The 115,343-nt window shown below is 39.3% G+C and carries 66 protein-coding genes, 3 tRNA genes and 1 riboswitch (2 of these 70 cut by a window edge); of the genes, 43 read left to right on the forward strand and 26 right to left on the reverse strand.

The window, feature by feature from the left end; translation table 11 throughout:
- The 5 genes from IPH84_05405 to IPH84_05425 form a co-directional block, all read right to left on the reverse strand.
- Positions 1-2,009: the 5' portion of a TonB-dependent receptor gene (locus IPH84_05405; protein MBK7172662.1), read on the reverse strand. It extends 475 nt beyond the left edge of the window; 2,009 of the gene's 2,484 nt are visible here — the first part of the coding sequence; its start codon is at positions 2,007-2,009; the stop codon falls past the left edge of the window.
- 345 nt (positions 2,010-2,354) lie between these two features.
- Positions 2,355-2,801: a response regulator gene (locus IPH84_05410; GenBank protein MBK7172663.1), complete on the reverse strand. Its 447-nt coding sequence runs from the start codon at positions 2,799-2,801 to the stop codon at positions 2,355-2,357.
- 15 nt (positions 2,802-2,816) lie between these two features.
- Complete coding sequence (locus IPH84_05415) at positions 2,817-6,692, reverse strand: PAS domain S-box protein (protein MBK7172664.1); 3,876 nt, start codon at positions 6,690-6,692, stop codon at positions 2,817-2,819.
- Positions 6,685-7,839 carry a hypothetical protein gene (locus tag IPH84_05420; GenBank protein MBK7172665.1) on the reverse strand — a complete coding sequence of 385 codons (1,155 nt, stop codon included), beginning with the start codon at positions 7,837-7,839 and terminating at the stop codon, positions 6,685-6,687. The genes IPH84_05415 and IPH84_05420 overlap by 8 nt, the downstream gene beginning before the upstream one ends.
- 244 nt (positions 7,840-8,083) lie before the next feature.
- On the reverse strand, positions 8,084-11,638 hold the full coding sequence (locus tag IPH84_05425; GenBank protein MBK7172666.1) for a T9SS type A sorting domain-containing protein: 3,555 nt from the start codon (positions 11,636-11,638) through the stop codon (positions 8,084-8,086).
- A 368-nt stretch (positions 11,639-12,006) separates the two neighbouring features.
- Here IPH84_05425 and IPH84_05430 point away from each other — a divergent pair, with 368 nt between their 5' ends.
- The gene (locus IPH84_05430; GenBank protein MBK7172667.1) at positions 12,007-13,797 is read left to right on the forward strand and encodes a M14 family metallopeptidase; all 1,791 of its coding nucleotides are present in this window, start codon (positions 12,007-12,009) and stop codon (positions 13,795-13,797) included.
- 355 nt (positions 13,798-14,152) lie between these two features.
- Here the strand turns inward: IPH84_05430 and IPH84_05435 are convergent, their stop codons facing one another.
- Positions 14,153-14,629: a methylated-DNA--[protein]-cysteine S-methyltransferase gene (locus IPH84_05435; GenBank protein MBK7172668.1), complete on the reverse strand. Its 477-nt coding sequence runs from the start codon at positions 14,627-14,629 to the stop codon at positions 14,153-14,155.
- 18 nt (positions 14,630-14,647) lie between these two features.
- A complete protein-coding gene (locus tag IPH84_05440; protein ID MBK7172669.1) occupies positions 14,648-15,916 on the reverse strand; it encodes a metallophosphoesterase in 1,269 nt (422 codons plus the stop codon).
- Between the two features lie 94 nt (positions 15,917-16,010).
- On the opposite strand from IPH84_05440, the gene IPH84_05445 reads away from it, so the two are divergent.
- Complete coding sequence (locus tag IPH84_05445; protein MBK7172670.1) at positions 16,011-17,204, forward strand: choice-of-anchor J domain-containing protein; 1,194 nt, start codon at positions 16,011-16,013, stop codon at positions 17,202-17,204.
- A gap of 16 nt (positions 17,205-17,220) precedes the next feature.
- Here the strand turns inward: IPH84_05445 and IPH84_05450 are convergent, their stop codons facing one another.
- Positions 17,221-17,679 carry a GNAT family N-acetyltransferase gene (locus tag IPH84_05450; protein MBK7172671.1) on the reverse strand — a complete coding sequence of 153 codons (459 nt, stop codon included), beginning with the start codon at positions 17,677-17,679 and terminating at the stop codon, positions 17,221-17,223.
- Between the two features lie 130 nt (positions 17,680-17,809).
- On the opposite strand from IPH84_05450, the gene IPH84_05455 reads away from it, so the two are divergent.
- Positions 17,810-19,711 carry an amidophosphoribosyltransferase gene (locus IPH84_05455; GenBank protein MBK7172672.1) on the forward strand — a complete coding sequence of 634 codons (1,902 nt, stop codon included), beginning with the start codon at positions 17,810-17,812 and terminating at the stop codon, positions 19,709-19,711.
- Positions 19,712-19,808: 97 nt separating this feature from the next.
- On the opposite strand, the gene IPH84_05460 is transcribed toward IPH84_05455, so the two are convergent.
- From IPH84_05460 to IPH84_05480, 5 genes are all read right to left on the reverse strand, one after another.
- Positions 19,809-20,204 carry an HIT family protein gene (locus tag IPH84_05460; GenBank protein ID MBK7172673.1) on the reverse strand — a complete coding sequence of 132 codons (396 nt, stop codon included), beginning with the start codon at positions 20,202-20,204 and terminating at the stop codon, positions 19,809-19,811.
- Between the two features lie 10 nt (positions 20,205-20,214).
- Complete coding sequence (greA, locus tag IPH84_05465; protein MBK7172674.1) at positions 20,215-20,694, reverse strand: transcription elongation factor GreA; 480 nt, start codon at positions 20,692-20,694, stop codon at positions 20,215-20,217.
- A gap of 112 nt (positions 20,695-20,806) precedes the next feature.
- Entirely contained in the window at positions 20,807-21,862 is a 1,056-nt protein-coding gene (locus tag IPH84_05470) for a PorV/PorQ family protein (GenBank protein MBK7172675.1), read from the reverse strand.
- Positions 21,863-21,899: 37 nt separating this feature from the next.
- Complete coding sequence (locus tag IPH84_05475) at positions 21,900-26,141, reverse strand: T9SS C-terminal target domain-containing protein (GenBank protein MBK7172676.1); 4,242 nt, start codon at positions 26,139-26,141, stop codon at positions 21,900-21,902.
- A 47-nt stretch (positions 26,142-26,188) separates the two neighbouring features.
- Positions 26,189-29,875 (reverse strand): carboxypeptidase-like regulatory domain-containing protein, encoded by a 3,687-nt coding sequence (locus IPH84_05480; protein MBK7172677.1) that lies wholly within the window; start codon positions 29,873-29,875, stop codon positions 26,189-26,191.
- 846 nt (positions 29,876-30,721) lie between these two features.
- Here IPH84_05480 and IPH84_05485 point away from each other — a divergent pair.
- Positions 30,722-32,143, forward strand: coding sequence for an adenosylhomocysteinase (locus IPH84_05485; protein MBK7172678.1), 1,422 nt, complete (start codon positions 30,722-30,724; stop codon positions 32,141-32,143).
- A 207-nt stretch (positions 32,144-32,350) separates the two neighbouring features.
- On the opposite strand, the gene IPH84_05490 is transcribed toward IPH84_05485, so the two are convergent.
- Complete coding sequence (locus IPH84_05490; GenBank protein ID MBK7172679.1) at positions 32,351-32,791, reverse strand: hypothetical protein; 441 nt, start codon at positions 32,789-32,791, stop codon at positions 32,351-32,353.
- Between the two features lie 83 nt (positions 32,792-32,874).
- Here IPH84_05490 and IPH84_05495 point away from each other — a divergent pair, with 83 nt between their 5' ends.
- The 5 genes from IPH84_05495 to IPH84_05515 all read left to right on the forward strand — a co-directional run bounded on the left by IPH84_05495 (position 32,875) and on the right by IPH84_05515 (position 41,154).
- On the forward strand, positions 32,875-33,186 hold the full coding sequence (locus IPH84_05495) for a hypothetical protein (protein MBK7172680.1): 312 nt from the start codon (positions 32,875-32,877) through the stop codon (positions 33,184-33,186).
- A gap of 122 nt (positions 33,187-33,308) precedes the next feature.
- A riboswitch (SAM riboswitch) is annotated at positions 33,309-33,417 on the forward strand.
- Between the two features lie 105 nt (positions 33,418-33,522).
- Positions 33,523-37,191: a methionine synthase gene (gene metH / locus IPH84_05500; protein ID MBK7172681.1), complete on the forward strand. Its 3,669-nt coding sequence runs from the start codon at positions 33,523-33,525 to the stop codon at positions 37,189-37,191.
- 52 nt (positions 37,192-37,243) lie between these two features.
- Positions 37,244-38,200, forward strand: a complete 957-nt coding sequence (locus IPH84_05505; protein ID MBK7172682.1) for a methylenetetrahydrofolate reductase — start codon at positions 37,244-37,246, stop codon at positions 38,198-38,200.
- A 45-nt stretch (positions 38,201-38,245) separates the two neighbouring features.
- Positions 38,246-38,983, forward strand: a complete 738-nt coding sequence (locus IPH84_05510; protein MBK7172683.1) for a geranylgeranylglyceryl/heptaprenylglyceryl phosphate synthase — start codon at positions 38,246-38,248, stop codon at positions 38,981-38,983.
- Positions 38,984-39,021: 38 nt separating this feature from the next.
- Positions 39,022-41,154, forward strand: coding sequence for a S9 family peptidase (locus IPH84_05515; GenBank protein ID MBK7172684.1), 2,133 nt, complete (start codon positions 39,022-39,024; stop codon positions 41,152-41,154).
- Here IPH84_05515 and IPH84_05520 read toward each other — a convergent pair.
- Positions 41,038-42,027 carry a DUF4349 domain-containing protein gene (locus IPH84_05520; protein MBK7172685.1) on the reverse strand — a complete coding sequence of 330 codons (990 nt, stop codon included), beginning with the start codon at positions 42,025-42,027 and terminating at the stop codon, positions 41,038-41,040. The genes IPH84_05515 and IPH84_05520 overlap by 117 nt on opposite strands.
- Before the next feature lie 128 nt (positions 42,028-42,155).
- On the opposite strand from IPH84_05520, the gene IPH84_05525 reads away from it, so the two are divergent.
- Positions 42,156-42,228, forward strand: a tRNA-Lys gene (locus IPH84_05525).
- Between the two features lie 392 nt (positions 42,229-42,620).
- A complete protein-coding gene (locus tag IPH84_05530; protein MBK7172686.1) occupies positions 42,621-43,196 on the forward strand; it encodes a DUF4395 domain-containing protein in 576 nt (191 codons plus the stop codon).
- Positions 43,197-43,290: 94 nt separating this feature from the next.
- Here IPH84_05530 and IPH84_05535 read toward each other — a convergent pair whose 3' ends face one another.
- The gene (locus IPH84_05535; GenBank protein MBK7172687.1) at positions 43,291-45,741 is read right to left on the reverse strand and encodes a T9SS type A sorting domain-containing protein; all 2,451 of its coding nucleotides are present in this window, start codon (positions 45,739-45,741) and stop codon (positions 43,291-43,293) included.
- Positions 45,742-46,105: 364 nt separating this feature from the next.
- Here IPH84_05535 and IPH84_05540 point away from each other — a divergent pair, with 364 nt between their 5' ends.
- Both IPH84_05540 and IPH84_05545 read left to right on the forward strand, forming a co-directional pair.
- Positions 46,106-46,369 (forward strand): hypothetical protein, encoded by a 264-nt coding sequence (locus IPH84_05540; protein MBK7172688.1) that lies wholly within the window; start codon positions 46,106-46,108, stop codon positions 46,367-46,369.
- A 299-nt stretch (positions 46,370-46,668) separates the two neighbouring features.
- A complete protein-coding gene (locus tag IPH84_05545) occupies positions 46,669-47,553 on the forward strand; it encodes a hypothetical protein (GenBank protein ID MBK7172689.1) in 885 nt (294 codons plus the stop codon).
- Between the two features lie 113 nt (positions 47,554-47,666).
- Here the strand turns inward: IPH84_05545 and IPH84_05550 are convergent, their stop codons facing one another.
- The 7 genes from IPH84_05550 to IPH84_05580 all read right to left on the reverse strand — a co-directional run bounded on the left by IPH84_05550 (position 47,667) and on the right by IPH84_05580 (position 54,495).
- Positions 47,667-49,448: a CHASE3 domain-containing protein gene (locus IPH84_05550; protein MBK7172690.1), complete on the reverse strand. Its 1,782-nt coding sequence runs from the start codon at positions 49,446-49,448 to the stop codon at positions 47,667-47,669.
- 14 nt (positions 49,449-49,462) lie between these two features.
- A complete protein-coding gene (locus tag IPH84_05555) occupies positions 49,463-49,909 on the reverse strand; it encodes a response regulator (protein ID MBK7172691.1) in 447 nt (148 codons plus the stop codon).
- A gap of 34 nt (positions 49,910-49,943) precedes the next feature.
- Complete coding sequence (locus tag IPH84_05560; protein MBK7172692.1) at positions 49,944-50,507, reverse strand: helix-turn-helix transcriptional regulator; 564 nt, start codon at positions 50,505-50,507, stop codon at positions 49,944-49,946.
- A gap of 356 nt (positions 50,508-50,863) precedes the next feature.
- Positions 50,864-51,292 (reverse strand): hypothetical protein, encoded by a 429-nt coding sequence (locus tag IPH84_05565; protein ID MBK7172693.1) that lies wholly within the window; start codon positions 51,290-51,292, stop codon positions 50,864-50,866.
- Between the two features lie 245 nt (positions 51,293-51,537).
- Positions 51,538-52,245, reverse strand: a complete 708-nt coding sequence (locus IPH84_05570; GenBank protein ID MBK7172694.1) for a VIT family protein — start codon at positions 52,243-52,245, stop codon at positions 51,538-51,540.
- A gap of 13 nt (positions 52,246-52,258) precedes the next feature.
- Entirely contained in the window at positions 52,259-53,602 is a 1,344-nt protein-coding gene (locus tag IPH84_05575; protein ID MBK7172695.1) for a beta-lactamase family protein, read from the reverse strand.
- Between the two features lie 533 nt (positions 53,603-54,135).
- Positions 54,136-54,495, reverse strand: coding sequence for a hypothetical protein (locus IPH84_05580; protein MBK7172696.1), 360 nt, complete (start codon positions 54,493-54,495; stop codon positions 54,136-54,138).
- 691 nt (positions 54,496-55,186) lie between these two features.
- Between IPH84_05580 and IPH84_05585 the strand changes: the two genes are divergently transcribed.
- The 27 genes from IPH84_05585 to IPH84_05715 all read left to right on the forward strand — a co-directional run bounded on the left by IPH84_05585 (position 55,187) and on the right by IPH84_05715 (position 105,071).
- Positions 55,187-63,655, forward strand: a complete 8,469-nt coding sequence (locus IPH84_05585) for a cadherin domain-containing protein (protein MBK7172697.1) — start codon at positions 55,187-55,189, stop codon at positions 63,653-63,655.
- An 80-nt stretch (positions 63,656-63,735) separates the two neighbouring features.
- Positions 63,736-73,443 carry a cadherin domain-containing protein gene (locus tag IPH84_05590; GenBank protein ID MBK7172698.1) on the forward strand — a complete coding sequence of 3,236 codons (9,708 nt, stop codon included), beginning with the start codon at positions 63,736-63,738 and terminating at the stop codon, positions 73,441-73,443.
- A gap of 499 nt (positions 73,444-73,942) precedes the next feature.
- Positions 73,943-74,746 carry a polysaccharide biosynthesis/export family protein gene (locus IPH84_05595; GenBank protein ID MBK7172699.1) on the forward strand — a complete coding sequence of 268 codons (804 nt, stop codon included), beginning with the start codon at positions 73,943-73,945 and terminating at the stop codon, positions 74,744-74,746.
- 22 nt (positions 74,747-74,768) lie between these two features.
- Positions 74,769-77,129: a polysaccharide biosynthesis tyrosine autokinase gene (locus tag IPH84_05600; protein MBK7172700.1), complete on the forward strand. Its 2,361-nt coding sequence runs from the start codon at positions 74,769-74,771 to the stop codon at positions 77,127-77,129.
- Positions 77,130-77,192: 63 nt separating this feature from the next.
- Positions 77,193-78,539 (forward strand): oligosaccharide flippase family protein, encoded by a 1,347-nt coding sequence (locus IPH84_05605; protein ID MBK7172701.1) that lies wholly within the window; start codon positions 77,193-77,195, stop codon positions 78,537-78,539.
- 3 nt (positions 78,540-78,542) lie between these two features.
- Complete coding sequence (locus IPH84_05610; GenBank protein ID MBK7172702.1) at positions 78,543-79,826, forward strand: glycosyltransferase; 1,284 nt, start codon at positions 78,543-78,545, stop codon at positions 79,824-79,826.
- 8 nt (positions 79,827-79,834) lie between these two features.
- On the forward strand, positions 79,835-80,557 hold the full coding sequence (locus IPH84_05615) for a GNAT family N-acetyltransferase (GenBank protein MBK7172703.1): 723 nt from the start codon (positions 79,835-79,837) through the stop codon (positions 80,555-80,557).
- The gene (rffA, locus tag IPH84_05620; GenBank protein MBK7172704.1) at positions 80,554-81,681 is read left to right on the forward strand and encodes a dTDP-4-amino-4,6-dideoxygalactose transaminase; all 1,128 of its coding nucleotides are present in this window, start codon (positions 80,554-80,556) and stop codon (positions 81,679-81,681) included. Before IPH84_05615 ends, rffA begins: the two co-directional genes overlap by 4 nt.
- A 2-nt stretch (positions 81,682-81,683) precedes the next feature.
- Entirely contained in the window at positions 81,684-82,928 is a 1,245-nt protein-coding gene (locus IPH84_05625; GenBank protein MBK7172705.1) for an O-antigen ligase family protein, read from the forward strand.
- A 19-nt stretch (positions 82,929-82,947) separates the two neighbouring features.
- Complete coding sequence (locus tag IPH84_05630) at positions 82,948-84,120, forward strand: glycosyltransferase family 4 protein (protein ID MBK7172706.1); 1,173 nt, start codon at positions 82,948-82,950, stop codon at positions 84,118-84,120.
- A 126-nt stretch (positions 84,121-84,246) separates the two neighbouring features.
- Positions 84,247-86,118 (forward strand): asparagine synthase (glutamine-hydrolyzing), encoded by a 1,872-nt coding sequence (gene asnB, locus IPH84_05635; protein MBK7172707.1) that lies wholly within the window; start codon positions 84,247-84,249, stop codon positions 86,116-86,118.
- 111 nt (positions 86,119-86,229) lie between these two features.
- On the forward strand, positions 86,230-87,348 hold the full coding sequence (locus IPH84_05640) for a glycosyltransferase family 4 protein (GenBank protein MBK7172708.1): 1,119 nt from the start codon (positions 86,230-86,232) through the stop codon (positions 87,346-87,348).
- A gap of 38 nt (positions 87,349-87,386) precedes the next feature.
- The gene (locus tag IPH84_05645; GenBank protein MBK7172709.1) at positions 87,387-88,508 is read left to right on the forward strand and encodes a glycosyltransferase; all 1,122 of its coding nucleotides are present in this window, start codon (positions 87,387-87,389) and stop codon (positions 88,506-88,508) included.
- Complete coding sequence (locus IPH84_05650) at positions 88,505-89,575, forward strand: glycosyltransferase (protein ID MBK7172710.1); 1,071 nt, start codon at positions 88,505-88,507, stop codon at positions 89,573-89,575. Before IPH84_05645 ends, IPH84_05650 begins: the two co-directional genes overlap by 4 nt.
- On the forward strand, positions 89,572-90,813 hold the full coding sequence (locus IPH84_05655) for a hypothetical protein (GenBank protein ID MBK7172711.1): 1,242 nt from the start codon (positions 89,572-89,574) through the stop codon (positions 90,811-90,813). The genes IPH84_05650 and IPH84_05655 overlap by 4 nt, the downstream gene beginning before the upstream one ends.
- Positions 90,810-91,328: an acyltransferase gene (locus IPH84_05660; GenBank protein ID MBK7172712.1), complete on the forward strand. Its 519-nt coding sequence runs from the start codon at positions 90,810-90,812 to the stop codon at positions 91,326-91,328. Before IPH84_05655 ends, IPH84_05660 begins: the two co-directional genes overlap by 4 nt.
- Before the next feature lie 26 nt (positions 91,329-91,354).
- Positions 91,355-92,515: a UDP-N-acetylglucosamine 2-epimerase (non-hydrolyzing) gene (gene wecB / locus IPH84_05665; protein ID MBK7172713.1), complete on the forward strand. Its 1,161-nt coding sequence runs from the start codon at positions 91,355-91,357 to the stop codon at positions 92,513-92,515.
- A 31-nt stretch (positions 92,516-92,546) separates the two neighbouring features.
- Positions 92,547-93,560: a DUF354 domain-containing protein gene (locus IPH84_05670; GenBank protein ID MBK7172714.1), complete on the forward strand. Its 1,014-nt coding sequence runs from the start codon at positions 92,547-92,549 to the stop codon at positions 93,558-93,560.
- The gene (locus IPH84_05675) at positions 93,557-94,579 is read left to right on the forward strand and encodes a Gfo/Idh/MocA family oxidoreductase (GenBank protein ID MBK7172715.1); all 1,023 of its coding nucleotides are present in this window, start codon (positions 93,557-93,559) and stop codon (positions 94,577-94,579) included. The genes IPH84_05670 and IPH84_05675 overlap by 4 nt, the downstream gene beginning before the upstream one ends.
- Before the next feature lies 1 nt (position 94,580).
- On the forward strand, positions 94,581-95,435 hold the full coding sequence (locus IPH84_05680) for a hypothetical protein (protein ID MBK7172716.1): 855 nt from the start codon (positions 94,581-94,583) through the stop codon (positions 95,433-95,435).
- Between the two features lie 104 nt (positions 95,436-95,539).
- A complete protein-coding gene (gene asnB, locus IPH84_05685) occupies positions 95,540-97,420 on the forward strand; it encodes an asparagine synthase (glutamine-hydrolyzing) (protein ID MBK7172717.1) in 1,881 nt (626 codons plus the stop codon).
- A 12-nt stretch (positions 97,421-97,432) separates the two neighbouring features.
- On the forward strand, positions 97,433-99,151 hold the full coding sequence (locus IPH84_05690) for a nucleotide sugar dehydrogenase (GenBank protein MBK7172718.1): 1,719 nt from the start codon (positions 97,433-97,435) through the stop codon (positions 99,149-99,151).
- A gap of 125 nt (positions 99,152-99,276) precedes the next feature.
- Complete coding sequence (locus IPH84_05695; GenBank protein ID MBK7172719.1) at positions 99,277-100,608, forward strand: NAD(P)/FAD-dependent oxidoreductase; 1,332 nt, start codon at positions 99,277-99,279, stop codon at positions 100,606-100,608.
- Positions 100,609-100,613: 5 nt separating this feature from the next.
- Complete coding sequence (locus IPH84_05700) at positions 100,614-101,546, forward strand: polysaccharide deacetylase family protein (GenBank protein ID MBK7172720.1); 933 nt, start codon at positions 100,614-100,616, stop codon at positions 101,544-101,546.
- Positions 101,547-101,574: 28 nt separating this feature from the next.
- Complete coding sequence (locus tag IPH84_05705; protein MBK7172721.1) at positions 101,575-102,438, forward strand: class I SAM-dependent methyltransferase; 864 nt, start codon at positions 101,575-101,577, stop codon at positions 102,436-102,438.
- A 65-nt stretch (positions 102,439-102,503) separates the two neighbouring features.
- Entirely contained in the window at positions 102,504-103,541 is a 1,038-nt protein-coding gene (locus tag IPH84_05710; protein ID MBK7172722.1) for a glycosyltransferase family 2 protein, read from the forward strand.
- Between the two features lie 225 nt (positions 103,542-103,766).
- Complete coding sequence (locus IPH84_05715) at positions 103,767-105,071, forward strand: glycosyltransferase family 39 protein (GenBank protein MBK7172723.1); 1,305 nt, start codon at positions 103,767-103,769, stop codon at positions 105,069-105,071.
- 306 nt (positions 105,072-105,377) lie between these two features.
- Here IPH84_05715 and IPH84_05720 read toward each other — a convergent pair whose 3' ends face one another.
- The 3 genes from IPH84_05720 to IPH84_05730 form a co-directional block, all read right to left on the reverse strand.
- Positions 105,378-112,220 carry a cadherin domain-containing protein gene (locus IPH84_05720; GenBank protein MBK7172724.1) on the reverse strand — a complete coding sequence of 2,281 codons (6,843 nt, stop codon included), beginning with the start codon at positions 112,218-112,220 and terminating at the stop codon, positions 105,378-105,380.
- Positions 112,221-113,085: 865 nt separating this feature from the next.
- Positions 113,086-113,847, reverse strand: a complete 762-nt coding sequence (locus IPH84_05725) for an exopolysaccharide biosynthesis polyprenyl glycosylphosphotransferase (GenBank protein MBK7172725.1) — start codon at positions 113,845-113,847, stop codon at positions 113,086-113,088.
- Complete coding sequence (locus tag IPH84_05730) at positions 113,820-114,242, reverse strand: hypothetical protein (protein MBK7172726.1); 423 nt, start codon at positions 114,240-114,242, stop codon at positions 113,820-113,822. Before IPH84_05730 ends, IPH84_05725 begins: the two co-directional genes overlap by 28 nt.
- Before the next feature lie 625 nt (positions 114,243-114,867).
- Here IPH84_05730 and IPH84_05735 point away from each other — a divergent pair.
- The 3 genes from IPH84_05735 to IPH84_05745 form a co-directional block, all read left to right on the forward strand.
- A tRNA-Pro gene (locus IPH84_05735) sits at positions 114,868-114,941 on the forward strand.
- Positions 114,942-115,007: 66 nt separating this feature from the next.
- A tRNA-Thr gene (locus IPH84_05740) sits at positions 115,008-115,080 on the forward strand.
- A gap of 178 nt (positions 115,081-115,258) precedes the next feature.
- Positions 115,259-115,343, forward strand: the 5' end (the start) of a protein-coding gene (locus tag IPH84_05745) for a response regulator (protein ID MBK7172727.1). Its footprint extends 263 nt past the window's final position; the window shows 85 of its 348 coding nt (coding positions 1-85); its start codon is at positions 115,259-115,261; its stop codon lies beyond the right edge, outside the window.

Here is a 115,343-nt window from a genome sequence, read left to right on the forward strand (position 1 = left end):
ATGCCATAAGAGGAAGCTGTATTAATATTCATCGGCATAGTGAGGGTGCTTCCATTTTCCTGCAGTCGGCTGATATCTTCCACTACATCTTTTGTGGAACGATAAAAAACAGTGCTGTTAATGGAACTGTTATCCCAGAATTTTGAAAAGCCGAATTCAATGGAATTTGAGAACTCTGGCTTGAGTGCGGGATTCCCGGTCTCAATATTCAGGGAGTCGGAATAATCGATATAAGGATTCAATTCCCGTGGGGAAGGCCTTTCGATCCTTCGGCTATAACTTAGCTGAAGCTCTTTTTGATTTCCCAGGTCATATCCCAGGTGGACTGAAGGATAGAATTGGAAATAGGCACTATTATAATCTTGTTGTGTGATTTCTACCTTGGATTCTGTAAATACCTGCTCTAATCTTAACCCTGCCTGGTATTTTAATTTCTTATAAGAGTTGGCATAAATACCATAAATGGCATACTGCTGGTCGAAGTAATCATAATAGTTCTTTAGTAATTCCTGAGATTCCCAGCTTTGGGTTGAATCTTCAAAGTTTTTGTATTCATACCTCATTCCCATATCTCTTATTGTTGCTTTATACCCGGCTTCGATTCGGGATCCACTCAGCATTGGATAAGTATAATTGCCCTGAAAGGTATAGACTTTATTGTTGTTCCGTGCCTGGTTATCTTGTAGAACTGGATTTCCAATGGCAGTACCCTCTTGTGAGGTAAAATCCTGTTGACTGATCAGACTGCCATTATTCATGCGATTGGAACTGATAATGATATCATTGGTAAACTCACGTCCTTTCTGAGGGAAGCTGTGTTTGAATGATGCTGTATATTCGTTTGAGTTAATGGATCTCAAGTTGCCAGTAGCCCTTTCAAAATACCTGAGAAATAAACCTTCACCATTTAATGAGAGATTCCTCATGTTACCATCGGATCCAAATTCCATTTTGCGTCGTTGAATACTTAAGGTTAGAGTATTTCGGGGATTCATAAGGTAATCGATCCCTGCATTAACACTCCCCATATTTCTTTCAAAAGTACCTTCCTGGTTTTGAATCAGCACATTAAGAACATCATTGTTAGTAGTATTACGTGTGTTATCAGTGGAGGTCTTCATTTGATTCATACGGCCATCGGCATTCACGAATAGGTTAAAATGATCATGCCTGTAATTCAGGTTCAGTGACCCATTATATTTCTCGCCTGTTCCTGCATTGGCTGAAATCATACCATTGAAACCCTGGAGTGCTTTTTTCTTTAATACAATATTGATAATTCCTGAAGTGCCATCCGGATCATACCTTACCGACGGATTAGTGATCACTTCAACACTCTCAATGGCAGAGGCGGGAATTTGGTTCAGGACGTCACTTGCAGCTATCCCAGCCTGGCTTGAAGGTTTGCCGTCAATCAGTAAAGTGATGTTTGAATTACCCCTGAGGCTTACATTTCCTTCTGCATCTACCGTGACTGATGGTACATTTTCCATCACATCAGTTGCTGTCCCTCCACCTATAGCCATATTTTTATCTACGGTAATTATTTTCTTATCAAGGTTGCTGGTGATCATTGCCTTTTCAGCAGTGATCTCTACTGTTGACAAGGCTGATGCCTTAGGTTTTATGAAAATATCACCTAATAGGATATCAACACTGGAAGCTGAGATTTTCAGGTTTGGGAATAGTGTATTTTCATAACCAATGAATTGAACCTTAAGGTAATAATTACCGGGTTGTATTTTATCAATCAGGAATTTTCCCTTAGTTCCACTAATTGTGCCAGTGACCATAGAACTGTCGGATGTCCTGAAAAGAATGATATTGCCATACTCAATATGCTCTTTGGTTTGAGCATCATGCAATGCTCCGCTGATCACACCGAAGCCTTCTCCATTAGCATTCTTGCCTGTAGCAGGTCTTCCCGGGTTTGACTGACCAATAATGATAAGAGGTAGAAGGACAGTAAGTATTGAAGTTAATAACTTTAAGTGAAAGGAGTGAGTCATGCAGCAATTTATCAGGAGTAGTAATAATTCTTTGAGACAATGGATGAGCCTTATAAAAATATCTGTCTCAGTAAAGTTAGACCTGCTTTTTGATTCCAGGTTTAATGCAATCTATTTGAAATTGAGTAGAAACCAAACAAATCATTTGGCTTTATGCCCATGCAAAATTATAGCTTTTGCGCAGCCTGTTGGTGCTTTAACTAATTTTTAACAAGATATAACGTTGAAATTGCATTTTTCGAATCCTGGTCATTTTAATTCAACGGCATAAATGGCTCTGCAATTATATCGCTATACAGTTTCAATGGGATGTAGTATAAAAGTAAAATGATGGAGTAGAAATTCCTATTTGGAGTTAGCCTGCAAGGGTAACTCATTCATTTCTGCCTGCAGTAGCCCAAGATTTTCCAGAATTCTTACAAATTGATGATATTCAACTGGTTTTACAACATATGCATCTACTCCGAAGTCATGGGCTCGTCGGATATCCAGATCTTCATTGGAGGAGGTAAGCATAATTACAGGTATTTTTTTTAATTCTTTTTTTTGTTTCATGTATTCAAGGACTTCAATTCCATCCATCCTTGGCATTTTAATATCAAGGAGAATTACAAATGGCGTACTTTCCTTACGGTCTTTGTAAATGCCTTTGTATTCCAGATATTCTATAGCATCAACACCATCTCTTACGATCACAATTCTATCTGAAAGGTCAAATTCTGATAAAGCTGAAAGGGTTAGTTCAATATCATTTTGACTATCCTCAACCAGCAGGATTTCATTAAACTTCATATGAATAAAAATTAATCAATTCTTTGGTATTGAAAAATAAAACGAAGCCCCTTGATCAGGAATTGACTCTGCCCAGGTTCTGCCACCATGCCTTGAAACTATTCTTCTGACATTTGCAAGACCTATTCCGGTTCCTTCAAAATGATCAGAAGAATGAAGGCGTTGAAATACACCAAATAATTTCTGCACATATTTCATGTCAAATCCTATACCATTATCTTTTATGAAGAAAACATATTCAAGCTCTTCTTCAGTTACGCCTATTTGTATTTCAATTTGAGATTTATCCTTACTATATTTTAATGCATTGGATATCAAGTTGATCCAAACTAACTTAATTAAGTTATGATCCCCAAAAACGACCGGAAGATTAGCAATCTCCCATGTTACCGGATTTCCAGTGTAGTTATCACTACTGGTATGAATAACCTCTGCTACAATGGTATTCATGTCAAAAGCTGATTTCTTCAGATCTGTTCTTCCGGTTCTGGAGAAATGCAACAGATCATCAATCAGGTTTCCCATAGTTTTTACCGATTGATTGATAGTTTTCAAATAATGGCCGGCTTTTTCAGGCAATTGTTCTCCGTATTCATTGGAGAGGATTTGGGAAAAACCGCTGATGTGACGCAGTGGTGCCCTAAGGTCATGGGAAACAGAATAGGAAAATGACTCGAGTTCCTTGTTAGCTTCTTCTAGCTGCAATGTCCGGTCTTTCACTCTTTTATCGAGTTGGGTATTGATTTGGATAAGCTCTTCCTGGACTTTATTACGCATAATAGCTAAACCGATATTGGTTCCAAGTCCTTCAAAAAATGGGATAATTCCTTCTTTGAATACCTGGGTCTTATGATCATTTAACTGGATTAAACCAAGAATTTCGCTGCCAGACCGAATTGGTATCAGCGCAACGGACTCATATCCTATGCTGTTACAATAATTTCGGGTCCTTTTCAGTTGGTCGGTATCAGAGGTAGACTGAAGTAATTCAGTCGTATTGTTAGATTGAAAACTTCCCCCATTGGTAAAGTATGCTTGACTATTATCAATTCTGCCTTGCAAAATATTCCCACACATACATTCCAGTAGTATCTCTCCATCAGGATTTTTTAATACTTCACCAGTTTTTTTATCATAATTACAGAGGTACCGTTCATGATTAACAAAATTGGTTTCGAAACCTACTGTGCCGGCATAAGGGAAGTCATCCCCCTCTTTGAGGCGAATCCCTACAGCCTCAAAGCCACTATGCTTCTTAATTATTGTAACAAGAGCAGGAATTAAAGTTGCCGTGTTTTTGTTTTCATTAAGTTCCTTTAAAACTTCATGTCCCAGGCGCTCCAGATTTTCAGCTTGTTTTCGTTCTGTTATGTCAATGAAGGTTGCAAGGAATCCGTCTGCATAATCGATTCCGGATACTTCGAAAACCTTTTTTTCGCCATTTTTACATTGAATAATTACCTCAGATGCGGCAACCGCTGTTTTATTTAATGATGCTTTAGCTACAGCCTGATTCCAGTATTCCAGGTTGGATTGACGATATTTCGGATCAGGATATGCAGTTTCCCACCAGGTGGTTAAATCGGGAATTTCTGCATCGGTATATCCCATTTTTTCAATGAACTTTTGATTTCTGAAGGATATAATCCCTTGGTTATCAACATAGGCTAAGGGGTATGGGACAAGTTCAAGCAACATCCTGAAGCGGACTTCATTTTCCCTCAATTCATTTTCTACCTTTTTGCGCTCTGTAATATCACGTGCAATACCTACAAGTTCAATAACATTGTCCTCATTCATCACGAGGCTTGAAGCTACCTCAGTCCATATATTAGAGCCATCTTTTGTGGTAAGATTCATTTCACGCACCGTGCTTGGTTCAGAATGATCTCCCTGTCGAAACCTTTCAATCGCCCTGTTGAAATCTTGCATGGTAGATTCATATGAGTCAGGTGACAGCACATCTTTAAGGCTCTGATTCAGTACTTCCTCCGGAGTATATCCTCTTAAGATCTCGACAGAAGGACTTACATATTTGAACTTTAAAGTATTTGTGTCTATAACCCAAATGACATCAACCATTCGTTCAGCTAATAACCTATATTGTTTTTCGCTCAACTCAGCTTTGTATTTAGCTTCCAGTAATTCTGATTCACTTAAAACCTGGTCAGTAATATCCCTGATAAAGATTGTGGCACCGATAATCTGCTCATTGCTTCGAATTGGATTCAAATGATAATCCTGATATTTATCAATGGATTCGTTTTGTTCAATCACCGAAAAAGTTTTACCTGTTAAGGCCTTGTCAATGGTTTGTTTAGTTTTTGATATCAATGGAGCCGGAACGATCTCAAGTATATTGTCTCCAAGTTGGATATCCAGTCCGGTCAGGTTTTTTATCTGTAGCTTGTGGTATTCATTAAATGCGGTATATCTGTACTGAGTGTCCACTGAAAGTATGTCTATTTCCTTGGCGCTGTTAATGAGAGCAGAAAGCATTGTGTACTGAGACTCAATAACTTCCTGGTTACTGCGTTTGTCAGTGATATCAAGTGAAAGAATAAAAATACCTTCCGGTACCGGTTGAATGCTAAAATCAAACCAGGCCATTCTATTATCAGGAAAAATGAAACTGAATTCCCTGTGTATCATTATTCTTTCTGTCATACATTGATGCAAAACCTGGTACATTTCTGTACTTTCAAAATCCGGGAAGAAATCTGTCACTTTTTTGCCGATCATATCCGCATAGTTCAACCGGCCAAATTCTGCTGCTTTCTGATTGATATAAACATATCTCCATTCTCTATCCAGGATCTGGCAGCCTTCCATCATATTATCCAGTGTGCTTCTGTATCTCTGTTCGCTTTCAGTCAGAGCGATTTCAGACTTTTTCTGATCAGTAATTACATCAAATATGATCACAAAATGCTCAGGGTCCTGGTTATAGGCCATCACCATGTACCACTGATCCAGTGAGTGCAGGTAATACTCAAATTTGATGGGCTTTTTGGAGGAAATTAATTCTTCAAGTTTCCCAAAAACGTTAGCATCTGTTGTTTGGATTTCAGGAATGAGCTCAGAGATCCGTCGACCCTTATAATCTGCAAAACCGGTAAGTGAAATGAAAGCATTATTAACATTAAGTATTTCAAAATCGAGCTGATTCGTTTCTGTATATATGATTTTACAATAGGCATATCCATTTAGCATGCTTTCGAATAAACTTCGGTAATGCTCCTCGCTTTCACGTAATGCCCTTTCTGAGCGCTTTTGTTCAGTAATATCCAATAGCCTGGAAATGATGAATAGCTCACCATGTATTTCAACCAACCGGGAGTAGAGTAATCCGTTAAATTCTTCTCCGGCTTTGTTGATAAATTTTATCTCAAACTTCTCAACGATTTTTTCCTTTTTAAGCTTTTGCTTAAAAACTGGAATCAATCCCGGGTCTTTCCACAAGCCAATTTCTGCAGAGGTCTTTCCAATAATTTCATCTTTTGAATAGCCTGTGACCTCTAACATACTATTATTAACATCCAGGTAAATGTCATCCTCAAAACGAACCAGTACAGTAGGGAAAGCACCTAACTGAAAAAGTTTGCTGAATAATTCTTCAGAATACCTTAGCCGGTTTTCAGCTTCCCTTTCTGAGGTCTGATCCCTGAAAACTAGTATGTTGCCTGATTTTTTTTGATTTGAACTGATGATTTCAGCGCTGCTAACAGCTATAGGAATCGATATTTGTTGATTAGATCTTAAAGTGATATACCTGTTTTTTTCAGAAACTCCTTTTTCATGTAATAAGGATCTAATGATCAGAGAGCTTTCTTCATTTGAATTTTCGTATTTAAGATGCAGAACCTGGTCAAGCACTCTTCCTTTAGCCATCTGATTCTTTCCAACCAGTCAGGCTTTCAGCAACTGGATTCATATTCATAACCTTTTGATCATTGTCGCAGATAATGACTGCATCACCAATGCTATACAACGTGGTACGAAATTCTTCCTCGGTCTCTGAAAGTTCCTTCTCTGCTTTGAACAATTCCCGGTATATATTTCGTTGACGATAACTAAAAATCAATGACAACCCCGCTGTAAGGAGCAAAAGGATTCCTATGACCATCCAGCTGATTAATCTGGCTTTGGAATGTAATTCGGCCAACATCTCTTTCTTATCGACTTTGGTAACCATATACCAGTTAGTGCCTGGAATTTCCCTGAGATCAGAAAAAACCAACACTTTACGGTAATCCGTAGCCTCGCAAATCCCTCTTTTCCCAATGATAGCCTGAACTCCTGCTACTGTAGTATCTGCCAATGGAATACGCAGTGTTAAAGCAGTATTCTTTTTATGGCGAAGTTCGTTAATGAATAAAATTTCATCCCCATCTTTCTTTAGTAATACAGTTTCAGCTGATCGTGAAGGAGTTGGCCAGGATTGTATCATCGGGAAGAGGTCCTTTGCTGGATCCATCTGTAATATCATGTAGGCTACAACTACATCACTTAATAAAACAGGCGCAACAACTTCAATGATTGGCTGATTTTGAATACTGTCGAAGTACACATCTGAACATATAATCCGCTTTAAATCCCGAACTAATAGAATATTTGATAAAGTCTGCTTATTTACCAATGTATGAGAAGAGTCAGATGTCAGCATTAATTTCCCCGAAGTATCAGTCAGGAAAGCTCGTTGATATCCATAGAGTGTTTCATATTGTTCAAGCCTGTTGATGATATTAGAAGTCATCTCACCTGAAGTATTTCCTGAAGCATACAATGCTATCCCTGCCCCAAAAAATTTGCTGTATGCCACGTTGGCATCATGAATTCTAATGGTCCTCCATTGAATAATCTGCTGCGTTTTTAAATCAGCAATCGCTTTAAGTTCATTATACCTTTCTTTGCGGATAAGCCTTTCTTCATTTTTATAATAATATATTGCTGCCAGTATAGTGGTTGTTGCAACAACAGCCAATAATAGAAGAAGGTTCCATTTGCCTAAAAGGATCCTGTACAGATGAGTCTTCATAATTGTGCTGATCAAGTATTATTGTGAAGATTATTTATCAACCTATCTTAATACTATAATATACCATTTGGTAATCAGAATATTAAAGTTAAGGCTAAAACGAGTCAATTGATGAGTTAATTTGGTAATCTACCTGATTTTTAACAATTTAGCTGTGGTAAAGTTTGTGAAAATTGAACTATTCGATATTGATTTTATCATTTCATGTTCTGTAATCCCCATGAACCTTAATATTTCAATGAGATTAATGGGTTACCATTATTTTTTGTTTATGAATCAGCTCCCCATTTTCTTTTTTAATTATCAGAAAATAAAATCCATCATTAAGTAAAGTGGTAGAGATCTGTTTTCCCCTGCACTTCTGAAGCAATTGACCTGATAAAGAATAAAACTCGGATGAAATCTCATTTGATTCAGTCGAAATGTTTAGCAATTGGTTACAGGGATTTGGGTAAACCCTGACAAGGTTATTTTGGGTTACTTCCTGATCAACTGCTGTCTTCTTTTCACTGGACGGGTATCCAAATATTGCTATTTCATTTACGGCAGCATAAACTGAAGCTGACATAGTCAAACGGATATACTGGCTACTGAAATTAGTTTCGTGATACTTCCATGATGTAAAGGCATTACAAGGCTCTGTAAAGAGATAGGTCCATTGTGAAGGGTTCCCATAGGCTACCTCAAGATTAGCCACATTATGCATGTCATGGAAATAGATCTTTTTAATTACATATTCTTCACCCAGGTTAAAATAGACATGGTAGGGGGCAAAAGTCAGGTTATGATAAGGTTTCCATGATTGACTTACAGGATGTTGATTCAAAACCGGATTCAGTGATTGCTCATCCACAAGATAGTTGGGAGATACAGAACTACCATAGGGAGGCCTCACCAAGTCGGTTATCATGGAGGAATTCAATATAATTCGTTGAACTTCAGGGGCATTGAGGACTTCAATCTCCAGGGTGTCTTTGTCAGTGGAACCATAGGTGTCAGTTACGGTTACCAAAATGGAATAGATGCCGGCATCAGAATACGCCGGATGAACCACGAATGTTCCATGTCCATTACTGCCTGGCTGATATTGAACAAAAACAGGCAGAGTGGAATAGCTGATCGTCAATGACTGATTGTCAATATCTGATGCAATAATTCCATAATTCAGATTTTCTCCTTCTGTAATGCTGATAGGAGTGAGTGGGTTAAGTATAGGTGGAGTATTGATAAACACATCATTCACTTTTACAGAAAAGGTCTGTGTTACAGATAGGCATCCATCAGATAATACTACACTGATACCCTGATAATTGCCGGATGCATTATAATCGGGGTGGAAAGACAGGGCAAATGAATTGTTGGTTTCAATAATATCAATAAACTGGGGAGCATTCTGGATGGTTACAGAGAGGCTGTCGCAACCGGGAAAGGCATCATCCTGGATCGACAAGGGGATGAGTAAGGATTGGCCTTCTGGCATTTCAACAGGTTCAATGACTCCAAGAACAGGTGGATTATTGGCAGCTTCCAGGAGGATGATCTCAAATCCATTCACTTTAGCATCATTTTGCAACGGGGTAAAGAGGATATCAATTCCTTCATCCACAACCAATACATCTGATTGTTTTTTGCAAGCTGCAAATCCAGCCTCATTATAGATATTGAAAGAATGAAAATAGATGCTATCTTCAATTTTGATGTCGAAGATTCCAGTGGTATTGTTATTAACTTCCAGGGAGCGTTCTGAAAAATAGAGATTTACCCTGTAGGTTCCGCGGGAGGGAACAGGGTAATTCCATGCCATTGTTTTAGGAGAAGGGCCATAGTGCCTGTAGGGACCAAATAGATTATTCGGTGCGCCGGTTTGATTAGTGCCATTCCAGGAGTGGCTTCCGGTTCCATAACTGAAACTTGTCCCATACACCGGGTCAATTCCATTGTCGAACTGCCAGTTAATGGGCTGGTCTTCCAATTCAGGTCCTGAGCAGTTCACCCTGTAAAGAACCCTGCCCGGGATTAATTCAACCGGTGTTACGAGCAATGCTATTATTGCTGAATCGGGCCTGCCATATCCATCATCCGCTATGACTGTAAAAGTGAAATTTCCTTCATCAGCGAGAAGTGGTTTGAAATCAAGCCATGCACCATTAGTGCCGGAAATAAATCTGGTAAATCCCGGTAGATTAACGAACGAATAACTGATTGGATCATTATCTGCATCGGTAGCAGTTATATCTAAAAGAAACTTGGAAGCTGCCTCCATGGTAATACTTGAAGTCAGCGATAGTGTGGGATTATGATTTGCAGTATCCTTTATAGCCAGCTTGAAAGTTTCCCTTGCGTATTGCGAATTGCTTGAATCCCTTACCCTGATGGTTGGGAAATAAACTCCCTTATTTGATGCGCTGGAAACCAATTGAAGTAATCCATGCCCATTAGTCGTGGGTGTGAAACTCGCAAAGGAGGGAAGGTTAATTACTTCGAAGCTGAGTAAATCATTATCTGGAGTAGTAGCATGAATCGGTAATGAAAGGGTGTCCCCATAAGGAACTATTATGGGGCCAATAGTATCAATAATAGGGGTACCGTTCATCTGATGTCCCAGTCCTGCAATGGGCCCAAGTCCGGAATAAACAACCGGGTTACCTGATTCCAAAATGAATAATCCATTTTGAACCGAGTATAATAATGAATCCATTGTAGTAAACTGATTGCCAAGTGTATCCCAAACTATCGGGTAAGGTTTGCTGGCCCTGGCAAAAGGTAGTGCGGTATTATACTTATTGTCCCTGATATGGATGTCATTTAATTGATTGGCATTCAATATAACTTCGGCTCCATTGGTATTCCTGATAAAATTATGATTGAAGCTTATCGAGGAATTTGCAATATTAAATTCCCTGTTGTCGCAGTAAATCCCATCATTATCAGAAATATAGTTATTGAAAACATCCACATCTCCTGATCCCATGCAGATAACTCCATTTTCCGGAGCATGCATAAAAATATTATTGTAGTACCTTCCAATGGTATTGCCGCCAATCTGGAATACATTCGACTGGGCATATAATCCGCCTAGTCCTGTATAGGCACAGAAGTTATTATAAACCTCAACATCTTCCACGCAATTAGCCACCTGGATTGCTTCCCTCAGGCAATCGGTCACAACATTATTATAAATCCTGACATGCCGAAACTCCATTCCGGGCGACTTCGTCTCTCCAATATACATTCCTTCCTCTACATGATGAATATACATATCATGGATCACCAGGTTGGAGAATATGGGATATGGAACAGGAGGAAAGCCACTGAAGTCTTTTTTAGCAAATATTCCAAAGAATGAGGTATGATGGATTTCGATATTTTCAGCCTCACAGTCACTGCTGTATTCCGCAAAAGCAAGTCCACAGGAAAGAGCACTTAGGCGGAATCCAAAATGAAATTGCGGTGCTCCCCTTCCGGAAACTTTAATATACCGGCAATTAACAAAAGATAAAGCTCCCCAGGTTGTAGTGCTGGCAATATCAACCTGTCCACCTGAATTGATTATAACTATCGGATGCTCAGAATCTCCGGTCAGATCGTTGAATTTCAGGCTTTGTGTTCTGGAAGAAAGAATTTTAATTGTATCACCTCCACCTGGAGCCGGTGTGAAATAGGTAACGGGGACAATTACAGGAGCAGATTGATCAATAATAAACACATGGCCGATTGGCAAGGCAGGTGTTGAAAATAGAAATAGTAAACTAAAAATAAGTGATGCGAAAATAATTTTCGCATGAGAACACGGATTCATGACAGGCTGTTTTGGAATGGATAATAAGTAAATGACTAGTGTAAATAGAAACAACAGCCGGGATTTATCCCGGAAAAAGCGATACAAGAGTAATACTGAATAGTAAGGGCAGTTTATATTCTCTCCAAAACATCACTGCCTTATAAAATTATTTAGAAAACCAGCTTGTTGAAAAGTCTTTTCAGGATTTTATTGATGAATTTATGAACAGCTCTTGTAATGGTTAACTTGAAGAAATATAATATATTACGATATTTTGTCAGGGATGAAATAAACAGAATATTTCCAAATTGTTGATTTTTATAAGGTAATACTGTAACATCTTTTCGATAGGTTTTATTACTAGGTTTGCAGAAACACCGGTAATTATGAAAAATTACTTTTTGCTTTTGATGCTTGCTTTGAATTCCATGGTGGCATTTTCTCAAAATAATGACCTCACAACCTGGTTTGAACAAACAAAGGGAATGCAAACACCCAGGTATAAAGAGTCTGTTGATTATTGCATTCGGTTAGCTTCTGCTTCCCCAAAAGTGAATTATTTTAGCTTTGGGAAAAGTGCCCAAGGCAGGGATTTGCCACTGCTCATCATTGATAGTGAGGGGATTACAGATCCTACAATATTAGCTAATTCCGGGAAAGCTGTTTTGCTTATCCAGGCTTGCATTCATTCAGGGGAGAGTGATGGGAAAGATGCCGGGTTTTTACTGATCCGTGACCTGATTAGCAAACCCGGGCTTACATCATTGCTCAATCATGTAAGCATCCTGTTTATTCCTATTCTTAATGTCGATGGCCATGAACGATTTGGCCCTTTTAACAGGATCAATCAGAATGGACCTGAAGAAATGGGATGGAGAACTACAGCTCAAAACCTGAATCTCAACAGGGATTATATGAAAGCAGATGCTCCTGAAATACAGGCATGGCAGCGCCTTTTCGACAGATGGAATCCTGATATGTTTATTGATTGCCACGTTACTGATGGAGCTGATTATCAATATGTGCTTACATATGCCCTTGAAACTAAAGGGAATATGGAGAAAAATCTAGCTCAATGGACTGAAGAATCCCTAGAGCCCTACCTTACTGAGCAAATGCAGAAAGCTGGCATGCCTATTTTCCCTTATGTAGAGTTCCGTCGATGGCATGACCCCCGCTCCGGACTGGTGAAATGGACCGCACCTCCAATGCTGTCGCAAGGCTATGCTGCCTGCAGGAACCGTCCGGGTTTGTTAATTGAAAGTCACATGCTGAAACCCTACAAACAAAGGGTTTTAGCTAATTATGAGTTGCTGAAGCAGGTGATCATTTTCATGGACAAGGAGTATGTTCAGCTTAAGAAACTGAATAGGGAAGCAGACCTATACACATCCAGTGAGGCTTTCAGGAAAGAGCCTTTTGGACTGAGTTGGACTGAAGTGATGGACGACAGCACAATGACTGATTTCCTGGGATTTGAATATAGCATTGATACAAGTGATCTTAGTGGAGGATTGTGGTTTAAATACGATAACACAAAACCCTGCACATGGAAGCTCCCGATTTTTTCCCATAATATACCTGAGTCAAAGGTGAATTTGCCTGAAGCCTATTTGATCCCGCCACAATGGACAGATGTAATTCAACGACTGAAAAATCATGGGATCAGGTATAAAACTCTTTCCCGGGATCTGGATATAGAAACTTCAACTCTTCGGTTCAGGAATGTAAAGTGGCAGTCTCGTTCGTATGAAGGAAGAATAAAAGTGAATTATGAATTATCGGATTCAACAGAGACCAGGATATTCCCGGAAGGATCGGTAATTATTGAGATGAGCCAGCCACTTGCTAAAGTTATTGCCCACCTGCTGGAACCAGGTTCACCCGATTCTTACGCTTCCTGGGGTTTTTTTAATACCATCCTTGAACAGAAGGAATATGTTGAATCCTATGTTATGGAAGTGGAAGCCCGGAAAATGCTAGCGGCATCTCCACGCCTTAAGGAGGAATTTGAACAGAAGAAGTTGGATCCCAAATTTGCAGCCAATCCTGATGCAATATTAAGATGGTTTCATAGTAAATCACCCTGGTGGGATACACAGTTTAATGTTTATCCTGTTGGACGGATCACTGAGAAATCAACACTGGAAGAAATTCTGAAGTATTCGTCTGATTAAATTTGGAAAATCATTTCAGTCGGGAAAAGCCTGCCCGACTGACTAAAATGCGATTTTCCAGAAGAATAATTATTGGTCAGGCGGATTTTTCCCCAAAGGGTTGCTTTGCTTTGTTTTGATTTTGGGGGCCCCCCGCCCGGGGTTTTTCTTTCTTATTTTGCTTCTGCTTTTTCATTTTGCGTTTTTCATTTTGCATTCTGCATTTTTCATTTTGCGTTTTTCATTTTGCATTCTGCATTTTTCATTTTGCGTTTTTCATTTTGCATTTGCATTTTTCATTTTGCATTTTGCACTCTGCATTTTTCATTTTTCCCCAAAGGGGAGCCTTCGGCTCATTTTTGCTTTTAGCCTAACACTACTGCTGAAACAGTCCTGGCATATCAAAAGATGCTTCATGCTTCAGCAGCCATTCCTTCCTCCATAAGCCACCCCCATATCCAACCAGTTTTTGATTTGAGCCAATCACCCGATGACATGGGACAACAATATTTAGCTTATTCTGGCCATTGGCGTGTCCGACTGCCCTGACTGCTTTTATATCCCCGCTGATTCTTGCCAGTTCGAGATAAGATAAAGTCTTCCCAAAGGGGATATCCTGCAGAAGCTTCCATATCCGGAGCTGAAAGTCTGTCCCTTTAGCATCCAAAAGTAAATCGAAAACCTTGCGTCGCCCGTTAAAGTACTCATCCAGCTGTTGTATGCATTCAACCAGGCTATCAGGAACCATGTCGTTCTCCTTCACAAAATCACCATACAGTATGGACCGGATTCCCGCATCAGATCCGGAAATATTTAATAATCCTACGGGTGACGAATAAATGGCTTCTTCCATTGGACCAACTATTCAATTTCAATCGAACTTCAGGTGAATCTTTACCAATTCCGGCCTGTTTCCTGTGCGCATCGGGGGCCCCCAGCCACCATACCCTGAGGAAACATAAAAATGTGAATTCTCCTTTTGTTTGTATCCCCAGCTAACTTCATAGATAGCTTTGGTAATAAAGTTGAAAGGCCAAAGTTGACCATGATGTGTATGCCCTGATAATTGAAGATCAACACCCGCTTTGGCAACATCATCCAGCTTGAATGGCTGATGATCCATCATAATAATGGGTTTGGATGCATCAATCCCATTCAATATCTGCGAAATCGATTTTCTTTCTTTACCACTAAATCTTGGTTTATCCCGATCGTCCCTGCCTGCCAGGTAAAAACTTTGATCTACTAATACAGCTGTATCCCGCAACAATTTGATATTATGTGCTTCCAGGTATTTAACTGCTTTCTCAGCACCTCCAATATATTCGTGATTACCTGTGATAGCATATACACCCAGGGGAGCCTTCAATTGACTCAATGAAATTCCAAGGTCATGACGAATCACAGGTGCAAGGTCTTCATCTACCATATCTCCTGCAAAAAGTATCAGGTCTGGTTTGAGGGCATTGATGCGGTTAACCATTTTAAGGGTTCGTTTGGGCCCGACAAGTGTTCCCATATGAATATCAGACGCCAATACAATAGTGAGTTCTTTCCTGGTTCCGGCGACTTTGTTGATTTTTATAGATAATTCATTAACCCTTGGGTTCAAAGCATTTATAAAACCTGCAATTGCCACTCCTCCAACAAGTATGATCACACCCTTAAATATCAAAAACCGGGTTTGGACCGGATCCTTTAACATGAAATCCGGATAAAAAGGAATGATCCAGTTAATGAGTCTGACGATGTCAATCACCAGAAGGGCCATCAGGAAATGGATCATGAGTCCGAGCCAGATAGCCCCAAGCCAATGAAAAGTATCGCTCACAGGGGAAAGCCAGATTCTCTCAAGAAAACGGGCAATGATATAGCTGGAAGCAAAAACCAGGAAAATCCAGGGGAAATAGGTTCTAATGCTGCTCCCGATTGGAATGGAAGCCATTGCCCTGCTATAGATGAAGTAATTAATGGCACTATATACAACGAGTACTACTGTTAGAAAAACTGCAAGCTGATAAGGACGCATTGAAAGAGGTGTTGAATGGTTAGGTTTGAATTTCCCGGGAATTGAATCCAGAATAGGGTTATTTGATTTTAGAATATTTATGAAACCATGGCAAACTATAATTGTTCGCAAAGGTAGTGTAAGCAAATGAATTCTTAACTTTGCACCATCAGGTTAAAGCCCTTTGGTAACTGATATTCACCGGATATTCAAATAAATGAAAAACATGCGCTTTTTTTTGGCATTCAGAAAGTTATTATTGGTTCTTCCACTCCTTTCAACACTTTCAGTATTTTCCCAGGCTGTGATCTATTCAGAGGACTTTGAAAGTGCCTCCCAGCCATTGAATGGATTCCTGCTTTCAAATCTGGACCAGGGAATTGTATCTGAAACTGGTTGGACTACCCTTACTGACAGTGCATGGGTTATTCGTTCATTATCTGCTTTCAATACCCGGGCAGCTGTCGCTACTTCCGTTTATGAGCCTGCATCAGAAGCCAATGACTGGATGATCACGCCGGCTATCCTTATAGGGAAAGCCAGTCGTCTGAGCTGGGATGCTGTTTCCTTAACTGCAGCGAAACCAGATTCATACAAGGTGTATGTTTCTACTTCTGATCAAAGTGTCAACGGTTGTTTATTGAACTTCCATGTACTCGAAATTTTAAATGAAAATTCCGGAGGTTTTACGCATCTTGAAGTCGACCTTGCATCACTGGGCTTTGAAAATCAGGTGGTTTATATCGGTTTCCAATTAAGTACAATCGGAGGAGGAGATAAGCTTGCCTTAGATAATATACAGGTAATGGATGATTCAATTCAATCTACTGTCAACCTTACTTTTAAAGTGGATATGTCAAAATATATCAATTCCGGCAATTTTAATCCTGCCACCGACACTGTGGATATTGCAGGAAGTTTCAATGCCTGGGATGGCACCCGTCATATTATGACCATGGATCCTGAATCAGATTCCACCAGGTATACAATCACGATCCCTGGATTCTTTGATGGAAATAGTATTGAATTCAAATTTCGGATTAATAGCTCATGGAATGATACAGCAGTTGAATTTCCCTATGGTGGCCCAAATCGTCAGTGGAAAATTCAACATGGCTTATACACTTATACTGCCTTTTACAACGAACAAGGCATCGTTTCCGGAATTGATGATCTGCAGCTGATAGTTGAAAAATTCCTGGTTTTTCCAAATCCTGCTGAGCAATGGGTGAGATTTAGTTGCCCTGATGCGGTGAATAAAATTTCAGTTCTGGGAATGAATGGAGTCGTTGTACAAGAATTGTTTCATACCAAAGGAATCCAGGAAGTGAATATTTCAGATTTTTCCCCCGGATACTACTTGATCGTTTTCTATCAGAATTCCAACCGATTGGCTGTCAGAAAATTGATGATCAAGTAGTTTTATCCTCCAAATTCTACTGATTTTTCATCCATTCAAATACCTGGTAATGCTCGCCGTTCATACCCATGGCAGTATATACCTGCTGTGCCCGGTGATTGCTCCGGTCGACGTATAATCTTAATCCCCCGATTTCCGGGTTGTTACTCACTTCTTCAAGAAGGTATTGATACATTGCCCTGAAAACCCCCTTCTTTCTGAAAGCCGGGACTACGTAAACGGATTGTATCCAAAGGATGGTAGAATTTCTCCAATCGCTCCATTCCGGAGTAACCATCAATGAACCAACTATTTCCTCTCCAACTTCAGCAAGCAGGTACCTGCCCTTGGATGGATCATGAAACACAGCCTGTACACCTTTCATGGTAATATCAGGTGTAAGAATAATGTTCTCTGTTTCTAATGCCATTTGTAGTTGAAACTCCATGATAGTTATACTATTCTCGGTTTTGGCAGGATATATTTGTAGTTCCATTTGATTGAATTCTAAAGATGTAATGAAAAGGAAATAAAGTTATGCCTATCCCAAGGGGGGAAATGCTTATTTTTGCAGCCTCAAATGAGCTACCTCAAAGGTAGAAATTCTAATTCATACCGGTAATCCAATGAGTGAACAAATTAAGCATGAATGCGGCATTGCCCTGATCCGATTGCTCAAACCTCTTGAATACTACTATGCCCGGTATGGCACAAATTTATATGGTATCAACAAGTTACATCTCCTGATGGAGAAGCAGCATAACCGTGGGCAAGATGGAGCTGGGGTTGCTGCCATTAAACTCGATGTCCTCCCGGGGAATAAATATATCTACAGGCTCAGATCCAATGCCTCCGGACCTATTGATGATATTTTCAAACAGATATATAAACCTTTTCAACAGTTAGTCGACCAGAAATCGGACAGGATTGATGATTCCACCTGGTTGAAAAAGCATGTGGATTTTGCCGGCGAGCTATTTCTTGGTCACCTCAGGTATGGAACTTTCGGGAAGAACAATATTGAAAATCTTCATCCTGTAGTTCGATTCAATAACTGGATGACCCGTAACCTGGTTCTGGCCGGGAATTTCAATATGACCAATGTCGAAGAGCTGTTTCAGCGATTGGTGGAATACGGGCAATATCCTGTAGAAACCAGCGACACTGTTACTGTTTTAGAGAAGATCGGGCATGTACTGGATCAAACCAATGAGGAACTTTATCGTCATTTCAAGGACAAAGGATATACCAAAGAACAAAGTACCCAACTGATTGCAAATAGCCTCGATGTTGAAACCATCCTGAAGAAAGCTTCGCGAAATTGGGATGGAGGTTATGCAATGGCTGGAATGTTTGGCCATGGAGATGCTTTTGTGTTGCGTGACCCCAACGGTATTCGACCGGCTTTCTGGTATAAGGATGATGAAATTGTTGTAGCTGCCTCCGAAAGGCCTGTTATCCAGACTGCCTTCAATGTTGATTTTGACCAGATCCATGAACTAAAACCCGGCCATGCCTTGATTATCAGGAAAAACGGGGAAGCAAAGGAGGAGATGATCAATCAGCCCGGAGAAAGAAAAGCTTGCTCCTTTGAAAGGATTTATTTCAGCCGGGGAACAGATAAGGAAATCTACTTGGAACGTAAGCGTTTAGGGCATTTACTTACTAAGAGTATCCTTAGAGAAGTTGATTATGACCTTAAGAATACTGTATTTTCCTATATTCCAAATACTGCTGCATCCGCATTTTATGGCCTCGTTGAGGAACTTGTTAAAGTATGCGACGATATTATTAAAGATAAAATACTGGAGTCAAAGGATCACATAAGTAAAGAATTACTTGATGAGATTTTTAGTCTGAAGCCCCGAATGGAAAAGGTTGCGGTAAAGGATATCAAACTCAGGACATTCATCACCCAGGATTCACAACGCGACGATCTTGTTGCGCATGTGTATGATGTAACCTATGGCACTGTTCGAAAAGGCCTGGATAACCTGGTTGTGGTTGATGATTCGATTGTGAGAGGAACAACACTCAAAAAAAGTATTATCAGGATTTTAGACAGGCTGGGACCAAAGAAGATCGTTATTGCATCCTCAGCACCTCAGATCAGGTATCCCGATTGTTATGGGATTGATATGGCCAAGATTACAGATTTCATCGCCTTCAACGCTGCAATTGAATTATTGAAAGAGACCCGTCAAGGGCATATCCTTAATGATGTCTACAAGAAATGCAAAGCTCAGGATTATGCTCCCAAGGAAGAAGTTATCAATCATGTGAAAGAGATTTATGCCCCTTTCACGGATCAACAAATTGCTGATAAGGTTTCTCAGTTGGTTACTCCTATGAATTGTAATGCAAAAGTCGCGATAGTTTATCAGTCCATTGAAAACCTGCATGAAGCCATTCCTCAACATACCGGTGATTGGTATTTCACAGGAGATTACCCTACCCCTGGTGGTAACAAAGTTGTGAACCGTTCCTTTATTAATTATATAGAAGGCAGAAACGAAAGAGCTTACTGATCTCAACCCCTAAAAAATGTAAGGCTGCCATTCTTCCTTTGACAAAGGAATATTGGCAGCCTTAATTTATTAGTGTTAAACTATATGGTTGTTATTTCTAAGAAAAATTTGCTTTTATCTTTTCAGCCAGATCATTCATTTCATCAGCGGGAAGTTGAAGTTTCGGCCGGCTGAAATTAATATCATCCATACTGTTTAAAGGAATCAGGTGTATATGGGCATGTGGGACTTCAAGTCCGATAACCGCAACTCCAACTCGTAAACAAGGCACACTTTTCTTAATTGCTTTGGCCACGCGCATGGCAAAACTCCATAACAACTGGTGTTGAGTCTCTTCCAGATCAAAAATATAATCCACCTCTTTTTTGGGAATTACAAGGGTATGACCTGGTGCTAAGGGACTAATATCCAAAAATGCAAAGAAATTTTCATCCTCCGCGATCTTGTATGAAGGTATTTCTCCTGTTGCGATTCTTGAAAAAATGCTTGCCATAACCTGATCGTTAGGATTTTACATTTATCTCCATGATTTCAAATGTGATCTTTCCTGCCGGTATCGCAATTTCTACGGTATCACCGACCATTTTACCCAGAAGCCCATGAGCAATGGGAGAATTCACAGAAAGTTTGGCAGATTTAAGATCAGCTTCATTCTCTGGAACAAGAGTATAAGTCATCTCCGTATTGGTTTTCAGGTTTTTGATTTTGACAGTCGACAAAATCAGAACCCTGGAATTGTCCAACTTTGATTCATCAATTAACCGGGCATTACGAATGAGATCCTGGACTTTGGAAATACGCATCTCAAGCATACCTTGTGCATTTTTTGCAGCATCATATTCTGCATTTTCTGAAAGGTCGCCTTTATCCCTGGCTTCGGCAATCTGTTGGGAGATATTAGGTCTCTCCACATTCACCAGATGCTCCATTTCTGTTTTTAATTTTTCCAGTCCTTCTTTCGTATAGTACTTGATGTCAGTCATAGGTATTGCAGTTGTGAAGTTCAAAATAAGAGAAAAAGACCCTTTTTAGCAAAGGGTCCTTTTAGGAAATACGAATTAGCTTTCCGGGATTGGCTACCCGGTATCGTCAGGGTTAGAAGCTCAAGCGGGCAGCAATGGTATGTGAACCCTGGAAGGGATCAGTTGCCCTGTATGAATAGTCTACTGAGAAAATGGATCCTTTTTCCTTATTCAAAGGTACCTGAACAGATAAACCTGCGCTTGGACCTGTAAATACGGTTGTACGATCAACATCACTGGAGATACCTTCTTCGTAAGTATATCCACCACGGAGCATCAGGTAATTCTTCAATTCATACTCTGCACCAAGAACATACTGATCCTTGTAGAATGAATTGGAAATAAATGCACCAGCAAGGCTTAAACTATGCAGATCGTTGAATATAAACCTATAAGAGGCTCCAATGTTCAATTGTGAGGGAAGTTCGAAATCGGCAGAACGTTGTTCAAGCGTGAACATACTTTCCTGTCCGGGAAGGAAGCTACGGATGGATAAACCATCACCCCTGAAACGCATGGTGGGTCCAATGTTCTTTAAGGAAATACCGAATTTGATATTTTCCTTTTCACCTGTTACATATTGAATACCAGCATCAATAGCCACACCCGCTGCGCTAACATCACTGATGGATTCGGAGATAATCTTCAGGTTGAATCCACCATAAATACTGTTAGAGAATGCTTTTGCGTAAGCAATGTTGATATTCATATAGTTTGGAGAAAATGTACCGATACCACCTTCAGGAAGTTCTGTAGTAGTAATGGGTAGGTCACCAAATTTCAGCGACATCATGGAAAGGCCTAATACACCGGCATCACCTACCTTTTGAGCAAGCCCAAAGGTATTGATGTTAATATCTGACCCTTTGAGCCATTGTGTATGGCTGAAAATAAGCTCACTTTTTTGAGTGAAGGCAAGCCCTGCAATGTTAGTATACATTGATTCAAGACCATAGCAGTTGGCAATGTTTACTCCTCCCCAACCGGAACTTCTTGCCCATGGATTGATCAGTAGCTCAGATGCTCCTGCCTGGCCAGAACGGTCCTTGTTACCCGCATATGAGAGCGCCGGAATGAGCAATGCTCCTGACAGAAGTATGGCCAATGTTGACTTATATATGTTTTTCATGTTCAGTCTTTTTTTAAGTTGTTACCAGTGATTACTGTTAGAAAGCATTTAAGTCGATAGGACGCATTGCACCAAACCATTTGATCACTTTTTCCCCGACTTCAGGAACCTTTACATGGATGATATAAACACCGCCAGCAACCGGAATCCCTGCAAAATTCTTAAGATCCCAGTCAATGTATGTTTTAGATTCATCCTTATTAAAGGTACGGATCACTGAACCGCCTGTTGAATAAATAGTAATGGTACAACGTTGAGGTAAGTTCACAATCTTGACCCTGTTATCCAACTGGTTCACTTCGTAAGGGGAGTAACCATTGTAAGGATTTGGGACAATATTGATTTTGTCCAGATCGCTGACTGATTTTTCAGTTGAGTCAGTAACTGTGGTAACAGCTTTAGTACTGAAGTTATACATTGGCCAGAAGTTATTCTGGTTATGATTGGCAACAAACTCGCCAGTCATAGGTTCTGAATAATATCGGGCATAAGGCTTGGTAATTCTCAGTTTGATTTTTACATCACTGGATAGCCATGGAGATGCTGGATTAGCCATTGGAATACTTGTCCACATTGCATTTCCAAACAAATAGGCCCTGAGCTGTTTTGCATATACAGCTACAGTGAAGGCTCTCTTCATCTCTTTTACAAAGAAGGCTCCGGCATCATAAGCAGGGAAGTTAAGATCTGCAGCTTTAATAGGTGAAGTAGGAGGTAAGGAAATACGATTTTCTTTACCGGAAGTATGGCTCATGATATAGAGATAATGTTTTCCTCCAAATACAGCTCTACCCTGATCATCGAATACCGTTGAAGTTGGATTAAAGATCATATCATTACCGTTATCGTCTGTTAGATGTGAGTCTTCTCCGAAAATCATATTGAGGCGTTCTCCGGTTTCAATATTGATGGCATAACCTGGGAACCAACCCATTCCATGAGTAGAGATATAATCAGAATTCATGGCAGGATCTGTATTTGAAACATTGGTATCACCTTCCTGGTTAACAGAACGATGGGCGCGGAGGTCAAATTGTTTGGCATTGCCTTCAGCAAGATCAGAATATGGGCACATTTCAATGACCGGACAACGGGTCCATTTCGTTTTATCGTCAGTGAATACAATATCCACACTGGCAAGATCAGAGAAATAACTACTATTCTTCGAGAGTTTGGCAATGGGCTCACCGTAAGCCAGACCGGCAGTATCCTGCTTTGAAGAAGCTACCAGGAGATAAGGTGACCAAGTCCCACCTAACAATTTCTCATAATTCTGATCAGGGTCAAATGGTTTATCCGGGGCATCCCAGTCATTTTCCCTGGCATCATCCGCAGTTTGATTCCCTGAACGTATCCAGTTTAATGCTCCACCACCATCAATATCAGGAATAAAGAACAACCAGGGGTTCTCAGGATCAGCGTATTCTACACTGCCTTCCTGTATTCCATTATTTGGAAGAATCGGAGCGTATTTTCCACTCTCAGGTTCATAAATGCCAGGATATAAGGTTTGACTCATCATTACTGACAATCCAAGATCGATAAATAACTGTTCATTTTGAAGGTCAATAGTTGTATCCGATCTGTAAACAGTTCCTGTCTCGTTATCAATAAGCCTCCAGCGTGTTGTTGGCATGGCTGTATCACGCGATCCAACCGGAACCAGTATACTGAACATTGAATCAAGTGCTACAGTATAATTTCCATCTTTTACATTTAAAGGATCAATAACTTTTACTTTAATCGGACCCGATCCTAATTTATAAGTGGCATTGTAAGCAATCGGGTAATTAGGGCTACCATAAACATTGATGGAATCTGCAGGGCTCTTACTGAGGATTTCAGCAATAGTTGCATCGGAAAGTTCAAGAATATTTCCACCATTACCTTGTCCGGAAGTTCTCGTAATCTCCACTTCCTGTCCATAATCACCCTTGAAAGCAACTGGTCCTATAGGAACATGGGGAATTCCGGTGTATACCTTGATATTCTTTCTTCCTGGTAAATAAGGTTGCTTTTGACCATTCAGGTTTTCTGCAACTGTGGGAATAAAGTCCTTGTAGTTGTTATGAGCATAAGCAACGGCCAGGTAATAATACTGGATATGGTTTACAAGGTCATTTCCGGTGAAGGCATCTTTTGTTAACTCAAAAGAGTGAACAATACCCTGGTTGGATCCATTAACTTCTTCAGTGGGTACACTTGCACCAAGCAACTGGTCAAATGTGAAATTAACAAGGCGTGAAACTCCGTTTTTGACATCACACTGGAATACTTGCCTGGCAAGTTCATCATTTTCAATGTCAGCAATTGTAACATTGGAATTCTTCAGCTGGTATACTTTATAACCTTCGAACTTGTAATAAGGATCCCATATCTCTCCTGGAGGAGGTTGGATACGTGGGTCAAGTTCAGCATATCCTTCATGGAAGTTATTACCAGCATCGTTAGCTTTCCTGTTGGAAATATAGACGATGAGTTTATTCTCAAGTTCACGGATAGTAAGGTCAGGAGCATTAGGACCTGAAATAACTTTGAAGCAGTTGTCAAACAACATCTGGCATTTATCATCAACTGACTGAAGGAGTTTAACTGAGGCTTCAGGTCCGCCGGAAACGGCACGAGCCCATGGAATACCAACAGTGATGTAGTTCACAGCACCCGGTTCAAGAGTGAAGGGTCCGGCAGATTCCATGAAACGTCTGTCCTGTGGTTGGTTACCTGCGGTTACTTCAGTCCATTTCTTTGGATTTGGAACTAAACCCCTGGTTCCCCAGTTACATATATCAGTTTCATTTGGGAACATGAAATAACAGGCAGGACCGGTAGCACCTGAAGAAACATGGGCATTTCCGCCATATAACATCTGAGTATTGTCACGCCAGAATCCACGAAGGAATTGGTAATACTGTGATGCTACATCCGGATCCCACATATAGGAAGGTACTCCTGAGTTACTATTATTATGATAAACGAAACGGCGCATTCCAAAACGTTCATCGTCAATAATGCCGTTTCCAAAATTTACACCATTGATTGCAGCAGCATTAACAAAAGTATAGATGGAATCACCGGCCCCGTTTGGCAGACGCTGATAGGTTGAATCCTGGAAAACGATATCACAATCACCATTATAGGAAGGCCCTAGTTTACTGGCATCTTGTTTAAACGAAGGGTTATCAAAACCATCATTATCAATATATGGTCCCTGGAAAAAGTCAACACCAATGGCTGGGGGTTGTTCACCATATGCCCATGCCTGACCGTTACCGTCTTTAGGAGTTCCATTATAGCAATATCCCAATCCACGCATAACGTCGCAACCTACATAGTCATCGTTTGCATAACCAAGGTCGGTATCCACCCATTGACTGAAGTAAGTGTTGGTAAGACGATAGGTAGAACGGTTTATAATTTCATAACTATAGAAAGTCATGTCATTGATTTCATCATTGGTAGCAAAAGCAAAGGCCTGCGCACGAATTTCAAAACCAATAGGTTGACCTGAGGTTTCTGTATGGATATTACCTTTATCATTAAATACCCACCATAGAGTAGCATCACCTTTGATAACCTGGTCGACGAGGATACCGTTTCCTTCAGCAGTTGAAGTTTTGGTGTGGCAAAGTTCATTGCTAACATCATAATAGGGGTAGTCACCATTAAGAGGATTATAATCACCATCGGCATCCCTGTCAAAGAATGGTGCCAGGTAGTAACTCTGGCCCAGTGTTACGTCTCCATGAGCAGGCCAGTTGGTTATGGATGATGGAATCGTGTTTTTATAGGTTTCCCATATTGCAGGATCATCATAGGCTGCAAGGAAATCATCAACTTCCTGGCGGGTGATGTACCACATTTTATCATAAGCAGCACAGGTTTGTTCAGTAACAGCTGCTGTTCCATCTGTTGTAAGAGGGCCGGGCCAATAGTCGACACCAACCTGGCGATACCTGTGAGCAGCCAGTTTCAACTGTCCGTTAGCATCAATACCCCCGATCCAGAGGGCTGCACTAAACATTGACATTTTCTTGGAACCTTTAGGGATTTCATATTGTGCATTTTCAAAATCCCACCACATATCGCCCCCGGTATTGATACGGGTACGTACATTATTGAGTTCAAGGTATTTGAAGTTTGCTCCCGGCAAGCAACCGGCAGCCGTTGATTTTATGATGGAAGTACTCCCTGATTTCAGGTGAACTTGCTCAGCATGTACTGTGATGGCTAGCGCAAGGCTTAGGACTATCACCGGCAAAATACGGAATGTATTTTTCATTGTATATGCGTGTTTTTTCGTTATTGTTCTTAAAGTGCTCATAATGATTAGAAGTTAAGGCCAACGCCAAGACGGATCATTCGGGGCGAACTGTAGTTGTAAGGACTGTTCACACGGATCCTGTAAAAGTCGATGTAGGATTGAGTATCCAACTGTGAATTGATCTGGGCCTGGTATTCTGCAGCTGCCAGGTAACCGTCATCATCCGGGTTCCCTGTTGCAGAATATACGCTCATGATGTTTCTGGAGTTAAGGATATTGAGCACCTGTAGATAAACGTTTAGGTAATATTCCTTTACGTTGCCATTGTCATCCTTCTTTGAAGATAAAGTGAAGTCTTTGTCGAGACGTCCATCAAGCCTGAATGAGCCAGGCAGGCGGGAACCATTGATGGAACCCTGAATAATTCTGGCTGTTCCCAATGGTGAAATCAGGCTTGAACGGGTATAAGGGGTTCCCGATCCGCCATTCATTGTAATATTGAAACCTGCATTCTTAAAGATTTGTTTTCCACCTACTACCGGACCATTGTAATCCTTGCCTTCAGCATAACGGAAGTCGATATTGACATTAAAAGCATGACGACGGTCATAGTCATAAGGGATCAAAGTACGAAGGTTAGGCTGTCCTGAACGGATCAATCCTGATGAAGTTTCAGCACTTGAACCGGTTCCGTTTGCAAACTGCAGGGTATAACTGGCCCTTACGCGGGTGTTGGTAGTTCTGCGTAGGTCATAGGAAACAGTTAAACCTTTAACAGTTCCAAAGTCGATATTACCATATGAATAATAGGTCTTAGGATATGCCCCGGTATAACGGAAACTCTGGATCTGATCACGGAACTCACGATAGAACCCGGATATGTTGATGGAAGAAGAGTTGGAGACCTTCTGCTGAAATCCAAGTTCATAATCTACCGTGCGTTCTGGCTTCAGGTTGGGATTATTCATAGTTGGGTTACCCTGAACAGCCCAGAATAAGTAATCCAGAGGACTGAAAGTAGAATTTGTTTTTGGGCGTTGAGTCAGAACATCGTAGTGAGCATAGAATAATGCTTCATCAGAGATGGGGAATGAGAATGAAATACGCGGCATTACGGTCCATTGAGGATCATAATCAGCGAATGATGCACCTGTGATTTCCTTTGAAGTAGGATCAACAAGGTAAGGTGCAATTCCGTTTCCGGCATCCAGTTTTTCAAGTGGGTTTAGAACAACAGAACCATTGGCATCATACCAGTTTGAACCATCGCGGTAACCTGTGATACGTGTTGGATTAGTGATGTTGTCAACATAAACGACATATTCGCTTCCCATTGAGGAAGGAATAGGTCCGAGGTTAGTCACTTCACCCACTGTTTTTGCAGGATAAAGAGTATATGGATCTTTCAACACACTCTGATTGGCATCGAAACGGTCGAAGCGAAGTCCTACGTTAAATACCAGGTCATCAAATGAGAATTTATCCTGGATGTAACCTGCCATATAAATAGGTTCAAAAGGAGCAATTTCGCGCTTATAATTTCCATTTGCATCTTTCTCCTGGTAGAAATCCTGGATGCTGGGTTTACCCGTCAGACGATTACCATAATAATCGTAACCCCTGGCAAAGGCAATTGAATTACCATCATTCAGCAATTCATCAGGACTGAATAGGTCTACTGATAATGGTTTGCTGAGTGTAATTGTATGCATTTGGTTGTCCTGATCGTAGTAATTAATTGATTGGGTATTGATATCATATGAATTGATATCAACCCAATCGGTACCATTTACAGGAAGTCCCATTAATGTTCTGATATTCTTGTCGAAAGCACGTTGTGAGGTTCCGTCATACAAACGACGATAATCAGTAGTAAGTATTTCCTGTCCAAACAGCGTTTGATTGTAATTAATTGGGTTGTTAAGATCCAGCTGAATAATATGTGAGTTGGCTAATTGGTACATAATTGGCCAGAATGCAGCAGGAGCATAACTATAGGAACTTGCGGTGTACCTTTCAAAAGTAAACCCGAGTTTAAGTTCATGGTTCCCCACATCAGCTGAGAGATTCAGTGTAGCTGTAACCTGTCGTTGGTCACTGATGGCATAGCCTGCCTGGGAATTGCCGGGGGCAGAGAACAACCCATAAACACCACCTCCGAATACACCATTGGGAGTGTAGCCATTCAAAAGCCCACCACCGAGGTAGATATTGTCAAAATTATCATAATGACCAAATGTCTGTCCTTCGTAGAGTGCATAATAATTGGATGTATAGTTTGCCATTACCGGGTTGAGTTCAGCCCTTTGATAAGTGATCAGGGTATCCCTGTAACCATTCATCACCAGTCGGAAACCTGCCACCTGGTTTGTATCTTCAACAAAATCGTAACCTTTTTCTTTATAGGTGTCGAATTTGCCGATATAGCCATATCCAAAGAGATTATCTTTTAATTCTGCATCTTCTGTTTTGCCATAAATGCTGGTATAGTCGGCTTGCAGACTGTAATAAACGTTTTTAATCAGGCTTTTGCTTTCTTTATCGGCTGGGAAACGTTGAGTATATCTTCCAAATACACGCCACGTATTTCCGGTTGAAAGCGAATTCCTGTTATAATTGAATATTGAATGGAACCAGTTATAGTTATGGTAGTTGTATGCATTATAGGATCCTCCGAATGTTAAAGTGGAATATTTACCACTTTTAACGTCCAGTTTAAGGGAGGTATTAAGGTTGAATTCATTCGAATTAAGAGTAGATTTCAATTCTTCAAGGTCTTCCATATGGATGAACTCTGCATTCTGAAATGAACCAAATCCTGACGGAGAAATGCGTAACGGATTTTTTTCGAGTTCTTCTAAAATGTCATCTTTTACTTTGTACATCCCCAAGGCCAGAGGAGATCCATCCTTTTTATATTCAAGGTCGGCAGCAACAAAGTATCCGAGTACCGAATAAGTTTTATCCTTATTCCAAAAGATAGGACCTGTAAAGTTTACACCGGCACGGTTGTAACCATAAGGATCAAGGAATTCAGAAGTCTGAAGTTCCAATCCACCCCCAAATTTCCTGGATGGTCCTTTGGTGGTAACATTAATAATACCCCCGGTGGCATCGCCGTATTGGGCGGGCACTCCACCAAGAATAACCGATACCTGTTCAATGGCTGATTCAGGGAGGCTGCTCGAACCTCTCACGCGGATTCCATCGATATACATAACGTTTCCATCTTCACGCTGTCCACGCATACTGCCAATTTCACCGTCACGTGAGAAAACACCACCCACTGATGCTGCTACGGCCGAAACATTCCGGCTGGGCATCTTTGATATTTCCTCGGAAGTGATGTTAGCACCAGATGTAGTGTTGTCCTTGCTGATCAAAGGAATTTTATAATCCACTACTTCATAAGTCTGGAGTTCCGTGGCTGTGGATTCCATTTCGATGTTCTGGAATTCAATTTTTTCCGACCGTAGAACAAATCCCCGGATCAACACTGGCTTGTATCCAACGTTGGAAGCCTTGATGTCGTACTTACCAGGATTCAGTGGCTTGATGGTGTATTCACCATTGATGTCGGAGGATGTACCACCAGCCTGTGTTCCATTGTTTTCCACGATGATGTTGGCAAACGGAATAGGCTCTTTGGTGGCTTTGTCAAGAATCTTTCCTTTCAGAGCCCCCGACTGGGAGAATACTGTCATGCTGGCTGAAAAAAGCAAGACGATGACAATGAGTAAGTTTCTTACCATAAACTGTGGTTTAATGTTGCATTAAGTATATGAATGAGCAAACCTGAAAAAGCAAGTAAAAGTAGAAAGAAAACTATTTGCGAAACAAGGATTTTCCCCTGGATCGCAAAAAAATTAAATTTTGTTAAACAGCGCGATAATACAATAATATATTGTAAATAGCAGCCTGTCCCAAAATTCATAAAAGGCATTAAATGAGCTCAATAGCATAATTTATTTTTTCTATTTTTGCCCAAAAAGATTGCAAAGATAGCGAAAAAATCGATAGATTTGACAATTAAATATGTGTTCTACCCCTTTATATCGCTGAAATCCCTTATACTTTATGGTGTTCCAGTTCAAAACCTGGAAATTATGCTTCAAATTGAAGATCATCAAGTACATATTACTCCGCAATTTTATACTTATTGACCTTATAATTCACTTTAGTCACTCTAGTTCACTTTAGCTCACTTTAGTCACTTTAGCTCACTTTAGTTCACTCTAGGCACTTTAGCTCACTCCAGCCACCCAAACCCCGTCGGGTCCTGCAGACCCCGCCGGGTTTTTCGAATCCAGGAAATCAACACTTTCCAATTAACTTTAGCTCACTCTAGCTCACTCTAGTTCACTTTAGCTCACTCTAGCTCACTCTAGTTCACTTTAGTTCACTCTAGCTCACTTTAGCTCACTTTAACTCACTTCAACCCGTTATTACTTTTCAGCAAAAAAAAGATTAACTATCATAGATTCAGGACTTGAGGCAATTCAATCTTAATCAAGGAGTTCCTACGAACATGAAACCTGAATTGGAAAATGATCATTAAAAAAATACTACTTTTGCAAATTCTAAATTTAATCTAAAACATGGAACAAATATTGACAGATACTGACTTATCTTATAAGGTCAGTGATATTAAACTTGCTGAATGGGGTCGCAAGGAGATAGAAATCGCCGAAAAAGAGATGCCGGGTTTAATGGCAATCAGACGTAAGTATGCAGCTGAAAAACCTTTAAAAGGAGCCAGGATCACAGGATCTCTGCATATGACTATTCAAACTGCAGTATTGATTGAAACACTGGTTGAACTGGGCGCTGATGTTCGTTGGGCTAGCTGTAATATTTTCAGTACACAGGATCATGCTGCCGCTGCTATTGCTGCTGTTGGAATCCCTGTTTTCGCATGGAAAGGTGAATCACTCGATGAATATTGGTGGTGTACCTACATGGCTTTAAGCTTTCCCGGTGGAAAAGGACCTAACCTGATTGTTGACGATGGTGGTGATGCTACATTATTAATACACAAAGGATTTGCAGCCGAGAAAGATTCATCTTTACTCAAAGTTGCTGCCTCCAGCATCGAAGAGGAAAGTATTTTGAAAGTTCTTCGTGAATGCATTGTTGAGAATCCCGGTAAATGGCATCAGGTGGTATCAGAATGGAAGGGTGTTTCTGAAGAAACAACCACTGGCGTTCACAGGCTTTACCAAATGATGGAAAAAGGTGAACTCCTGATTCCTGCTATCAATGTGAATGATTCTGTTACAAAATCAAAATTTGATAACCTCTATGGCTGCCGCGAATCACTTGCTGATGGTATTAAGCGTGCCACTGATGTGATGCTTGCCGGAAAAGTGGTTGTTGTTTGTGGATATGGAGACGTTGGCAAAGGTTGCGCAAAATCTATGAGGGCATATGGATCCAGGGTTATCGTCACCGAGATCGATCCTATCTGTGCGCTGCAAGCTGCTATGGAAGGCTTTGAAATCACTACCATCGAGGATGCACTTACTGAAGGCAATATCTATGTGACCACTACCGGTAACAAGGATGTTATCACTGTTGAGCATATGTCGAAGATGAAAGACCAGGCCATTGTTTGCAATATCGGCCATTTTGATAATGAAATCCAGGTAGATAAACTGAATAGTTATCAAGGTGTTAAACGTACTGAGATCAAACCTCAGGTGGATAAGTATGAATTTGCTGATGGCCATGCCATATTCCTTCTCGCTGAAGGCAGACTCGTTAACCTGGGTTGTGCCACAGGCCACCCCAGTTTCGTAATGAGTAATTCATTCTCAAACCAAACACTGGCTCAGCTTGACCTTTGGAAAAACAGCTATGAAGTTGGAGTTTACAGGCTTCCAAAATACCTCGATGAGGAAGTAGCCCGTTTACATCTTGAGCAGTTAGGTGTCAAACTTACCAAATTAAGCCCGGAACAGGCTGCTTATATTTCAGTCCCAGTAGAAGGCCCTTATAAACCGGATCATTACAGGTATTAATCATTTTGATTCAGAGATACCAGCTTCCTTAGAAGTTGTAACTTTCTGAAGATAAAACAAAGAGCGCAAATCCAGGAGATGCTGAATCTCAGGTTTGCGCTCTTCTTTTATGAAAGCTAAATCTTAATTTCTGATCTATAACTAATCTATACGCTGCATCCAAAGGATTCAGAGCATCAAACACAAGTCATAAAACAATAAATGGGATTAATTATAGATCCTGAGTGTCTCTCCGTCAAAACTGTAATTATAGTTCATTAGCGTATAAGGAGAAGGGCCATCACCCATAGGGCTGCCATCTAACAGCAGATAGGTGGATCCACAGCAGGTATCAGTGGCAGTAATATTATCCGGATTTACAATTACCCTGGCATTTGGATTCTCGGGGTCGTAGGGACAGCATCGCTCATAAACCCTGAAATCGGTCATTGATAAACGATAGACAATAATTCCGCGATATCCGGCATTCAGATACCTGTAATCAGAAACTGAGATAAAGTGCATTGAGTTGGGATAGATCTCCTCATAAACATTTACATAAGGAATATCAGGCTGATTATCCTTATCGCATGACAGGGTCGTAAATAGAATAATGATAAGAACCAGGAAAGCAATCCGCATTGGCTGAATAATTATTATGTATTTCAAACGTTGTAAAAATAGTGATTATTTTGCGGCAGCAATAATTAAAGGTTTGTCATTGCCGCTAATCCTTATTTCTGTAAAAATTTATGAATAGATTATCTGATAATATGTCAAAGACCAGGTTCAGTTTTATCTTCATCCTGCTTATTGGATTCCTGATATTGTCCACAACCGGATGTGGGTGGATCCGCCCAAGTAGTCAGCGAAAAGTGGAAAAGAAGCAGGAACAGGCCCAAAAACAGGCAGATAAAGAATATGATAAAGCCAGGGAAGGGCATATCAAAAAGCAGAATAAAGAAACCCGGAAAATGATGAAGCGAACGAAAAAGAAAGCTGAATCAGTGAATAAATACAAGAAAAGAAATACCTTCTTTCTTTTCAGGAAGAAGTGCTATTAGGCCCTCTTATAAGAACAAATTAACAGTTTTAACGTTATTTACCAGTAATTTACCTATTTTTGCAATATCAGACAATTCCTTTCTGCCATGTGTCGCATCGCGATCATGAAGTCAAGGTGTTTGAATTATAAAGAAGAGGGGAGAGACCAGGCTCAACGAACCTCTGGCAACCGCGGACCTAATCTGAAAGGTGCCAATACCTGTTCCCTGTATCGGGGAAACTTATAATTGAAGCACACATGTTCCCTTTTTTAACAGAACTAGTTGTGTATAAGTAGTGCCGCATGCTTACTTTTTGCATGTTGGATTATTATATATATATAATGACATGAAAATATGAAGAATGACAGAAGTATATACACAGAACTGGAGCACCGGGTTTTAGTCCTGGATGGTGCTATGGGTACCATGATTCAGAGATATAATCTCACGGAAGAAGAATACCGTGGCCGGAAGTTCGCCAATCATCCTATTGATCTGAAGGGGAATAATGACCTTTTATGCCTGACGCGTCCCCAAATAATTAAAGAAATACATCAGGCTTACCTGGAAGCAGGAGCGGATATTATTGAAACAAACACCTTCAACGCAAATAAGGTTTCAATGGCAGATTATGCCCTTGAATCAGAAGTCAGGAATATCAATATTGAGGCTGCTAAAATAGCCAAAGCCATAGCTGCAAAATTTACCAGGCGCAATCCAGAAAAACCGAGATTTGTAGCCGGAGCAATCGGACCTACCAATAAAACGGCTTCAATGTCGCCGGATGTGAATGACCCTGGTTTCAGAGCTATTCATTTTGATGACCTCGTTGATACTTATTGTGAGCAGGTGGAAGGACTTCTTGATGGGGGGGTGGACCTGCTTTTAGTTGAAACCATCTTTGATACGTTAAATGCTAAGGCAGCGCTGTTTGCCATCAATAAAATATTGAAGGCAAGAGGGCTCCGGATTCCTGTGATGGTATCCGGTACAATTACTGATCTCAGTGGCCGTACTCTTTCCGGACAAACGGTTGAGGCTTTTCTAAATTCTGTTTCTCACATCGACCTGTTGAGTGTAGGGTTTAATTGTTCTTTGGGTGCTGAGCAACTCAGACCCTTTATAGAAGAGCTTTCAAGAAAGGCACCTTTCTATGTGAGTGCACATCCAAACGCCGGTTTGCCCAATCAATTCGGGGGCTATGATGAATCCCCTTTACAGATGGCAAAATATGTTGATGGATTCCTGCAAAGCCGCTCTGTAAATATCATTGGGGGATGCTGCGGAACTACTCCCGACCACATAAAAGAACTTTGTGCCATTGCCGAAAAAGCAGAGGTGCGACTAAAACCAACAATTGACCATCACCTGAAATTGAGTGGGCTGGAGCCATTGCTGGTATATGAAGGAAGTAATTTCATCAATATCGGGGAACGGACCAATGTTTCGGGTTCCAGGAAATTTGCCAGGCTCATCCGGGAAGAAAAACATGATGAAGCACTGGCAGTTGCCCGTCAACAGGTGGAGTCCGGTGCCCAGGTGATTGATATTAATATGGATGATGCTATGTTGGATGCTGAGAAGGCCATGGTTCGCTTTCTTCATCTGCTAATGGCTGAACCTGAAATTGCCAGGGTTCCCGTAATGATTGATTCATCCAAATGGAGCGTTATTGAGGCTGGCCTGAAGTGCCTGCAAGGAAAAGCCATTGTGAATTCCATCAGTCTGAAGGAAGGTGAAGAAGCCTTCAGGCATCATGCCCGCTTAATCAGGAGTTATGGTGCTGCAGTTGTGGTGATGGCATTTGATGAACAAGGACAGGCCTCCACTTTTATCAGAAGGATTGAAATCTGTCATAGGGCATATAATATCCTCGTAAATGAAGTAGGCTTCCCTCCGGAAGATATTATTTTCGATCCCAATGTATTGGCGATTGCCACCGGGATAGAAGAGCATGCAACTTATGCCAAGGATTATATCCGAACGATCTCATGGATTAAGGATAACCTTCCTCATGCAAGGGTAAGTGGTGGAATAAGTAATTTGTCCTTCTCATTCAGGGGGAATGATGAACTCAGGGAAGCTATGCACGCTGTTTTCCTTTACCATGCCATAAAAGCAGGGCTGGATATGGGAATCGTAAATGCGGGAAATCTGCCGGTGTATAGTGATATTCCTCCCGACTTGCTGATTCTTATTGAAGATGTGATATTTGACCGTGATGATAATGCCACTGAAAAACTAATTGTGTATGCTTCAGGGATGTCGTCAAGCGGACCAAAAGAAGAAGTGACTGAAGCCTGGCGCTCCCTTCCTGTTAAAGAACGGCTAAGTCATGCATTAATACATGGTGTGGATGCCTATGTTGCAGAGGATGTGGAAGAGGCACGCGTCTTGTTTCCACGGGCTCTGGAAGTTATAGAAGGCCCGTTGATGGCTGGAATGAATGTGGTTGGCGATTTATTTGGTGAAGGAAAAATGTTTCTGCCCCAGGTAGTAAAAAGTGCCAGGGTAATGAAAAAAGCCGTTGCCGTTTTATTGCCATATATTGAGGCTGAAAAGGTAGAAGGGGAGAACCGTTCCGCAGGGAAAGTATTACTTGCAACAGTGAAAGGTGATGTACATGATATCGGTAAAAATATAGTGGGTGTCGTGCTTGCATGCAATAACTATGAAGTTGTTGACCTGGGTGTAATGGTTCCTACCTCTAAAATTATTGAAGCTTTAAAAAATGATCATATTGATATTCTTGGGTTGAGCGGACTTATAACTCCTTCCCTTGAAGAGATGGTCCAGGTTGCCGCAATGCTGGAGAAAGAAAAGCTCAGTATTCCATTATTGATCGGTGGTGCCACAACCAGTGAGATGCATACAGCCGTGAGAATTGCACCGGCTTACTCTCACCCTGTAGTTCATGTCCGTGATGCATCGAGAGCTACTCATGTGGTTGCCGGTTTACTGTCGGCCGATCAAAAACCTGCTTTTATTAAAGGCGTATCTGATAAGTATGAGACACTCCGTAAGCGCCATGAAAACACAAAAGCAGGTGTGGCCTATATTTCTCTTGAAGATGCAAGAGCGAATAAGTTGAAGCTGGATTGGTCAAATTATACTCCTGTCAGGCCGATGCTGATTGGTAATAAATATATCAGGACCTGCTCATTTGAAGAGACAAGCAGGTACATTGACTGGACCTACTTCTTCCATGCCTGGAAAATTAATGGTAAGTTTCCGGAGATCTTTAAAGATATGACTAAAGGAGCTGAAGCATGGAAACTGTTCACTGAAGCCCAGGCAATGGTAAGTAAAATTATCGAGGAAAGACTCGCTGAAGCCAATGCGGTTTTTGGACTTTATCCTGCCCGTTCTGTTGGCGACAGTGTTGAAATTTATGATGATGAAACAGGTAAGGTAATTGAAACCTTTCATTTCCTTAGAAACCAGGAAGAAAAGGAGCCGGGAGTGCCCAATTTATGCCTGGCCGACTTTATTGCACCTGCTGATTCAGGTGTAAAGGATTACATGGGTTTCTTTGCAGTTACGGCTGGTATTGGTATCGACAAGCGCGCTGAAATTTTCGCCGCCGGGAATGATGATTATAGTGCTATTATGATAAAAATTCTCGCCGACAGGTTTGCTGAAGGCTTGATTGAATGGTTGCATAAATGGGTCCGAAGAGAATTCTGGGGATATGTTCCGGATGAGAATATTCAGGTTGAAGCTATGTTGGCCGAAGAATACCAGGGTATCCGTCCTGCACCGGGCTATCCGGCCTGTCCTGAACACAGTGAAAAAGTGCCCATCTTCAAAATTTTGTCGGCTGAAACAATGAAAATTACTTTGACGGAGAACTTTGCCATGTACCCTGCAGCTTCTGTAAGTGGGTACTTTTTCTCTCATCCTGAATCGAAATACTTTAATGTTGGGCGTGTCAGTCCTGACCAGGTGAAAGATTATGCAACAAGAAAAGGCCTTAGCATTGCTGATGTTGAAAAATTACTTGCAACAAACCTGAATTACTAATCACGCTTTTTGACATTTATTAATGAAGGGAATTTTAAAGATAAGCTAACGAATGAAAGTAACTGAACATATAGCCAGGCGAAACGGGCGTACCCTTTTCACACTGGAGTTATTGCCACCATTAAAAGGCGAAGATTTTGAATCTATCAATCAAACGATTGATCCAATCATTGAATTTTGTCCTTCTTTTATTGATGTTACCTATCACAGGGAGGAAATTTATTATAAGCAGAGGGAAGATGGATTGCTGGAGAAAAAAACCATCCGGAAACGACCGGGCACAGTTGGAATTTCAGCCGCTATCAAATTCAAATATAATATCGATGTAGTGCCTCACTTGATTTGTGGAGGTTTTAGCAGGGAAGAAACTGAGAATGCCCTGATCGACTTGTATTTTCTTGGGATTCATAACATTTTGCTGATACGGGGTGATAATCCTATCGGGGAAAAGGTATTTAAGCCGGAAAGGGACGGGAATGCCTATGCCATTGATCTTGTAAGGCAGGTGATTGACATGAATCATGGCCTTTACCTTGAGGATTCCCTTGAGAATCCCAATCCTACCGGATTTTGTATCGGAGTGGCAGGCTACCCTGAAAAGCATTCAGAAGCCCCTAATCTTGTTACGGACCTTACCCATCTTAAGGAGAAAGTGGATGCAGGTGCCGATTATATTGTCACACAGATGTTCTTTGATAATAAGAAGTTTTTCGAATTTGAAAAAGCATGCCGTGATGTGGGTATTACGGTTCCAATTATACCGGGACTCAAGCCGGTGTCTGTAAAATCGCAATTGTCAGTCCTGCCTAAAACATTTTCAATTGAAATGCCTGAAGATTTGGTGAGGGAAGTAGAAAAATGTACAGATTCCCAGCAGGTAAGGCAGGTAGGGATTGAATGGGCCACCATGCAGAGTAAAGAACTCATTCAACATGGAGTCCCGGTTCTGCATTTCTATTCAATGGGGAAGAGTGATAATATCCGAAAGATTGTGAAAGAAGTTTTCTAATCCTTTAATTTGCATATTCAAAAGCATCAAAACAAGGCTTTGCAAATGTCCATTTACTCAACCATCACTCAGAAAAGCCAGGCAAATCAGAAGCAGTTAGCGGTTCTGGTGGACCCTGATAAACTTGGTATTCTTGAAACAGAAGCCCTGGCTAAATTAGCTGCTGATGCTGGAGTCGATTACTTTTTTGTAGGGGGCAGCCTCCTGATTAATAACCAGTTGGATATGGCAATCAAAACATTGAAAAGCCTTACTTCCATCCCGGTTATTCTGTTTCCCGGAAATACAATGCAGATGAGTTGGAAAGCTGATGGAATATTATTTTTGTCACTTATTTCTGGTCGTAATGCCGAAATGCTCATTGGAAGACACGTAATATCAGCTCCTTATCTGAAAATAAGTCCGCTTGAAGTCATTTCTTGTGGCTATATGCTCATTGAAAGTGGAAAACAAACCGCTGTTCAATACATGAGCAATACTTCGCCGATTCCCGCCACTAAGAACGATATCGCTATATGCACAGCCATGGCAGGTGAAATGCTTGGCCTTAAACTTCTTTACCTTGAGGCAGGCAGTGGCGCCACCGAACCTGTCCCTTTGAAGATGATCGAATCTGTGAAAGGAAGTATCTCTATTCCACTGATTGTAGGCGGAGGTATACGTAAACCGGAGCAAGCCCTTGATATATGCAGGGCTGGTGCAGACTTGCTTGTGATTGGTACTGCTTTTGAAAATGATCCGACACTCATAAGTGAAATGGCTCATGCAGTGCATTCCTGCTGAAAAGATCAGAAATCAGAAAATTCAGATTAATACATACTATGAAACAAATGAAATTTAGTTTGTTGGTCATTGCATTGGGAACCCTGTTGATGCCGGCCTTTGCACAGGAAAAAATACTGGCGCCCGACGATCTAATGAATCGCAAGTTCTATCCGCAATCATTGGTGAATTTGCAATGGAGAAGTAATGAGGCTTTTACCTGGGTGGCTAAGAATTGCCTGGTTCAGCAAACAATCGCCAATACAGTTTCCGACACCCTGCTTTCACTTGAAAAGCTCAATGCAGCTCTTACTGCAATAAAGCTGGATAAACAAAAGTCATTTCCATCAATTACCTGGATAGATGCCAACCAATTCAGATTCATCAGAACAGGAAAGCTGATAGTTTACCAATTTAGTGAAGCATCAGCCAAAGTATTAAACACGTTTGATCCGGCGGCTGAAAATTCTGATTTGAACCCCACAACAGGAAATGTTGCCTATACAATCGGAAACAATCTTATGGTATCATTGAATGGCAGCACCATTGCTGTTACGAATGATGCTGATGAGAATATCGTAAATGGCCAAAGTGTGCACCGGAATGAATTTGGCATCGACAAGGGTACCTTCTGGTCACCTAAGGGCAACTTGCTGGCGTTTTACAGGATGGACCAGACCATGGTAACCGATTACCCACTTGTGAATATCAATGAGCGAATTGCAAAAGTTGAAAATATGAAATACCCCATGGCCGGGATGAAAAGCCATCACGTCACCCTTGGAGTTTTTGACCCTATAAAAGGAGTTCTGCATTATATTAAAACTGGAGAACCGGCAGAACAATACCTGACCAATATCAGCTGGAGCCCCGATGAGAAATATATCTTTATTGCAGTAGTGAACCGTGCCCAGAATCATATGTGGTTAAATCAATATGATGCGGCTACCGGCGACTTTATTAAGACCTTGTTTGAGGAAACAGATAACGAGTATGTTGAGCCACTGCATGAACTTAGTTTCCTGAAAACAAGGCCTGATCAGTTTATCTGGCAGAGTCGCCGCGATGGATGGAATCACTTATATCTATACAATATTAATGGAAACCTGGTTAAGCAGCTGACAACCGGGAAATGGGAAGTAACCCAATTTCTCGGATGGGATGCAAAAGAAAGCCAGGTGTACTTTCTGTCAACAGAAGCCGGCGCACTCGACAGGCAGCTTTATAGTGTGGAAATGAAATCCGGAAAAATGAGCCGGTTAACAGATACTGAAGGAACGCATACAATTTTCCTTTCACCTGCAACGAACCATTTTATTGATCGTGTTTCAAGTCTTCGGGTGGGCACCAGATATACCTTTTACCCTGAAAAGCGGAAAAATGAGCGGGTGATATTTGAAGATGTTAATCCTCTGAAAGACTATCAGATGGGTGAAACCATTATGGTTACCCTTAAAGCGGATGACGGGAGTGATCTTTTTGGAAGGTTGATAAAACCCGCTGGATTTGATGCTGCTAAAAAGTACCCTGTGCTTATTTATGTGTATGGTGGACCACACTCACAACTGGTTACCAATACCTGGCTGGGAGGAGCCGGACTCTTCCTGAATTATATGGCTCAGCAAGGTTATATAGTATTTACTTTGGATAACAGGGGGACTTCCGCCAGGGGCGCTGATTTTGAGCAATGCATTCACCGGCAGTTAGGTAAAATGGAAATGAGCGACCAGATGAAAGGGGTTGAATATCTGAAAACATTACCCTATGTTGATGCTTCAAGGATAGGCCTTGATGGTTGGAGTTATGGCGGATTTATGACCCTGATGATGAAACTGAATAATCCCGGGGTATTCAAGGTGGCAAGCTGCGGCGGGCCTGTTGTGGACTGGAAATACTATGAAATCATGTATGGTGAGCGTTACATGGATACCCCTGAAGAAAATGAAGAAGGTTACAAGTATGCCAATGTGATGAATTATATCGATAAACTGGAGGGAAAATTACTGGTGATGCATGGCGCCCAGGATAATACCGTTGTATGGCAGAACAGCCTGCAGTTTATCCAGGAATGCATTCTAAAAGGCAAGCAGGTAGATTATTTTGTTTATCCGAATCATGAACATAATGTTTCGGGCAAGGATAGGATTCATATGTTCCGCAAACTTGCGGAATATTATCACGATAATCTGTAGGATCGTGATCGTACGGCGAAATGCATTGCATCGTCCCGCTACAGCATTGCGGCGCCAATGCATTGCAGCGTCCATTTTTCGCTTTAGGACGATGCAATGCATGTCCCTTCGCTTGTAGCGAAGGTATCCCCATCTCCCCACGATAATCAATACTATCACTACCCACAAATAGGATAGCCCGATAAGCATTTTCAGGAATACCTGCCAACCTCCCTTTATTCCTCCCCAGAATTCGGAGAAAAAGCGGTTAGTGATCCCTTTTTTCTCAGTAAATGAAATCCTGATGGTGCTGTAATCCACCTGGTTTTTTATGAATTTCAGCCTTCCTTCTGCTGATTCAATTTCTGTTCTCAGGTCCGAAAGCTGTGACTCAATAGACAATGTTTCTTCCAATGAGCGAGCCTGTTTTAGTAACTCAATGTAATGAGCCTCCGATTCCTTTTTCACCTTCATCCGGGCTTCCACATCAATATACTCAGCAGTTACATCATTAATACGTATCGACTTATTGTTCAACTGCTTGATATTGCAGTTGTTCATGAGTTCCTCCATTGCCTTGTCGAAATCATTGGAAGGTACCCTAAGGATCATGTTGTATCCTTTTTCGGTTTCGTATTCAAACCGGCTTTCATCAGCCATATATGCCTTATGCGCATTAGCAATAAGCCTCACCTGGATGGCAGTGGTTTCAATGTCATCGGTGGTAAAGTTCAGATCCGCTTCCTTGATCAGCTTACGGCTGGTGGTATCCGGCATTTCTACACCTGATTTTTCAACAGGGATAGTGTCTGCGGCAGTACTTTTTTCATTTTGTTTACAGGAAGCCATAATGGCAACGATCAGCAGAAATGATGATAATCGGAGAAGGTTCATAAGATGTTTGGATTTTGGATCATTAACGACGGGATAAGATAAAAGTTATATAAATTTCATATTTAGGTTCAAATTTAGCTGAAAAGTGAGGGAGAAACCCATTTTTTACTATTTTTGCACTCCCAAATCTCTCCGTAGCTCAGCTGGTAGAGCAATTGACTCTTAATCAATGGGTCACAGGTTCGAATCCTGTCGGGGAGACACCAAATCAACATAACCACCTGTAAATCAATATGATTCACCGGTGGTTTCTTTTTTGTCTCCGAATTGTCTCCGAAAGTAGTCAGTTATACTCAGATTAACTCAGTTGAATAAGAAATTGAAGAAGTGGGGGAAGGTGGTAAAAAAAAAAAAAGAGTATTCTTAGTCATTTAGTTTTTGGAAAAACCGAGAACAACAATCAAAACAAAGTTAAGTTTGAAAATTTTTCTTAACCCGGCCCTCCCACCAACATGAAAAAAATGGGTAAAAAATAAAATGTTATGAGAAACTTTTTATCGGTTGGCTAATTTATATTTTTTTCCTTTGGTGAAAATTTTGAAGGATATGAAATCCCTGTATTGAATGAACGGGAGATCCAGGCAGCAGCAGGAATGCTATTCCTCGCCACTTTTCTGTCGCTCATGTTTATTGTTTTCAAGGGAAACTTTGTCCCGATTAAGTACATCATCACTTTCTTCCTAACCGACTTCCTGATCCGTGTTTTTATTAGTCCCAGGTTTTCACCTTCACTCATTCTCGGGCGCTGGATTGTTCGTAACCAAACCCCTGAATATGTGGGTGCTGCACAGAAAAAGTTTGCCTGGATCATTGGTGTTGTGCTTGCTGCTGCTATGTTTGTCTTTTTTATTATCGTGAATGCATATAGCGTGTTTACCGGTATTATTTGTCTGATTTGTTTGATATTCCTTTTCTTTGAATCAGCTTTCGGGATTTGCCTGGGGTGCAAATTATATCCCTTATTTTTCAAGGACAAGGTTCAATACTGCCCGGGTGAGGTTTGTGATGTAAAAAACAAACAGGAAATACAGAAAACAACCTGGAGCCAATTCCTGGCATTACTGGTGTTTGTGGGATTCATCTTGCTTACTGTTTACCTGATGAATGATCACTTCAGTGAAAAACCTTATGATTTGTTTGCCGGGAAAGGTGCCGAGCAGACCTTCTAGGCATGTTCAATGGATTCCTGCATGGCTTATGCACCATGTAAACCAGCGTGGATTGCTTCTTTCTGGCTTTGCTCTGACAAGGAATGGGTTGGTGTTAAAATTTAACCACTTTAATTGCCTCTAAATGTCCATCGGCAATTATATTTAAAATGTAAAGGCCGGATTTCATTCCCGAAAACCTGAAGACATGCTGTTTTTCATCGACCATGGTTTCACTCATCACTTTTTCACCCAGCATGCTGTAAACTTCAACCAGAATTTTGCTATAGAGCTTTTCGCCCTTCTGCTCCAGGACAAAATTGCCTGGTGTGGGGTTTGGATAGATTGAGAAATTGGTCTCCCCACGTCTGACCATAGATTCTGATTCTCCAGTTGATAAGTTGACTGGAACAATATCCTGATAACGATAGAAATTTTGTTTGGTCGCAGTTACCTTGACCTGTGATCCAACGGGAATTATAGGAATAGGAAGTGAAACAGGACCACTCGCACTACCAAAACCTGTTGCAAGGATCTGATTATCCATCGTCAGGGCAATGAAAGCACTGTCGTTGGTTTGTATTGAAAAAGTGGTAGCACCATAAATAATTTCCTGGTCATGGGTAACAGTAAGTTGTTCAGGTATCTCGTTATAAATTACCTGGAAAGCATCCCCAAACATATGAAATAAACGGTAGGTGACTACTTTGTAATCGGAACTGTAGGGCCAGCTTGACTGTTGCAGAAAATATTTCCCCCCGGCAGATCCAAAAGCCGGCATGACGCCACGGGATGCAGGGGTGGAACCTTCATTTGGCATAAAGTCGGGCCACATATTGTCAAACATTCCCCAAACATAAGTGTCATTAAAAAATGAATAGGAGACTTCACTTGGACAAACAAGGCCAAGGGCCCCAGCATTATGCCCATTGTTAACATAACGATGAAAGTGCTCACCGAAACTATTGCTCGTACGCTGATAGGCTCCTGTTTGACAATTAATGGAGAAAACAAAAGGCAGGTCGGTATTTGTCAATTCATTAATATTTGTGATGGAATATGCTGGTTCGCCCCAGGAATCATAAAAACCATGATCACGGTGCAGAATCATGAATGCGCCGGAATCAATTGCCTGGTTAATTTCAGCTGCAGTGCCTCCATCCCATCCACCTAAAGAATCTGGGGTTTGGGGAATATAATTAAGTCCGGCGGGACCGAAATAATCCAAAATGGTATTGGTATTGGTAGCTGTTGACCAGATTGAGCCAGGCGTTCCTTCATAAATTTCATTAATTCGTCGCGGGTGTTTACCTTGCACCTGGGAGAAATAACCTCCTACAATTTCTGAGCATAGTTGAAACCACCTTTCTGTCTGCCATCCCATGGAGGTTATCGGCTTATCATAAAAGTGGGGATTGGTAGGAGGATTGCGCTCATATTCCATGAATTTGGTGACCATGATCTGCAATTGCAAGGCATCGTTGGCTGTAATTCTTGAAAAGACTATATCAGGCAGCTCGTCACCGGTAACATCAGCAAATTTATTATCAGATGCATAATTTGGATATCCTTCAGGGTGGGCATGCAGTCGAGAAATGATATTCTTTGTTCCGTCAGTACCATAATCCCCGAGGATCAGACAAGCAACCGGCTTAATGGTCCAGGTGTTATATGCACTGTCAATGAATGTTTCAATAGCGGCCACAGTATTGCCTCCAACCTCATCAATGTTGAATACTTTGGTTAGAATTCCTTGTTCTGTTCGGAATTTACATATAGAATCTGCCCACATCAGGAAATCAGGTCCTGTTGGACTCAGGATGATGTACTCACATTCATTGAGCACAGGACCTTTCCCGAAGGATTGAAAGCGCGCATTGTAATCTATTAAGGGTAAACAGGAATAATTAAGCAGGTTATCCTCTAAGATAGGATCCCACCAAAGGCTGCGAAATTCATTGTTGCCAAATTGACCATTGCCACCTTCGAAGGTTAGTTCTACCTCGATGTTTTTATAAACCACAAGATCTTTTGTCACAGGGTTATATTGAAACGGAGTTATACCAAGGATTACAGCATCGACACCACGAACTTGGGTAACCTCGGAAATTAAAACAGGTGAATCCGGGTATAGTGCATTTCTGGAATATACCTGCATATTTTTCACATATTCAACCGGGCGGGTATCATTATCGAGAGGGATACGAGGAGCAGGCACAATGTCTACATTATGTATGATTTCAGTTTGCTGAGCTGTGATTCTGAACTTTGGACTGGATCCGTGCGGGATGGCGATGTATTTACCTTTTCCCGGCAGGTTAGGCATCCCTTCATCATTGAAAAGGAATGTTCCTGGCAGGTTGATATATTTCATCACAGTCCCATGCAACATCTGATCTTCAAGAGAAAACGAGGGTAATGCATATCGAACAGTAACTGATTCAGGCTTTGAATCAATGAGGTTAAAGCCGGCTTTGCCTGCAACATCAGTGTAATTGAATTGTTGCGCAATTAAACTCATTGTAACAAAAAGAAACATTGACAGGAAAAATGTAAATTTTCTCATTGACTTAATTGTTAAAGGGGTTAGGATAGCTTGTCCTTGAAGTGGCAGGATCACCTGACCACAAAGAGCCGGTTTAGATAGAATCCTTTATTGATCTAATAATTGATACATAAACGGGTTTAATACTACAGGCTTCAAAAGTTCAATTCCAAGCGGCCTATGTAATTAACCCCTTAATTGTCTGAAATATACAAAGAAATATAATGAAAAGCAAGAGGTAAGAACCTCAGGAGATGCAATCCTTGTTTGAATTGAAAAGTGATGAATCTTATAAGCTTTTGATAAAAAAGTGTAAGGGCTTATCCAAAATAAGCAGGCACTTTTGTGCCACAATAAACGTGCTACATTTCTAACTACTGATCGCATGAAAACTTCCAAAATTCTGACAATAGGGTATATCACAGAAAATGATATTCCTGTCGGAATGATTGGAATGATTACTGCATCCCCAACTACCCAAACTGCCAATTCTTCTTTTTTTAAAGAGGAAAAAATCGTGATCAAGGAGCTTCCAGTTGACATATATGCTGTCTCTGTCACTCCCTTTCTTCCAATACTGCTTGTAACTCATACAAATGCTCACGCTTCCAACCGGTTAGAAACCTATGTTGGAATCAGTGCACTGTAACTGATCTACTAGTTCCTCAGTCACGAGAAAGGCCGTCATAAACTGACGGCCTTTTATTTTTATTGTTAAGTATTATAGCATTTTTTTTTGACAATCTTTTCATTTTCAGGGCAATGGAATTACATTCTAGTATGCAAAATCTGTGTATATAATTTCATACAACTTCGCAAATATTATAAACAATGACGAGAATAGTGTAATACCACTCCTGATAGCTAACTGTACTTTTGTCGGTATGCTAATGCCCCTCAATTGACAATACTTGAAATACTAACTCACAACTGTTAAAACTAAAAGCTATGAAAAAATTAATTTTCGCATTTGCAATTCTGGTATTGATACTGGAAACCGGATGCAACAATAAGGAACAGGAATTCGCTTCCATGCAATTCAAAAATGACAGCCTGGCTGAAATAAGCGCTTCCAAAGATCAAATGATGATAGAATTTGTAAGTGCTTTTAATGAAATTCAGGCCAATCTTGATTCTATCAAAGTGAAAGAGAAAATTATCGGTAAAGCTTCTGGTACCGGATCTGAAATAAAAGTAAAGATGAAAGATCAGATTAATAGTGATATAAACCTGATATACAAATTACAGGAAGATAGTAAGGCGATGATTGCTTCACTCAGGTCCAAACTGAAGAAATCAGGACTTCAGGTAGCAGAACTCGACAAGATGATTAATAATTTATCAAAGCAGATTGAAGAGAAAGATGTACAAATCGCTTTGCTTAATACTGATCTGTCAAAAGCCAATGTACAGGTTACAGACCTGAAGAGTCAAGTAGTTGATCTTAACTCCAATATAGGTAATCTAAGCGTGCAAAACGAAGAAAAGCAGAAGGTAATTGAAGAAAGGACAACTGAACTTAATACAGCTTATTATATCGTTGGTACGACTGATTACCTGAAAGAAAAGAAAATCGTGTCTAAAGAAGGTGGTTTCATAGGCCTGGGTAAAACCAAGGAACTTACACCTGAAGTAGATAAAGGCAATCTGACAAAGATTGATGTCACTCAATTGGACGCGATTCCAATTATGAAAAGTAAAGCTACTTTACTTACAACTCACCCAAAGAATTCTTACCGTTTGACTGGAAAACATGCCTCAGATAGCTTGATTATTACTGATAAGAAGGAATTCTGGAGCTTGTCGAAGGTGCTTGTGCTCAATGTTAAATAATACAACATATTTATAAGTGTAGACCTGACAGGTTTTTAAACCCTGTCAGGTTTATTTTTTTTGGTGATTGGGCTGCAGGAGGTAAACGATTGAAGATATAATATTTATCTCTGTCAGGCAGGCAGGTAAACGCTAAATGTAGAACCAATACCGGGTTTACCTTCCGCTACAATATAACCATTATGGTTCTCGGCTATTTTTTTGCAGATAGATAGTCCGATACCTGTGCCGACATACTTTGGATCATTCAGCAAGCGGTGGAATAGGATGAAAATTTTTTCTGCGTATTCTTGTTCGAAGCCCAGTCCATTATCGGAAATAGAGATTTTATAATAATGTTTTCGTGAACTCGTGATAAACGGTGGGTACTGGCCTGGACTTAGTTTCTCGCATTCAATTCTGAGAATAGGGGGCACTTCAGGTTTACTGTATTTCAGGGCATTACCAATAAGGTTTACAAATAATTGTTGGATCTGAAAAGATATCACTTTGAGAACAGGCAATTGAAATTTATGAATTATTGCATTCTTTTCTTCGATTTCATGAATGAGTTCCTGGGTTGCATTCTCAAGTAATTGGTTTAAATCCGATTTTTCAAATATCTTTTCTGATTTATTGGTGCGGGAGAATAGCAGCAGGTCGTCGATAAGAATTCGCATTTTGTTGGCGGAGATATCAACCTTGGATAAATACTCTTGTGCCTGTGCAGAAAGTTTCAGCCGCTCCTCAGTATTGATTCGCGAGACAAAGGTTTGAATTTTTCTGAGAGGCTCCTGCAAGTCATGGCTCGCCACCCTGTTAAAGGATTCCAGCTCCCTGATGCTTTGTTCCAGTTCCCTGTTCCGCTCTTCCAGGGCTATATTGCTGAGGTGAAGATTAGTAATGTCCTTCACAATCTCAATATATAGGTTGCTGCGGGTGTCGGAAATAAATTTCCCCAATGATGTGAAATACCTGAGCTCTCCATCCTGGCGGATGATGCGATAAAACCTGGGTTCAGTCTTTTCCGCGATAGATGCATGATTGGCAACCTGTCCCACATTTAACCTGTCATCGGGATGTACATACTGCAAGTAGTTCTCAATAGAGGGTTTAAATGATTGCGGTTCACAACCTAGTAAACGGTAGAGGTTGTCAGAGTAGTTCAACGTTCGGGTCGAAAGGTTCCATTGAGTGACACAAAAGTCACCTATTATCTCTGCTTGCCGAATCGATTCATTGGAAATCAGGAGCTTCTTGTTTGCTTTTCGTAGGATTGTTAAGTCTTTGCTTATCTTGAAGAACGACAATAAAAAGACAATGAGCGAAAAAATGGCAAAAAGAAAAGTAGAAATGGGGGAGAAAATGACCTCTTCATCATACTTTTCCTGGTGGGTATTGAAATAGGAGATTTCCAGGTCTTCCATTTTGTTGACCTGTTTCCTGATTCCATCCATTACTTCCTTACCTGCCAGCATATTGTCATTCATCAGGTCTTTGGTTTCAGTTTTCAGGGCAATGCTTTCCAAAGAAAGGGCCATGTACTTTAATCTGGCATATATCAACTGTAGGAGAACCTCAAGATTGGCTTGCTGCTGCTGGTTTTCGAGAGTAAGTGCTTTCAATTTGATATAAGCCGTATAAACTTCATCCTGAGCCTTTCGATAAGGTTGGAGATAGCTGCTGTTCCTTGTGATGATATAGCCGTAATGCCCGGTCTCAGCATCCTTCAACATTGAGAGGACATGTTCGAGCTGGTATTGCACCTGGTAGGAGTGAACCAGCAGCCTGGTGGATTCATTGAGGGCTTTTGTGTGCTTGTAGGTGATGCTGGAGATGTAAAAAAGCATCAGCATAGAAAGCATGAATAGCACTTTTATATAAACGGAAGTGTTCAGTATCGATTTTAGCTTCATAGCCTTTTACCGGATTAAAGACTTAAAAGATAAGTATCCCGGTTCAATCCGGAAGTTTGATATTGCCAGTTAATTGTGATAACTTGTTCCAGTATTTTAATAAGGGTGTTAAAATTGCTGGGTTTCTTAATGTAAACATTGGCCCCTTTCACAAAAGTTTCTTCAATATCTTCCTCTGAAGCTGATGTAGAATAAATGGCTATGGCCATTTCACCAAGATGATCCATTAGCTTAATTTCCTCAAGGCATTCAAGCCCTGATTTACGGGGCATGTTCAAGTCAAGAAATAAGATGTTTGGGCTCTTACTGGTATATTTCCTTAAATAGGCCATCAATTCAACCCCATCATTGACAGTTTCAACAACGGTTTTTATTTTTATTTCTTTAAAAGCATCCTGGAAGAAGATCCGATCGTCTTCATCGTCGTCAGCCAGCAAAACATGTATAAAGTCTTTTGACATAATTTAAGCCTCTGTTTTATGTGATAAAGAGTATTTAAGAGATAGTAATTGCCTTGTTTTCTCTCTTTTTATTGATGATTCTCTGGAACGCTGAAGGAGTGATCCCTGTTATACTCTTAAACTGGTTGCTGAAATAGGCCACACTACTGTAATTTAACATATAAGCGATTTCTGTGAAAGTATATTCATTGGTACTGATTAACTGCTTGGCTCTTTCAGCCTTTTGAAGGAGTATATAGTTTTCAATTGAAGTGTAAGTGACTTCTGAAAATACCGCCGAAAGATACGCATACCTTTGCTTTAACTTCTCCGACAAGTAATTGGAATTGGAGGTTGGAAGCTTTTCATCCCGATTAACCATCTCAAAGATGGTGTCTTTAATTCTCTGAACAAGGACACTTTTTTGTGTTTCTATTATCTCAATTCCGTATTCACTGAGAGAAGCACTGATTTCACGGATGGTTTCGCCCGATACCGAGTCACCTACTTCCAGCTCATTCATACCTGTTTGGGAAAAATTTATCTGCAATTTTTCCAATTGCTCCTGTATGATTTTTTTAAAAGCAAGGCTGGAATCAAATTTCAGGTACAGCTTCATCGATGATCGCTTTAATAAATTTGTGAGAAATATAACAACTAATGGTAATCTATTACTCCATGAGGCTAAAATAAAAGTACTCAATAAATATGCTCCTTCAGGTGATTTAGTTTTTTACTAGATGATTAAGTTCTGTTAGACATAGAAAATGTCCGTAGTAGGAAGCTACGGACATAGGGGACCTTATCATTCAAAGTAAGATTATGTTGATAAGGGTATATGCAGGGGCAAAAATTGCTTATTAAATGGTAGTAAGTACATGATTGATTTTAGTTAAAGTATTCTTTGATGCTTATGATTTTTATTGAATCTTTTTTAGCCTTAAAAATGAACCGTGGGTTCTTGACTATTGATACTTATTTTTGAGAAGGTTTCAAATAATTGCCCCCTGAATCAAAAACAAGATCCAGACCTTTGATACTCACGACATATTGTGATTTCCCACCTTTCTTTGTGATTTTACTAGCTTTTTTAATAGTGCCATCCTGGTGATTATCGTTGATGTATTTGAGTGTCGTAGTAGGAAGTTGTGTAATGGTCACCTGTTCTTCCCTTAGTTGCTGCTTGCCGGCAGCATTGTAAGTAACAATTCTTTCCAGTTCATTCTCTTTGTAATTAGCTGAATAGGAATCTGCAGTTTGTTTCCATTCAACGTTGTTGATTTTTGGATAACTCCTGCTAAATGCTTTTTGAATGGTAGCAGGTACTTCTGCTTTTACCAAATCCTGGGCATAAGAAGTGGATATAAATCCGACTATTGCCATTATATAAATTAGAGTTTTCATGTTGCTTAGTTTATGAATAATTTCAGACACAAAACTAAAGCCATATACAGTGATAGATGTTACACAATTTCTCCAATTTCTTATATCATTTACTGAGAAAAGACTTATGCACAATCATAGCAGGATTGCGAAGGCAAAGCGGATTAGAACGAATTATAAAGGGATGAGGAACTTCTATTTTATGCAAACCTGCATCGTGTGCTATAGAAAGTTTTCCTCCAAACAGCAAAAACCAGAGATTGTTATTACCCGAGATTTACACCAAATAAATATCCAACCAATGCAGTTAATCCCATGGCAGCTGTTCCCCAAAATGTAATCCTGATGACTGCTTTACTTACACTTGAACCTCCTGTTTTAGCTGCTAGTGCACCCAGGAGAATGAGAAAAATGATAGCGAAAACATAAAGTGAATACTCCATATACTTTAAAGGCAGAAAAAGAGTAACTAAAAGTGGAAGAATTCCGCCCACTGTGAAAGATGCCCCGGATGCTAAAGCTGCCTGTATAGGTTTGGCCTGAGAGATTTCATTAATACCCAATTCATCTCTCATATGTGCACCTAAAGCATCATGATCCGTTAACTCTTTTGCAACTGTCAATGCCGTTTCTTTCTTCAACCCTCGTTTTATATAAATTTCTGCCAGTCGTTCCATTTCCAGTTCAGGCATATCTTCTAATTCCTGATTTTCCCGCTGGATATCTGCCTTTTCAACATCTGTTTGGGAACTAACAGATACATATTCTCCGGCAGCCATTGATAGTGCCCCGGCAACCAGTCCGGCAACTGTTGCCAGAACAACCGGTTCTCTAAATTCACTTGCAGCCGCAATTCCAATGGCAAGACTGGCTGTTGACAGGATGCCATCATTTGCCCCAAGGACTGTCGCCCTAAGCCAATTACTACGCTGCACGTAATGAGGCGCCATGTAATCCTCTGTACTTTTTGTCATATTCAGTGATTCTTTACTGTATTTCTTTTGTAAACAAAAACACGCCTCCACCTTGCTTCAACGTCATCTCATTGATCTCCGGATCAAATTCCATGATTATTCCTGCAGGGTCAAATTTGAATTTGTCTTTTTCGAATATTTCGAGGGGAAAGGAAGATTGTCCAGTTGCTTGTGCAATAAGTACTGTGTTTTCTTTTGTAATGCTAATCTTCAGAGGTAGTTGAGCAGATGAATATACACCCAGGTATTTATCCAGATCAGTTGATGATAAAGTGAGTCCGGGGTTTGTGGCAAATGTTGGGATGTTATATTCCTTATTGAACACAATACTTAACACACCAATGAGAATATCATTCAATGGATAGGATTGTCCGTTGGTACAGTAAGATATAGCAATACTATCTTCTGGAAAGTAACCTAACATTGAAGCAAAGGCATCTATACTTCCATTATGACCCAGGGCTTTTTTTGTATAAAAGGGAATTTGAAACATCCCCATTCCATAACCATCATGAATGGTTTTCATCTGATTTAAACTACTTTGAGAAATTAACTTTAAAGAAAATAATGCTTCAATAAAACTGGTTAAATCAGTTGGTGTAGAAACTATCGAGCCTGCACCACCGGGAATGCTCATATCGGTTTCAGGTGCTTGAATCCATTGGCTTAAGAGCTGATAGGAATAACTTTCATTATGATTGATATTAGTTTTATTTCCAATATATGTACTTGAAAGTCCAACTTTGGAAGTGATTCTTTCCTCCAGGCTTTTTGAGTATGGTTGATGATCCACTTTTTCAATGATATAGCCTAAAACGACATAATTGGTATTGCTATAGTCTGCTTTTTCATCAGGCTCAAAATCAACTTTGTCCTGAGAAAATATAGCCAGCATTTCTTCCTGTGTTTTTGGCTGTGTCATCCAGTTCAAATACTCTTTGTCATTTGTGAAATTATGCCAGCCACTCCTATGGTTTAGCAGGTTCGAAATTGTAACAGCACTGGCATTAGGAAGGTTTGGAAAATAAGTGTCAATGGTTGTTGTGAGATTAAGTTTTCCTTCTTCAATGAGCTGAAAAATCATAACAGAGGTGAACATCTTCGTAATTGAACCTATCCTGTATTTTGTGTGAATGGTTGAAGGTTTTCTTTCATTCCCGGCCAGCGCACAAAAGCCAATTGCCCTGCTGTATAAAACTTCTCCTTTTTTCGAAATCGTCAGACTGCCCATAGCTTTTTCTTTTTCTGCAAGAATGTTGAAAAGGCTATCCAATTTAGACTTGTTTATATTTTGAGAATATAAAGTCCCGAGAGCAATTCCGAAGAACAGGAAAGCTGTAAAGATTATCTTTTTCATTTGATGTTTTTTTTTGCTTTTAAAATGATTTCAATTATTCTAAAGGTAGTCATTCAATTAAATCATAAGGATTTGAATAAAATTTCAGAAATTGATTACATCCTTTACACTGTTTCCATTATCATTTTGGATAGTCTTAATGTCCTACTCTTCAGTAGTAAAAGTAATGGTTATTCCGTATGTATTTTGTTCAATAATTCTATGTTATTCGCGGTAAGAATGATAAAGAAGCCGCTTGCCGAAGGTAGAAATCTTATGAAGAGATTGGTAGGGACGGAAACATGAGGTGGACTGACTCTCGTTTTGCAGGATTTTAAATGTAGAGTAGTTAACAGAATAGAGAGTCCTTACTTACTGGTTTCTTGGTGTTTAATTGATTGATAAATAAAACAACCTGGTGGCTTTTATAATGGAATATCTAAGATAAGTTGGATGGAGTAAAACCTGTAGATATCCGATGGGCTTTATGGTTGGAAAATTCGAATAGGTTGCTGATGCTGCTTTTACGACAGGAAAAAAAGATGTTCTGTTTCTTAAGGAAACATTGTAAGCCAATGTTTAGCAGCATCCTTCGTGCTGAACACTTTCAGAGAATAATTGGGATGCTTAATCATCATACTTGCCAGTATTGTATAAGCTGTGTTGGTGGGATCAGAGTGAACCACAGCATGCCTGATAGATGAATATTTCTTTACCACTTTATCCAGCCGCTCAGTAATTATTTCAATGTCTGAGACTTTAAACACTGCTTTTGAAGAGGTTGCATCTTCCAGGACTTTCAGATCTCTCGGCAAATCCTCGGCTTGTTCCAGGTAAGAAACTCCGTTTAACATGTTTTCAAGGTCAATATCCCCTATGGTTGTTACATAAAGTATATTGTTAATAGTATCCATTTTTTTTGTACCATACATGAAATATGATGTTATGAAATTGATATTCTTACCAGGAAGCATTATAAAGATAATGCATTTTTTGGCAGAAGTCAATGGATTCCAACAATTTCTTCTATGTCCTTGTTTTGTCTATATTATTCTGCCTGGAAATTTTTTAATGATTACTTGAAGTTGATCGACAGATTGTAAGGACATTAAGTTTGCAATTGGTGATGTTTGGTAAGGGTTATAATAGTCAGAATATATTGGGTATTAGTGCAGCACTTTCAAATTATTATAAAAAATGAGCCCACTCTCTTAAACATTTTTGGCACATGTTAACCCACCTCCAACTTCGCTCTTTAATATGGGTTTTAGATGTTAACAATTTGAATATGAATTGTTAAGTGAGTTTTCACGCATTGTTAGTTGTTTATAAATGAAATTTTCTGCAGCTTAGAATCTGATAAGTTAGGGTAACTTAGAAAGTAATTATTGTCACGCAAGTTTTTTGGGTATTTTTTTATTTTTTTAGGCTCTATAAGTATCATATAATCAGATAGATAAAAAATATTTTTAATTCTGATAAAACCTATTTGAGGTAGGGCTATAAACAAATGTCTTAGCATTTTTTCTCGCGGCTGGGGCAAGCCTGCTTCTTTACTTGGCAACTCACTCTACTAGAAGACTACTAATCGACTGAAACTCTATCATGAAGACTAGGCCTACTCACACTACTAAAGACTGCATTTCTGTTAAGCAAACACACAATCTTGAACTCCCTGAAACAGGAGTTGCAGTAAAGAAAACACCCCAAAAATACAGCTTTACCTTTTTGCTTGTTGTTGCCATTCAACTCATCCTTCTGAATGGAAATGTTTCAGCAGCCAAGTACTATATTTCGCCGACAGGTAATGATAACAATACCGGCACGATCACCTCTCCCTTCTTTAATCTGAATAAAGCCTGGACAAAGGTTTCAGCCGGTGACACCATTTACGCAAGGGGAGGAGTGTACAATTATACTGTAGTTCAAAGGATTCAGAACAAAAGTGGCACAGCCGCCAATCCTATTAAAGTATGGGCATATCCTGGAGAACGTCCGGTTTTCAATTTTGGGACAGCAGGATTTACAGGAACAACTATTGCATTCGCAACCGGATGGTCCAGCTATCTTCATGTCAGGGGTCTCCGTATCACTAATGTGCCTCAGGTGGTCGATGCAAATATCGGCTTCATGCTTGCTTCAAGTACTAATAATTGCACGATAGAGTATTGTGAGATTGACCATATCGGTGGATATGGATTGACCATTTCAAGCAACTGTGATAATAACCTCATCCTTAATTGCGACAGCCATCATAATGAAGACCCTTTATCGAGTATTCCTTATGATGGATCCAATGGATTCGGGATGACTAATAATACAACTTCTGACAATAATATTTTTCGGAATTGCCGTTCCTGGTTCAATAGTGATGATGGATTTGATTTCTTTGGTTCAAACACTTACGTGGAGTTGGATAATTGCTGGTCATTTCTGAACGGATATTCACCTGTTAACATGACTCACACCGGAAATGGGAGTGGTTTCAAATTAGGCCCGAATACTAATGGTGTTCTTACTACTCACCTCCGTAAACTTACCAACTGTTTATCATTTGATAATTATCTCTGCGGTTTCGACGAGAATTTCAATAGCAACGGATTAAACCACTTCCCAAGCACTTTATACAATTGCACTGCATTCAGAAATGGAGACTGCGGCTTCTATTATCAAAAGTTTGCCGACATCCACATCCTGAAAAATAACCTTGCTTATCTGAATGGTACAAATTACCTGATTAATGCAGCATCTATCCAGACTAACAATAGCTGGAATCCGGGTGTCACAGTGAGTGCCGCCGATTTCATCAGTCTGGATACTGCCGGGATGTCAGGTGCCCGTCAATCTAATGGGAACCTTCCTTCTTTGAATTTTCTGCATCTTGCTTCCACTTCTGATCTTATTAATGCTGGAGTTAATGTAGGTTTACCTTTCAATGGAAGTGCTCCGGATATTGGATGCTTCGAATATCTAATTACAGGAAACCAATATCCTGTAATTGCGCCTCAAACTTTCTCTATTGCTGAGAATTCAGTAAATGGTACCCTCGTTGGTACCGTTGTGGCTTCTGATCCGGATGCCGGACAAACACTTACCTATTCCATTTTTTCGGGGAATACCAATACGGCTTTTGCTATTAATGCATCCACAGGAGCCTTAACAGTCGCTAATTCTGCTGCTCTGAATTTTGAAACAATTCCTTCTTTTGCATTGATTGTTAAAGTGCAGGATAACGGAAGCGGAAGCCTTAGTTCACAGGCTACAATCACTGTTAATCTGACAAATCAGAATGAAGCACCCAATATTGCCCCTCAAACCTTTTCTATTAATGAAAATTCTGCCAATGGTGCTACTGTTGGCACAGTGGTAGCGTCTGACCCAGATGCAGGCCAGGTGCTTACCTATTCAATCCTTTCAGGGAATACAAGTGGAGCTTTCACTATTAATGCTTCAACAGGTGTGCTTTATGTAGCCAACACAACAGTCCTCAATTTCGAATCAATTCCTTCATTTGCCCTGGTGATTAAAGTTCAGGATAATGGTGCCGGAAACCTGAATAACCAGGCAACGATGACTGTGAACCTTGTTAATGTCAATGAAGTGCCTGTTATAGCCAATCAATCATTCTCTATCAATGAGAATTCTGTCAACGGAACTGCTGTTGGCACAGTGGTAGCCACCGACCCTGATGCAGGTCAGACACTCACTTATACTATTCTCTCAGGAAATACTTCCGGTGCATTTGCAATAAATGCATCAACAGGAGCATTGACTGTTGCCAATTCCACAGCCCTGAATTTTGAAAGTACTCCGGCATTTTCCCTGGTGGTTAAAGCACAGGATAATGGAACAGGGAGTCTGAGTTCCCAGGCCACGGTTACTGTCACAGTGTTAAATGTGAATGAAGTGCCGGCTATCTCTAATCAAACTTTCTCTATTAATGAGAATTCAGCAAATGGAACCAGTGTTGGTACTGTGGTGGCAACCGATCCTGATGCCGGGCAAACGCTAACGTATTCCATTCTATCAGGCAATACCTCCGGGGCCTTTGCTATTAATACTTCCACCGGGGCTCTGACTGTGGCCAGTTCAGTTGCGCTTAACTTTGAATCAATCCCTTCCTTTTCCCTGGTTATAAAAGTTCAGGACAATGGTACCGGGAGTTTGAGCTCCCAGGCAACTATTACAGTAAACCTTCTGAATGTCAATGAAGCACCTGTTATAGCGAATCAGGCTTTTTCCGTAGCCGAGAATTCTGCTAATGGCACAGGCGTTGGTACAGTGGTTGCTTCTGATCCTGATGCCGGACAAACCTTAACATTTTCAATCTTATCGGGGAATACATCGGGTGCCTTTGCTATCAATGCCTCCACTGCCGCAATTACAGTTGCCAACTCTGCAGTACTGAATTTCGAATCTACACCCGCTTTTATACTTGTGGTCAAAGCACAGGATAATGGGACAGGTACTTTGAGCAATCAGGCAAATATCACAATCACACTGACTGATGCCAATGATTCTCCTGTCATAAACAATCAAACCTTTACTTTGGCTGAGAATTCAATAAATACAACCAATGTAGGTACTGTTGTTGCTTCAGATCCAGATGCAGGCCAGGTTCTGGCATATTCTATCCTTTCAGGGAATACGTTAGGAGCATTCACAATCAATGGCTCCACCGGAGCACTGACAGTTGCCAATTCAGCTGCTTTAAACTTTGAAACTACTCCATCCTTTTCTTTGATAATTAAAGTTCAGGATAATGGTGCCGGAAGTTTAAGTGCCCAGGCAACTATCACTGTTAATTTGACCAATGTAAATGAAGTGCCCGCCATTGGAAACCAGACATTTTCAATTGCTGAAAACGCTGCCAACGGGACAAATGTTGGAACTGTTGCAGCTTCAGACCCTGATGCCGGACAAACACTAACATATTCAATACTTTCAGGAAATACCTCGGGTGCTTTCGCTATTAATTCTACTAATGGTGCATTAACTGTTGCTAATTCCACTGCACTCAATTTTGAATCCACACCTTCATTTTCATTAGTTGTTAAAGTTCAGGATAATGGATCCGGTACTTTGAGTAATCAAGCTACTGTTACCGTCAATCTGACTGATACCAATGATTCACCGGTAATTATTAATCAAAGTTTCTCAATTGCCGAGAACTCTGCCAATGGAACTTCTGTTGGAGTAGTTATAGCATCAGACCCTGATGCCGGACAAACTCTTACGTATTCAATCCTTTCAGGAAACACTTCTGGTGCATTTGCCATTAATTCAGCAAGTGGTTCACTTACAGTTGCCAACAGCCCGGCATTAGATTTTGAATCCACTCCATCATTTGCTTTGGTGGTGAAAGTTCAGGATAATGGCACTGGTACATTGAGCAGCCAGGCAACGGTTACAGTTAATCTGACCAATGGCAATGATGCCCCTGTCATCGCAAACCAAACCTTCTCAATAGCTGAAAATTCTGCCAATGGTACAAATGTGGGCACTGTTATCGCTACAGATCCTGATGCCGGCCAAACCTTAACATATTCAATCTTATCTGGAAATACTGATGATGCATTTACAATCAATAGTACTTCAGGTCTTTTAACAGTTGCTAATGTAACTGCCTTAAACTTTGAAACCACACCTACATTTGCTTTAGTTGTTAAGGTTCAAGATAATGGTACCGGAAGTTTAAGCGCCCAGGCAACTATCACTGTAAATCTGACCAATGTAAATGAAGTTCCCTCTATTGGAAACCAGACATTTTCAATTGCCGAAAACTCTGCCAATGGAACAAATGTTGGAACCGTTGCAGCTTCGGATCCTGATGCCGGTCAGACACTTGCTTATTCCATTCTTTCAGGCAATACATCAGGTGCATTTGCAATTAGCACTACTACTGGTGCCCTAACAGTTGCTAATTCAACTGCACTGAACTATGAAACAACTCCCATTTTCTCATTGATAGTGAACGTACAGGATAATGGTACCGTCAGTCTGAGCAGCCAGGCAACCATAACAGTTAATCTGACCAATGGCAATGATGCCCCTGTCATCGCAAACCAAACCTTCTCAATTGCTGAAAATTCTGCTAACGGCACAAATGTGGGTACTGTCGTCGCTGCAGATCCTGATGCCGGCCAAACCTTAACATATTCTATCTTATCAGGAAATACTGCTGGTGCATTTACGATCAATAGTACTTCAGGTATTTTAACAGTTGCTAATGGAACTGCCTTAAATTTTGAAACCACACCTTCATTTGCTTTAGTGGTTATTGTCCAGGATAATGGTACCGGAAGTTTAAGCGCCCAGGCAACTATCACTGTAAATCTGACCAATGTAAATGAAGTTCCCGCTATTGGAAACCAGACATTTTCAATTGCTGAAAACTCTGCCAATGGAACAAATGTTGGAACCGTTGCAGCTTCGGACCCGGATGCCGGTCAGACACTTGCCTATTCCATTCTTTCAGGCAATACATCAGGTGCATTTGCAATTAGCACTACTACCGGTGCCTTAACAGTTGCTAATTCAACTGCACTGAACTATGAAACAACTCCCATTTTCTCATTGATAGTGAACGTACAGGATAATGGTACCGTCAGTCTGAGCAGCCAGGCAACGGTTACAGTTAATCTGACCAATGGCAATGATACCCCTGTCATTGCAAACCAGACGTTCTCAATTGCTGAAAATTCTGCTAATGGCACAAATGTGGGTACTGTCGTCGCAACAGATCCTGATGCCGGCCAAACCTTAACATATTCGATCTTATCAGGAAATACTGCTGGTGCATTTACGATCAATAGTACTTCAGGTATTTTAACAGTTGCTAATGGAACTGCCTTAAACTTTGAAACCACACCTTCATTTGCTTTAGTGGTTAAGGTTCAGGATAATGGTACCGGAAGTTTAAGTGCCCAGGCAACTATCACTGTAAATCTGACCAATGTAAATGAAGTTCCCTCTATTGGAAACCAGACATTTTCAATTGCTGAAAACTCTGCCAATGGAACAAATGTTGGAACCGTTGCAGCTTCGGACCCTGATGCCGGTCAAACACTTGCCTATTCCATTCTTTCAGGTAATACTTCAGGTGCATTTGCAATCAGCACTACCACTGGTGCCCTAACAGTAGCTAATTCTCCAGCTCTGAATTTTGAATCAAACCCATCTTTCTCGTTGGTTGTCAAAGTACAGGACAATGGAAGCGGAACCCTAAGTGCACAAGCTACCATTACTGTAAACTTATCGAATATTAATGAAGTACCTGTTATCAATAACCAGGCTTTCTCGATAATCGAGAACTCAGCCAATGGTACTAATGTTGGGACTGTGCTTGCCAGTGATCCGGATGCCGGACAAACTCTTTCCTATAGCATCCTGTCAGGTAATACTTCCAGTGCATTCAATATCAATTCAATTACAGGGGTAATTACAGTTGCTAATTCATCTGCTTTGAATTTTGAAACTACTCCATCCTATTCACTTGTTATCAAAGTACAGGATAATGGTGCCGGCCTATTGAACAGTCAGGCTGTTATTACCATCAACCTTACCGATGCAAATGATTTACCGGTTATTTCAAACCAAGCTTTTTCGATTGCTGAGAATTCATCAAACGGCTCCATTGTCGGAAACATTATTGCAACGGATCCTGATGCCGGTCAAAGCCTAACCTTTTCAATATTATCAGGAAATACTTCTTCAGCTTTTTCCATCAATACATCAACCGGTCAACTAACTGTTGCCAACTCATCGGTTTTAAATTTTGAAGCCATTCCTTCATTCTCTCTCCTTGTAAAGGTGCAGGACAATGGAACCGTTAGTCTTAGCTCACAAGCTATCATTACGGTTAATCTGAGTAATGTCAATGAATCCCCGCTTATCAGCAATCAATCGTTCACAATCAGTGAATCTGCTGCAAATACTTCAAATGTAGGCACAGTTGTAGCAACTGATCCCGATGCCGGACAATTATTAACTTATGCAATTCTGTCAGGAAACGCTTCCGGTGCATTTGCCATCAATATCTCAACAGGCCAGGTAACGGTTGCAAATAGTTCAGTTCTGGATTTTGAATCCACTCCCGTTTATTCCCTGATTGTTAAAGTAGAGGATAATGGCACTGTTGCACTAAGTAACCAGGCAACCATTACAATTTCACTTACTGATGCCAATGAGGCTCCTTTTATTGCTAATCAATCATTTAGCATAAGCGAAAATTCTGCTAACGGAACAATCATCGGAACTGTCAGCGCTTCTGACCCGGATGCAGGGCAAACACTTACTTATACTATCCTTTCAGGAAATACTGCCGGTGCTTTTACTATTAATGCAGCATCAGGTGAATTGAGTGTCGCTAATACCACTGCTCTTAATTTTGAGCAGGTACCGGTATATAGCGTAGTTGTTAAAGTTCAGGATAATGGTACTGTCAGTTTGAGTAACCAGGCTGCCATTACTATCCAGGTACTCGATATTAACGAAACTCCTTTGATCTCAAACCAGTCTTTTACTTTGAGTGAAAATGCATCAAATGGATACCCGGTTGGGACGGTTCTGGCAACAGACCCGGATGCAGGTCAAAGCCTGATGTATTCAATTTTGTCTGGCAATACTGATGGTGCATTCAGCATCAACGCTCTGTCAGGCACTATTTTAGTTGCGGATTCATCTGTTCTGAGTTTTGAAAACACTTCTTCTTATTCACTGATTATTAGAGTAGATGATAATGGAACTGTTTCCCTGAATAACCAGGCTACTATTACCATATCTATGACAGATGCGAATGAGGCCCCTGAAATCTCAAATCAAAGCTTTACCCTGTCAGAAAATTCTGCCAATGGAACAACAATAGGAACAATAATTGCCAATGACCCCGATGCCGGACAAACGCTCTCATATTTTATTTTATCAGGGAATACCTCAGGAGCATTTACTCTCAACCCTGTAACCGGGCAATTAACGGTTCTCAATTCGGCAGTTCTGAATTTTGAAGCTACTTCCTCATTCTCTTTATTGATTGAGGTTGAAGATAATGGCAGCGTATCCCTGAGCAGCCAGGCCACCATCACCATTTCGCTCACCGATGTAAATGAATCCCCGAATATCAGTAATCAGTCCTTTAGCATTGCTGAGAATTCGATGAATGGAACCTCAGTAGGAGTAGTTGCCGCCTCCGATCCGGATGCAGGTCAGACATTAGCTTATTCTATCCTGTCGGGAAATACATCGGGTGCTTTTGCCGTCAATACTACCACAGGTGCAATCACAGTAGCCAATTCGGCTGCCATGAACTACGAAATAAACCCTGTTTTCAACCTGAGTATTCAGGTACATGATAACGGCATCGGCAGCCTTAGCAGCCAGGCAGTAATTACGATCAACCTTGTGAATGCCAATGAAGCCCCAGTAATTAGTAATCAGTCATTCAGTATCGCAGAGAACTCAACCAACGGGACCACTGTGGGAACAGTATCAGCTACAGATCCTGATGCCGGTCAAACCCTAACCTACAGCATTCAATCTGGAAATTCATCCTCTGCATTTGCACTTAATACAACCAGTGGCTTACTAACAGTATCCAACAGTGCTGCACTTGATTTTGAAACGACTCCTGTTTATTTGCTAATCGTAAAGGTGCAGGATAATGGAACAGGAAGCTTAAGCAGTAATGCAACAGTAACAGTAACGCTGCAAAATGTCAATGATCAACCCCAGGTTAATGACCAGGTATTTGCAGTAGCAGAAAATGCAGCCAATGGGACGAATGTTGGAATTGTCACAGCTACAGATCCTGATGCCGGTCAGCAACTTAGCTATAGCATTCTTTCGGGTAACACTGATGGTGCCTTTACAATTAATACAACCACGGGAGCCCTGACTGTAGCCAATACATCAGCTCTTGACTTTGAGATCAATCCAGCGTTCATCCTGTCAGTAAATGTACAGGATAATGGAACCGGCACTTTATCTGACCAGGCAGATATTACTATCAATATTGTGAATGGGAATGAGCCCCGGTCATCCAACCACAGGCATTCTCAACACTGGAACACCAGGTAGTCGGAACCATTGTAAGTACAGTAACCGCTTCAGATCCGGATCCTGGTCAGTCAGTAACTTTCGCTATAACAAGCGGAAACTTGGGGAATGGATTCAGTATCAATACAAATACCGGGGTGTTAACGATCAATAATCCTGCAGCAGTTTGTTTTGAAGGTAATCCCATATTCCTTCTGAATGTGCAGGTAACAGATGAATTGAATCTCACAGAGCAGGCATTGGTTACGGTAAATGTTCAGGATATCAATGAAGCCCCGGTTTGTCAGGGTCAATCCTTTACTATAAATGAAAATTCAGCCGTAGCAACGTCAGTAGGTACAGTTGTAGCCACTGATCCGGATTTCAATCAGAACCTCAGCTTTTCAATTGGAGCAGGCAATACAGCTAATGCCTTTGCCATCGATGGTTCTACAGGTCTGATAACGGTGAACAACAGTGCAGTGCTGGATTTCGAGACAACACCTGTCTTTACACTGACCATTAATGTAGTGGATGATGGACTGGGAACTCTTTCTACCAGTTCACAGGTTACCATCTCCCTGGCCGATGTAAATGAATCACCTTTAGCCAATGACCAAACCTTTTCGGTACAGGAATTTTCAGCACTGGGTACCTCGGTGGGAATGATAACTGCCACTGATCCTGACGCAGGACAAAGTCTGACTTACAACTTATTGAGCAGTATCCCCGGAGAAGCTTTCTCGCTGAACACAACAACAGGAGAATTAACTGTTTCTGATCCCGCTTTGCTGGATTCCTATACCCACCCGGTATTTGAGCTTCAGATAGAAGTGCTGGATAATGGCAGTGGATTACTGTCTGACCAGGCTACAATTCTTGTCTATGTACAACAAGGCCCCAACCTGGCCCCGGTAATTGCCAACCAAAGCTTCAGCATTGCTGAAAACTCACTGACAGGCACTATCATTGGCAATGTTGTTGCCAGTGATCCCAATACAGGTCAACAAATCAGTTACACAATACTTTCCGGGAATACCTCAGGTGCGTTTTCTATCAACCCGGCCACCGGACAATTGACAGTTCTCAATTCGGCAGTTCTGAATTTTGAAGCTACTTCTACCTTCTCATTATTGATTGAGGTTGAAGATAATGGCAGTGTATCCCTGAGCAGCCAGGCCACCATCACCATTTCGCTCACCGATGTAAATGAATCCCCGAATATCAGTAATCAGTCCTTTAGCATTGCTGAGAACTCGATGAATGGAACCTCTGTAGGATTAGTTGCCGCATCTGATCCGGATGCAGGACAAACTTTAGCCTATTCTATCCTGTCAGGAAATACATCGGGTGCTTTTGCCGTCAATACTACCACAGGTGCAATCACAGTAGCCAATTCGGCTGCCATGAACTACGAGGTGAACCCTGTTTTCAACCTGAGCATTCAGGTACAGGATAATGGCATCGGTAGCCTTAGCAGCCAGGCAGAGATTACGATCAACCTTGTGAATGCCAATGAAGCCCCAGTAATTAGTAATCAGTCATTCAGTATCGCAGAGAACTCCGCCAACGGGACCATGGTTGGAACCGTAACAGCAACAGATCCTGATGCCGGTCAAACCCTAACCTACAGCATTCAATCAGGAAATTCATCCTCTGCATTTGCACTTAATACAACCACAGGTGTACTGACAGTCTCCAACAGTGCTGCACTTGATTTTGAAACGACTCCTGTTTATTCCCTGATCGTAAGGGTACAGGATAATGGAACAGGAACTTTAAGTAGCAATGCAACAGTAACAGTAACGCTGCAAAATGTCAATGATCAACCCCAGGTCAATGACCAGGTATTTGCAGTAGCAGAAAATGCAGCCAATGGGACGAATGTTGGAATTGTCACAGCTACAGATCCTGATGCAGGTCAGCAACTTAGCTATAGCATTCTTTCGGGTAACACTGATGGTGCCTTTACAATTAATACAACCACGGGAGCCCTGACTGTAGCCAATACATCAGCTCTTGACTTTGAGATCAATCCAGCGTTTATCCTGTCAGTAAATGTACAGGATAATGGAACCGGCACACTATCGGACCAGGCAGATATTACTATCAATATTGTGAATGGGAATGAGCCCCCGGTCATCCAGCCACAGGCATTCTCAACACTGGAACACCAGGTAGTCGGAACCATTGTAAGTACAGTAACCGCTTCAGATCCGGATCCTGGTCAGTCAGTAACTTTTGCTATAACAAGCGGAAACTTTGGGAATGGGTTCAGTATCAATACAAATACCGGGGTGTTAACGATTAATAATCCTGCAGCAGTTTGTTTTGAAGGTCATCCCCTATTCCTTCTGAATGTGCAGGTAACAGATGAATTGAATCTCACAGAGCAGGCATTGGTGACGGTAAATGTTCAGGATATCAATGAAGCCCCTGTTTGTCAGGGTCAATCCTTTACTATAAATGAAAATTCAGCCGTAGCAACGTCAGTAGGTACCGTGGTAGCCACTGATCCGGATTTCAATCAGAACCTCAGCTTTTCAATTGGAGCAGGCAATACAGCTAATGCCTTTGCCATCGATGGTTCTACAGGTCTGATAACGGTGAACAACAGTGCAGTGCTGGATTTCGAGACAACTCCTGTCTTTACACTGACCATTAATGTAGTGGATGATGGACTGGGAACTCTTTCTACAAGTTCACAGATTACCATCTCCCTGGCCGATGTAAATGAATCACCTTTAGCCAATGACCAAACCTTTTCGGTACAGGAATTTTCAGCACTGGGTACCACGGTGGGAATGATAGCCGCCACTGATCCTGACGCAGGACAAAGTCTGACTTACAACTTATTGAGCAGTATCCCCGGAGAAGCTTTCACGCTGAATACAACAACAGGAGAATTAACGGTTTCTGATCCCGCTTTGCTGGATTCCTATACCCACCCTGTATTTGAACTTCAGATAGAAGTGCTGGATAATGGCAGTGGATTACTGTCTGACCAGGCTACAATTCTTGTCTATGTGCAACAAGGCCCCAACCTGGCCCCGGTAATTGCTAACCAAAGCTTCAGCATTGCTGAAAACTCACTGACAGGCACTATCATTGGCAATGTTGTTGCCAGTGATCCCAATACAGGTCAACAAATCAGTTACTCAATACTTTCCGGGAATACCTCAGGTGCGTTTACTCTCAACCCGGCCACCGGACAATTAACAGTCCTCAATTCGGCAGTTCTGAATTTTGAAGCTACTTCCTCATTCTCTTTATTGATTGAGGTTGAAGATAATGGTAGTGTATCCCTGAGTAGCCAGGCCACCATCACCATTTCGCTCACCGATGTGAATGAATCCCCGAATATCAGTAATCAGACCTTTAGCATTGCTGAGAATTCGATGAATGGAACCTCTGTAGGATTAGTTGCCGCATCTGATCCGGATGCAGGACAAACATTAGCCTATTCAATTCTGTCGGGAAATACATCGGGTGCTTTTGCCGTCAATACTACCACAGGTGCAATCACAGTAGCCAATTCGGCTGCCATGAACTACGAGGTGAACCCTGTTTTCAACCTGAGCATTCAGGTACAGGATAATGGCATCGGCGGTCTAAGCAGCCAGGCCGTAATCACTATCAACCTGGTTAATGCCAATGAAGCCCCTGTTATTAGTAATCAGTCATTCAGTATCGCTGAAAACTCAACCAACGGGACCACTGTAGGAACAGTAACAGCTGTAGATCCTGATGCCGGACAGACCCTGACTTATAGCATTCAATCAGGCAATATCGGTGGGTCATTTGCCATTAACTCTTTGACAGGTGCATTAATTATTGCTAATTCAGCTGCCCTGAATTTTGAAACAATACCGATCTATTCATTAGTGATCAAAGTTCAGGATAATGGACTTGGATTGCTTTCCAGCCAGGCAACTGTTTCAATCTCACTTATTGATCTTAATGAAATTCCGGTAATTACAAACCAGGAGCTTAGTGTACAGCAAAATGCACCAGTGGGGACCAGCATAGGTACAATCCTCGCAATGGATCCTGACGCCGGGCAATTCCTGACTTATACAATAACTGCTGGAAATACAGATAATGCCTTCTCACTGGATGCTTTAACCGGGGAGCTAACAGTTTTAAATTCCGCTGCCCTTGATTTTATTGTAAATCCTCAGATCGTTCTTACTGTAATGGTGGTCGACAATGGAACCGGTGCTTTGAGTAATTCTGCTACAATAGTTGTCTATGTGCTTGAAGAGCTCAACAATCCTCCAATTATTTCTGAGCAGGAATTCCTGGTTGATGAAAATTCTCCTTTTGGGACTTTTGTTGGGACTGTAATTGCTTCTGATCTTGATCCGGGCCAGGAACTTACTTACTCCATTACATCGGGAAATCTTGCAGGTGCCTTCACAATTGATCCTAATACCGGGGTTTTGAGTGTTTCAAACTCTGCAATGATGGATTATGAGGCCTACCCATTCTATGAACTCCAGATCCAGGTGATGGATAATGGTTTCGGCTCGCTCTTCAATCATGCAATGGTTACGATTAGCCTTAGAGACTTAAATGAAGTGCCTAATTTACCTCTGCAGACCTTTGCAACTACTGAGAATTCCGTTAATGGATCCATAGTAGGTCAGATTGAAGCTACTGATCCGGATTTCGGGCAGAACCTAACATTTACCATTCTATCAGGAAATGACGGCAATGCTTTTGATGTTGGCCAAGCTACAGGGATAATAACAATATCCAATTCTTCGGCAATCAATTTTGAAACAGATTCACTCATTCAGCTGGAAGTTAAGGTTGAAGATGATGGTGATGGCAATCTTTTTGCTATAGTCATTGATAGTATTTTCATAACCAACATCAATGAAATACCTGAAATTAGTGAACAGGTGTTCACGATATCTGAAAGTGCAAACATTGGTACTGTTCTCGGAAGCGTCATTGCATCCGATCCTGATCAAGGTCAATCGGTAACTTATTCGATTTTATCAGGAAACCCCAATGGGACTTTTGCGGTTGACTCAAACTCAGGGTTGCTGACCCTTGCAAATAACAGTGCACTGGATTTCGAGGTTCTTCCCGTTTATCAACTTAGCATTCAGGTAATGGACAATAGTCCGGAAAATCTTACAAGCACGGCCATTATTACTATTAACCTGCTTGATCAGAATGAAGCTCCTGTCTTAGAAGATGAGACATTTATAATTGTAGAAAATACACCTGGTGGAATATTGATCGGAACACTAATCGCGAATGATCCTGATCAGAACCAGGTGTTAACTTATACGATCCTTTCTGGAAATACAGAAAATGCATTTGCCATTGACGCATTTTCAGGGGAACTTACTATCTCTAATGAGAATGCTATCAATTTCGAGGTTAATCCAGCCTTTAATTTAATCATCCAGGTGCAGGATAACGGAACTGGATTACTTGCTGACAATGCCGCAATCACCATTGCAATAAATGATCTGAATGAGAATCCAGTAGCAGATGATCAGGTCTTTAGTATTCTGGAATTTTCTGCTAATGGAACAGAAGTGGGAACCATCCTTGCCTCAGATCCTGATAATGGTCAGTCCCTCGTTTTTGCAATTACAAGTGGAAACAGTAATAATGCTTTCCAGGTTAATCCGGCTACAGGTTTGATTTCAGTGGCTAATTCTATAGCATTAAATTACCAAAATAATCCTGTTTATACTTTACTGGTAAATGTTACTGACAATGGCTCACCGGTTATGATGGAAAGCACTCTTATTACCATTCATGTGCTGCCGGAACAAAACCAATCCCCTGTAATTTCTAGTCAGCAATTTGACCTGCCGGAGAATGCATCTAATGCAACAATAGTAGGTAATGTGATAGCTACTGATCCAAATTTCGGACAGATCCTTACATACGGAATTTTAAGTGGGAATACATCTTCTGCATTTATTATCAACCCATTAACGGGTGAAATTTCAGTTGCCAATTCCATGGCTCTTGACTTTGAAGTCACCCCTGCATTCAATCTGATCATTGAAGTAACGGATAATGGATTAGTGCCATTAAGCTCAACGGCAGTAATAACTATTGATCTGCTAAATGTAAATGAAACCCCTTCTGTCAGTAATCAACAATTTACTATTAACGAAAACTCAATTAATGGTTTTATTGTTGGAAATATTTTAGCCAGTGACCCGGATTCAGGTGATGCATTAACTTACAATATTATTAATGGCAATACGAATGGGGCTTTCGACCTTGATCAAATAACAGGGGTTCTGACTGTTGCCAATATGAATACTTTGAATTTTGAAGTATATCCGATGTTTACCTTGGCAGTGCAGGTTAATGATATCGCAGGTTTAAATGCGCAGGCAACAGTTGTTGTGCACCTGTCTGATATAAATGAAATGCCATCTGTTGAGAATCAGGCATTCACTATTGCTGAAAATACAAGCAATGGAACCAGTATTGGAACCGTAATAGCTTCCGACCCTGATGAAGGACAATTACTGGAGTATTCAATTATCGATGGAAATACTAACACTGCCTTTTCCATAGATATTGCAACAGGGATGCTAAGTGTTGCTAATTCTGCGGCACTTGACTATGAATCTGGATCTTCTTTTAACCTGATTGTTCAGGTTCAGGATAATGGCTCAGGTTCGCTATACAGCCAGGCATTAGTCACAGTCTTTATCACTGATGTGAATGAGAATCCGGTTGTCAATGATCAGCAATTCAGTATTCTGGAATTCTCGGTAAATGGCACTCAAATAGGAGTCGTTGAGGCTACAGATCCTGATAACGGACAAGCACTTGCTTATTCAATTATATCTGGTAATGTTGACAATGCCTTTGCAATCGATCCATCTAATGGTATGATATCAGTTGCTAATACAGTGGCACTGGATTACCTTATAAATCCTATATTCAGCCTTGTTGTAAGGGTAATGGATAATGGTACAACAAGTCTCTTTAGCGATGCCAGCATCATAATTAATTTAATTCCGGATCCTAATCAACCGCCTGTAGTCTTAAATCAGTTATTTATTGCGGAAGAAAATGCAATACAGGGAACTTATATTGGGACTGTGGTTGCCTCAGATCCGAATGCAGGCCAGGTATTGACCTATTCACTGGTTAGTGGAAATACCAATGAGGCATTCAGCTTAGATTCCGAAACTGGTGTGATCCTTGTCAATAATCCATTAGCCCTGAATTTCGAAATTTTAAGTTCATTCAGTTTGCTGGTAAGGGTTACTGATGATGGAACAGGAAACCTGAGTTCACAAGCCTTAATAAATGTTGAAGTCCTTGATGTAAATGAAGCACCGGTAATTTCAGCTCAAACTTTTACAGTTAATGAAAATGCAGCCAATGAAACAAAAGTTGGCATTGTTGAGGCTACCGATCCGGATCCTGGACAAATACTTCAGTATGCAATTATCTCCGGCAACACAGATAATGCATTCATGATTGACCCTTTGAGTGGTGAAATATCAGTTGCCAATTCATCAGCTCTCAACTTTGATTTAACTCCATCATACCTGCTCCTGGTAAAAGTCGTGGACAATGGAGTTAGTAACCTGAGTAGTGAAGCCGTTATCACTGTCAATGTTCTGGATAACAATAACCCCCCAGCCATTCTTGACAAGTATTTCAGAATTGCAGAAAATGCTCCGAATGGAAGCATCGTAGGGAAAGTAAGAGTTGTCGATCCTGATTCAGGTCAGATTATGCATTACTTGATTGTTTCCGGAAATACAAATAATGCTTTTTCAATTGATGTAAACACTGGTATTTTAAGAGTCAGCAATTCTGCAGCCCTAAATTATGAGACAGATCCAGCTTTCGACTTAATAATCAGGGTAATGGATAATGGTCAACCGATGATGAGTACCCAGTCGATTGTCACGGTTGAGCTCACAGACGTCAATGAATTACCATTTTTAGCGAACTATCAATTTGATTTACCCGAAGGTTCTGCAGTCGGGACGATAGTAGGCACCATTTCAGGAATTGAACAGGATTCAGCACAATGGCTGACTTATAAGGTTGTCAGTGGAAATTATGACTCAACTTTCAGCGTAAATGCATTAACTGGTGAAATTTCAGTAATTAATACTGCATTACTGGATTTCACTATTAAACCACTCTTCACCCTGGGGATTTCTGCAACTGATAACAGTTCTGAGTTACTTGCTACCACTGCCTTTGTTAAGATTCGGATCATTGAGCAGGCTTCTAGTAGAATAGTTTATATCGATCCTGATCATACCGGTGATTTGCAAGAAAATGGCAGCTTTGAACATCCATTTGATTCATGGAATGATGTAGTCATTGAAGATGGACACACTTATCTTCAGAAAAGAGGTAGCCGCAGTGAACTGTCGAAAGGAATTGTAATATTCAACCGGGCAAATGTTACTCTTGATGCTTATGGAACTGGTGCAAATCCTGAGCTTTTCCTGAACATTCCTCAATCAAGTATTATAAGTGTTGAGAATAGTAATAATACCATTATCAGGAACCTTTCATTTACTTCTGACGGTTCAGCAAACAACTGTATATATGTATCAGGTTACCAGGCTTCTATTTTGAATATTGATAGTTGCTGGATGCATTCAGCAAATTATGGACTTCTTTCTATCGCACAGAATCTTGATATTGAAATTAATGCCTGCACAATTGAAGGGATGTATAATGATGGAATTCAGGCTAATGATTTTGACAAATTCGAAATGGGATATACTGAAATATCTAATACTAATCTGAACTGGATCACAAACCCGGATACGGAAGGTGATGGTATAGATCTCTACTCACCTGATGGAAAGGTGTATTTGCATCACAACCTCATTGATAACTCCATGGTTGGAAATAGTTCCTGTGTCAGGGTAGGCGGTAGTAGTTTCACTATGAATGCTGAATTCAATCGGCTCAAGGCAAGCATTGGTGCAAGTAGTTCCAATATGGTGATTAATAATACTACCGGTGAAGTTATAAGCCGTTACAATGCCTTTACAGGTGGTGATATTGCAATCAACACATTCAGTGAATCACATGAGATATACTATAATCAGTTCCTTAATAATGGAACGGGTATCCTGATTCAAAAGAATAAATCTGCTGAGGTGACAAATAATACGTTTGTTCAGAGTAAGGAATGCTTTATTGAAAGCATGGATGGGACTGATGTTAAGCTGACAAATAACATTTTCAGCCCTGAAATGAACACATTATCTGTATACAAAATAGGAGGGAGCATCACTTCAAATTATAATCTCTTCTCAACTGAATTCATCGGATTCCTGAATGGTTTTGCAACGCTGTCGTCATGGTCAGCTTCTTCCGGGCAGGACTTAAATTCAAAAGTAGCTGACCCATTATTTACCAATCCGGAAACCTTAGATTTCAGTTTGCAGAATTCTTCACCTGCTATTAATGCGGGAACTTTGACCCCAATTACTGAAGATTATTTCGGCAAAATGGTTCCAATGTTCAACTATACTGATATTGGCTTCTATGAATCAGAAGCTCAGTTACTTGATTCTGAAAAGGATTCAACAGGTATCAATAATACCTTGATTGTAAAAGTATATCCGAATCCTGCAAATGATTTCGTAAAAATCAATTTTGAACATAATGTGGATATCCTTTCTCTTCGACTTATGGATGAGCGTGGTATTGACATGTTACGACGTGAAATGAAAGATACACGTGAAGCCAGTTTGGATGTGCACCATCTAAGTGCCGGTGTTTATTTTCTTATTATCACTGCCGATGAACAATTGATTTCAAGAAAAGTGATCATTAGGAAATAATTTATTTTAAATGGATCAACCAAAAAGCCACTATTCATGGTGGCTTTTTTCATTTTTTTAACATTGACCAACAATGGGAAATTGTCCCAAAATCATGATTAGCGTAAACGATGGTCCCAATAGGGGACAAATTGAGGTTTAAGTAAAGGCTGATGATGATTTAGAAGATTGAAACCTAAATGGATATAGTTTTTGGCATTAAAATTTGATAGTCATCATGTGAATCCCTACTAGAATCTGTTTCTGAATAATATTTTGCTGCTTTTTATTACCTTCGTAGAAATTAATGATTCAATATTAAGGAGCATTCACTGTTTTACTTTGGTAGCATTGATTTGCCCCTCTTTCCAAATGGGAAAGAACTCTTCGCCGGTTTTCACATTTTTACGTGTGACTGAGAGGGCGAAGCTATGTACATTTCCAGAGGAATCTGTATCTTAGTAGAAATTAAAGTGAGTTTAACTTAATGAATTAAATATCAGGCATTCAATAACATTTTATGAAACAGAATAGAAAGTATTTTCATCGCAGAATGAATGCTGCTTTGATCATGATCCTTTTCACTGCTATTGGACTCTTGAGTTCATGTGTTACTCAACAGGAAGTTGAATACCTTCAGGATCCAAATAAAGGGACAAGAACCTTCAATGAGGCTCAGATCGAGGATTACAGGCTTAAACCCTATGACGAACTTTATATTCAGATCACCAGTCTGGATGATGCATCTTCAAATATGTTTTCCGGGGCAGCCCAGCAACAATTTACCAATGCCGGCAGCTTGCAGCCATATGGAGCTTCTTTGGTCTCCTATGGAATTGATAAGGACGGATTTCTCATACTGCCCATGATTGGTACCGTAAATGTGAAGGATCAAACAATTCTCCAGGTAAGTAAACTTCTCAAAGACTCTCTGGTAAGTATTTTGAACCAACCTATTGTTTCTGTTAAGCTGGTTAACAGGTATATATCAGTACTGGGGGAGGTTAGAAGTCCTGGCCATTTTGCCCTGGCCCAGGAAAAACTTACCGTTTATGATGCTCTGGGCCTGGCTGGAGATATTAACGAATATGGGAACAAAAAAGAGGTCATCCTGACACGAAATGAAGATGGTAAAAATATCAGGGTAGCCCTGGATCTGACAAAATCCGAAATTCTGGCTTCCAATTATTACTATATGAAGCCCAATGACATGCTTTATATTAAACCAATGAGAAAAAAATTCTGGGGCATGAGAGAATTCCCCTTCTCGGTGGTTCTTACTACTATCTCTACAGCTTTGTTGATTTACTCAGTCACTAAATAGTTTTCGAATACCTACATCTCAAATGGCAAATCAGAAGAATGTTAATTTCATAGAAGAGAATGATTTCAATACCATTCTTAGAATGGTCCTGAGAAATTATTACCTGTTCATTATCAGTATCGTGATAGCACTTGGACTGGGTTTTCTTAAGAACAGGTACTCAATTCCTGTTTACCAGATTACCTCATCCTTATTGATCAAAGAGGACTCAAAACAAGGTGGTGGCGGAAATGTCAATGACTTCCTGAATAGTAGCCTTTTTGGGAAAAATCAGAATTTTCAAAATGAACTTTGGGTACTTCAATCCACACCTGTTTTCGAACAAACCATCAAAAATCTTGATCTCTCTGTCAGTATCTTTAAAAAAGAGAAGTTACAGGACTTTGATATGTATAAATCTGCTCCCTTTAGGGTTCTCTTCGTTAGAGACCATGTTCAACCAATTGGAGTCAGGTTGCAGATAGAATTTTTTAAAGGAGGTGGTTTTCTCATTAAAGGTGAGTCAGAATTCGTCTCTTTCTATAATTATGCCTCGGGTCAATATAAAACCCAAAAAGCAAACTGGAAATTTCAGCAATATGGCAAGTTTGGAAAGCTCATTGAAAACCAGGACTTGTCATTTATCATTGAACTGGATAGTACTAAAGCCATTCCGGATAATGAGACTAAACTATACAGCTTCCAGTTTCAGGATCTTAATGGACTGGCGCAGGCATATAAAAGTATGTTTGCATTCGATGTTATCGATAAAAAGGCAACCGTTATTAAAGTGAGTCTCCTTACTCAATCCGTCGACAAAGGAATTGACCTTGTAAATGAACTCATGAATGTTTATTCAACTCAAAACCTGAACAGGAAAAATCATATTGCAAGTATCACCATCGATTATATTGAGAAACAGTTGGGTGAGATTTCTGATTCATTGAGTATGACAGAAGACAATCTCCAACGCTTCAGATCCTCAAACCAGCTGCTCGACGTGGAAGAACAAGCTACAGGTATATCTGCCCAGTATATGAATCTGCAGAATCAGAAAGCTGAACTGATGGGCCAGAAGCGATATTATGAATATGTTGCCGATTATCTTGCGAAGAATGATGATGTTTCTAAAATGATAGTGCCGGCATCCTATGGAATTCAGGATCAGATTCTGAATAACCTGATGTCAGAACTGATCTCTGCCCAGGCTCAGCGTTCCAACCTGATTGATAATAAGCAGGAAAGGAATCCTTTGGTTAAGAAACTGGATATCCAAATCGCCAATATCAAGAAGACCATATCGGATAATATTTCTGCTGTCCGACAAACTACCAATATTTCCATTGATGAAATGAATAAAAGGATTTCCCGGATCGAAGGACAAATCAGTAATCTTCCCAAAACCCAGCGGCAATTGGGTGGAATTGAGCGCAAATACAGACTGAATGATGCAATTTATAACTACCTGCTTGAAAAAAGAGCAGAAGCAAAAATTACAAAAGCTTCTAATTTGCCGGATGATATTATCATTGAACCTGCTTTAAACAACGGTCCGGTTTCCCCTAACACCAAGAAGATCTATATGCTGGCCCTGATCATAGGGATCGGTTTACCTTTAAGTTTTCTATTCATCAAAAATGCCCTCAACGACAGGCTGGATCCCCAGGATAATATTGAAAGGCTTACTGATGCTCCGGTTGTTGGGAAGATCATGCATAACAACAAAAAAACCAATAATATCATGTTTGAGTATCCAACCTCAAACATCGCTGAATCATTCAGGGCTTTGCGAACCAACCTTGATTTTTATCTAAAGGGGGGCAATAAGAAAGTAATTCTTGTTACTTCAAGTATCGAGGGTGAAGGTAAATCATTCAATGCGTTGAATATCGCAATGAGTTATGCTCAGCTTGGTAAAAAAACCATTCTTCTCGACTTCGACTTGCGAAAGCAATCCAATTATTTTAATAAAAAGGAGGGTGAATCCAGTGATGGTATCAGTTCTTACCTGATCAAAATGGTAACTTTAAAAGATATCATCCTGAAAACTCCGCACGAAAACCTGGATTATATCAATTCTGGTCCAATTCCTCCAAATCCGGCAGAATTGATCGCTATGGATGAAACAAAGAATATGATCCATTACCTTCAGGAAAAATATGACTATATTATCATCGATTCACCACCACTTGCCCAGGTAACTGATGGATTCCTGCTGATTGACCATGCCGATATCAAAGTGATTGTTTCTCGTTATCTCTACTCAAGGAAAAAGATCTTCACTTTGATCCTGAAAGATCTTCGACAGAAAAAAGTTGAAAATGTTTGTATTGTACTCAATGATAATAAGAGCAATATGGACCAGTATGGATATGGCTATGGATACAACAAAAAGAAAAAATAGCAGACTTTTAATTATCTAGTGCTTTAATTATTTTCCGCAATGAGTTACTTCAAGAAGGCCTTTTTGAAGATTAAGATTTTACTTGGAAAGGATGGCCATGAAAGGACTAAAAAGGCAAGGAAGAATATTGCTGTCCTTTTGATGGTCAAGGGTTTAAGCATTGCAATCAGCCTTGTACTTGTTCCTCTTACAATCCACTATATCAATCCAACCCAATATGGGATATGGATCACATTAAGCTCAATCATAGCATGGTTGGGTTTTTTTGATATAGGGTTTGGCAATGGATTGCGAAATAAATTCGCAGAAGCAGTTGCACATAAAAACTTTGAACTGGCACGTATTTATGTCAGTACTACCTATGCTATTCTGAGTATCATCATTGCTGTTGTAATGATAATCTTCTTTTGTATCAATCCTTTCCTTGATTGGTCGAAAATTCTAAACACGCCGCCTGAAATGGCTCATGAACTGAGTATTCTGGCGATGATTGTATTTGTTTTCTTCTGTATTCAGTTCGTAACACAACTCCTGGTCACAATAATGACTGCAAACCAGGAACCGGCAAAAGCATCAGTTTTTAATATGCTGGGAAGCTTGTTCTCTTTGACGGTAATCCTAATACTAACTAAATCAACTGAAGGAAACCTGCTTTACCTGGCCACAGCGTTAGGCCTGACTCCGGTATTGGTATTGATTGCATCAAGCCTTTGGTATTACAATCATGATTACAGGAAGTTTGCACCTTCCTTATCACATGTGAAGTTCAAATTTGCCAATGACCTGATGAACCTGGGTGTTAAATTCTTTGTCATCCAGATCGCAGCCGTTGTTATCTATCAAACCAGTAATATCATCATTGCTCAGCTTTTCGGACCAGAACAGGTCACTTCCTATAATATTGCCTACAAATACTTCAGCATTGTGCCCATGGTTTTTGGTATTGTAATGATGCCTTTCTGGAGTGCTTTTACTGAAGCCTGGCTTAAAAAAGATATCGACTGGATAAGGAAAACAATGAAAAACCTGGTCCGACTTTGGTCTTTGATCAGTATTGGTGCTGTTATTATGCTGATCTTCTCTACAACGATTTATCGTTTATGGGTGGGAAGTGAAATTAAAGTTCAATTCAGTGTTTCATTGGTTATAGCTGCTTATGTTGTGTTTAATGCCTGGTGTGGGATTTTCTCAAACTTCCTGAATGGTGTTGGTAAAATCAAATTACAGCTATATGGCGGATTATTTAGTGCGATTGTGAATATTCCACTGGCCATTTTCCTGGGGAAAAACCTGGGACTCTATGGAGTACTCTTATCAACCTGCATCCTGGCTGTAATCAGCGCTATTTGGTCGCCAATCCAATATTGGAAGTTAATCAATAACAGGGCAACCGGAATCTGGAATAAATAGTATATGAATATTCTAATAATTAATTCCTTAAACCCGTTAAAGAATTCGGGAACTGTGGCAATCGATGTATTTAATGCATTGAAAACCAGAGGGCATAAGGTGAAATTATTGGTTAATATTTATAGCAATGAATACCCGGAAGATATCATTGCAATGCAAACACCATTCAGTGTATTCGTGGATAAATATAAAAGGAAGATTGTCCGGAAGTTCTTTAATTTTAACAACATACCAAGCGATCCCAATTACCATTTTCATCACCTTAAGGAAGATAAATTACATTACTCAACAAACAAGCTCCTGAAGAAAGCCGGCCTTATACCTGATATTATTCTGGTTCTGTTTGCTAAAGACTTTCTCAATTCAAGAAACTTTGCTGAGCTAAATAAGCTGACAAAAGCACCTATTTATTGGTTGATGTATGATATGGCGCCACTTACAGGCGGATGTCATTATGCCTGGGAATGTAAAGGATATGAAAACTTGTGCGGAAAATGTCCGGGCCTTTTTTCAGAGAATCCAGAGGATATCACTCATTTCAACCTGAAGTATAAAAAGTACTACCTCGATCAAACAGATATAAAAATTATTGCAGCTTCCGAATGGCAATACAGGCAGGCAAAAAGATCAAACCTCTTTAAACAAAAATCGGTTTTTAAAGTGCTGTTATCTATCGATCCAACTGTTTTTCAAAAAGTTGATAAAAAGATAATTAGAACTAAACTTGGAATTGAGCCTGGGCGGAAAGTGATATTTTTTGGTTCTGTTGATATGCGGCATCTTCGAAAGGGCGCACAATATCTGGTAGAGAGTCTCAACTTATTAAAAGAAAAAACCCGGAATACTGATCTTGATGATAAAATACTACTCCTGATTGCAGGGAAAGGCATTGAAGAAATACAACATGTTTTGCCATTTGAAATTAAATACCTGGGCTATGTGGACGATAGGCTCGGGCTCGCATCAGCTTACCAGGCAGCGGATATATTTCTTTGTCCATCAATTGAGGATTCAGGGCCCTCAATGATTAACCAGTCTTTAATGTGCGGAACCCCGGTAGTGTCCTTCGAAATGGGTGTCTCTCCTGACCTGGTAATAAATCAGGAAACAGGTTATATGGCGGAACTAAGAAACAGCCGGGATATGGCGGATGGAATCTATGAAATTCTCTCTCTAACTGATGAAAAGCATGCCCATATGTCGCAGAATTGTCGCGAACTTGCCATGAATCTTTGCTCTCCTGATAAACAAATTGACCAGTTTGAGTCTTTATTTAAACAGAAGTAATTTATCAGATGCATAATTATTGTAAACCGCTTGATTGGGACACTACCTTTTTTGGATATAAAATAGGAAGTATCCTGGCTGATCAACTAACACCAGCTGTATTGTCATCTATTATTAAAGAAATGAGAATACAGAATTACAAACTTGCTTATGGATTTGCCAAACCTGAAGATGTTATTTCAAATGGTGCATTTGCAGAGTATTCTGCCTTTCTTGCGGATGAAAAGGTGACTTTTCAAAGAAATCTGAAAGAAGATGATAATTTCTCTTTCGTTAGTAGTGTGAAGGAGTACTTGTCACCCGAACCTTCCGAAAAATTAAGGAAACTTGCATTGCAGAGTGGGATTTACTCCCGCTTCAAAATTGACCCAAACTTTATTCATGAAGAGTATGGCAAACTCTATAATGAATGGATTGAGAAATCAGTAAATAAAACCCTTGCAAAAATTGTCCTGGCTTATTTCATTGAAGAAGATGAAAAGGGGTTTATAACCCTCAACATGAAGAATAATGTGGGTTCAATCGGGTTGATAGCTGTGGATGAAAATGCAAGAGGGCTTTCTATTGGAAGGGAACTTACAAATGCTTCCTTACACTATTTTAAGGAAGCCGGAATGGAAAGCGTAGAGGTTGTTACTCAAAAATCCAATGAAGTAGCATGCAAATTCTATACATCTCTGGGCTTTAGTATTAAAGATATTGTAAATGTCTACCACCTATGGATAAGATGAATATACCTTTCAACAAACCCTACCTTATCGGTAAGGAAATGCACTATATATACCAGGCAGTTTATTCCGGGAAAATCTCTGAAAATGGTCAATATACCCAAAAATGTCAGAAGTTTTTCGAAGATCAATTTGGCTTTAAAAAGTCGTTGCTTACAACTTCTTGTACCGATGCCCTGGAGATGTGCGCCCTGTTAGCTGAAATCAATCCCGGTGATGAAGTTATTGTACCTTCATTCACCTTCGTCTCTACAGCGCTTGCCTTTGCCCGTCAAGGAGCTAAACTTGTTTTTGCCGATAGTGGGAAAGAGAATCCTAATATTGATATTGAGGGTCTCGAAGCTTTGATTACTCCTAAAACCAAAGCGATTGTTGTTGTACATTATGCTGGTATTGCATGTGACATGGATCCAATCATGGCATTGGCAAATAAACATGGTATCCTTGTAATCGAAGATGCTGCCCAGGCAATTGATTCCTATTATAAGGGTAAGCCATTAGGCTCTATCGGACATATGTCGGCGTTCTCTTTCCATGAAACCAAAAATATCAATTCAGGTGAAGGTGGAATGCTGGCGATCAATGACCCAAGGTTTATTAAACGATCCGAAATCATTTGGGAAAAAGGAACCAACCGCGCTGAATTCTTCCGGGGTGAAGTAAATAAATACGGATGGGTGGATACAGGTTCATCATTTCTGCCGTCTGAAATTATTGCTGCATACTTATATGCTCAGATTGAAAACCTTGAGAATATCCAGATGAAGAGGAAGGCAATCTGGAATACATACTGGAATGGTTTGGAAAAATGGAGCATTAATCACAACATTGGGCTTCCTGTTATTCCTGAATATGCTACCAATAATGCACATATGTTCTATCTGGTCTGTACCAGTCTTGAAGAAAGGACTCAGCTGATTGAACATCTGAAAAAAGAGGGTATCTATGCTGTTTTTCATTATCTGAGCCTTCATAAAAGTGCTTATTATGAAAATAAACATGATGGAAGACCTTTGCCAAACAGTGATCTCTATACGGAACGCCTGGTCAGGATTCCTCTGTTCTATGAGCTTAGTGAGGAGGATATTTCTAAAGTAATTTCATCTATTCTCTCTTTCAGAAAGTAGCAATGAACGGAATCATCCAAATCCTTCTTAAGCTTTTTTACCCTTTCTATCCTTTCTGGATCTGGTTCGTTTATACTTTTGCCGGTCAAAATTTTGATTACTATTATGGTGCTATTTGGTTACCTATTGTTTTTTACCTCCTGCTTACTAAGAGAAACAGGATGCCTTTATACCTTTTGCTCTTTATGGGCTTTACAGTATTTCATTTGCTTTCAATCTTTATAAATGATATAAAGCCCGGAGATATCAATTGGCTGCTCTATTTTATGTCAGATAGAGCAGTTGTAGCCTGTGCATTGTTCTTTGTTATAGAAAATACGCATTTCGATCAAAAATTTATAAAATCACTGAGTCGTAATATTTTTATTGTTGTAGGTATTTCACTTGTAGTCAGTATTATTCAGACTAGAGACCCATACTTTTTCTTCAATCTGAATGCTGACAAAGAAATGACTTATTTTGACCAGAATAGGGTGTTCTCGATCTATAGTTGGGTGGATCTGAATTCATTAGGTATCACATTTCCATTCCTCTTGTCCATTTCAATGAATGTTTATGATCTGAAACATAAATTGTTTGCTCTTAATATTATTAGTGGAATCATAGTTGCTTTCCTTACCCGTGCGCGTTATGTCATGATTTCAACAATCATTGTCTTTTCACAGTTATTCTTTAATTCTGCCATTAAACTCAAGAAAAAGGTCATCATCACTATCATTCTGGTGGGGAGTGTTATTCTCATAATTCAGGTAGCGGAAAATTATGGCTTTGATTTTAACCAGGTTATTGAAGAGAGAATTCTTGAGAAAGATACAGATATGGGCTCAGCAAAAGCCAGGTTGTTATCTTATTACGTTTTCATGATGAAATTCCCCGAAAATCCCTGGTTTGGAGTAGGGCCTGAAACTCGTGATGATGTTATTCAACTCTTAGGTGGTGATGCACCTTTGATTCATGTTGGTTATTTATCGTACTTGTACTTTTATGGTATCGTTGGTTGTCTCTTTATTTTTTCAGCCATTTTTCTTTTGATGCGATCTTCCTGGATTATTGGTAAAAAATATGGTTTTTGGGGTCCATTTTATGGCTTTCTGGGATTCTCACTGGCGAACTGGACCTTTGTTTATTTCAATATGAGTGAAATGGGTATAGTGATTTCTGTTATCTTTCTGAGATACTATTTTGATAACCCTCCGGAGCAGGAAGATGAAAACGAAGTGTTAGCAGAATCAGAGACTATTTCTTGACCAATGAAGCAATGAACGCATGAGTCTAGTAATATTTGGAGACTTATTTACTTTCCCTGATGGTGGAGCAGCTACCAATCGTGTGTTTACCTATGGAAAAGGATTTGTTGAAAATGGTGTCAAAACACATGTGATCTGCTTTGCCAGCGAATATACTTCTTACCTGGATGGAGAAACAGAAAAGATTAAATACTACCACCCTTTTGCTCAAACAGTCAGGCATAAACGTTTTTTGGTTAGAAGGTGGCAAAAATTTCTAAAGTACTTTCGAACCTATAAAGTCATTCGTGATATCCACAAACAGGAAAAGATCACTGTTATCAATGTTTGGACAAATCTCCTGGTGACACACCTTTTTTCCTGGGTATTAGCCAAAGTTCTGGGTGTCAGGCTTGTTGTAGAATGCAGTGAACACCCCCTTCGTTTCTTTCAGGGAAGTAAGTTAAATCAATTAAAAGGGAAGGCAAAATTTTTCCTGGAATCAAACCTGAATGATGGAGTATTTTGTATATCAAAATACCTTGTTGATTTTTACCTTCAACATGGAGCTAATCCATCAAAACTATTGCTTGTCCCAAGCACTGTTGATCCTACCCGGTTTATAAAAAATAGTGACAGGCCCGTGCAGGGTCCATTTATAGGTTATTTTGGATCACTGACCTTTGATAGAGATAATGTTGATGTATTGATCAATGCTTTTTATGAAGTGAGTAAATCAGTTCCCAATTATCAACTAATCCTTGGAGGGTTCTGCAATGCTGAGGATAAAAAAGCAATACTCAACCTGGTTTCTGAATTGAAACTGGAATCGAGGTTTACTTTATTGGGGTTTCTGAGCCGTGAAGAAATTCTTGCATATGTCAATCATGCAAACATTCTCGTGATGATAAGAGCAAATAATCTTCAATCTCAGGCATCTTTCCCTTCTAAATTAACTGAATTCCTGGCAAGTGCAAACCCGGTCATCACGGTTGATGTTGGTGAAATCACTGACTTTCTGAGTGATGGAAAAGATGCATTCATTGTTGAACCTGGAAATAGCACTGCTTTGGCAGAGAAGATATTATACGTAATCGAAAATTATGAACAGGCAAAAATTGTGGGCTTAAACGGTCAAAAGCTTACAAATTCGATTTTTAATTATAAATATCAAGCTGATAGAATGCTTGGTTTTATTAGAGGCTTAAATTAATAGGATGATTCTGATAGGAGCCAGGTTTTTTTGACAGTGAACCCTTATGAATAAACTTTGTTTGCTCTAAAAGATGTCATTTCTATATTATTGATCTTTCCTGACGAAATAATAAAATAGTAGCTTATGTGCGGAATTACGGGTAAGGTGTTTTTTGAGAGAAATCATGTTATTGAACCTTCAGAGTTGAAGCGAATGACTGATTCCATCTACCACAGAGGGCCTGATGATGAAGGCTTCCTCATAGATGGTAATGTTGGCTTGGGATTTCGGCGGCTCAGTATCATTGACTTAAGTACGGGTCATCAACCACTCAGTAATGAGGATGAATCAGTAACACTTGTCTTCAATGGGGAAATATATAACTACCTTGAACAAAAAGAACTTCTACGAAAGAAAGGTTACACTTTTCGGACAGCCACTGATACGGAGGTCATTCTCCACCTTTATGAAGAGTATGGAGTAGATTGCCTCCAGTACTTACGGGGAATGTTTGCCTTTGCAATATGGGATAAAAGAAAACAACAGCTTTTTTGTGCCCGTGACCGATTTGGAATCAAGCCATTCTATTATTACCTGGACGGACAAAAGTTGGTTTTTGGTTCTGAGATCAAAACAATTATGGCTTCAGGGAACATTGACAAAACCATCTCCTTTGAAGGGCTTGATTCATATCTTTCCTACGGGTATATCACAAGTGATCTCTCTATTTATAAGAACATACATAAACTTCGTCCTGCTCATTATTTGCTTTTATCTTTAAAGGATAAGGCTGTTGTTGAAACCAAACAATATTGGGAAATTAAATTTCAACCTGATTTTTCCCGATCAGTATCTGACTGGATGGAAGAAATTGAATCATGCCTTTCAGAAACAGTTCGCATGCATATGATCTCAGATGTTCCTTTAGGAGCTTTTCTGAGCGGAGGTATTGATTCCAGCTCTGTTGTGGCAATGATGGCCAGAAACTCAAACCTCCCTATTAAAACATTCTCAATCGGATTCAAGGAAGAGAAATACAATGAACTGGAATATGCCCGTGAGATCGCAACCAAATACAATTGTGAACACCACGAACAAATTATTGAACCTGAATCCATCACATTATTGCCAAAACTTGTCGCAGCTTATGATGAACCTTATGCTGATTCATCTGCAATTCCAACATATTACGTCTCAAAACTGGCCCGGGAATTTGTTACAGTTGCCTTATCTGGAGATGGCGGGGATGAATTATTTGCAGGATACAATATCTACAATTACTTCCAACGCCTCAACTCTCATCCACTCAATTTTAAATCAGAGAATCTCAATAAATTGATTTGGGGTACGCTGCATAAAATAATTCCTCACAATATAAAAGGAAGTAGTGCTTCTTATTTCCTCTCACAAAATAAGAGCTCTGCAGCAGCCTACCTTACTTTCCTGTCAAGAAAAGAAAGAAAAAGTTTACTCTTGAATAAGGACTACAAGATTGATTATTCAAAAGCTTCAGAAAATTATAAAGAATCCATCTTAAAAAAAGGACAAGGCAACGATTTTATCAGTAATCTTCAATACCTTGACCTTCAGACTTATATGGTTGATGATATTCTCACTAAAGTGGATAGAGCCAGTATGCTGAACTCACTTGAAGTGAGAGTCCCTTTACTGGATCATGTATTTGCAGAACTGAGTTTCAGGATTCCCTGGAATCTGAAATTGAAAGGGATGGAACAGAAGTATATTCTTAAAGAATCTATGGCTCCCCATCTTACCAAAAATGTGCTGAATCACCCTAAACAGGGATTTGGAGTTCCCTTGTCAGTTTGGTTTAAAGATGATCTCTCACAATATGTTAAAGATACTTTATTGTCAGATAATCCTAAAATAGCTGCTTATCTTGATAAAAATGAGGTAAGGAGGATTGTGGAACATAGCTATTTTGGGAACAGGGACCTCAGCAACCGTGTATGGCAGCTATTGTGCCTGGAAGAATGGATCAGGCAAAACAGCTAAACATGAATAAGCGTGCAAAAAAACCAGCCTGATTTGAATTGTGAGTTTATCCAGAAAATTATTATGCCTGATTATCTGGTGATTTACTGGTATTGATGTAGTTTTTCCTGTATGAAGATTTGTTTTTGGGGTAATATATCTGGCGCACTAAATGGGTCTACACCAGGCGGAGGTGAACTTCAGATTGCACTCCTGGCTAAAGCCCTCGTTAAATCAGGACATGAAGTTGTCATCATTGATCCAATTGTTAAGAAGGATTTTGTTTCAGAGGATGGTATAAAAGTTCTTGCAGTTCATGGTTGGAATCAAGGATTGAAGGGCTTCAGGATGATTTTTAATCGGATTCCCGGGTTATACAGGGCTTTAAAATCTCAAAAAGCTGATTATTATTATGTCAGGATGCGTTCCTACCTGCATCTGATTCCATACCTTGCCGCTTCAAAAAATAAGGCTGGGTTCATTATTGCCATTGCAAGCGACCTGGATGTAATGGGATTTATGTCGAAGTATAAATATGAATATAAATCCAGCGTTTCATTAAAGAAACTCCTCTTTGATTGTATCCCGAATGATTTGGTTTATAATTTCCTGCTAAGAAAAGCAGATTATGTTTTGATTCAACATAAAGGGCAACTTACCAATCGGCTTCAGAAATCTGGAAAAACATCAATATTCCCTAATAATATTGATTTGGACTATATTGGGAGCAGGCAACAGTCTATTGGTGATTATTATATCCATGTAGGCTCGATGAGTGTACTCAAAGGTGTTGACAACCTATTCAATATTATCAATATGGTCTCAAGAGATATCCCTTTCCTGATAGTAGGCGGAGCAAGGGATCAAAGGGCTGAACTGATACTGGAAAAATTGAAGGAGTTTCCCAATGTTTCACTGGTGGGTCGAAAGAATCATGCAGAAACTATCGATCTGATATCCAGATCTAAAGCATTAATCAATACATCCAATTTTGAGGGTTTTCCTAATACATTTCTCGAATCCTGGGCCAAAGGTATTCCGGTGATCTCATTGAACTCTAATCCCGGAAATGTGTTAAATGATTACTCGCTTGGTTTATTTAGCAATGGTGACATAAACCAGATGAAACAACAGATTGAATCAGGTGAAATAAATTCTATTGACAGGGATTCACTTATGAAATATGTCAGGGAAAACCATAATGCTGATTCAGCATCTAATCGTTTTATGAAAGTGTTAAATATACAATGAATTACCAATTTCTATTTAAATCAGAATTGAATTAGCTAATGAGAATACTGTTCGCAATTAATGGGATGCTATGTGGAGGTAAGGAACGCAGGCTGACAGAACTCATGAAAGCATTGGTGAATATGCCTGGGATTCATTTTGAATTAGTCATTATGAATTCCGAAATCTATTACAAAGAGGTGTTGGAGCTAAATATACCCATTCATTATTTGATCAGGAAAGGCAAAAAGGACTTTTTTATGTTTTCCCGGTTCTATTCTTTGAGTAAAAGTATTAAACCTGATGTAGTGCATTGCTGGGACAGTATGACTGCTGTTTATCTTGCCCCGGTATGCCAGATTCTCTCCATCCCATTAATCAATGGAATGGTTGTAGATACACCGGTTCAAAGGAATATTCTGAACAAACACTGGCTCAGGGCCAGGATCACATTTCCTTTTTCACAGCGCATTACCGGAAATTCAAAGGCTGGATTGGAAGCTTATCATGCTCCGGCTGATAAATCTGTGGCCATTTATAATGGATTCAACTTTGAAAGGTTGAATAATGTCCTGGCTGAATCAGAAATAAAGAAAAAATTGAAGGTTGAAGATGCACTTTTGGTAGGAATGGTGGCTACTTTCTCCGATTATAAGGACTATAACTCCTATTTTACAGCTGCTAAAATTCTTTTGAGAAAAGGCATAAATGTGGTTTTTTGCGCTATTGGTGATAATACAGATTCAAACAATGCTCATCAACTCATTGGTGAAGAATTCATGCCCCATTTCAGATGCCTGGGTAAAATTTCAGATGTTGAATCTTTTGTCAATGCTATGGATGTTTGTGTCCTTTCTACCTTTTCTGAAGGTATCTCAAATGCTATTTTAGAATATATGGCATTGGGAAAACCCGTAGTTGCAACACTTGGTGGTGGAACAAACGAAATAGTAATGCATAATGAAACTGGTTTTCTAGTCCCTGCTGCTAATCCAATGGCTCTTGCCGAAAAAATAGAACTTCTTCTCCTGGATAAAACACTTCGTCTTACCATGGGAAATGCAGGAAAAAATAGAGTAAGAGAGCATTTTTCAATTCAAAAAATGGTCTCAGGTTATCTGAATATTTATAATCATTACAAAAAAGGTTCAAATTTTACCGAAAAACCCGAAAAGGCATGAAAGTCCTGGTTGTTTATCCCGGTAAAAAGGAACGTGGCGGAGTTTCAGAGCTCTATATCATTCTGGAACCCTATATGACAGGTGTTCGTTATTTTGAGTTATTCGGCTACTTTAGAGGGAGATTCAATCTGATCGATTCCATATTGATGTTCTTTAGATTTATGGTGACCAGCTTGAATTATGATGTAATCCATCTGAACCCTTCCTTTAATAAAAGAGCATTTGTCAGGGAAGCAATCCTGATCCTGATCGGCCGGATGTGGAATAAAAAAATGGTAGTTTTTTGGCACGGCTGGACAATTGGATTTGAAGAAATAGTAAAAAGCAGTAAGTTTTATTCATGGGTGTTCAGGCATACCTTTATGAAAACCCAGGCAAGTATAGTTTTAGGTTCTGTTTTCAAAGAAAGCCTTACAACACTAGGTTATAAGCAACCCATTTACATCGAAAAAAATTGTGCCGATAATTCATTTTTAACCCAATACAGAGTCTCTGATCCGGAGAAAAAAATGCACGAACCTGTCCGGTTACTGTTTTTATCCAGAATTGAAAGGAATAAAGGCATTTTCGTTGCACTTGAAGCAACAAGGATACTTAACCATCAAAAACCTAATTCTGTGCAATTGACTATAGCAGGAAAAGGAACTGCACTTTCTGAATTAGAACACTTAATTCAATCGAAGTCATTGAAAAATATCAATATGGTTGGATTCGTTACTGGTAAAGAGAAACACAATCTCTTATCCGAATCTGATATCCTGATTTTTCCATCCTTATCCGAAGGATTGCCTTTAACGGTTCTTGAAAGTATGATGTATGGTCTGCCGGTTATCTCGCGACCGGTTGGAGGCATTCCGGATGTAATTGATGAAGGCATTAATGGCTATTTAACAGACAGAAATGAGCCTGAGGTCTTTGCTGAGATTCTCCAAAATCTGATCAATAACCCATTGTTATATTCATCGATCGCAAGGAATAATATGAATGTAGCATTGCAATTCAGCCCTTTAGAGATGCAAAAAAGACTATTTTCGGTCTATCGATCAGTAATTGTTTCTACTAAATGAAAAAGCAATTGAAGGATATGAAATCATCAAAGGATACACTGGTCTCTCTTATGGAAGAAGCTACGGTGAATACTTTGCATACGATTCGGAAAGCTTCCTTTCAATCATATGATCTGTTTGATGCTCTTACTAATCCTCTGATAGATACTTTAACAAAACCATTCCCTTTATTGCGCAGAATTGCCAACCAGGTAAATTCCAGGTCACCGATCGATTTGCATTGGCTGGGAATGAAAAAAATGGTTCATACTAAAACCATCTCCGATTTACTTTGGTATCATTCACTTAAAGCGTCCTTTTCAAAAGCAGAATCAAATAATCCGGAAAATAATTCAAAGGCCATCAATCAATTCTTTGATAAGTTGGTTGGTCTAAAAATTCCTGATAAAATAGCATGGGGACTAAACTTTCCATATACAAACAGGTTTATTAGTGCCGGTGTTTTAACACCAAATTTATATAATACGGTTAATTCAGGGATTGCAATTTGTCATGCCTACCCTTTCCTTGATCAGGAACGAAAAGCTGAATCCAGAAGGTTATTGCAAGGAATACTTGATTTTCTTGAAAATGACCTCAAATTCATCCGGGAACCCGATCGTGGTTGGTATCTTTACTATCCTGGTCAAACATATCCTACCTATAATGTCAATGCATTGGCACTTTATTTCCTGGTGATGGTTGACCGCAAAATGGAGATGGGGAATGAGGATTTACGGAGTAAAATCACAGCAATTATTCAGCTGTTGACATTGGAACAGAATCCTGATGGGAGTTGGCCATATGCCCGGTCTGATAAAGGAAAATGGGTGGATAATTTTCATACAGGTTTTACTCTGGAATCCCTTGCTTACACATCGAAATCTGGAATACGCAGTGATGCATTGGATTTAGCATTGAAGAAAGGAACAGAGTATTACATCCGGAATCTCTTCACCCGGGATTCTTATGTTACCTATTTTTCCAATGGGTCTAAGTATCCGATCGAATCCCAAACCTATGCCCAGGCTATTCAAACACTGGCTAATTTAGGGAATTGGGTTTCAATGAAAAATGATGCTTTGCTGTTTGATGTTATTAAGATTGCTCTTTCAAATCTTTATAATGGAAAAGGTGCATTCTATCATAAAAAAAACAAATATTATACGCTTAAAACTCCATATTTCCGCTGGTCTTGTACAACAATGATTCTTGCTTTCGAGTATACAATTCAGTATTTTTCAGAAACTAGAATATGATGATAGTCAAGAAGTTACTCTATTTTGTCTACATTGCTTTCATGAGATTTACTCCTGAAATCTTCAGGCCTTATGCACTGTTTTTCCCTTACCTGAGAAAGGTTCTGGTGAGATCATTCATACGAAAATGTGGAAAGGGGCTTAGGGTTAAAAGGAATGCAGATATCTCAATGTTCATCGAAATCGGGGATAATTCCGAATTGGGTACCAATTGCCTGATTCAATCCAATACCATTATCGGAGATTATGTGATAATGGGCCCCGATGTGAAGATATACACAAAAAATCACTCTTTTGCCCGCCTGGATATTCCGGTTGCATTGCAGGGAGTTAGTGCTGAAACTACACAGATTGGTAACGACGTTTGGCTTTCAGCTAATGTAATTATTACTCCCGGAGTTAAAATTGGGAATCATGTCATTGTAGGGGCAGGAGCTGTTGTTACAAAAGATATCCCTGATTATGCAATTGCTGGAGGAGTGCCTGCAAAGGTTCTTAAATACAGGAACCAATAAGAAGTAAATATTTTGAATTAAGTGACATGAAATTAATCTCAGTAGTTGGTGCCAGGCCTAATTTTATGAAGATTGCCCCTTTGATTAAGGCAATTCAGCAGCATAATATCAAAAACCCGGGGAACCCTGTTGAACATATTCTTGTTCATACTGGCCAGCATTATGACGTCAGAATGTCTGAGGCTTTTTTTGATGCGTTAGGTATCCCTGACCCTGATATTAATCTGGAAATAGGATCCGGAAGCCATGCTGAACAATTGGGATATACAATGATCGCTTTTGAAAAAGTACTCCTGGATCACACTCCCGATTGGGTTATCGTATTGGGTGATGTAAATGCTACCCTCTCATGCTCTGTGATTGCAAAAAGACATAATATAAAAGTCTGTCATATTGAAGCCGGACTCAGGTCGGGCGATATGAGTATGCCTGAAGAGATTAACCGGTTGGTTACTGACCGACTTTCTGATTTACTGCTGACCCCGGATCTCATCTCTTCAGAAAACCTGAGAAATGAAGGTGTTGCCGACGAAAAAATAAAATTTGTCGGTAATATAATGATAGATACCCTGGAAGCAAACAGGGCTAAAGCCGAAGCGCTGAGTATTAGCCAAATTATAACGGAGAATCTTGTTCATGGAGAATCCCCGGGTACTAATTTCCCGAAAGATGGAGAATATGCTGTCATAACTTTGCATCGCCCATCCAATGTTGACTCAGAAGTGATCCTTGAACAATTGATGAATTTTCTGCTGGATGAAGTCGCACAAAAATTTAGTATGATCTGGCCAATACATCCCAGGGCCAGAAAACAACTTAAAAATGCCGGTTTGTGGGACAAGGTAGTGAACCATCCAGCTATGATATTACTGGAACCTGTTGGCTATTTTGAAATGCTCAGATTAAATATTGGTGCAAAACTGATGCTTACTGATTCAGGTGGGTTGCAGGAAGAATGTTGCGTATTGGGAACCCCTTGCCTCACCTTGCGATCGAACACTGAACGCCCTATAACTCTCAGAAAAAATGGGGGTGCCAGCGTACTGGTCGGAAATAATATCCAAAGAATCAGGGAAGAATATCAAAACGCTTTACAATTGAAACGTCAGCCTTCCAGACCTGAATTATGGGATGGAAAAACAGCAGAAAGAATATTGGAAGTCCTGTTAGATTCACTGAAAGCCTAGAAAAAAGCATTGGATTAATTTATTCAGGTATATGAAGATTTGGCTTGATTTTATTAATACTCCGCAAGTTTCTTTCTTTATTCCCTTTATCAGGGAATTTGAGAAAGATAACCACCAGGTATTCATTACATGCAGGGATTCAGGCAATACAGTTGATCTTCTTAAGATTAATGGACTCAATTTTCAGATTGTTGGTGATAAAGTCAGGAAAGGGACTTTTAATAAAATCCTCTATTTTCCTGTTCGATTGTATAAACTATTCAAGTTTGTCAAAGGTGTTCAACCAGATGTAGCTGCCAGTCAAAGTAGTTTTTATCAGCCATTTATTTCCTGGCTATTATCAGTACCCTGTGTTTATACAAATGACAATGAACATGCAAAAGGAAACCTGATTGCATTTCCTTTTGCAACCAAAGTGGTCCTTCCGGAAGTAATGCAATCGAAAAACTTCACAAAGAAATGGCCTTTACTGAAAAAACTTAGCTTTTACCCTAGTGTGAAAGAAGCTATATATCTATCTCAAATAAAGGATCGGAAAACTTATGCCGACAGTTCAAAAAAGGTAATATATTTCAGGCCTGAGCCATGGTCAGCACAGTATTACAAAGGGCCTGTCAATTTCTTCGATGATGCCATACTGAAACTTTCCAATGATTATTCTATCATTATTCTTCCAAGGGATGGAAATCAAAAGGAATATTATAAGCAACCTAAATTCAAATCATTGCAGGTTGCAGAAAAAGCACTTAGTTTGAATGAAATTACAATGAATTGCCTTATCTTCATAGGTGCTGGAGGATCAATGACCAGGGAACTTGCCGTGCTTGGTTTTCCTGTCATCTCAATTTATCAGGCTGAATTACTTGAAGTTGATAAATACTTAATTAATAAAGGACTCATATTGATGAACCCTAAGGTTTCATTTGAAGACATCAAGAATTTCATCGACATTAACAGCTCAATAGAACGTGAGAATAAAACACTCAATGAAGGGTTTGAGTCCTATTCTTTGATAAAAAATTTAATCCTAACATTGAAAAAATGAACAAACTAAAAGGAGCAATCCTTGGACTGGGGAAAATGGGTATATCCCATGCAGCAATTGTTGGAGCACATCCAATGGTTGATATGGTAGCCGTTTGCGACACTTCAGCTCTGGTCCTTGAGGCCTTCCGGAAATTTAGTAAGGTAACGGCTTATTCTGACTATAAAAAAATGTTGGATACCGAGATACTTGATTTCGTTGTTGTCGCTACACCTACAAAGTTCCATTATCCAATGGTGAAATATGCTTTGGAGAAAGGAATACATGTTTTTTGTGAAAAACCTTTTACACTTAAAATAAGTGAAGGAAAGGAACTTGTTGAACTTGCCGCATCAAAAAATCTTGTCAATCAGGTGGGATTCCATAATCATTTTATAGGGACTTTCCGGGAGTTGAAGCGATTGCTCAAAGCGAATATTTTGGGTGACCTGATTCACTTCTCAGGAGAAGCTTATGGCCCGGTAGTGACAAAAGAAAAGGGCGGAACCTGGCGGTCAGTTGCCGAAGAAGGCGGAGGATGCTTAAATGACTATGCCTCGCATGTTATTAATCTTATTCAGGAAATTATTGGAGTTCCCGAAAAAGTCCTGGGTGCTGACTTGAAAAGTGTTTACTCCAAAGGGGTGGAAGATGCTGTTTATGCGATATTGAAACTGTCAACCGGAGTAACAGGCACCCTGCTTGTAAATTGGAGTGATGAAACATATCGCAAAATGTCCACCTCTCTTACCATCCAGGGGAAAAAAGGTAAAATTGTGTGCGACGCAACTGAAATAAAAATCTATTTAAAGGAACCCAACCTCACGGAAAACCTCGACAAAGGTTGGACCATCAGGTATATAACAGATTTTGCAATTCCTGTCAACTTTTACCTTCGCGGAGAAGAATACTCTGCACAAATTGACCATTTCGTGGAATCACTTTTAAATAAAAGGCAAAGTCAGTATAATACCTTTCACCAGGCTCATACTACTGATTATGTTATTGAAATGATCATTGCTAAAGCCAAATCCAACTGATATGGAAAAAGTACTTTTAGGAGATAACCAGTTTTTTGCCGTAAGTCATCTCTCAGATGAAAAATCGAGGGCCCAGTCTATCCGCTTTAAAGATGATAAAGCCATCATTAAGGTAATTGACCAATCAATTGATATTGGCATCCAAACATTTATGTGTACCACTCATGACAGAATTGCCCGTATTTGTGATCATATGAGAGCGCAACCCAAGCATTACCAGGACTTTAAGATATACCCCTGCATGCCTTACGCCCACAAATACGCAAATGCTGTAACAGAACTTGGAATCGTAGGAACGATCAAAGAGTATGTGCCGGGCAATCTTTTTGCCACTTTCGCTAAGGGAGGAATGGCCTATCTGAATAAGGATTTTATTAAACTTATGCAGATATTAATAGACGCTGAAATGAAGATGTTCAAGGGTATTGATACTCCGGTCATTTTTATCCAGAATGTTCTTGTTGACCTGATTTTGGGTCTCGGAATGAATGAAGTATTCTCTGAATATGATCATTATATCAGGAAAAAATATAATGCTGAACCAGGGTATATTACAATGAACCTTCCAGCTCTGTTTGATGTTTTAGAAAAACAGGGAATTAAAAATCCAATCATTTGTTCATCAATTAATAAAATTGGATTCCGAATGTCAGGTGGAATTGAAATTTATGAAAAATACTTGAGGGAGAAAGAATTCAGAAGCATCGCAATGCAAGTGTTAGCTGCGGGAGCATTACCTCCAACCCAGGCAATAGAATACCTGGGAGGGCTTCCTAAAATAGAATCAGTCTTGTTTGGTGCTTCTTCTATATCACACATTAAAGAAACAAAGGAACTCATAGAAAAATATCTTTAATTACAGTCGTTATTATACCTCTAATAGTAGCAATCAAATAGAGATTAATTATAGGAAGCAGTTTCTATAAATATTGATTAAGTAATACTTAAATTTAATTTCAAATGTGTGGTTTTGTTGGGATTGTAAATAAAGATGGGACTTCTGCAAATCTGGACTTGCTTACCCGGATGGCAACAACAATTCATCATCGTGGACCTGATGAAGAAGGGTCAATCGTTCTTGGCCCTGTAGGTTTCTTCCATAAACGCTTATCTATTATTGACCTGTCAACCGGCAGGCAACCAATGGTATTTCTTGATTATACCATCGTTTTCAATGGAGAAATCTACAATTATATTGAATTACGAAATGACCTGATAGCAAAAGGGCACAATTTTGTAACTACTTCAGATACCGAAGTAATTCTGCACCTTTACCATGAATATGGACAGTCATTTGTAAATGATCTGAATGGTATGTTTGCCTTCATCATTCATGATAAAAGAAATAACTGCTTGTTTATCGCCAGGGACCACTTTGGCATTAAACCTTTGTACTGGTATCGTGATGATAATAAAATACTATTTGGATCCGAAATAAAAGCAATCCTTGCACATCCTGATGTTACTGCTGCATATGATCTTGATAATATGTATGAATACCTCACTTTCCAGTTTGTTATGGGAGAGGAGACTATGTTCCGGAATGTATTCAAAATTAAGCCCGGGCATCAGCTACAGATTGACATGACCAATTGGGATTATAAAGAAAAAAAATATTGGGAGCCGAATTTTAAACTAGACCCTTATCATAATGAGGAATACTTCATTGTAGAACTCAGAAAAATCCTTGAAGAAACTATTTCCCAACAACTCCGAAGTGATGTACCTGTTGGAACCTATCTTAGCGGGGGGCTGGATTCTTCTCTGGTTACGATTTTAGCCTCTAAATTTTTAGATAATCAAATAAGCTCATTTAGCGGAGCTTTCCATGAAGGGCCTGAATTTAATGAATTAAAGTATGCCAGAATTGCTGCTGGAGCAGCTCATGCAAACCTTCATGAGATCTACCCAACTGAGGACGAATTTATTCAATATCTTCCCAAATTAATTTATCACCTTGACGAGCCTGTTGCAGGCCCAGGTCTTTTCCCTCAGTATATTGTTTCAAAGTATGCTTCTCAGCATGTGAAAGTAATTCTGGGAGGTCAGGGAGGTGATGAAATATTCGGGGGATACGCCCGATACCTTGTTGCATATCTGGAACAAGCGGTTAAAGGTGCAATTTTCGAATCAAATGAGGAGGAAGAACATATTGTGTCACTAAAATCAATCCTTCCCAACCTGCCTTCCCTGCGTCAATACATCCCAATGATGAAATCATTCTGGAACGATGGCGCATTTGAACCTATGGATCGCAGGTATTTCAATTTGATTAACCGGATGGGATCTTCAAAGATGTTCTTTAATCCCGAATTCCTTGCACAATCAAATGAAGAAGATATATTCGCAAAGTTCTCAGGATATTTCAACCATTCTGATACAAAAAGCTATTTCAATAAAATGACTCACTTTGATATGTTCGGAAGCTTGCCAGGTTTATTGCAGGTTGAGGATAGGGTGAGTATGTCAGTCTCTATCGAATCCAGGGTGCCACTGCTGGATAGAAGAATTGTAGATCTGATTTCCCGTATGCCGGCAGGTATGAAATTTAAAGGAGGGGAAATGAAATACCTGTTGAAAAAGACAATCAAAGATTTTATGCCCGAACCCATTTTAAATCGAAAGGACAAAATGGGATTCCCGGTGCCACTTCACATCTGGTCAAAAAATAAAGCTAAAGACTTTATTCTCGATGTCCTACTCTCCAAAAATGCAAGAGAAAGAAATATTATAAATACCCAATATGTGGAACAGCTTATCAACTCTGAACAACCTTTCAGTAGGGGTTTGTGGGGCATTCTGTCTTTGGAATTATGGTTCAATCAATTTATCGATAAATAACAAATACTCTCTATGGAAAATCAAACATCACCTATCAAATCAGAAACCTGGAAAATTGAAAAAATTGGGGTAATTGGCCCCGGAATCGTTGGTATGCCTATGGCCAGTATGCTGGCTAAAGCTAGAATTATGATCGGTACCGACACTCCCGCCAAAGTACTGGTCGTTCAAAGAGATTCCAGAAATTCGGGTTGGAAAGTGGACGCTATTAATAGTGGAAAATCTGTAATTGGCGGAATTGAACCTGATTTGGATGATATAACAAGGGAAGCAGTTCAGGCAGGTTTACTCTCTGCTACTTCTGATTTTTCCAATCTTTCAGATGCCGATGTGATTCTTGTTTCAGTTCAGACTGATAAAAAAGGATTCGAACCAGATTATGGACCTTTATTCGGAGCCCTTGACAAATTAGGAGAAGCCTTAAGCAAAAAACCTGCCGGAAAAGTTCCTATGGTTGTCTTTGAGTCAACATTAGCTCCAACCACAATGGATACTCTAATAAGAACTCATTTTCAAAAATATGGCCTGCAGGAAGGTAAGGATATTCTCCTTGGAAATAGTCCTAACAGGGTAATGCCCGGTCGACTTGTTGAACGTATCCGTGAATCAGATAAACTGGCTGGTGGTTTACACCCCGAAACACCTAAACTTATCGCCAGGTTATATAAACATATCGTTACCAATGGGGAAGTTTTCCAGACGAACAGTCTTACTGCCGAGATTGTTAAAACCCTTGAAAATGCCTACAGGGACGTAAGGATCGCCTTCTCTACTGAAATAGTAAGGTACTGTGATCAAAATAATATCGACTTTTACAAAGTTCGGGATCAGGTTAATGCAAGTATGGCTCAATCAGATAATGCAACTGCCGATCCTAATGCAGTCCCCAGTGGAGGAATTCTTATTCCAATGCTTGGAGTGGGTGGTCATTGCCTGCCAAAAGATGGAATTTTATTATGGTGGAGAAATATCGAAACCGGAACAGATACTAGTAATAGCCTGATCCTGAACTCAAGGTTGATTAATGATGATTCACCATCTTTCACGTTCAAACAAGCGGAAAAGAAATTCGGTAGTATGAAGGGTAAGCGGATTGCTTTACTTGGAGTAGCTTACAGGTTTAATTCAGAAGATACCAGGAATTCTCCTACGCTTACTTTGGCAAACTATCTGCGAGACAATGATTATGATTACATTATGCACGATCCATATGTAAAAGATGATGACCAGAACCTCGAAAAATATGACCAGTTCGGCCATTATACCAGAGATTTATCGGAAGCATTGAAAAGTGCTGACTATATTATCCTTTGTAATTCTCATAAGGAATACATGGATAAAATTGATGAGATAGTCTCTGAACCACAATCTCTTAAAGGAGTTGTTGACGCATGTAACATTTATAGAGCTGAGTATTTTGAAAAAGCTGGAATCCCATATACTGGTATTGGAAGAGGAACAGAAAATCCGTCTGCTGAATTTGTTGGATTCGTGCACGATAGCTTTAGAGTAATGGAAAAAGGCTTGGCTAAAGAACTAACAAATCTAATAGCCTTCTATAACAAAAATTACGCTTTTGATGACTATAATAAAGTAGCCTTCGCCGATGTTCAACGATTGGCTAAGACTTGCTCCACTGGTTGTGAAATTGCAGATGCAGATCCAATTCACTCTGTTCCTGATTTCAACGGTTTTACTCCGAAGCTATCAGAGATAGCAGAGAATATTTAGGTTTTTTTGAATATAGCTTGTTTAGATTGCTAATTCACAAGAATCTATAATTCACATTACTTCTAATGAAGCTACCCTGAAAACAAATCTTCAGGGTAGCTGTTTCAAGCTTGAATGAAAATTATATGCAGGATAAATTAGCGGAAGAAGTGTCCAGCTCTCGCACCTATGGAATAATTGGAGGTGGTATTCTTGGAATGACATTGGCCCTCCGGTTGAGCCAGAAGGGTCATAAAGTTACTATCCTTGAAGCAGCGAATAAAGCTGGAGGACTTACCAGTTCATGGGATATGAATGGAGTTATCTGGGATAAATACTATCATGTAATCCTGATGTCAGATCTTCACACCCGGAAAATTTTATCAGAAATTGGTTTGGATGATGAGTTTAAGTGGGTGGAAACCAGAACAGGATTCTTTTCTGACATGAAACTACATTCAATGTCAAACCTGATAGAATTTTTCAAATTCCCACCTCTCAACCTGATTGATAAATTTCGCTTGGGTATCACCATTTTTGTGGCATCTAAAATTACTGACTGGCAAAGATTGGAGGAAATTCCTGTTCAGCAATGGTTATCCCGCTGGTCAGGAAGAAGAGTATTTGAAAAAATTTGGCTACCGCTTTTAAAAGCAAAGTTGGGCGACAATTACAAAAATACATCAGCAGCATTTATCTGGTCAACAATTCAGCGAATGTACGCTGCCCGTAAGAGTGGTCTGAAAAAAGAAATGTTTGGCTATATTAAGGGCGGTTACGAAAGAATCAATACTAAATTTGCACAGCATCTTATCGATTCAGGTGTGACCTTTCATTTGAACACCGAGGTAAAAACCGTTGAGCATAATCAATATCAGGGCATCAATGTCACTACTTCAGCTGGTGAAACCCTTGTATTTGATAAAGTTATTTCTACTCTTACATCAAAACCTTCTGTAAATATTGCACCATCTCTTACTGAAAAAGAAAAGACTGATCATGGAAGTATTAAATACCTCGGAGTGATCTGTCCTTCATTAATGCTAAAAAAGTCAATTTCTCCATATTATGTGACAAATATTACGGATCCATGGCCTCCATTTACGGGTATTATTGAGATGACCGCATTGATTGATAAACAGGAAGTTAAAGGGAATAATCTGGTGTATCTTCCTAAATATGTTGAAGTGGATGACCCATTATTTAATCTTACAGATGAAGAATTGAAAGAATCATTTTATGGCGCTTTAAGAAAGATGTACCCTGATTTGTCGGAGGAAGACCTTGTGTTTTGGGGTGTGTCCAAAGCCCGAATTGTATTTGCACTGCCGACAATAGGCTATTCAAAAAAACTTCCGGGAATTCATACTTCAATAACTAATTACCATATAATCAATTCATCACAAATTATAAATGGTACATTGAATGTTAATGAGACAATTTTTGTAGCAGAATCAAAATTGAAAGAAGTATTATAAACTATATGAATATGAATAAACCATTAGCCAGTATCTCGCTTGACCTCGATAATCAATGGTCATATATGAAAATACATGGCGATGAGGGCTGGGATTCCTATCCTTCATATTTTCAAATTTTTGTTCCACATATCCTGGATGTCCTGGATGAATTGAATTTGAAAATTACTTTCTTCATTGTAGGAAAGGATACGGAAAATGAAAATAATGTAAAGTACATCAAGATGATCACTGATCGGGGCCATGAGTTGGGAAATCATTCCTATCATCATGAATCCTGGTTGCAAACATATTCCTATGAAAAAATAGAGAAAGAGATCATCATGGCTGAGGAAGCAATTTATGCCGCCACTGGCCATAAAACAATTGGATTCAGAGGTCCTGGATTTAGTTGGAGTTTTGACCTTCTGGAAGTAATCTGTAAGAGAGGCTATTTGTATGACGCTTCTACTTTACCAACATGGTTGGGTCCTCTGGCAAGGATGTACTATTTTTCAAAATCAGACCTGCCTGCTGAGGAACGGAAAGCAAGGAAAGAACTATTTGGGAAGTTTAGTGATGGCCTTCGACCGAATAAACCCTATTTCCATAAACTAAAGGAAGGTAGAAAAATTCTGGAGATTCCGGTTACAACAATTCCTGTTCTACGAATACCTTTCCATTTAAGCTACTTGGTTTATCTGAACGGAATGTCTCCTCTTTTAATGAAAATATATCTATTCTTAGCTATCGCTTTATGCAAGTTAACTGGTACCAGACCAAGTTACCTCTTGCATCCGCTTGATTTAATCGGGGGCGATAAAGTTAAAGAATTAGCTTTTTTCCCGGGAATGAACCTGGCAAGTGATACTAAAGTCTCTGTTTTTAAGTATGCAATAAAGCAATTACAAAAACATTTTAATCTTGTAAATATGTCGGAATTCTCAAAATCCATCTAATATGCACTCACCTTAATAACGCCATAAAATGACCCAGCACTGTGAATCAAATTTAAATTGTACGGAGAATAAAGCATTCCTGTTCGAAAAGAACGGAATTCCAATCATGGAGTGCAAAAGTTGTCATCATAGGTTTGCTGATATGCATAACTTTGATAATCACATTGATGAAGTTTATTCTGACGAGTACTTTTTTGAAGGGAAGGCGGGTTATCCAAATTATCTGGAGGAAAAAGATTTGCTGATAAAGGCTGGGGAAAGATATGCGAAAATAGTCCAACGTTATATGCCAACTGGTGAACTGTTAGATGTTGGGAGTGCTGCTGGATTTATCATGAAAGGATTCAAAAACTTTGGCTGGAAATGCGAGGGGGTCGAGCCAAATAATACAATGGCTAAATATGGAAGAGATAACTTTAACTTCAATGTCTCCACATCCAGCCTGGAAGATTATATAACAGAAAAGAAGTATGACCTGATCACAATGATTCAGGTTATAGGCCATTTTTATGATCTTCACAAAGCAATCAATAACGTTGAAGCACTTCTTAAACCCAATGGCTTTCTCCTAATTGAATCATGGAATGTAAAAAGCTTGATAGCCAGGTTCTTAGGTAAGAAATGGCATGAGTACAGCCCTCCAAGTGTGTTGCACTGGTTTTCAGATGACAGTCTCCGGTATATCCTAGAAAATCATGGATTTAAATTAGTAGCTAAAGGGCACCCGATAAAAAAAATCAATGTAAAACATGCTTTTTCATTGCTAGATGAAAAATTACCAAAGTTTGTTTTTAAAAAACAAGTTTTCTCATGGTCAATTGCAGTGGCAGGAAACTTTTCTGTTATCTACCCTCTCCACGATCTTAAATGGTATATATTTAAAAAAATCTGAATTAGTGATATTTGCAGTATACAGCAAACTTCCACTTATAATATTCTTGTTTAAAACTTTTAACTATGGAGTCGAATAATAAGACATCAATCAGTATTGTCCTTCCTTGTTATAACGAAGAAGCAATTCTGAAGGCAAATCTTGACAAAGTTATCAGCTACCTGGAAACAAAAAATGATAAGTATAATTGGGAGATTGTTATCATTAATGATGGTAGTAAAGATAAAACCGGACAAATAGCTAATGAATATGAGCAAAAGGAATCCCGTTTAAGAGTCATCCACCACCCAACAAATCTTAACCTGGGTAATGCTCTTAAAACTGGATTTTGTAATGCAAGGGGTGACATTATTGTAGTGTTGGATATTGATTTAAGCTATGATGTAGACCATATTGAGCGTCTTGTTGATAAGATGACAGAAACAAAGGCTGATATTGTTGTAGCTTCACCATATATGAAAGGTGGACAGGTAACGGCTGTTCCTTTTTCAAGAAGAATAATGAGTAAATGGGTAAACAAGTTCATGAAATTTGCTGCTCAGGAGAAGTACCACACTTTTACAGGTATGGTAAGAGCATATAGGAAGGAATTTATACTTTATGTAAACCTGAAAACCAGGGATTATGAAATAAATCCTGAAATCATGTATAAGGCTATGATTTTACGAGCTAAAATCATTGAAATTCCGGCACACCTGGATTGGACTGAACAAAACAAATTTGCTGAAAAAAGGACCTCAAGTATGAGAGTAATCAGGGGATTTTTCTCTGGATTGATGTCGGCATTTATTTTCAGACCATACATTTTCTTCCTCATTATCGGTGCATTTTTAATGGCTCTCTCAATGTATGAGTTGATTTGGCTTCTATATGATACTATTTCTGCACTACCGGATCTTTATGCTCATCCTCAGTTAATTGAAGACCCATTCTCCACAAGTCTTGCACTTCAGTTTAAGAAAAACCCTCATACTTTTCTTGTAGGAGGTGTCACTTTCCTCGCTGCTATCCAATTCTTGAGCCTCGGCTTCCTTTCTCTTCAAAGTAAACGATACTTTGAAGAAATGTTCCATCTCGGAACCTCATTAAAAGCAAGAAAATAATAAACCTAGACCATCTTTCTTATAATGTGATAGGATTACTGTTTCGAATTGTAAATTCTCTTTGCAACAGCGTCATTAACTTCTTGTTTGACAATTACTTTTTCATTCTGAATAATAGGAATATTTCTTTCTGATTTAAAGAATTATTAATTCCCATAATGCATAGTGTGATGAGTGTAGAATAATACTATACTCCAATAATAGTGATATTAAAAACTATCTAAGATGAAGCTTTCTATTCCCAAAAACCCATTTATCTTCTTTCTGCCGCTTTTGGTGTTATACCTTTTTATTGTTTTTTTTCTACACTCTGATACTCATTATGGGGATGAGAATCGTTACCTGATATTTGCAAATAACTTACTGAATGGTATTTATTCGCCACCTCCCCCAGATATCGACCTGAGTAATGGCCCTGGATATCCAATATTAATGATGCCTTTCCTTGCCCTGAATTTGCCATTGATAACGATATCATTATTCAATGCCGTTCTCTACTATCTTTCTGTTGTACTGCTATTTATCTCATTAAAAAGATCAGTCAACATAAAATTAGCGCTTGCTTTTAGTTTATTCTGGGGATTCTATATAAATGCGCTTGAATTTCTTCCCGTAATGCTCTCTGAGATATTGATTCTATTCTTAAGCGTACTTTTTTTATTGCTCATGCTTCATGCATTTTCAAAAGGAGATAAACCTAAACAAAGAATTAACTTAATAGCGGCAGGAGTTGTTTTGGGAGCCATAATACTTACCAAAACAATTTTTGGCTATGTATTGCTAGTCATGATAGTGGGAAATATTTTCTTATTGATATTCAATTGGAGAATTCGAATGTACCAGAAAAGTATGATGATCCTAATGATTGGATTTATTGTTTCATTACCCTTTCTCATATATTCTTATTCATTGACGAATCGTGTCTTCTATTGGAGCTCAGTTGGAGGAAATAATTTATACTGGATGTCAACTCCTCATGAGAATGAGTACGGGAGCTGGATGTCCTTTGAAAAGAAAGATTTGGATACTTTAAATCTGCATAGTCAAGTAAAACCTCATTATTTTTCAGAATTCTCCAGTCTTCATTATAGCAATATGCTGGAAATATTTAAGAAACATGGTGTTGAGCAGGATGATGCATATAGGGATGCAGCTATTCAAAACATAAAAAATCATCCTGTTAAATACTTAAAAAATTGTTATAGCAATCTCAGCAGAATCCTTTTTAACTTTCCCTATTCATATAAGCTTCAATCCCCTGATACTTTGCTGCGAATTCCTTTTAACGGATTGTTAGTAATGCTAATGCTTTTGAGTCTGATTCCAACACTTAAAAATTGGATAAATGTTGAGAATCCCATCAAATTTTTACTAATATTCTCCTTGATTTACCTGGGTGGAAGCATACTGGCGAGTGCAGAAACCAGGATGTTCTCTGTTGTTGTACCTTTCTTTATTTATTGGGTAGCAACCATCTTATCAAAAACAATTAAGTTCAATTTTAAAATTGAAGAAGGAACAAGTCAATAGTGGATTTTAGGTTTATTTGTTTGACGAAGGATTTGTAAAGCAATACTTATACTAAAATGATGAAGAGAATTCTACGAAAGTCTTGGTATAATGAAGTTCAAATACTATTTCACTATGTAATGCAATCATAAAAGAGAATAGCGATGATGTAGCATTGAATCATAAGTATTGAAACAGTAACGGAGGATAATGAATTATCCTCCGTTATCTTTTTCTTGGCTAAACAATTCATTCAATCTTTTTTTCAGGTAATTTGATTTTTCGATGAAATGAGCTTATTCAATTATTCCGCTTGATAATCATGTGTTACCTGATAATGAATTTCTTAGATGATTTCTTATCCTCTGATTGAATAAGCATATAATAAGTTCCTGAAGGAAGTTGTCCTAAATCTAAAACTTCCTTGTTCACATTGTCCATTTTATGCACATAAACAGTTTTTCCTTCAACATTAAAAATATTAATTAATATCCATTCTGCCTGCAATCCAGGGATTTCAACGTTAATAATTCCACCACTTGGATTTGGATATATTGACCATTCTATCTTTGTGTCCCCATTATCATGATTCTGCATTGTGAGACTATCTTCAAAATGACTACTTCCACCATTTGTTAAATAATTGTTTAAACTACCATTTGAATATACAGTTGGTGCTGTAAATAATACGTCTTCAATATCAATTAAATTAATAGTTATTGTAGCTTGGCTCGAACTATTAGGATTTCCATTATCTGACACAGAAATAGTTATCTGAAAAGTTGACTGATTTTCGAAATCCAGAACAGAAGAGTTGGATACAAGAAGTTTTCCTGTTGCATTATTAATATAGAACGCTCCTCCAGGATTTCCTGATATAATTTGATAAGTCAATAACTGGCTTACATCCTGATCCTGAGCCTCCACTGTGCCAATTGTTGTTCCATTCATGGAATTTTCTTCTATTGCAAATGCCTGATTGTTAATATTTGGAGAATCATTCACATTAAGAAGATTGACAGTTGCATTAGCTTGGCTGGACAATAAACCCACACCATTATCCTGAACTTTTATAACAAGTACAAATGATGTTATGAGTTCATAATTGAGAGCTGCACTATTAGCTACGATAAGTGTTCCATTTGCAGAATTTATTGCAAAAGCACCACTCGTGTTTCCTGAAAGAATAGTATATGTTAATGACTGACCGGCATCTGGATCTGATGCAACTACTGTGCCGACTATTGTTCCATTTGACGAATTCTCACTGACTGAAAAAATCTGGTTGCTTATTATCGGTGGTTCATTAAGATTTGAGATATTTATAGTAATCGTGGCCTGACTGCTTAAGCTTCCAGTACCATTATCCTGAACTTTTACAATCAAAGAAAAAGTGGGAATAAGTTCAAAATTTATAGAAGCTGAATTAGATACAACTAATTGACCTGAACTGGTATTAATTGCAAAAGCCCCATTCGTATTCCCCGAAATAATGGAATATGTGATGGACTGTCCGACATTAGGGTCAGAAGCAATAACAGTACCTACAATAGTCCCATTTGCAGAATTTTCATTTAAGGTAAAGGATTGGTTGGTAATAACAGGAGGTTGGTTACCGGTTGCAAGGATATTTATTGTAGAGACTGCTGAATTTGTTAAATTGCCGTATCCATTATCCATAACTTGAATAGTAAGATAAAATACGGGTGTCGTACCAGGATTTAGAGCAGAAGAATTATTCACAAATAAAACTCCTGAAACTGGGTTTATACCAAATCCATTATTCACATTTCCTGCAATGATGGAATATGTGAGTGCTTGCCCTGCATCAGGATCTGTTGCCAGAACGGTACCTAAAGAAGAACCATTTGCAGTAAATTGATATACATTGAAAATCTGATTACTGAGAATGGGCTGTTCATTAATATTATTAATGTTAATAGTTATGCTTCCTTGATTATATAGGTTACCTGTGCCATTGTCCTGAACTTTTACTGCTATTGTAATAAAAGGAGTGACCTCATAATTTAAAATAGTGGAGTTGGTAACAATCAGATTCCCATTCGTAGAATTAATTGCAAAAGCACCTCCGGTATTACCTGAAAGGATGGAATAAGTTAGGGTTTGACCAGCATCAGGATCAGTGGCAATTACAGTCCCAACAGTTGTTCCGTTGGCTGAATTCTCATTGATGGAAAAGGATTGGTTACTAATAACCGGCTGTTCATTAATATTTAATAGAGTAATTGTGACTGTAGCCTGACTGCTTAGATTGCCAGTGCCATTATCAAGTACTTTTACTACTAAGGCAAATGATGGAATAGTCTCGAAATTTAAGGCTCCCGAATTTGTAACAATAATAACACCTGTGGCAGAATTAATGGCAAAAGCTCCATTTGTATTACCAGATAGAATCGAATATGTGAGCAATTGCCCTGCGTCAGGATCAGTTGCAATCACCATTCCTACTGATACCCCATTAGACGAATTCTCATTAATAGAAAAAGCCTGATTTGTGATTAAAGGTACCTCATTTAGGTTAAGAATATTTACGGTGATTGTAGCCTGACTACTAAGATTGCCGGTACCGTTGTCCTGAACTTTAATGATTAGGTTAAAAGCTGTAATGGACTCAAAGTTTATGGCAGTTGAGTTGGCAACACTAAGTACGCCGGATATAGCATTAATAATGAAAGCATTGTTTGTGTTTCCTGATAGAATTGAATATGTGAGAGTCTGTCCGGCATTAGGATCAGAAGCTACTACTGCGCCTACTGTACTTCCATTGGGTGCATTCTCATTCAGGTTAAAGGTCTGATTTGTAATAACAGGAGGCATGTTTCCAGCCTGCAAAACATTGATAGTGATGGTGGCATCATCATAAAGGTTGCCCGTACCGTTATCCTGAACTTTAATCAACAGACTGAAAACGGGATTCGTAGTATAGTTTACAACAATTGCGTTATTAACAGTTATTTGTCCGGAGGAGGAATTGATGATAAAAGCACTGCTGGTATTACCAGATATAATTGAATAGGTTAAAATTTGACCGGCATCTGGATCAGATGCAGCAACTATTCCAACAGATGTGCCATTAGCTGATCCTGAAGTAACAGTAAAAGTTTGATTGTTTACAACAGGCGGTTCATTAATATTTATGAGGTTAATCATTACAGTAGCCTGACTACTCAGATTGCCAGTGCCATTATCCTGGACTTTCACAATCAAATCATAAGAAGGAGTAGCTTCAAAGTTTAATGCAGAAGAGTTAGCAACAGATATAACACCTGATAGAGAGTTTATTACAAAAGTACTGTTTGTGTTTCCTGAAAGAATGGAAAATGTTTTGGTTTGACCTGCATCCGGATCAGTGGCAATTACTGTACCAACAGTAGTTCCGTTGACAGAATTCTCATTTATTGAGAAGGATTGGTTAGTGATAACCGGTGGTTCATTAATGTTTATTAAAGTGATTGTGACTGTAGCCTGACTGCTTAGACTTCCAGCGCCATTATCCTGAACTTTAATAACCAATGCAAAAGACGGCGTAGATTCAAAGTTGAGTGCTGCAGAGTTGGCAACAGTGATAATTCCTGTTGTAGAACTGATGGCAAAAGCAGTATTGGTATTTCCGGAAAGAATGGAAAATGTTTTGGTTTGACCTGCATCCGGATCAGTGGCAATAACTGTTCCTACAGTAGTTCCATTGGAAGAGTTTTCGCTGATAGAGAAGGATTGGTTAATGATAACCGGTGGCTCATTAATATTTATAAGATTGATAGTGACTGTAGCCTGACTGCTTAGATTGCCAGTGCCATTATCCTGAACTTTAATAACCAATGCAAAAGACGGTGTAGATTCAAAGTTGAGTGCTGCAGAGTTGGCAACAGTGATAATTCCTGTGGTAGAACTGATGGCAAAAGCAGTATTGGTATTTCCTGAAAGAATGGAAAATGTTTTGGTTTGACCTGCATCCGGATCAGAAGCAATGACTGTTCCAACTGCAGTTCCATTGGCTGAATTCTCATTGATTGAGAAGGATTGGTTAGTGATAACCGGAGGTTCATTGATATTTAGGAGAGTGATTGTGACTGTGGCCTGGCTGCTCAGATTGCCAGCACCATTATCCTGAACTTTCACAACCAAAGCAAATGATGGTGAAGTTTCAAAGTTGAGTGCTGAGGAGTTAGCAACTGTGATAATACCTGTAGTGGAACTGATGGAAAATGCAGTATTGGAATTGCCTGAAAGAATTGTGAAATTTAATGTTTGACCAGCATCTGGATCAGTGGCAATTACTGTTCCAACAGTAGTTCCGTTTGCTGAATTCTCATTAGTAGAAAAAGCCTGATTTGCGATTACAGGTAGCTCATTTAGATTAAGAATATTCACTGTGATTGTAGCCTGGCTGCTAAGATTGCCAGTGCCGTTGTCTTGAACTTTAATGATCAGGTTAAAAACAGCGAGTGATTCAAAGTTTATTGAAGCAGAGTTAGCTACACTCAGCACTCCAGATAAAGCGTTGATAGTAAAAGCGTTGTCTGCATTTCCTGAAAGAATTGAATATGTGAGAGTCTGACCTGAATTAGGATCTGATGCAACAACAGTGCCTACTGTAGCTCCGTTAGGTGCATTCTCATTCAGGTTAAAGTTTTGATTGGTAATAACAGGAGGCAAGTTTCCAGCTTGCACAACATTAATTGTGATAATTGCATCATCATACAGGTTTCCTGTTCCATTATCCTGTACTTTAATCAACAGACTGAAAAGTGGATTGGTTGTATAATTGACAACTGTTGCGTTATTAATTGTAATAAGTCCGGTCGAGGAATTAATAATAAATCCATTACTGGTATTACCTGATATAATTGAATAGGTTAAAACCTGGCCGGCATCGGGATCAGACGCAGCAACCGTTCCCACTGATGTGCCATTTGCAGAACCTGAAGTCACACTAAAAGATTGATTGCTTACAACAGGAGGTTCATTGATATTTATAAGATTTATGGTTACAGTGGCCTGGTTACTCAGATTGCCAGTGCCATTATCCTGGACTTTCACTACCAAAGCGTAAGATGGTGTGGATTCAAAGTTGAGTGCTGCAGAGTTTGCAACAGTAATAATACCTGTTGCAGAGTTGATGGCAAAAGCAGTATTAGTGTTGCCTGAAAGAATAGAATATGTTAAAGTCTGACCAGCGTCCACATCAGATGCACTTACTGTTCCAACCGTTGCTCCGTTAGTTGAATTTTCATTGATGGAGAAGGATTGGTTACTAATAGCAGGAGGTTCATTGACATTAATGAGCAAAATTGTGACTGTTGCCTGGCTGCTGAGATTACCGGTGCCATTATCCTGAACTTTTACTACTAAAGCGTAAGATGGTGTTGATTCAAAGTTGAGTGCTGCAGAGTTTGCAACAGTAATAAGACCAGTTGTGGAGTTGATAGAAAAAGAAGTATTGGTATTTCCTGAAAGAATGGAAAACGTTTTAGTTTGACCTGCATCAGGATCAGAAGCTACAACCGTTCCAACACTGGCTCCGTTGACTGAATTCTCATTGATGGAGAAGGATTGGTTAGTGATAACTGGTGGTTCATTAATATTTATAAGATTGATTGTGACAGTAGCCTGACTACTGAGAATGCTATTTCCGTTATCCTGAACTTTCACAACCATCGTAAATGAAGGCGTGGATTCATAGTTTAGAGCGACAGAGTTAGCAACAGTGATAATACCAGTGGTGGAGTTGATGGCAAAAGCATTATTAGTGTTACCTGATAGAATAGCGTAAGTAAGTATTTGACCTGCATCTGGATCATATGCGATTACTGTTCCAACGGTAGTTCCATTTACTGAATTTTCATTTATAGAGAAAGTCTGGTTTGTGATGACCGGAGCTTGATTTGTTGAACCTGAATATTCAAAAGTGCAAATATCAGGTGCACTTCCAATATATGGTAATCCAACATTTACTCCAGCATCAATTAAATCTGATCCGGAAGCTAAGTGTAAAAAATTAAGAACGGGTAAACTCCCATCAGCCTGCCTGGGTCCAGACATACCAATAGTATCAATACTAATAAAATCTGAATTACTAACTGTCACAGTACCATTCCAGCTATTGTTTTGAACAATTGAGGATGTATTTATTGCATAATTTACAATATTCAGGTAACTAAGGTTATTCTTCAGAATGTGAGCATCATTGAATTTAGAATAGTTAAATCCATAATTACCATTCCTGAATGCAGTGCAATTATATAGAATACTTGGGAAATGATTTAATCCATTACTGCTAAAATTTTCCTCAAAGCCGTTCATATAATTGTCATAAGCCATGCAGTCTGTCAGTTTTCTCAAATATGTAGTAAGTATACCATTTGTATTTGGGCCCATTTTAAATCCACAACCATTGCCAGTATGTGTCATATTTGTGGGTGAATAGCCATTCAAAAAGGACCAACAATTATCTAATTCAATATAAGTATTAGTACCGAAGAAATCAAAACCATCATCACTATTGAACCATGATCTGCACCCTCTAAAAATATTATTGTCAGAAGTGGTGTTGTTTGTCATTCCAAATCCATTAGAACCATCATATGGTATTGTAGAAAGTGGGTCTTCATTGTGATGAGAATCACAATTCAAAATCAGGTTATTGTCGCAATTGCTGGAAATTGTAAATCCATAGCCCCCGACATGATCAAATTCGCAATTTTCAATAATACAATTATTCGTTCCGGAAGCTAACATCATTCCCACATTACAATTGACGACCTGTGGTAAATTAGTAACTCTTATCCCCTTAATGTGAATATAATTTGCAGTACCGGTTCTTAATCCAATTAAGGTTCCGGATGAGCTAGCCGAACCAAAATTAAAAACTGGTCTCTCAGTCAAATAGGACCAGATTTTAATCATATTTGCAGAGGTTCCACTCTTATTCTGAAGAATTTGTTCAGCAACGTAATTATACGTTCCCCCTCTGACATAAATCGTATCCCCTGCATATACTTTTGTCCAGGCCTTGTTTAATGTAAAAAAAGGTGAATTTATAGTGCCACTGTTATTATCATTCCCTGATGGTGAAGTATAATATTTAGCACCTAGTAGAAAACTATGATTTAATATGACTGATAGCATGAAAATTATAATAACTTTCATATGCTTTGTTAGAATAATACTTTTGTATGAAAATGATATTTTTGGTAGGATAGAATTCATAGTTGTTAAATGAGCAGTTTTAGTTATTATAGCAAGAAAAACAAATTTTCTTTACTTTCATATGACTTTTTTTTAAGTTCAACTCTAAATACCTTGATATACAGACAGCTAATGGACTTGATATCAAAGTTTGCTTTTAATGTAAACTTTTAATCAGCATAATGAATATGCATTATTGTTAGTCATTATTTATTGAAAGAACACCTTATTTAACGGCATAATTCAGTTTATCCATTGTTAAAAACCTAATAGGAGTTGGATTTACCTGAAAAATTGGATTTTCATACATTGAAAATTCAATGTTGAAACTAGTTTTGTTTGGAGTGGTGTTTCCAAATATTAAAGAAGTGAAAAGAAACAATTGAATGACTGTTAACAGAATAAATACCAATGATATTCTGATTTTTCCAGCCTGATTTGAGATTAATTGATCTGTCATGATTCTTAAGTTCAGATCACAAATCTAATAAAATAGATTTTAGGAATATCTTTACTGAGATGTCAGAACCGCTCGATGTAAATCATATGGATAAATATATTTTTACAAAGTAAATATTTATTTTACTTTGTAATTTATTGTTAGCATGAGATTGCGAGAGATTGTGTTACAAAGTCGATATCAAAATCTATTGTAAAATGATTTTTCGTAATCTGAAAATGTGAATAAGTATTATAATATTGTTAATAAATAAAGTCTTGAAAGATGAACTTCATTTATAACATTACAAATTTAAGAGATTATTGGACCTGGAGTTATATTGTTTGCTAAAGGTACAAGTCTGAAAATTAATAGAATACATTAATTTTATTGCCCAGAGCCCATTAATACAGATTTGATAGTTTTAACAGTTAGCAGTAAATCTGTTTCAAGCGACCAATTATCGATATATTGTAAGTCCATTCTCATCCATTCTTCGAATGATATGCTATTTCTTTTTGGCATAGTTTGCCAGATACAAGTGATACCAGGTCTCATTGATAAACGACGAAGCTGCCATGATTTGTACTGTTTGACCTCACTCATGATTGGTGGGCGAGGACCAACCAAAGACATATCACCTTTAATGACATTAAAGAATTGAGGCAGTTCGTCCAGACTGGTTTTTCTTAGGAATTTCCCTACGTTAGTAATTCTTGGGTCATTTTTGATTTTGAATACAGGACCTGTCATCTCATTTTGATCCATTATCTTCATCTGCATCTTCTCTGCATCTTGCATCATTGTCCTGAATTTGTAGATAAAGAATTCACGCCCATGAAGTCCAACCCTTTTTTGTTTGAATATCACTGGTCCTTTTGACGAAAACTTAATCATAACAGCGATCAGTATCATAAAAGGCATCCATAATGTTACGACAACACATGAAATAACAAAATCCATTATGTACTTCCAACTCAGTGCGTATTGGTTTGATGGTGCATTTTTATATGAAATAAAAGGAATGCCATCAAAATGGTTCAAATCAGGTCGAGAAGTAGCCATAGTCAATAGTTGTGAATGCAGGCGAAAAGCTACACCAACTTCTTCACAGGCGTGAATTATGTTTTGTACTTCATCTTCAATGATGTTTGATTTGCAATAAAAACTTCATCAACGATTTCAGATTTGATTATATTCGAAAGGTTGTTCGTCTTTTTGAACATCTTTATACTCGAGCTAAATGCATCATGAATGCGATGAGATTCAGAAATAATCATTACAATTTTGTATCCCCACTCTGGATGATCAATGATTCGATTAATGAAAGACTCATTATCATCACCAGCAATGATTATAATATTTGTTAGATTATGTCCTTTTCGTCTTTGTCTCATATAGTGTTGATTGACAGCTATATAAGATGAGAAGATGCTAAGTTGATTTAAAATAGAAAAGAGGATTATAAACTCCTTAGAAATGCTGGAAAGGTTGAAAAGGCTCACTAAACCAAAAAGAATACCAGCTCCTATAACAGTAAACATTACACTTTGCTTGAATAAGATTGCATAGTGATTAACTTGGTAAATTTTTAGGAGGCTAGTTCTCGACAATCCAAAGAACCAAATTGGAAGTAGGAGTAATAGTAATGAAAGATATTCAGAGGAGTAAGTAATATTATCTGAAAAAAAATATCGTACAAGATTAAAGGCTAAAATGAAAGTAATAACCGTAAGGGCTATTGTAAAGATGCCAAACATCGAGGATTTTATGCGTTCATCTTCCCGGATCATATGATATTTGGATTACGGTTTAAAACTTACTACTTGAAGGAATTCCTGGAATTTTTGAAGATTTAGCTATATAAGTTTTTCAAAGTGGAACAAATAGCGACTAGTCCAGAATTCCGTGATCACATTGTCAAAATTTATGCCTAATAACATAAAGTGTTGTATAATAACAATATAAAAATTTACAGCGTATGACTGATTTAGGATTTTGTCCCAAATTGAAAGTGTTTGTTCAAAAAAGGTAAAAAATCATAATATTATTAAAATTCACTAAAAATGTACGTTGTAGTTAAATCTGCAAGGTAAAATTGTTATTTTTGCATTCACCCTGTTAGTAAGCATTGTATTGATTTAAATAGATGTAAACCAGAGTGTTTTTCGGGATGTAGCGCAGCTTGGTAGCGCGCTTCGTTCGGGACGAAGAGGCCGCTGGTTCGAATCCAGTCATCCCGACAGTATGATTTTCTAGTGATCTATAATGTTCAATAGTTTTACAATTGGGTAACAAGTATTCTTAAAGCCACTTTAGCTCAGTTGGTAGAGCAGCGCATTCGTAATGCGCGGGTCGAGGGTTCGAGTCCCTTGAGTGGCTCTTTATGACTAATACTTTCATTTATGGACAGGTTATAATATAAGAAGTGGGTATTATAAGTGTTCTTTTTAAAATTGGCTATAAATATTTTCAAGAAAAGTTTTATATTTTCCAAAACCTTGATATTTTTACACATATTCTGAGAATAAAACTATGTTGTACTTGATAATATTTTACTATGAGAAGCTATTATGCAATTATTGTTGAAGATGAAAAAAATGTCCGTGAGGCGTTGTTGGAATTATTAACTCAGAATTGCCCTC

It is taken from the genome of Bacteroidales bacterium (assembly GCA_016707785.1).
Classification (GTDB): domain Bacteria; phylum Bacteroidota; class Bacteroidia; order Bacteroidales; family UBA4417; genus UBA4417.

Excerpts from the sequence above, each read along its gene's own strand:
- IPH84_05535 (MBK7172687.1), bottom strand. The coding sequence starts at position 45,741 with ATGAGAAAATTTACATTTTTCCTGTCAATGTTTCTTTTTGTTACAATG.
- IPH84_05655 (MBK7172711.1), top strand. The coding sequence starts at position 89,572 with ATGAAAAAGCAATTGAAGGATATGAAATCATCAAAGGATACACTGGTC.
- IPH84_05545 (MBK7172689.1), top strand. The coding sequence starts at position 46,669 with ATGAAAAAATTAATTTTCGCATTTGCAATTCTGGTATTGATACTGGAA.
- IPH84_05580 (MBK7172696.1), bottom strand. The coding sequence starts at position 54,495 with ATGGATACTATTAACAATATACTTTATGTAACAACCATAGGGGATATT.
- IPH84_05680 (MBK7172716.1), top strand. The coding sequence starts at position 94,581 with ATGGAAAAAGTACTTTTAGGAGATAACCAGTTTTTTGCCGTAAGTCAT.
- IPH84_05570 (MBK7172694.1), bottom strand. The coding sequence starts at position 52,245 with ATGACAAAAAGTACAGAGGATTACATGGCGCCTCATTACGTGCAGCGT.
- IPH84_05585 (MBK7172697.1), top strand. The coding sequence starts at position 55,187 with ATGAAGACTAGGCCTACTCACACTACTAAAGACTGCATTTCTGTTAAG.
- IPH84_05565 (MBK7172693.1), bottom strand. The coding sequence starts at position 51,292 with ATGAAAACTCTAATTTATATAATGGCAATAGTCGGATTTATATCCACT.
- IPH84_05720 (MBK7172724.1), bottom strand. The coding sequence starts at position 112,220 with ATGAAAGTTATTATAATTTTCATGCTATCAGTCATATTAAATCATAGT.
- IPH84_05670 (MBK7172714.1), top strand. The coding sequence starts at position 92,547 with ATGAAGATTTGGCTTGATTTTATTAATACTCCGCAAGTTTCTTTCTTT.
- IPH84_05625 (MBK7172705.1), top strand. The coding sequence starts at position 81,684 with ATGAACGGAATCATCCAAATCCTTCTTAAGCTTTTTTACCCTTTCTAT.
- IPH84_05575 (MBK7172695.1), bottom strand. The coding sequence starts at position 53,602 with ATGAAAAAGATAATCTTTACAGCTTTCCTGTTCTTCGGAATTGCTCTC.
- IPH84_05420 (MBK7172665.1), bottom strand. The coding sequence starts at position 7,839 with ATGAAGACTCATCTGTACAGGATCCTTTTAGGCAAATGGAACCTTCTT.
- IPH84_05595 (MBK7172699.1), top strand. The coding sequence starts at position 73,943 with ATGAAACAGAATAGAAAGTATTTTCATCGCAGAATGAATGCTGCTTTG.
- IPH84_05560 (MBK7172692.1), bottom strand. The coding sequence starts at position 50,507 with ATGAAGCTGTACCTGAAATTTGATTCCAGCCTTGCTTTTAAAAAAATC.
- wecB (MBK7172713.1), top strand. The coding sequence starts at position 91,355 with ATGAAATTAATCTCAGTAGTTGGTGCCAGGCCTAATTTTATGAAGATT.
- IPH84_05470 (MBK7172675.1), bottom strand. The coding sequence starts at position 21,862 with ATGAAAAACATATATAAGTCAACATTGGCCATACTTCTGTCAGGAGCA.
- greA (MBK7172674.1), bottom strand. The coding sequence starts at position 20,694 with ATGACTGACATCAAGTACTATACGAAAGAAGGACTGGAAAAATTAAAA.
- IPH84_05435 (MBK7172668.1), bottom strand. The coding sequence starts at position 14,629 with ATGGAAGAAGCCATTTATTCGTCACCCGTAGGATTATTAAATATTTCC.
- IPH84_05660 (MBK7172712.1), top strand. The coding sequence starts at position 90,810 with ATGATGATAGTCAAGAAGTTACTCTATTTTGTCTACATTGCTTTCATG.
- IPH84_05480 (MBK7172677.1), bottom strand. The coding sequence starts at position 29,875 with ATGGTAAGAAACTTACTCATTGTCATCGTCTTGCTTTTTTCAGCCAGC.
- IPH84_05410 (MBK7172663.1), bottom strand. The coding sequence starts at position 2,801 with ATGAAGTTTAATGAAATCCTGCTGGTTGAGGATAGTCAAAATGATATT.
- IPH84_05645 (MBK7172709.1), top strand. The coding sequence starts at position 87,387 with ATGAGAATACTGTTCGCAATTAATGGGATGCTATGTGGAGGTAAGGAA.
- IPH84_05455 (MBK7172672.1), top strand. The coding sequence starts at position 17,810 with ATGAGTGAACAAATTAAGCATGAATGCGGCATTGCCCTGATCCGATTG.
- IPH84_05475 (MBK7172676.1), bottom strand. The coding sequence starts at position 26,141 with ATGAAAAATACATTCCGTATTTTGCCGGTGATAGTCCTAAGCCTTGCG.
- IPH84_05450 (MBK7172671.1), bottom strand. The coding sequence starts at position 17,679 with ATGGAACTACAAATATATCCTGCCAAAACCGAGAATAGTATAACTATC.
- IPH84_05495 (MBK7172680.1), top strand. The coding sequence starts at position 32,875 with ATGAATAGATTATCTGATAATATGTCAAAGACCAGGTTCAGTTTTATC.
- IPH84_05610 (MBK7172702.1), top strand. The coding sequence starts at position 78,543 with ATGAATATTCTAATAATTAATTCCTTAAACCCGTTAAAGAATTCGGGA.
- metH (MBK7172681.1), top strand. The coding sequence starts at position 33,523 with ATGAAGAATGACAGAAGTATATACACAGAACTGGAGCACCGGGTTTTA.
- asnB (MBK7172707.1), top strand. The coding sequence starts at position 84,247 with ATGTGCGGAATTACGGGTAAGGTGTTTTTTGAGAGAAATCATGTTATT.
- IPH84_05520 (MBK7172685.1), bottom strand. The coding sequence starts at position 42,027 with ATGAACCTTCTCCGATTATCATCATTTCTGCTGATCGTTGCCATTATG.
- IPH84_05515 (MBK7172684.1), top strand. The coding sequence starts at position 39,022 with ATGAAACAAATGAAATTTAGTTTGTTGGTCATTGCATTGGGAACCCTG.
- IPH84_05540 (MBK7172688.1), top strand. The coding sequence starts at position 46,106 with ATGAAAACTTCCAAAATTCTGACAATAGGGTATATCACAGAAAATGAT.
- IPH84_05530 (MBK7172686.1), top strand. The coding sequence starts at position 42,621 with ATGCTATTCCTCGCCACTTTTCTGTCGCTCATGTTTATTGTTTTCAAG.
- IPH84_05705 (MBK7172721.1), top strand. The coding sequence starts at position 101,575 with ATGACCCAGCACTGTGAATCAAATTTAAATTGTACGGAGAATAAAGCA.
- IPH84_05550 (MBK7172690.1), bottom strand. The coding sequence starts at position 49,448 with ATGAAGCTAAAATCGATACTGAACACTTCCGTTTATATAAAAGTGCTA.
- IPH84_05430 (MBK7172667.1), top strand. The coding sequence starts at position 12,007 with ATGAAAAATTACTTTTTGCTTTTGATGCTTGCTTTGAATTCCATGGTG.
- IPH84_05640 (MBK7172708.1), top strand. The coding sequence starts at position 86,230 with ATGAAGATTTGTTTTTGGGGTAATATATCTGGCGCACTAAATGGGTCT.
- IPH84_05600 (MBK7172700.1), top strand. The coding sequence starts at position 74,769 with ATGGCAAATCAGAAGAATGTTAATTTCATAGAAGAGAATGATTTCAAT.
- IPH84_05675 (MBK7172715.1), top strand. The coding sequence starts at position 93,557 with ATGAACAAACTAAAAGGAGCAATCCTTGGACTGGGGAAAATGGGTATA.
- IPH84_05460 (MBK7172673.1), bottom strand. The coding sequence starts at position 20,204 with ATGGCAAGCATTTTTTCAAGAATCGCAACAGGAGAAATACCTTCATAC.
- IPH84_05425 (MBK7172666.1), bottom strand. The coding sequence starts at position 11,638 with ATGAATCCGTGTTCTCATGCGAAAATTATTTTCGCATCACTTATTTTT.
- IPH84_05505 (MBK7172682.1), top strand. The coding sequence starts at position 37,244 with ATGAAAGTAACTGAACATATAGCCAGGCGAAACGGGCGTACCCTTTTC.
- IPH84_05730 (MBK7172726.1), bottom strand. The coding sequence starts at position 114,242 with ATGTTTACTGTTATAGGAGCTGGTATTCTTTTTGGTTTAGTGAGCCTT.
- rffA (MBK7172704.1), top strand. The coding sequence starts at position 80,554 with ATGAATATACCTTTCAACAAACCCTACCTTATCGGTAAGGAAATGCAC.
- asnB (MBK7172717.1), top strand. The coding sequence starts at position 95,540 with ATGTGTGGTTTTGTTGGGATTGTAAATAAAGATGGGACTTCTGCAAAT.
- IPH84_05555 (MBK7172691.1), bottom strand. The coding sequence starts at position 49,909 with ATGTCAAAAGACTTTATACATGTTTTGCTGGCTGACGACGATGAAGAC.
- IPH84_05485 (MBK7172678.1), top strand. The coding sequence starts at position 30,722 with ATGGAACAAATATTGACAGATACTGACTTATCTTATAAGGTCAGTGAT.
- IPH84_05710 (MBK7172722.1), top strand. The coding sequence starts at position 102,504 with ATGGAGTCGAATAATAAGACATCAATCAGTATTGTCCTTCCTTGTTAT.
- IPH84_05510 (MBK7172683.1), top strand. The coding sequence starts at position 38,246 with ATGTCCATTTACTCAACCATCACTCAGAAAAGCCAGGCAAATCAGAAG.
- IPH84_05615 (MBK7172703.1), top strand. The coding sequence starts at position 79,835 with ATGCATAATTATTGTAAACCGCTTGATTGGGACACTACCTTTTTTGGA.
- IPH84_05700 (MBK7172720.1), top strand. The coding sequence starts at position 100,614 with ATGAATATGAATAAACCATTAGCCAGTATCTCGCTTGACCTCGATAAT.
- IPH84_05715 (MBK7172723.1), top strand. The coding sequence starts at position 103,767 with ATGAAGCTTTCTATTCCCAAAAACCCATTTATCTTCTTTCTGCCGCTT.
- IPH84_05690 (MBK7172718.1), top strand. The coding sequence starts at position 97,433 with ATGGAAAATCAAACATCACCTATCAAATCAGAAACCTGGAAAATTGAA.
- IPH84_05630 (MBK7172706.1), top strand. The coding sequence starts at position 82,948 with ATGAGTCTAGTAATATTTGGAGACTTATTTACTTTCCCTGATGGTGGA.
- IPH84_05650 (MBK7172710.1), top strand. The coding sequence starts at position 88,505 with ATGAAAGTCCTGGTTGTTTATCCCGGTAAAAAGGAACGTGGCGGAGTT.
- IPH84_05695 (MBK7172719.1), top strand. The coding sequence starts at position 99,277 with ATGCAGGATAAATTAGCGGAAGAAGTGTCCAGCTCTCGCACCTATGGA.
- IPH84_05415 (MBK7172664.1), bottom strand. The coding sequence starts at position 6,692 with ATGGCTAAAGGAAGAGTGCTTGACCAGGTTCTGCATCTTAAATACGAA.
- IPH84_05445 (MBK7172670.1), top strand. The coding sequence starts at position 16,011 with ATGCGCTTTTTTTTGGCATTCAGAAAGTTATTATTGGTTCTTCCACTC.